The organism is Paraburkholderia caffeinilytica (assembly GCF_046030355.1).
GTDB lineage: Bacteria > Pseudomonadota > Gammaproteobacteria > Burkholderiales > Burkholderiaceae > Paraburkholderia > Paraburkholderia caffeinilytica_B.
Genome location: NZ_JAQQCQ010000005.1, coordinates 112,668 through 227,454 on the forward strand (window position 1 = coordinate 112,668; position 114,787 = coordinate 227,454).

General features: G+C 59.9%; 102 protein-coding genes, 1 pseudogene and 1 riboswitch (1 of these 104 running past the window's edge). Of the genes and pseudogenes, 63 read left to right on the plus strand and 40 right to left on the minus strand.

The window, feature by feature from the left end:
* Positions 1-109: the final stretch of an acyl-CoA synthetase gene (locus PQQ95_RS09675; RefSeq protein ID WP_408437163.1), read on the plus strand. 1,478 nt of this gene lie to the left of the window's left edge; the window shows 109 of its 1,587 coding nt (coding positions 1,479-1,587); the start codon falls outside the window, past its left edge; its stop codon occupies positions 107-109.
* Positions 110-175: 66 nt separating this feature from the next.
* Here PQQ95_RS09675 and PQQ95_RS09680 read toward each other — a convergent pair whose 3' ends face one another.
* The gene (locus tag PQQ95_RS09680; RefSeq protein ID WP_408437454.1) at positions 176-901 is read right to left on the minus strand and encodes an AraC family transcriptional regulator; all 726 of its coding nucleotides are present in this window, start codon (positions 899-901) and stop codon (positions 176-178) included.
* A gap of 231 nt (positions 902-1,132) precedes the next feature.
* On the opposite strand from PQQ95_RS09680, the pseudogene PQQ95_RS09685 reads away from it, so the two are divergent.
* A pseudogene (locus PQQ95_RS09685) lies at positions 1,133-2,052 on the plus strand (DMT family transporter).
* A gap of 71 nt (positions 2,053-2,123) precedes the next feature.
* Here the strand turns inward: PQQ95_RS09685 and PQQ95_RS09690 are convergent.
* On the minus strand, positions 2,124-3,266 hold the full coding sequence (locus PQQ95_RS09690) for a sigma-54-dependent Fis family transcriptional regulator (protein WP_408437164.1): 1,143 nt from the start codon (positions 3,264-3,266) through the stop codon (positions 2,124-2,126).
* Between the two features lie 192 nt (positions 3,267-3,458).
* Here PQQ95_RS09690 and PQQ95_RS09695 point away from each other — a divergent pair, with 192 nt between their 5' ends.
* From PQQ95_RS09695 to cyoD, 7 genes are all read left to right on the plus strand, one after another.
* Positions 3,459-4,358, plus strand: coding sequence for a LysR family transcriptional regulator (locus tag PQQ95_RS09695; RefSeq protein WP_408437165.1), 900 nt, complete (start codon positions 3,459-3,461; stop codon positions 4,356-4,358).
* A 188-nt stretch (positions 4,359-4,546) separates the two neighbouring features.
* Positions 4,547-5,080 (plus strand): hypothetical protein, encoded by a 534-nt coding sequence (locus tag PQQ95_RS09700; protein WP_408437166.1) that lies wholly within the window; start codon positions 4,547-4,549, stop codon positions 5,078-5,080.
* Complete coding sequence (locus tag PQQ95_RS09705) at positions 5,077-5,523, plus strand: PPC domain-containing DNA-binding protein (protein ID WP_408437167.1); 447 nt, start codon at positions 5,077-5,079, stop codon at positions 5,521-5,523. Before PQQ95_RS09700 ends, PQQ95_RS09705 begins: the two co-directional genes overlap by 4 nt.
* 303 nt (positions 5,524-5,826) lie before the next feature.
* Positions 5,827-6,720, plus strand: coding sequence for a ubiquinol oxidase subunit II (gene cyoA / locus PQQ95_RS09710; protein ID WP_408437168.1), 894 nt, complete (start codon positions 5,827-5,829; stop codon positions 6,718-6,720).
* A 3-nt stretch (positions 6,721-6,723) separates the two neighbouring features.
* The gene (gene cyoB / locus PQQ95_RS09715) at positions 6,724-8,733 is read left to right on the plus strand and encodes a cytochrome o ubiquinol oxidase subunit I (RefSeq protein WP_408437169.1); all 2,010 of its coding nucleotides are present in this window, start codon (positions 6,724-6,726) and stop codon (positions 8,731-8,733) included.
* Positions 8,733-9,341: a cytochrome o ubiquinol oxidase subunit III gene (cyoC, locus tag PQQ95_RS09720; protein ID WP_408437170.1), complete on the plus strand. Its 609-nt coding sequence runs from the start codon at positions 8,733-8,735 to the stop codon at positions 9,339-9,341. Before cyoB ends, cyoC begins: the two co-directional genes overlap by 1 nt.
* Entirely contained in the window at positions 9,342-9,674 is a 333-nt protein-coding gene (gene cyoD / locus PQQ95_RS09725; protein WP_408437171.1) for a cytochrome o ubiquinol oxidase subunit IV, read from the plus strand.
* Positions 9,675-9,749: 75 nt separating this feature from the next.
* On the opposite strand, the gene PQQ95_RS09730 is transcribed toward cyoD, so the two are convergent.
* From PQQ95_RS09730 to PQQ95_RS09765, 8 genes are all read right to left on the minus strand, one after another.
* On the minus strand, positions 9,750-10,481 hold the full coding sequence (locus PQQ95_RS09730; RefSeq protein WP_408437172.1) for a maleate cis-trans isomerase family protein: 732 nt from the start codon (positions 10,479-10,481) through the stop codon (positions 9,750-9,752).
* Positions 10,482-10,523: 42 nt separating this feature from the next.
* Positions 10,524-11,912, minus strand: a complete 1,389-nt coding sequence (locus PQQ95_RS09735; protein WP_408437455.1) for an isoxanthopterin deaminase — start codon at positions 11,910-11,912, stop codon at positions 10,524-10,526.
* A gap of 100 nt (positions 11,913-12,012) precedes the next feature.
* Positions 12,013-13,362 (minus strand): nucleobase:cation symporter-2 family protein, encoded by a 1,350-nt coding sequence (locus PQQ95_RS09740; protein WP_408437173.1) that lies wholly within the window; start codon positions 13,360-13,362, stop codon positions 12,013-12,015.
* 151 nt (positions 13,363-13,513) lie between these two features.
* Positions 13,514-14,623, minus strand: coding sequence for a CobW family GTP-binding protein (locus PQQ95_RS09745; protein WP_408437174.1), 1,110 nt, complete (start codon positions 14,621-14,623; stop codon positions 13,514-13,516).
* Between the two features lie 50 nt (positions 14,624-14,673).
* Entirely contained in the window at positions 14,674-15,288 is a 615-nt protein-coding gene (locus PQQ95_RS09750; RefSeq protein WP_408437175.1) for a UbiX family flavin prenyltransferase, read from the minus strand.
* A complete protein-coding gene (locus PQQ95_RS09755) occupies positions 15,285-16,682 on the minus strand; it encodes a UbiD family decarboxylase (protein ID WP_408437176.1) in 1,398 nt (465 codons plus the stop codon). Before PQQ95_RS09755 ends, PQQ95_RS09750 begins: the two co-directional genes overlap by 4 nt.
* 108 nt (positions 16,683-16,790) lie before the next feature.
* Positions 16,791-17,717, minus strand: coding sequence for an amidohydrolase family protein (locus tag PQQ95_RS09760; RefSeq protein WP_408437177.1), 927 nt, complete (start codon positions 17,715-17,717; stop codon positions 16,791-16,793).
* Positions 17,717-18,682: an amidohydrolase family protein gene (locus PQQ95_RS09765; RefSeq protein ID WP_408437178.1), complete on the minus strand. Its 966-nt coding sequence runs from the start codon at positions 18,680-18,682 to the stop codon at positions 17,717-17,719. Before PQQ95_RS09765 ends, PQQ95_RS09760 begins: the two co-directional genes overlap by 1 nt.
* Positions 18,683-18,924: 242 nt before the next feature.
* Here PQQ95_RS09765 and PQQ95_RS09770 point away from each other — a divergent pair, with 242 nt between their 5' ends.
* Positions 18,925-19,854: a LysR substrate-binding domain-containing protein gene (locus PQQ95_RS09770; RefSeq protein WP_408437179.1), complete on the plus strand. Its 930-nt coding sequence runs from the start codon at positions 18,925-18,927 to the stop codon at positions 19,852-19,854.
* A 96-nt stretch (positions 19,855-19,950) separates the two neighbouring features.
* Here the strand turns inward: PQQ95_RS09770 and PQQ95_RS09775 are convergent, their stop codons facing one another.
* Positions 19,951-20,847: a LysR substrate-binding domain-containing protein gene (locus PQQ95_RS09775; RefSeq protein WP_408437180.1), complete on the minus strand. Its 897-nt coding sequence runs from the start codon at positions 20,845-20,847 to the stop codon at positions 19,951-19,953.
* 150 nt (positions 20,848-20,997) lie between these two features.
* On the opposite strand from PQQ95_RS09775, the gene PQQ95_RS09780 reads away from it, so the two are divergent.
* Both PQQ95_RS09780 and PQQ95_RS09785 read left to right on the plus strand, forming a co-directional pair.
* Positions 20,998-21,531 carry a (2Fe-2S)-binding protein gene (locus tag PQQ95_RS09780; protein WP_408437181.1) on the plus strand — a complete coding sequence of 178 codons (534 nt, stop codon included), beginning with the start codon at positions 20,998-21,000 and terminating at the stop codon, positions 21,529-21,531.
* The gene (locus tag PQQ95_RS09785) at positions 21,532-23,805 is read left to right on the plus strand and encodes a xanthine dehydrogenase family protein molybdopterin-binding subunit (RefSeq protein WP_408437182.1); all 2,274 of its coding nucleotides are present in this window, start codon (positions 21,532-21,534) and stop codon (positions 23,803-23,805) included.
* 141 nt (positions 23,806-23,946) lie between these two features.
* On the opposite strand, the gene PQQ95_RS09790 is transcribed toward PQQ95_RS09785, so the two are convergent.
* The 3 genes from PQQ95_RS09790 to PQQ95_RS09800 form a co-directional block, all read right to left on the minus strand.
* The gene (locus PQQ95_RS09790; protein WP_408437183.1) at positions 23,947-24,432 is read right to left on the minus strand and encodes a MerR family transcriptional regulator; all 486 of its coding nucleotides are present in this window, start codon (positions 24,430-24,432) and stop codon (positions 23,947-23,949) included.
* A gap of 86 nt (positions 24,433-24,518) precedes the next feature.
* Positions 24,519-25,418 (minus strand): acetoacetate decarboxylase, encoded by a 900-nt coding sequence (locus PQQ95_RS09795; RefSeq protein ID WP_408437184.1) that lies wholly within the window; start codon positions 25,416-25,418, stop codon positions 24,519-24,521.
* A 176-nt stretch (positions 25,419-25,594) separates the two neighbouring features.
* Complete coding sequence (locus tag PQQ95_RS09800) at positions 25,595-26,032, minus strand: MerR family transcriptional regulator (protein WP_408437185.1); 438 nt, start codon at positions 26,030-26,032, stop codon at positions 25,595-25,597.
* 318 nt (positions 26,033-26,350) lie between these two features.
* Between PQQ95_RS09800 and PQQ95_RS09805 the strand changes: the two genes are divergently transcribed.
* Positions 26,351-27,184, plus strand: coding sequence for an alpha/beta fold hydrolase (locus tag PQQ95_RS09805; RefSeq protein WP_408437186.1), 834 nt, complete (start codon positions 26,351-26,353; stop codon positions 27,182-27,184).
* Between the two features lie 150 nt (positions 27,185-27,334).
* Complete coding sequence (locus PQQ95_RS09810; protein WP_408437187.1) at positions 27,335-28,567, plus strand: NADH:flavin oxidoreductase/NADH oxidase family protein; 1,233 nt, start codon at positions 27,335-27,337, stop codon at positions 28,565-28,567.
* Between the two features lie 99 nt (positions 28,568-28,666).
* On the opposite strand, the gene PQQ95_RS09815 is transcribed toward PQQ95_RS09810, so the two are convergent.
* Positions 28,667-29,074 carry a c-type cytochrome gene (locus PQQ95_RS09815; protein WP_408437188.1) on the minus strand — a complete coding sequence of 136 codons (408 nt, stop codon included), beginning with the start codon at positions 29,072-29,074 and terminating at the stop codon, positions 28,667-28,669.
* A gap of 7 nt (positions 29,075-29,081) precedes the next feature.
* On the minus strand, positions 29,082-30,650 hold the full coding sequence (locus PQQ95_RS09820; protein ID WP_408437189.1) for a flavin monoamine oxidase family protein: 1,569 nt from the start codon (positions 30,648-30,650) through the stop codon (positions 29,082-29,084).
* Positions 30,651-31,044: 394 nt separating this feature from the next.
* On the opposite strand from PQQ95_RS09820, the gene PQQ95_RS09825 reads away from it, so the two are divergent.
* The 3 genes from PQQ95_RS09825 to PQQ95_RS09835 all read left to right on the plus strand — a co-directional run bounded on the left by PQQ95_RS09825 (position 31,045) and on the right by PQQ95_RS09835 (position 38,001).
* Complete coding sequence (locus tag PQQ95_RS09825; protein WP_408437190.1) at positions 31,045-32,724, plus strand: ABC-F family ATP-binding cassette domain-containing protein; 1,680 nt, start codon at positions 31,045-31,047, stop codon at positions 32,722-32,724.
* Positions 32,725-33,237: 513 nt separating this feature from the next.
* Positions 33,238-35,148, plus strand: coding sequence for an AAA family ATPase (locus PQQ95_RS09830; RefSeq protein WP_408437191.1), 1,911 nt, complete (start codon positions 33,238-33,240; stop codon positions 35,146-35,148).
* 423 nt (positions 35,149-35,571) lie between these two features.
* Positions 35,572-38,001, plus strand: a complete 2,430-nt coding sequence (locus PQQ95_RS09835) for an SIR2 family protein (protein ID WP_408437192.1) — start codon at positions 35,572-35,574, stop codon at positions 37,999-38,001.
* A gap of 231 nt (positions 38,002-38,232) precedes the next feature.
* Here PQQ95_RS09835 and PQQ95_RS09840 read toward each other — a convergent pair whose 3' ends face one another.
* Positions 38,233-38,811: a hypothetical protein gene (locus PQQ95_RS09840; protein ID WP_408437193.1), complete on the minus strand. Its 579-nt coding sequence runs from the start codon at positions 38,809-38,811 to the stop codon at positions 38,233-38,235.
* Positions 38,812-39,252: 441 nt separating this feature from the next.
* Positions 39,253-39,789, minus strand: coding sequence for a hypothetical protein (locus tag PQQ95_RS09845; RefSeq protein ID WP_408437194.1), 537 nt, complete (start codon positions 39,787-39,789; stop codon positions 39,253-39,255).
* A gap of 352 nt (positions 39,790-40,141) precedes the next feature.
* On the opposite strand from PQQ95_RS09845, the gene PQQ95_RS09850 reads away from it, so the two are divergent.
* Entirely contained in the window at positions 40,142-40,444 is a 303-nt protein-coding gene (locus PQQ95_RS09850) for a hypothetical protein (protein ID WP_408437195.1), read from the plus strand.
* A 196-nt stretch (positions 40,445-40,640) separates the two neighbouring features.
* Here the strand turns inward: PQQ95_RS09850 and PQQ95_RS09855 are convergent, their stop codons facing one another.
* Entirely contained in the window at positions 40,641-41,246 is a 606-nt protein-coding gene (locus tag PQQ95_RS09855; protein WP_408437196.1) for a TetR/AcrR family transcriptional regulator, read from the minus strand.
* A gap of 140 nt (positions 41,247-41,386) precedes the next feature.
* Between PQQ95_RS09855 and PQQ95_RS09860 the strand changes: the two genes are divergently transcribed.
* Together PQQ95_RS09860 and PQQ95_RS09865 are read left to right on the plus strand one after the other, a co-directional pair.
* A complete protein-coding gene (locus PQQ95_RS09860; protein WP_408437197.1) occupies positions 41,387-42,298 on the plus strand; it encodes an NAD-dependent epimerase/dehydratase family protein in 912 nt (303 codons plus the stop codon).
* Positions 42,295-42,645 (plus strand): DoxX family protein, encoded by a 351-nt coding sequence (locus tag PQQ95_RS09865; protein ID WP_408437198.1) that lies wholly within the window; start codon positions 42,295-42,297, stop codon positions 42,643-42,645. Before PQQ95_RS09860 ends, PQQ95_RS09865 begins: the two co-directional genes overlap by 4 nt.
* Before the next feature lie 14 nt (positions 42,646-42,659).
* On the opposite strand, the gene PQQ95_RS09870 is transcribed toward PQQ95_RS09865, so the two are convergent.
* Positions 42,660-44,042: a methyl-accepting chemotaxis protein gene (locus tag PQQ95_RS09870; RefSeq protein WP_408437199.1), complete on the minus strand. Its 1,383-nt coding sequence runs from the start codon at positions 44,040-44,042 to the stop codon at positions 42,660-42,662.
* 695 nt (positions 44,043-44,737) lie between these two features.
* Between PQQ95_RS09870 and PQQ95_RS09875 the strand changes: the two genes are divergently transcribed.
* From PQQ95_RS09875 to PQQ95_RS09900, 6 genes are all read left to right on the plus strand, one after another.
* Positions 44,738-45,733 (plus strand): putative outer membrane beta-barrel protein, encoded by a 996-nt coding sequence (locus PQQ95_RS09875; protein WP_408437200.1) that lies wholly within the window; start codon positions 44,738-44,740, stop codon positions 45,731-45,733.
* 201 nt (positions 45,734-45,934) lie between these two features.
* Positions 45,935-46,330, plus strand: a complete 396-nt coding sequence (locus PQQ95_RS09880) for a GFA family protein (RefSeq protein ID WP_408437201.1) — start codon at positions 45,935-45,937, stop codon at positions 46,328-46,330.
* A gap of 339 nt (positions 46,331-46,669) precedes the next feature.
* Positions 46,670-47,137, plus strand: coding sequence for a hypothetical protein (locus PQQ95_RS09885; RefSeq protein WP_408437202.1), 468 nt, complete (start codon positions 46,670-46,672; stop codon positions 47,135-47,137).
* A 435-nt stretch (positions 47,138-47,572) separates the two neighbouring features.
* Positions 47,573-47,998: an organic hydroperoxide resistance protein gene (locus tag PQQ95_RS09890; protein WP_408437203.1), complete on the plus strand. Its 426-nt coding sequence runs from the start codon at positions 47,573-47,575 to the stop codon at positions 47,996-47,998.
* Positions 47,999-48,082: 84 nt separating this feature from the next.
* Positions 48,083-48,472, plus strand: a complete 390-nt coding sequence (locus PQQ95_RS09895; RefSeq protein WP_408437204.1) for an ion channel — start codon at positions 48,083-48,085, stop codon at positions 48,470-48,472.
* Positions 48,473-48,624: 152 nt separating this feature from the next.
* Positions 48,625-51,171: a glucose/quinate/shikimate family membrane-bound PQQ-dependent dehydrogenase gene (locus PQQ95_RS09900; RefSeq protein WP_408437205.1), complete on the plus strand. Its 2,547-nt coding sequence runs from the start codon at positions 48,625-48,627 to the stop codon at positions 51,169-51,171.
* Positions 51,172-51,362: 191 nt separating this feature from the next.
* On the opposite strand, the gene PQQ95_RS09905 is transcribed toward PQQ95_RS09900, so the two are convergent.
* From PQQ95_RS09905 to PQQ95_RS09930, 6 genes are all read right to left on the minus strand, one after another.
* Positions 51,363-52,343 carry an ABC transporter permease gene (locus PQQ95_RS09905; RefSeq protein WP_408437206.1) on the minus strand — a complete coding sequence of 327 codons (981 nt, stop codon included), beginning with the start codon at positions 52,341-52,343 and terminating at the stop codon, positions 51,363-51,365.
* Positions 52,344-52,357: 14 nt separating this feature from the next.
* Positions 52,358-53,878, minus strand: coding sequence for a sugar ABC transporter ATP-binding protein (locus PQQ95_RS09910; protein ID WP_408437207.1), 1,521 nt, complete (start codon positions 53,876-53,878; stop codon positions 52,358-52,360).
* Positions 53,879-53,926: 48 nt separating this feature from the next.
* Complete coding sequence (locus tag PQQ95_RS09915) at positions 53,927-54,931, minus strand: substrate-binding domain-containing protein (RefSeq protein ID WP_408437208.1); 1,005 nt, start codon at positions 54,929-54,931, stop codon at positions 53,927-53,929.
* 106 nt (positions 54,932-55,037) lie between these two features.
* Positions 55,038-55,820 (minus strand): FadR/GntR family transcriptional regulator, encoded by a 783-nt coding sequence (locus PQQ95_RS09920; RefSeq protein ID WP_408437209.1) that lies wholly within the window; start codon positions 55,818-55,820, stop codon positions 55,038-55,040.
* On the minus strand, positions 55,817-56,722 hold the full coding sequence (locus PQQ95_RS09925; protein ID WP_408437210.1) for an aldose 1-epimerase: 906 nt from the start codon (positions 56,720-56,722) through the stop codon (positions 55,817-55,819). Before PQQ95_RS09925 ends, PQQ95_RS09920 begins: the two co-directional genes overlap by 4 nt.
* Before the next feature lie 38 nt (positions 56,723-56,760).
* The gene (locus PQQ95_RS09930) at positions 56,761-57,816 is read right to left on the minus strand and encodes a zinc-dependent alcohol dehydrogenase family protein (RefSeq protein ID WP_408437211.1); all 1,056 of its coding nucleotides are present in this window, start codon (positions 57,814-57,816) and stop codon (positions 56,761-56,763) included.
* Between the two features lie 439 nt (positions 57,817-58,255).
* Between PQQ95_RS09930 and PQQ95_RS09935 the strand changes: the two genes are divergently transcribed.
* The 7 genes from PQQ95_RS09935 (at position 58,256) to PQQ95_RS09965 (ending at position 67,389) form a co-directional block, all read left to right on the plus strand.
* Positions 58,256-59,578, plus strand: coding sequence for a Rieske 2Fe-2S domain-containing protein (locus PQQ95_RS09935; protein WP_408437212.1), 1,323 nt, complete (start codon positions 58,256-58,258; stop codon positions 59,576-59,578).
* A 169-nt stretch (positions 59,579-59,747) separates the two neighbouring features.
* Positions 59,748-60,731 carry a PDR/VanB family oxidoreductase gene (locus tag PQQ95_RS09940; RefSeq protein ID WP_408437213.1) on the plus strand — a complete coding sequence of 328 codons (984 nt, stop codon included), beginning with the start codon at positions 59,748-59,750 and terminating at the stop codon, positions 60,729-60,731.
* A 369-nt stretch (positions 60,732-61,100) separates the two neighbouring features.
* A complete protein-coding gene (locus tag PQQ95_RS09945; RefSeq protein WP_408437214.1) occupies positions 61,101-62,252 on the plus strand; it encodes an ABC transporter substrate-binding protein in 1,152 nt (383 codons plus the stop codon).
* A 49-nt stretch (positions 62,253-62,301) separates the two neighbouring features.
* Positions 62,302-63,357, plus strand: coding sequence for a branched-chain amino acid ABC transporter permease (locus PQQ95_RS09950; protein ID WP_408437215.1), 1,056 nt, complete (start codon positions 62,302-62,304; stop codon positions 63,355-63,357).
* Entirely contained in the window at positions 63,354-65,183 is a 1,830-nt protein-coding gene (locus PQQ95_RS09955) for a branched-chain amino acid ABC transporter ATP-binding protein/permease (protein WP_408437216.1), read from the plus strand. The genes PQQ95_RS09950 and PQQ95_RS09955 overlap by 4 nt, the downstream gene beginning before the upstream one ends.
* Positions 65,180-65,908 carry an ABC transporter ATP-binding protein gene (locus PQQ95_RS09960; RefSeq protein WP_408437217.1) on the plus strand — a complete coding sequence of 243 codons (729 nt, stop codon included), beginning with the start codon at positions 65,180-65,182 and terminating at the stop codon, positions 65,906-65,908. The genes PQQ95_RS09955 and PQQ95_RS09960 overlap by 4 nt, the downstream gene beginning before the upstream one ends.
* A 281-nt stretch (positions 65,909-66,189) precedes the next feature.
* On the plus strand, positions 66,190-67,389 hold the full coding sequence (locus PQQ95_RS09965; RefSeq protein ID WP_408437218.1) for a porin: 1,200 nt from the start codon (positions 66,190-66,192) through the stop codon (positions 67,387-67,389).
* A gap of 132 nt (positions 67,390-67,521) precedes the next feature.
* On the opposite strand, the gene PQQ95_RS09970 is transcribed toward PQQ95_RS09965, so the two are convergent.
* Positions 67,522-68,469, minus strand: a complete 948-nt coding sequence (locus tag PQQ95_RS09970) for an AraC family transcriptional regulator (protein WP_408437219.1) — start codon at positions 68,467-68,469, stop codon at positions 67,522-67,524.
* A 581-nt stretch (positions 68,470-69,050) separates the two neighbouring features.
* Between PQQ95_RS09970 and PQQ95_RS09975 the strand changes: the two genes are divergently transcribed.
* The 12 genes from PQQ95_RS09975 to rhaM all read left to right on the plus strand — a co-directional run bounded on the left by PQQ95_RS09975 (position 69,051) and on the right by rhaM (position 81,571).
* A complete protein-coding gene (locus PQQ95_RS09975; protein ID WP_408437220.1) occupies positions 69,051-69,926 on the plus strand; it encodes an IclR family transcriptional regulator in 876 nt (291 codons plus the stop codon).
* A 416-nt stretch (positions 69,927-70,342) separates the two neighbouring features.
* Positions 70,343-71,206: a fumarylacetoacetate hydrolase family protein gene (locus PQQ95_RS09980; RefSeq protein WP_408437221.1), complete on the plus strand. Its 864-nt coding sequence runs from the start codon at positions 70,343-70,345 to the stop codon at positions 71,204-71,206.
* A complete protein-coding gene (locus tag PQQ95_RS09985) occupies positions 71,203-71,955 on the plus strand; it encodes an SDR family NAD(P)-dependent oxidoreductase (RefSeq protein WP_408437222.1) in 753 nt (250 codons plus the stop codon). Before PQQ95_RS09980 ends, PQQ95_RS09985 begins: the two co-directional genes overlap by 4 nt.
* Before the next feature lie 11 nt (positions 71,956-71,966).
* On the plus strand, positions 71,967-73,154 hold the full coding sequence (gene rhmD, locus PQQ95_RS09990) for an L-rhamnonate dehydratase (protein WP_408437223.1): 1,188 nt from the start codon (positions 71,967-71,969) through the stop codon (positions 73,152-73,154).
* 74 nt (positions 73,155-73,228) lie between these two features.
* On the plus strand, positions 73,229-74,248 hold the full coding sequence (locus PQQ95_RS09995) for a substrate-binding domain-containing protein (protein WP_408437224.1): 1,020 nt from the start codon (positions 73,229-73,231) through the stop codon (positions 74,246-74,248).
* Positions 74,249-74,352: 104 nt separating this feature from the next.
* A complete protein-coding gene (locus PQQ95_RS10000; RefSeq protein ID WP_408437225.1) occupies positions 74,353-75,921 on the plus strand; it encodes a sugar ABC transporter ATP-binding protein in 1,569 nt (522 codons plus the stop codon).
* 25 nt (positions 75,922-75,946) lie between these two features.
* Positions 75,947-76,882, plus strand: coding sequence for an ABC transporter permease (locus tag PQQ95_RS10005; RefSeq protein ID WP_408437226.1), 936 nt, complete (start codon positions 75,947-75,949; stop codon positions 76,880-76,882).
* Between the two features lie 182 nt (positions 76,883-77,064).
* Positions 77,065-78,198, plus strand: coding sequence for a porin (locus tag PQQ95_RS10010; RefSeq protein ID WP_408437227.1), 1,134 nt, complete (start codon positions 77,065-77,067; stop codon positions 78,196-78,198).
* Positions 78,199-78,373: 175 nt separating this feature from the next.
* Positions 78,374-79,984, plus strand: a complete 1,611-nt coding sequence (locus tag PQQ95_RS10015; RefSeq protein ID WP_408437228.1) for a GMC family oxidoreductase — start codon at positions 78,374-78,376, stop codon at positions 79,982-79,984.
* A 19-nt stretch (positions 79,985-80,003) separates the two neighbouring features.
* Positions 80,004-80,417, plus strand: a complete 414-nt coding sequence (locus tag PQQ95_RS10020) for a hypothetical protein (RefSeq protein ID WP_408437229.1) — start codon at positions 80,004-80,006, stop codon at positions 80,415-80,417.
* A 43-nt stretch (positions 80,418-80,460) separates the two neighbouring features.
* Positions 80,461-81,243, plus strand: a complete 783-nt coding sequence (gene lra1 / locus PQQ95_RS10025) for an L-rhamnose 1-dehydrogenase Lra1 (protein WP_408437230.1) — start codon at positions 80,461-80,463, stop codon at positions 81,241-81,243.
* A 13-nt stretch (positions 81,244-81,256) separates the two neighbouring features.
* Positions 81,257-81,571: an L-rhamnose mutarotase gene (gene rhaM / locus PQQ95_RS10030; protein WP_408437231.1), complete on the plus strand. Its 315-nt coding sequence runs from the start codon at positions 81,257-81,259 to the stop codon at positions 81,569-81,571.
* 187 nt (positions 81,572-81,758) lie between these two features.
* On the opposite strand, the gene PQQ95_RS10035 is transcribed toward rhaM, so the two are convergent.
* Together PQQ95_RS10035 and PQQ95_RS10040 are read right to left on the minus strand one after the other, a co-directional pair.
* Entirely contained in the window at positions 81,759-82,694 is a 936-nt protein-coding gene (locus PQQ95_RS10035; RefSeq protein ID WP_408437232.1) for an electron transfer flavoprotein subunit alpha/FixB family protein, read from the minus strand.
* Between the two features lie 22 nt (positions 82,695-82,716).
* Positions 82,717-83,466, minus strand: a complete 750-nt coding sequence (locus PQQ95_RS10040; protein WP_408437233.1) for an electron transfer flavoprotein subunit beta/FixA family protein — start codon at positions 83,464-83,466, stop codon at positions 82,717-82,719.
* 320 nt (positions 83,467-83,786) lie between these two features.
* On the opposite strand from PQQ95_RS10040, the gene PQQ95_RS10045 reads away from it, so the two are divergent.
* From PQQ95_RS10045 to PQQ95_RS10055, 3 genes are all read left to right on the plus strand, one after another.
* Positions 83,787-84,716 (plus strand): LysR substrate-binding domain-containing protein, encoded by a 930-nt coding sequence (locus tag PQQ95_RS10045; protein WP_408437234.1) that lies wholly within the window; start codon positions 83,787-83,789, stop codon positions 84,714-84,716.
* 187 nt (positions 84,717-84,903) lie between these two features.
* Positions 84,904-85,084, plus strand: a riboswitch (yybP-ykoY riboswitch).
* A gap of 15 nt (positions 85,085-85,099) precedes the next feature.
* Positions 85,100-85,690, plus strand: a complete 591-nt coding sequence (locus PQQ95_RS10050; protein ID WP_408437235.1) for a TMEM165/GDT1 family protein — start codon at positions 85,100-85,102, stop codon at positions 85,688-85,690.
* 228 nt (positions 85,691-85,918) lie between these two features.
* On the plus strand, positions 85,919-86,443 hold the full coding sequence (locus PQQ95_RS10055) for a thioesterase family protein (protein WP_408437456.1): 525 nt from the start codon (positions 85,919-85,921) through the stop codon (positions 86,441-86,443).
* Between the two features lie 79 nt (positions 86,444-86,522).
* On the opposite strand, the gene PQQ95_RS10060 is transcribed toward PQQ95_RS10055, so the two are convergent.
* Positions 86,523-87,545 (minus strand): helix-turn-helix transcriptional regulator, encoded by a 1,023-nt coding sequence (locus PQQ95_RS10060; protein WP_408437236.1) that lies wholly within the window; start codon positions 87,543-87,545, stop codon positions 86,523-86,525.
* A 271-nt stretch (positions 87,546-87,816) separates the two neighbouring features.
* Here PQQ95_RS10060 and PQQ95_RS10065 point away from each other — a divergent pair, with 271 nt between their 5' ends.
* Together PQQ95_RS10065 and PQQ95_RS10070 are read left to right on the plus strand one after the other, a co-directional pair.
* The gene (locus PQQ95_RS10065) at positions 87,817-89,277 is read left to right on the plus strand and encodes a DUF1254 domain-containing protein (protein ID WP_408437237.1); all 1,461 of its coding nucleotides are present in this window, start codon (positions 87,817-87,819) and stop codon (positions 89,275-89,277) included.
* Positions 89,278-89,298: 21 nt separating this feature from the next.
* Complete coding sequence (locus PQQ95_RS10070; RefSeq protein WP_408437238.1) at positions 89,299-90,774, plus strand: DUF1254 domain-containing protein; 1,476 nt, start codon at positions 89,299-89,301, stop codon at positions 90,772-90,774.
* Positions 90,775-90,798: 24 nt separating this feature from the next.
* On the opposite strand, the gene PQQ95_RS10075 is transcribed toward PQQ95_RS10070, so the two are convergent.
* Positions 90,799-91,788 carry a hypothetical protein gene (locus tag PQQ95_RS10075; protein WP_408437239.1) on the minus strand — a complete coding sequence of 330 codons (990 nt, stop codon included), beginning with the start codon at positions 91,786-91,788 and terminating at the stop codon, positions 90,799-90,801.
* Positions 91,789-92,328: 540 nt separating this feature from the next.
* Between PQQ95_RS10075 and PQQ95_RS10080 the strand changes: the two genes are divergently transcribed.
* Both PQQ95_RS10080 and PQQ95_RS10085 read left to right on the plus strand, forming a co-directional pair.
* Entirely contained in the window at positions 92,329-94,533 is a 2,205-nt protein-coding gene (locus PQQ95_RS10080; protein ID WP_408437240.1) for a multicopper oxidase family protein, read from the plus strand.
* Between the two features lie 120 nt (positions 94,534-94,653).
* Positions 94,654-95,097 carry a hypothetical protein gene (locus PQQ95_RS10085; protein ID WP_408437241.1) on the plus strand — a complete coding sequence of 148 codons (444 nt, stop codon included), beginning with the start codon at positions 94,654-94,656 and terminating at the stop codon, positions 95,095-95,097.
* Positions 95,098-95,196: 99 nt separating this feature from the next.
* On the opposite strand, the gene PQQ95_RS10090 is transcribed toward PQQ95_RS10085, so the two are convergent.
* Entirely contained in the window at positions 95,197-95,919 is a 723-nt protein-coding gene (locus tag PQQ95_RS10090) for a TetR/AcrR family transcriptional regulator (RefSeq protein ID WP_408437242.1), read from the minus strand.
* A 41-nt stretch (positions 95,920-95,960) separates the two neighbouring features.
* On the opposite strand from PQQ95_RS10090, the gene PQQ95_RS10095 reads away from it, so the two are divergent.
* From PQQ95_RS10095 to PQQ95_RS10105, 3 genes are all read left to right on the plus strand, one after another.
* The gene (locus PQQ95_RS10095) at positions 95,961-97,433 is read left to right on the plus strand and encodes a carotenoid oxygenase family protein (protein ID WP_408437243.1); all 1,473 of its coding nucleotides are present in this window, start codon (positions 95,961-95,963) and stop codon (positions 97,431-97,433) included.
* Between the two features lie 21 nt (positions 97,434-97,454).
* The gene (locus PQQ95_RS10100) at positions 97,455-98,003 is read left to right on the plus strand and encodes a DUF3159 domain-containing protein (RefSeq protein WP_408437244.1); all 549 of its coding nucleotides are present in this window, start codon (positions 97,455-97,457) and stop codon (positions 98,001-98,003) included.
* Between the two features lie 156 nt (positions 98,004-98,159).
* Complete coding sequence (locus tag PQQ95_RS10105; RefSeq protein ID WP_408437245.1) at positions 98,160-99,077, plus strand: amidohydrolase family protein; 918 nt, start codon at positions 98,160-98,162, stop codon at positions 99,075-99,077.
* On the opposite strand, the gene PQQ95_RS10110 is transcribed toward PQQ95_RS10105, so the two are convergent.
* Positions 99,078-99,983 carry a LysR family transcriptional regulator gene (locus PQQ95_RS10110; RefSeq protein WP_408437246.1) on the minus strand — a complete coding sequence of 302 codons (906 nt, stop codon included), beginning with the start codon at positions 99,981-99,983 and terminating at the stop codon, positions 99,078-99,080.
* Between the two features lie 154 nt (positions 99,984-100,137).
* Between PQQ95_RS10110 and dld the strand changes: the two genes are divergently transcribed.
* Both dld and PQQ95_RS10120 read left to right on the plus strand, forming a co-directional pair.
* A complete protein-coding gene (gene dld, locus PQQ95_RS10115) occupies positions 100,138-101,877 on the plus strand; it encodes a D-lactate dehydrogenase (protein ID WP_408437247.1) in 1,740 nt (579 codons plus the stop codon).
* Positions 101,878-101,965: 88 nt separating this feature from the next.
* Positions 101,966-102,346 (plus strand): hypothetical protein, encoded by a 381-nt coding sequence (locus PQQ95_RS10120; RefSeq protein ID WP_408437248.1) that lies wholly within the window; start codon positions 101,966-101,968, stop codon positions 102,344-102,346.
* 70 nt (positions 102,347-102,416) lie between these two features.
* Here the strand turns inward: PQQ95_RS10120 and PQQ95_RS10125 are convergent, their stop codons facing one another.
* From PQQ95_RS10125 to PQQ95_RS10135, 3 genes are all read right to left on the minus strand, one after another.
* On the minus strand, positions 102,417-103,058 hold the full coding sequence (locus PQQ95_RS10125; RefSeq protein WP_408437249.1) for an MAPEG family protein: 642 nt from the start codon (positions 103,056-103,058) through the stop codon (positions 102,417-102,419).
* Positions 103,059-103,120: 62 nt separating this feature from the next.
* Complete coding sequence (locus PQQ95_RS10130; RefSeq protein ID WP_408437250.1) at positions 103,121-103,861, minus strand: carbonic anhydrase; 741 nt, start codon at positions 103,859-103,861, stop codon at positions 103,121-103,123.
* A 204-nt stretch (positions 103,862-104,065) separates the two neighbouring features.
* Complete coding sequence (locus PQQ95_RS10135) at positions 104,066-104,377, minus strand: H-NS histone family protein (RefSeq protein ID WP_408437251.1); 312 nt, start codon at positions 104,375-104,377, stop codon at positions 104,066-104,068.
* 217 nt (positions 104,378-104,594) lie between these two features.
* On the opposite strand from PQQ95_RS10135, the gene PQQ95_RS10140 reads away from it, so the two are divergent.
* Entirely contained in the window at positions 104,595-105,221 is a 627-nt protein-coding gene (locus PQQ95_RS10140; protein ID WP_408437252.1) for a TetR/AcrR family transcriptional regulator, read from the plus strand.
* A 213-nt stretch (positions 105,222-105,434) separates the two neighbouring features.
* Positions 105,435-106,322 (plus strand): GntR family transcriptional regulator, encoded by an 888-nt coding sequence (locus tag PQQ95_RS10145; RefSeq protein ID WP_408437253.1) that lies wholly within the window; start codon positions 105,435-105,437, stop codon positions 106,320-106,322.
* Between the two features lie 115 nt (positions 106,323-106,437).
* On the opposite strand, the gene PQQ95_RS10150 is transcribed toward PQQ95_RS10145, so the two are convergent.
* Positions 106,438-107,589 (minus strand): porin, encoded by a 1,152-nt coding sequence (locus PQQ95_RS10150; protein WP_408437254.1) that lies wholly within the window; start codon positions 107,587-107,589, stop codon positions 106,438-106,440.
* 39 nt (positions 107,590-107,628) lie between these two features.
* Positions 107,629-108,501: an alpha/beta hydrolase gene (locus PQQ95_RS10155; RefSeq protein ID WP_408437255.1), complete on the minus strand. Its 873-nt coding sequence runs from the start codon at positions 108,499-108,501 to the stop codon at positions 107,629-107,631.
* A 185-nt stretch (positions 108,502-108,686) separates the two neighbouring features.
* Here PQQ95_RS10155 and PQQ95_RS10160 point away from each other — a divergent pair, with 185 nt between their 5' ends.
* The 4 genes from PQQ95_RS10160 to PQQ95_RS10175 all read left to right on the plus strand — a co-directional run bounded on the left by PQQ95_RS10160 (position 108,687) and on the right by PQQ95_RS10175 (position 112,365).
* Positions 108,687-109,646, plus strand: a complete 960-nt coding sequence (locus PQQ95_RS10160) for an NAD-dependent epimerase/dehydratase family protein (RefSeq protein ID WP_408437256.1) — start codon at positions 108,687-108,689, stop codon at positions 109,644-109,646.
* A 53-nt stretch (positions 109,647-109,699) separates the two neighbouring features.
* On the plus strand, positions 109,700-110,089 hold the full coding sequence (locus tag PQQ95_RS10165; RefSeq protein WP_408437257.1) for a RidA family protein: 390 nt from the start codon (positions 109,700-109,702) through the stop codon (positions 110,087-110,089).
* 129 nt (positions 110,090-110,218) lie between these two features.
* Positions 110,219-111,541 (plus strand): MFS transporter, encoded by a 1,323-nt coding sequence (locus PQQ95_RS10170; protein ID WP_408437258.1) that lies wholly within the window; start codon positions 110,219-110,221, stop codon positions 111,539-111,541.
* A gap of 26 nt (positions 111,542-111,567) precedes the next feature.
* A complete protein-coding gene (locus PQQ95_RS10175) occupies positions 111,568-112,365 on the plus strand; it encodes an SDR family NAD(P)-dependent oxidoreductase (RefSeq protein ID WP_408437259.1) in 798 nt (265 codons plus the stop codon).
* A gap of 11 nt (positions 112,366-112,376) precedes the next feature.
* Here PQQ95_RS10175 and PQQ95_RS10180 read toward each other — a convergent pair whose 3' ends face one another.
* Together PQQ95_RS10180 and PQQ95_RS10185 are read right to left on the minus strand one after the other, a co-directional pair.
* On the minus strand, positions 112,377-113,201 hold the full coding sequence (locus PQQ95_RS10180; RefSeq protein ID WP_408437260.1) for an SIR2 family NAD-dependent protein deacylase: 825 nt from the start codon (positions 113,199-113,201) through the stop codon (positions 112,377-112,379).
* Positions 113,202-113,291: 90 nt separating this feature from the next.
* The gene (locus tag PQQ95_RS10185) at positions 113,292-114,686 is read right to left on the minus strand and encodes a hypothetical protein (RefSeq protein WP_408437261.1); all 1,395 of its coding nucleotides are present in this window, start codon (positions 114,684-114,686) and stop codon (positions 113,292-113,294) included.
* Positions 114,687-114,787 lie beyond the last annotated feature (101 nt).

The following is a 114,787-nucleotide window of genomic DNA, read 5'->3' on the forward strand; positions in this document are numbered from 1 at the left end:
CTGCGTGTTCTGGGACGCGCTCCCCAAGTCCGCGTACGGCAAGATCGTCAAGAAAGATATCAAGGTGTTGCTGTCCGTCCCGCAAGAAGCCGTGACGGCGGAACGCTGACGCTTCAGCTTGCCCGGCGCGGTCGCGTGCAGCATTAGCCGCGCGCAGGGCAAGGAAGTCGAACCGCTACGCGTAAAACGCCGACGGCACCACGCCGAAATGCCGCTTGAACATCGCCGCGAAAGCGCTTTGGCTCGTGTAGCCATGATCCAGCGCGACCGCGATGATCTTCTCGCCATGCGCGAGGCGTTTGAGCGCCAGCAGAAGCCGCGCCTGCTGACGCCAGCGGCCGAACGTCAGACCGGTTTCGCGCTGAAACCAGCGATGAAAGGTCTTTTCGGATACATCCAGTGTGCTGGCCCACGCGCCGATGGTGCGATTGTCGTCGGGGGCGGCGAACAGGCTGTTGCATACCTCGCGCAAACGCCGATCGGTCGGCCAGGGCAGATAGAGCGGCAGCGACGGCACCGCGTTCAGCTCCGCCAGCAGCAGGCGCATCAGATGATCGTCGCGCGAGCCGCCGGTGTAATCCGGTGGCACGTCGATCGCCGCGAGTATCAACTCGCGCAACAGCGGATGCACTTCGACCACGCAACTGCGGGTGGGAAAATGCGCGGTCGCGCCGGGTTCGACGAACACCGTGCGCATCTTTACGTCACCGCTCATTTGCACCGAATGATCGACCTCGGGTTCGAGCCACACACCACGTGTGGGCGGCACGACCCACGAACCGGTTGCAGATTCGATCAGCATCACGCCTTCGATCGCATAGAGCAATTGCGCTCGCCGATGACGGTGCGGCGCAATCACGGTGCCGTGCGGATACCACGCAGCCATCGCGGAGACGGGCATAGGCGTGCTTTCGAACGGCACGTGCGCGCCTGGTGCGGTGGGTGTCTCAGCGTGGCGTGCCGCGGAGATGGGAGATCTCGCGTTCATTCGTGGTGTTGCCCTTCATCGGATAGTTGACCGTTTCGCGACAGGTAAAGACCTTTTGGCGTGAGACGGACCTTGTGTGCGAGCGCAAAAATTCATGTCACTTCGGAGCCTCCGAATCCTATCGACAATCATCTAGAGCGCGACATGAAGAAATCGTATTTCCTGTTTCCCTTTGTGGCAATCCTGTTGTGGGCCGGCAATGTCATCGTGTCGAAGCTGTCCGCTCACACCATCGACCCGTCGGCGATCACGTTCTACCGTCTGTTGCTGGCGGTCGCGCTGATGAGCCTGTTCACGCTGAGGCCCGCCTGGCGCAATCGCGCGGCGATCGTCCCGCAACTGCCGAAGCTCGCGGTGCTCGGCTTTCTCGCGATGGCCCTGTTCCAGAGCCTCTCGTATGAAGCGGCCAAGACCACTACGGCGACCAATATGTCGATCATCACCGCGCTGGTGCCGCTGATGACGATGGTGGCGAGCACCCTGCTGCTCGGCGAAGCGCCGACCACCGGCATGGTGGGCGGCGGAATCCTCTCGCTGGCCGGCGTGGTGTATCTGATCACGCAAGGCAATCCGGCGATGTTGCTGGCCAACGGCGCGCATCTCGGCGATCTGCTGATGATTTTCGCGGCGCTTGCCTACGCGCTGTATGGCGTGCTGCTCAAGCGCTGGCACGTGGGCTTGCCGTCGTGGCAATCCACCTACCTGCAGGCCCTGTTCGCACTGGTGTTCATGCTGCCCATGCTGCTGCGGCTGCCGGCTGCCGGCTGCCGGCAGCCGAGGCCGTGCCGACGCGCGCGAGCATACCGCTGATCCTGTATGCCGGCGTGCTGGCCTCAGTGGTGCTGCCGTTTCTCTGGATGCAGGGCGTCAAGCATCTCGGTCCGAATCGTTGCGCGCTGTTCATGAACGTGTTGCCGATCGCGACTGCGCTGATCGCGATCGCAATGCTCGGCGAAACACTGCACATGTATCACGTGCTCGGCGGCGGTACTGCGCTTGTCGGGGTGATCGTCGCGCAAATGTTCAAACGACCCGCGGTGGAAACGGCCACGGCGCGGAAATAGACCATCACGAAAGACATCTGACGGGGCGCGTGCTTTTAAAAAGCACGCGCCCTGTTGATGCATGCATGCGTTCAGCCGTGATCCGCCATCAGCATATCGCTGCCCAGGTCGCGCACGTGCGGAATGCGAAACCGCCTGAGCTTGCGGTAAAGCGACGCGCGGCAAATGCCGAGTTCGCGCGATGCGGCCGAGATGTTCCAGCGGCTCGCGGAGAGCGCACGCAAAATGTTGTCGCGTTCGCTCGGCGGCGTGACGGGCAAGCGAGGCGCATCTGCGAAACGCGCGGTATGCGATGTGGCATGGCCGCTGCTGTCACGTGACGCGGCGTACGGCTGCGGCGCTGCCTGAAACACGGTGTGATACGTCGGGTTCGGACCGATACGCCCGCTCACGCCTTTACCGGGCTGCACATTGGCCGGCAGGTCACCCGTGCGAATCATGTCGCCGTTCTTCACGGCGCACGCATACTGAAGTGCCGCACGCATCTGCCGCAGATTGCCCGGCCATTTGTAGTGCAGCAGAATCTCGCATGCCTCGCTGTCGACGTTGGCCTCGAGCGTCATGCCCGGCGCTTCGCGTTCGAGGATCGATTGCAGCAGCCATGCGCGGTCCTGCCGTTCGCGCACCGGCGGCAGATGCACGATGCCCACGGCGATCCGGTAATAGAGATCTTCGCGGAATGTCCCCGCTTCGACATGCGATTCGATGTTCTGATGCGTTGCACAGATCAGTTGGAGATCGACCGCGATCGGCTCGGCCGAACCGATCGGCGTCACTTCGCGCTCAGACAGTACGCGCAGCAGGCGGGTTTGCTGCGCTGCGGGCATATCGCCGATTTCGTCGAGGAATAGGGTGCCGCGATGCGCGAGTACGACCTTGCCTTTCATACCAGTCGAAAGCGCACCGGAGAACGCGCCGCGTGTGTAGCCGAACAGTTCGCTTTCAATCAGGTTCTCGGGAATGGAGCCGCAATTCACCGACACCATCGCCGCCTGCCGGCGATTGCTGTAGTCGTGCAGCGCACGCGCGAGATACTCCTTGCCGGTGCCGGTTTCACCGAGAATCAGAATGGGAAGTTGCCGGTCGATGAGCAGGCGGGCACGCGATAACGTGGCCAGCATCGTAGGATCGTCGCCACATAGTCGGCCAAGCGGCAGCGCCGATGAGCGAGATGAGTCTGCACGGGCGCGGTCCAATGGGTCGTGGGCGGTCATGGCATCTCTCTTTATGTATCTGATTGGCAGGATCGGCTTGGCTTGTGGCCTGGCGGATCGGAAAAGCTGCCAGCGGTTTGTCTCCGAAACCAAGCATAGTGCGATTCATTAATAGTCTCCAATACATTATGATGCGACGACTGATACCGGTTAGGTATCAGTCGGATTCCTATTCGCGGACTTGGGGCAGGCATGGAGCTGAGGCAATTACGCTACTTCGTCGTACTTGCGGAGACCTTGCACTTCGGTCGGGCGGCGGCACTGCTCAATATTTCGCAGCCGCCGCTGTCGCGGCAGATCGCGCTGCTGGAGGCGGAACTGGGCGTTGTGCTGCTGGATCGCACGCGCCGCAGCGTGCGGCTCTCGGCAGCGGGGCATCGTTTCTATCGCGACGCCAAGACGGTGATGGCCACCGTCGACCAGGCGCGCGGCCATGCGCGTGCCGCCGACCTCGGCGAGGAGGGCACGCTGATGGCGGGCTTCATGTTCGCCGCCGCGTACAGCATCGTGCCGGCGCTAACGCGTGCGTATGCCTCGGCGTTTCCGCGCGTCGAGTTGAAACTCAGCGAAAGCATTCCCACCACGCTCGTGGCCGACATCCGCGCCGGTAAGGCCGATGTGGGCATCATGTATCCGTCGGATTCGGCGGTTGAACTGGAGACTCGCACGATCTTCAGCGAGCAACTGGTCGCCGTGCTGCCCGAAGGACACCGGCTCGCCACGCGGGCGGCGATTTCCATTGCCGAGTTGCGCGACGACTGGTTCATCATTTCCCCGCATGCGGCCTCGCCGTTCATCTACAACACGATCGTGGAGCATTGCCGGCGTTCGGGGTTTACACCGCGTATCCGCCTCGAAACCAATTTCCAGCAGACCATTGTGAATCTCGTCGCACAGCAACTCGGTGTTGCGCTTGTGCATAGCTCGATGCGCAGTACGCATGCGGACAATGTCAGGTTCGTGCCGCTGCAGCATGCGCCTTATGTCGACGTCGCGCTGGTGTGGAGTCCCGATACGTTGAATCCGTGCGTGGCACGGTTTGTCGACATCGCCGCGCAATTGGGGTTGGTCGGTACGCGGTCAGCCAGTTAGCGGGCACCCGGCCGCATGGCGCACGCACGACACCTGTAGCACCGCGCGCGACAGATGTTGCGTTCTTGTCGGCCTGTTGTCGGCCTCTTCATACGAGCTCACGCCCGCCGTGGCGCGTACCTTGCGCTTCGTGTCCAAATGGCATCGAAGTTGCTAAAGAGGGGTGTCGTAATCTACTTTCCCCTCCCATGACGTCAAAGACAGAAGCTTTCCGCCATCCTGGCGCAGCCGCTTACCCACGGGTGCTGGCCACGGTAGTGCGGGAGCCGCGCGAACTGCGCGTTGAAATACCCAGTGGATACAACGCCGGCAAGGTGTTGCGCGACTTGGTGATGCACCACGGTTTCTGCGGCGCGACCGGCAGGATCTGCAGCGGTTCGGCGCGTGCGTTGCAGTACCACGTGGTCATCAAGGCGGCTCAAGGCGAACGGCCTTACATCTACGGTACCCCTAACACGGAGAATGACGAAGTCGCGTTGCTGCATGGCGCGGTAACGATCGGTAAGGATCGCGCGGGCAGCGTCGCGTTGCATTGCCACGGTGCGTTCGTCGGCGGCGATGGGCGGCTGCACGGCGGCCACGTGATTCTCGATCGTCTCGAAGTGGGCCGTGAACCGCTGGTGTTGCGGCTCTGTGCGTTCGCACACGGTGGCTTCACACAGTATGTCGACGAGGAAACGCGCTACACCTTGTTCGGGCCGACGGTGGAGGGTGCAGCATGAATGCGCTATCCAACTCGTCCGAGGTCAAACTCGAAGCGGGCCGTTACGGACGCACCGTAATCGCACGCTTGAAACCGAATGAAGACATCGTCGAATCGCTCGAGCGGTTGTGCGCACAATATGGCATCGGCCGCGCGGTGGTGCGCAGCGCGGTCGGTAGTTTGATTGACGGGCGCCTGGCGAGCGGCGCGGGCGGCGCGTCGGCTACGCAGATCGTCAAGGGACCGGGCGTCGAGATCGTGGGACTGTTTGGTGAAGTCGCGTGCGCCGTGCCGGGGCGTGACGAGGCAGGCGCGACGGAACTCACCGCGATTCTGTCCGGCACGGACAGCCAGGTGTTTGCCGGCCGCGTGGTACGCGGGGTGAATCTGTCGTTCATCACGGTGGAGGTGACGTTGCAGGAGTGGCTCGCGGACGCCGACGGTCTGTCCGAACGTGCTTGACGAATAATCAAAAATAAAACAATTCATACGTCGAAACGAAGTCTGCTTCCTGTGATTCGACAGAAATTTCCAATTCAAATGTTTGGAGATTGAATCGGCCAACACCCCATAGAAAGTCACTTTCTGGGGTGTTGACAAATCTTTTCCGAAAACCACGGCTTCTCTGCGGTTCTCTTACCCAGGATCAAAATTCGCATCCCCGGTCTTTCGTAGAATCCTGCGGCATGCGCATGCTGGGTGCGTGTCCCAAGTTGCATTGGGCGCAGCGAATTTAGGCGAAAGTTCTATGAGAAGCCGGACAATATGAAGAAAAAAGAAGCCCATAAGCGGGCGTCGATACCTATCGTGGCCGCGCTGACTACCTGTCTGTCCGGGTGCGGAAATCTCGACGTACTCGACCCGAAAGGCAGCATCGGCGCCGCTGAAAAATCGCTGATTGGCACGGCGACATTCACGATGTTAATTGTCGTGGTGCCCGTCATTCTGATGACGCTGTGGTTCGCGTGGCGTTATCGCGCGAGCAACCGTCGTGCGAAGTACGCGCCGAAATGGGCGCACTCCACGGCGATCGAGGTTGTCATCTGGACGGTGCCGTCCATCATCATTCTGTGCCTCGGCATTCTGACGTGGAAGACCACGCACGAACTCGATCCCTACAAGCCCATTGAGTCGGCCGTGAAACCGATCAATGTCGAAGTAGTGGCGCTCGACTGGAAATGGCTCTTCATTTATCCGGATCTCGGCATTGCATCGGTCAATCAACTCGCTTTCCCGGTGGGCACGCCCGTTAACTTCATGATCACGTCCGACTCGGTTATGAACTCGTTCTTCATTCCGCAACTGGGCAGCCAGATCTACGCCATGGCAGGCATGCAGACGCAGCTACACCTCATCGCGGACCACACCGGCGATTACGCGGGCGTGTCGGCCAATTACAGCGGCAGAGGCTTCTCCGATATGAAGTTCCGTGCGCTCGCCACTAACCCCGAGCAGTTCAACGCGTGGGTGGAAAAGGTCAAGGCGTCGTCAGGCCGGCTCGGCATGGACGAATACAGCACCGTGGCGCAGCCGAGCGAGAAAGAGCCGGTGCGCTACTTCTCGTCGGTCGATCCGAAGCTGTTCCACAACATCATTGCAAAGTACAACAACGGCCACGTTCTCGATTTGCGGAACAGCAATTGCAGTACGACGGGGTAACACATGTTCGGAAAACTGACACTTTCGGCGATTCCGTTCGATCAGCCCATCATTATGGGCGCGGGCGCCGTGATGGCGATCGTTGTCCTGGCCACGCTCGGTGCATTGACGTGGTTCGGCAAGTGGAAATGGCTTTGGAGCGAATGGCTGACCAGCGTCGATCACAAGAAGATCGGCGTGATGTATATCGTCGTCGCGGTTTTGATGCTGCTGCGCGGTTTTGCCGACGCAGTCATGATGCGTTTGCAACTGGCGCTCGCCTTTAACTCACCGGGCTATCTGCCGCCGCATCACTACGATCAGATCTTTACGGCGCACGGCGTCATCATGATCTTCTTCATGGCGATGGCGCTCATGGTAGGTCTCTTCAACCTGATCGTGCCGCTGCAGATCGGTGCGCGCGACGTGGCGTTTCCGTTCCTGAATTCCCTCAGTTTCTGGATGACCGCGATTAGCGCGATCCTGATGAACGTGTCGCTCGTGATCGGCGAGTTTGCGCAGGTCGGCTGGCTCGCGTATCCGCCGCTCTCGGAGCTGCAGTTCAGTCCGGGTGTGGGCGTGGACTATTACATCTGGAGTCTGCAGTTGTCGGGCGTCGGCACGCTGATTACCGCGATCAACTTCTTCGTCACCATCATCCGGATGCGTGCGCCCGGCATGTCGCTGATGAAGATGCCGGTGTTCACGTGGACCGCGCTGTGCTCGAACGTGCTGATCATGGCGACGTTCCCGATCCTGACCGTTGCGCTCGCGCTGCTCGGCCTGGACCGCTACCTCGGCATGCACTTCTTTACGAATGACGGCGGCGGCAACGCCATGATGTATCTGAACCTGATCTGGGCATGGGGCCACCCCGAGGTCTACATTCTCGTTCTGCCGGCATTCGGGATTTATTCGGAAGTGATCGCGACCTTCGCGAAGAAACCGCTGTTCGGCTACAAGACGATGGTCTACGCCACGTGCGTGATCACGGTGCTGGCGTTCCTCGTGTGGTTGCATCACTTCTTCACGATGGGTTCCGGCGCGGACGTCAATGCCTTCTTCGGCATTATGACCATGGTCATTGCCATTCCGACCGGCGTGAAGATATTCAACTGGCTGTTCACGATCTATCGCGGCCGCCTTGAGTTCACCACCCCGGTGCTGTGGACGATCGGTTTCATGATCACCTTCACGATCGGCGGCATGACCGGCGTGATGATGGCGATTCCCGGCGCCGATTTTGTTCTGCATAACAGCCTGTTCCTGATCGCCCATTTCCATAACGCGATCATCGGCGGTGTGGTGTTCGGTTATCTGGCCGGCGTTCACTACTGGTTCCCGAAGGTGTTCGGCATCAAGCTGAACGAGAAGCTTGGCAAGGCCGCATTCTGGCTCTGGTTCGTCGGCTTCTATGTGTCGTTCATGCCGCTCTATGTGCTTGGCTTCATGGGCATGACGCGGCGCCTGAACCACTATGACAACCCGGCGTGGCATCCGTTGCTGGTTGTTGCGGCGTGTGGCGTGGTGTTTATCGCGCTCGGCGTGGTCTGTCAGGTTCTGCAGGTGGTGGTCAGCGTGCGTAACCGCAAGCTGCCGGCTTACCGCGATGTCACGGGCGATCCGTGGGATGGCCGCACGCTCGAATGGGCCACGTCGTCGCCGCCGCCGGTCTACAACTTTGCCACGATCCCGATGGTGCATGAACTCGACGCGTTCACCCATATGAAGGAAACGGGGCAGGGCCTCGGCAAGGACGCGGTGTACCGCGAGATTCATATGCCGTCGAATACGAGTGCGGGGTTCTTTATCGGCATCTTTAGCCTGTTGCTCGGCTTCGCCGGGGTCTGGCATATCACGTGGCTCGCGGTGGCAGCGCTTGTCGCCATCATGGCGACGGTGATTGGACGCAGCTTCGGCAACAACGATGGCTATTACATTTCGGCGGAAACGGTCCGGTTGATCGAAGAGAAAGGCGGCAGGGCAAGCGAAACGAAGCGTGAAGAGCGGCTTGCCGCTGCGGAGGTCAACTGATGTTGCAGAAAACCAATCTTGCCGCGCTGAGCGAGCTGGAAAGCGAACATGCACCGTCCCATTCGGTATTCGGGTTCTGGCTCTATCTGATGACCGATTGCGTGCTGTTCGCGTCACTATTCGCGGTGTTTGCCGTGATGTCGCACCAGTTCGCAGGCGGACCGACAGGTAAAGATCTGTTCGATATTCCGGGCGTCGCGCTGGAAACCGCCCTGCTGCTGCTGAGCAGTATCACCTACGGTTTCGCGATGCTTGGGGCGCACAGGCGCAAGTCGGGTGTTGTGCTCGGGTGGCTGGCGATCACGTTTGTGCTGGGTCTGGCGTTTCTCTGGTTCGAAGTGCAGGAGTTTTCGCACCTGATCGCGGAAGGTGCGGGTCCTGGCCGCAGCGCGTTCTTTTCGTCGTTCTTCACCTTGGTCGGCACGCACGGGTTACACGTCGCCATGGGTCTCATCTGGATGATCGTGCTTGCCGTCCAGGTTGTCCTCAAGCCGGAAATGTCCGAGCGCGAGATTACGCGTCTTACCTGCCTGAGTCTCTTCTGGCATTTTCTAGACATTGTGTGGATCTGCGTGTTTTCGTTTGTTTATCTTGGGAGCGTGCTCTAAATGGCTCATACGCGATCATTTCATGAGGAAGAGGGGCACGGAAGTTTCTCGGGCTACATCATCGGATTCGTGCTGGCCGTGGTGCTGACAGTGGCATCGTTCGGGATGGTGATGCATGGCATGCTCGAACCGCGCTCCGCGATGCTTGTGCTGGCTGCGCTCGCGCTTGTGCAGATTGTTGTTCACCTGGTGTTCTTCCTGCATCTGAACACGTCGTCCGGACAACGGTGGAATGTGATGGCGCTGTGCTATACCGTAGTCGCCGCGATCATTCTGATCGGCGGCACGGTGTGGGTGATGCACAACGTCAGTATGAACATGATGTCACGCTAACTTACGTGCGAGATGGAGGGTTAGGGCGGCGCGCGCGGAAATCAACTAGCCGCCGCGACGCCTGATTCTGCTGCGTTACGTCACGTCGGTAAAAAGCCTGCCCCAATTTGCGAGTGGCGTCGTATCCACGCCCAGCATTCTTAACGCCTTCCAAACCACCGTGGCTACCGTGTCGTACGCAGGAATATCGGTCGCCATTTCAAACGCACGCACCAGATGCGCCGCATGCAGATTCGTGCAGAACGTCGTCACCGCGTCGGGACGTGCGAATGCGGCCTCACGCATCATGATCGCCAACTGCGCATCCGGCACTTCGGCAAAACTGAAATTGTCCTGCAAGCCCAGGTGGCGTTCCGAAACACATTCGATTCCGAGCTTCTCGTAGTTGCGCACAATCCGCTGCTGAACCTCGTCGATATACGGCGACACCAAACCCAACCGCCGCACGCCCGTTTTAGCGAGGATTTCGTTGAGCGCCAGCACCGAGGTCGTGGCGGGAATGCCGGTCGCTTCGGTAATGTGGCGGCACAACGCCTGATCGCGCTCGAAGCCGAGCCAGCCGGCCGACGTGCCGCTCCAGCCGATCACATCCACACGCGCGTCGGCCAGGAGGTTCGCGGCTGCCAGAATCCGGCTCGCGTCGAACTGACCGAGCGCCTGCTCCGATAGCGCGATCTCCGTGACCGTGAAGCGCGCAAAGTGAGCACTGACGTGCGGTAGTTCGCTGAGCAACGCGGCGGTCATCGGCTCCAAGGCCGTGTTCGAGGAAGGCGTGAGAATGCCGAGCCGGATTCTTCTGTGTTGCATTGCGACGTGTTCCTTTGGTGCTTGCTGGCCCGCGTGAGCGGTTTAGTCGGCGAGAAGTTGCTTCACGCCCTCGGCGGCCTCATGACGAAGCCGTTCGAGATCGAGACCCGGAATCACGCCGTTATCCACCACAACGCGACCGTTCACCACGTTGTAGCGAACCCGGGCGGGTTCACCCGCTGTCACCGGCGCTACCGCCATATCATGGAAGCCGTTGAAGCGCAGATCGCTGACGTCATAAAGCACGAAGTCCGCCGCCTTGCCCACTTCAAGCGTGCCGACCGCACCGAGGCCGAGTACGCCTGCGCCGCCCGCGCTGCCCCAATGAATCGTCTCTTCGACGGTGGTCGCCGTCGCACCATGCGCCGCGCGATGCACTAACCACGCGAAGTGCGCTTCATTGGTCATGCTGCCGGATTCGTTCGAAGCGACCCCATCCACCGCCAGCGACATCGGCACGCCCGCCGCCGCCATCTGCGGAGCCGGCGCAATGCCGCTGCCCAGACGCGCATTGCTCACCGGACAGTGCGCGCAACCGCTGCCGGTTTCCGCAAGCATCGCGATTTCGCTCGGCTGCAGGTGCACGAGGTGAGCGAACCAGACATCCGGCCCGAGCCATTCGTGATCGGCGACGAACTCGACCGGCAGTTTGTTGAAGCGCTCTTTGCAGAAGTCGACGTAGCGCGTCGTTTCGGAAAGATGCGTGTGCAGCCTTAAACCCATGCGCCGCGCCGCGCGTGCGACTTCGGGCAGCAGTTCCGGCGGCAGCGAAAACGTCGGCGTGGTCGGTGCAACGACGACGCGACGCATCGAAGCGTCGCCCGCATCGTGATAGCGCGACTTCAGGCGTTCGATATCCGCGAGCATTTGATCGAGCGTTTCCGGCTTGAGCGCGACCTTGGAAAAACCCGGGTGATCGCCTGCCGCCTGCAATGCGCCGCCGCGGCACAGCACGAAGCGCATGCCGAACGCGGCCGCTTCGTCGAATAAGAGGTCACCGGTTTCGGTGGTGCCGTCCGCGTGATACAGGTAGTGGTGATCGGCGCAGGTCGTCACGCCGGACAACAACAACTCGGCCATGCCCAATCGCGCGGCGACCCGCGCCAGGTCTGGCGTAAAGCGCGCGAGACGCGGATACGGCACGGCGGCCAGCCATTCTTGCAAGTCAGCGTTGATGCCGGACGGCACCGCCTTCAGCAGATTCTGGAACAGATGATGATGGGTATTCACCCAGCCCGGATAGACGACGCATGAACGCGCATCGATCACGCGTTCATCGGCGCGCGGCGCCAGGTTCGGCGCAATGGCTTCGATACGGCCGTTGCGAATCCGCAGATCGACCTGGCCGAGACGCGCTACATCGCCGCTCAAGCCGCTCAAGCCGCTCATGACCGCGACAGGGTTCTTGATCAGCAACGCTTCAGTTTGCATGCTCACGATTCAATGTCCTCTCAGATACTTCGAAGCGGCCGCCTGTCCATGGAGGCATAACGGCCGCGCTCGTTCTGTTGCCTCGGTCGCCAATCGCGTACTAGGATTCGCGCACCAGGTTGCTGTGCGTTTCGACGACTTTTTCTTCTTCGTGCGCGCCGTTCAACACCGCGTTCAGCACGACCGACACCAGGCACGCCAGCACCACGCCGCTATGCAGGAAAGGCTGCGTCCAATCGGGCATATGCTTGAAAACTTGCGGCGCCATCACCGGAATCAGTGCGGTGGCAATCGTGAACCCGACGATCAGCACGTTGTAGCGATTGCCTTCGAAGTCCACCTTCGCCAATGTTTGCACGCCGGCTGCCACCACCACACCGAACATCGCGATGCCTGCACCGCCGAGCGCCGCTGCGGGCGTCGATGCGACCACCGCGCCGATCTTCGGCACCAGCGCCACCACACACATCAGCACGCCGCTGATCGCTACCACCCAGCGGCTGCGCACGCCGGTCAGGATCACGAGGCCGACGTTTTCCATGAAGGCGATGAAGGGGAACGCCGCGAACATGCCGGCAATCGCGCTGGCAAGACCATTCGCACGCATGCCGCGCACCACGTCTTCCTCACTCACGTCTTTATCGACGATGTCACCGATGGCGACAAACAGCCCCATCGATTCGACCATCTGCACCACCATCACGACGATCATCGTCAACACCGGCACCAGCGAAAACACGGGTGTGCCGAAGTGGAACGGCATCGGCAGCGTGAACCATGGCGCCGCACCCACGCTCGCAAAATTGCCCATGCCGAGGGCGCACGCCAGAATGCCGCCCGCAATCAGGCCGATCAGCACGGAGAGATTGCGCAGGAACGGGCCGGCAAAGCGGTTGATCCCGAGAATCACCAGGGCGACGAATAGCGTGACGCTCAGGAAGGGTAACGCACCAAATTGCTGCTGTGCCGCTTCGCCGCCCCCGGCCCATTGATACGCAACGGGGAACAGTTGCAAGCCGATCACGGTCACGATGCAGCCGGTCACCACAGGTGGAAAGAACCTTCGTAAGCGTCCCACCAGGGGCGCCGCGAACATCGTGAAGAGACCCGCGCCGATCACCGCGCCGCACACACCGGCGAAGCCGACGCCCGGGCTCAGGCCGATCGCGATGACCGGCCCGACGCTGCTGAACGCGACGCCTTGCAGAATCGGCAGCCGCACGCCGAACTTCCAGACGCCGACGGTCTGCAGAATCGTCGAGATGCCGGAGCAAAACAGCGCCGTGCTGATGAGCACGGTGGTATCGGCCGGTGACATCTTCAGCGCCGACGCGACAATCAATGGAACAGCAATCGCGCCGATGTAAGCCACTAGCATGTGCTGCAAGCCGAGCGTGATCATCTGGCGCTTCGGCAGAATCCGATCGACGGGGTGTATGGCGGTGTTCATGACGTGTCTCCTTTGTCACGCAAAGCTGTCGGCCGGAGTGAGTGCTTCAGGGTTTGCTCCAGTCGCAGCACAGCGATTTTCGGTTTCTGGCCGGAACGCACCGCACGGCTTCGCTGTGCAGCATCACGTCGCGCGCCGGCCGAATCTCCCGTCAGGCCATCATCGGCACGGCAAGACAGGCATGGAAGCGGTCGGTCAGCGCGGCGCGATCGAGATCGCGTCCGATGAATACAATGCGGCACGAGCGTGGTTCAGTGCCCCACACCTGCGCCGCGCGAAGTTCGATCACGTTATGCACGCCTTGCAGCACATAGCGGTGCGATTGGCCTTGCAAAGCGAGAATGCCTTTCATACGGAACAGGTTGGTGGCGTCGGACTGGCGCAACTCGGTGAGCCAGACTTGCAGCGCGTCGAGATCGATGTCCGCATCGACTTCGATGCCAACTGAGGACACGCTTTCGTCGTGCTGATGGTCGTCGTGATCGTCGTCATGATGGGCGTGTTCATGATCGTGATGTGCTTCGTGTGCTTCGTGCTCGTCGTGGTGATGCGCGTGGTCGTGCTCGACTTCTTGCAAACCATCCGTCTCCACGAGAATCTGCGAGAATTCATTCGCACCAACGCCGAGAATCCTGTCGAGATCGATCTGGGCGTAGCTCGATTCGACGATCTCGGCCGTCGCGTTCAAGCCGCGAATGCGCTGGGTCAGTGAAGCGACATCCTCCGCGTTCACCAGATCGACTTTATTGATCACGATACGGTCCGCGCAAACGATTTGATCGACTGCCTGGTTGTCGCTGCCGTCGAGCACCAGATCGTCCAGATGCGCGGCGATGTGCTTGGCGTCCACCATCGTGACGACCGCATCCAAGGTCACCTGTTTCGCGATCGGATCGTCGAGAAAGAAAGTTTGCGCGACCGGATACGGATCGGCGAGCCCACTCGTTTCGACGATGATGTGATCGAGCCGGTCCGGCCTTTCCACCAGCATGCGCACGATTCGCACCAGGTCCTCGCGCACCGCGCCGACGCAGCACACGCAGCCGTTGGTCATCTCGTAGATCTCTTCGGTCGATTCGAGCACCAGGCCACCGTCGATACCGATCTCGCCGAACTCGTTTTCGATCACCGCGATCTTGCGGCCGTGTTTCTCGCGCAGGATGTAGTTGAGCAGCGTCGTTTTGCCGGCGCCGAGAAAACCGGTCAGCACCGTGACGGGGATTTTCTCGATTTCGTTGTGGGTGGTGTGAATGTGATTCATGGCTCATCTCCGTTTCTTCGTTCGTGCTGCGGTTCGTGCGGTTCTACTCGTCAGGCGATATGCGGTGCGAGGGTTTGCGTGTCGATCTCGGTTGCGGTGTCCTGCTCTCGCCAGCGTTTGACGGTGCTCGCCTCGAGGCCGAACAGATCGAGCACGCGGCCCAGTGTGTGATCGATCATCTGGTCGAGGGAAACAGGGCGCGCGTAAAACGCCGGCACAGGCGGAGCGACGATCGCGCCCATTTCGGTGACGGCGATCATGTTGCGCAGATGCGCCAGCGTGTACGGGGTTTCGCGCGCCAGCAGCACCAGGGGGCGGCGCTCTTTCAACGTGACGTCGGCGGCGCGCGAGATCAGGCTCGACGACATGCCGCTGGCAATTTCGGCAAGCGTCTTCATCGAACAGGGCGCGACGATCATGCCCAGCGAACGGAACGAGCCGCTGGAGATCGCCGCGGCCATGTCGTCGCAACGGTAAGTGAAGCTGGCGAGCGCGCTGACTTCGGCGAACTTGTAGTCGGTTTCGTGCGTCATCGTCAGCATGGCGCTGCGCGAGACGGTCAGATGCGTTTCGATGCCGAGTTCACGCAGCAATTGCAGCAGGCGCACGCCGTACGTGAAACCGGACGCGCCGCTGATGCCGACTACCAGTCGCCGCGGGATCATGATTGGGCTCCGGCGCTGGCGCGGGCCAGGATATCGACGGCGTGTTGCATGGCGCTCTCGCTGATCTTCGCGCGAATGCCGTCGAAGTGAGAACCGCGTGTCGCATCGATACCCATGCGCGACGTGGTACCCGCGGCGGACGAAGAGGGATCGAGCGGACTGCCCGGCAAACCGTCGACGATAAACACATCCTGATGCGGCTGGAAATGCGTGGCGATGGCCCACAACACCTGCGAATCGTTGGTGATGTCGATATCGCTATCCACCGCCACCACGTTCTTCAGATACGGGTCCCAGCCGAGCAGCGCGAGCATGATCTGGCGCGCTTCGCCGTCGCGTGTCTGATTCAGTGCGACGTAGCAGTGAAAGTGGGTACCCGAGTTCGGATAGTGCAGCGCAGTGACGGAAGGAAAACGTGCCTTCAGCTTCTCGCTCATTTCCGCTTCGCGCGGCAAGCGTGCCAGCGTCAGATGCTCGGCATATGGACCGCCGACAACATCGACGAGCCACGCATCGTTGCGCCGCATCATTGTGTCGACGCGCAGCACGTTGTTGGTCGAGCGGTCCGACGAATAGCCGGTGAACTCGCCGAACGGCCCTTCTTCTGCATGAGCGTCGGGATCGATCGTGCCTTCCAGAACAAATTCGGCGGAAGCGGGTACGCCGATTCCGTATCGCGGCGTGCGCACCAACTCCAGCGGCGCACCGAACAGTCCCCCAGCAATCGCGCGTTCGTCTGTACCGAAAGGCACGCGCGCCGCGGCGGCCAGCATGAACAATGGATGCGCGCCGATCACCATCGCGACCTTCAACGTGTCGCCCCGCGCTTTGGCGGTTTGCAGCATGCGCCAGAGGTGGCCGCGCGAATGCAGGCTGGTTGCCAGCGCATTGCGGGCATGGCGCATCGAACGGTGATAGCTGAGGTTCGCGACACCCGTCACCGGATCTTCGGCGACGATCACCGCGTTGGTGATATACGGGCCCCGATCGGTATCGAAGTGGCGGATCATCGGCAGTTGCGCGAGATCGACGGCGTCGCCTTCGATAACCTGATCGAGAATGGGACCGGTCGGAACGAAAACCGGCGCGATAGGCGCATTCGCACGCTGTTGGTAAGCGTCGAATAGGCCCGACGCATCGACGTCGAACAGGCGGCCAATGCGCGTGCGTGAAGCAAAAAAATTGGTGACCAGCGGTGTTGCAATGCCATCGACCTTTTCGCAGATCAGCATCTCATGCCGTCCGCGTGCGGCCAATTCGGCCACGATAGCGGTGACGTCCTGATCCGCGGCCACGGGCTGCTTGATGGTCAATACGTCGTCGGGAAACTGCTCGCGATACGCAAGGGCAAAGCGATGAAAATCCTGCGTGGAGCGGAAGAGGTTATCCGCCATAGTGAACTCCGTCGAAAGCGATAACGAAAGCGGACTGTCGGGGCTGGCAGGCGCGGCGTTAGTCGTTAGCCGCGCCTGCCCTGCAGCAAGCGCCAAACGTTGAGCGCGTTAAGCAGGCTGCGTTACGTCATTTACGTAGGTCGCCTTCAAACGCTTTTCCGCTTCGGCGAGATCTTTCGGCGGCCTGGTCGGCTCGATACCGACCAGACGGGCGATGTTGTTGCCCATATAGTCTTCGAGACCGTCCTCGTCCAGATTCATGCCTTGCGGCGCCGGTCCGCACAACATTTCGAGTTCGCGCAGCCACATGCCCGGCTCGTTCGGCGGCGAATCGGTGCCGAACACGATCTTGTTGCGCGGCAGTTCACGCGCGAATTCGACGATGCGCGACTGATAGCACCAGCCCGATTCGCAATACACGTTCGGCGTATCCATCGCCATCCAGAACGCTTCGAACGAGTAGTTGCCGCCCGTTTGAATCCCGAAGTGGCCAATGATGAAATTCACCATCGGGAATTCGCGGATGATCGGATAGAACTGCGTCGGAATCGTGTACGGTCCGTCGCCGGTGTGAATCAGCACCACCACGCCGAGCTCCGCGCACTTCTTCATTGCGGGACGCAGCCAGTCGAGCGCGCGATCCGGCCGATAACCGTGCATGTTCGCGTGCAGCTTGAGCATCTTGAAGCCGTACTCCTTCACGTGGAATTCGAGTTCGGCTGCACCGTTTTCCGGACCCCAACGCGGGTTGTACGTGAAGTTGCCGATAAAACGATCCGGGTACTTCTGCGTCAACTCGGCGATATACGACATGTAATCGCGAATGCCTTCACGGCCGCGGCGATTGCCGTCGCGATAGCCGGTGTTGCCCGGCGGCGGCTGAATGAAGCCCATGTCGATACGGCGCGGCTTGCCGTTGATGATGTACGGACCGTCCATCATCTTCAGCAGACGTTCGCCGGTGAACGGCTCGCCGGTGTGGCGCCACGCTTCGTCGACGAGATTGGTCGGGTGCAGATGGGTATCGATGATCATCAGCGGGCTCCTGCGTAGGCTGCTTGAGATGCCTGGGCGGCGTGCTGGTGCGACGCGCCGGCATGGTGTTTCAGATAGGCTTGCGCTTCCTCGACGCTTCTCGGCGGCGCGCTCGGCTCAATGCCGATCATGCGCGCGAGGTTGTTGCCGAGGTAATCCTCGAGCGTGTCTTCGTCGAGATTCAGGCCTTGCGGCGGCTCGTGACACAACACTTCGAGCAAACGCAGCCACATGCCCGGCTCGTTCGGCGGCGTGTCGGAACCGTAGAGAATCTTGTGCGTGGGCAGCACCTTCGCGAATTCGACGATCCGCGATTGCAGGCACCAGCTCGATTCGCAGTACACGTTCGGCGTATCGAGCGCCATTTGATACGGCTCGAAGCAATACACGCCACCCGTCTGCACGCCGAAGTGCGCCATGATGAAATTCACCGACGGGAATTCGCGAATCAGCGGATACCATTCGCTCGGAATGCTGTACGGGCCGTCGCCGGTGTGCAGCTTCACGAGCAGGCCGAGGTCCGCGCATTTGCGCAAGGCAGGGCGCAGCCAGTCGAGCGCGCGGTCGGGACGATACGCATGCATGTTGGCCTGCAACTGCACCATCTTGAAGCCGTGTTCCTTCGCATAGAACTCGATCGCCTCGGCGCCGTTCTCCGGGCCGCAACGCGGGTTGTAGACGAAACAACCGATCAGACGGTCCGGGTACTTCTGCGTCATTTCGACGGTGTACGCCATGTAGTCGTCGATCGATTCGCGGCCCGAGCGGTTGCCGTCGGTCCACGTATAGATCGTGTTGCCTTGCGGCGGCTGAATGAAAGCCTTGTCGATGCGACGCGGCTTGCCGTTGATGAGGTACGGGCCGTCCATCGTTGCGATCAGACGCTCACCGGTAAAGGGCTCGCCGTCGTGGCGCCAGGCGAGGTCGACCAGATTGGTCGGATAACAGCTGGTGTCGATGATCATGTACTCGATCTCCTTGAGAGGAACTGGTGTATCCAGTTGCCGGATCGCGGGCAGGCGCATCGATGGAACGGAGCCCAGACAGGCTTGCCCATGCGGCCCTTTGCAAGGCGCCATTTTTGTGCGCCTTCCCCTCGCCGGCATCGAGTGTCACACTGATGTGCACTGCTGCTTGCGATGCAGTCTCACAAGATAAAAACGCTCTGTACAATATTTTTTAACCACGATCTTGATACGTTCCCGATATGGACATCCGGTTGTTGCGTTACTTCGCGGTACTTGCCGACGAACTGCATTTCGGCCGGGCAGCCGCGCGGCTGCACATTTCGCAGCCGCCGCTGAGTCAGCAGATTCGCATCCTTGAAGAGGAGATGGGCACCGCGTTGTTCATGCGCTCGCAGCACCGTGTCGAACTCACTGACGCAGGGAAAACACTTAAGGAGCAGGTGCCGCTGATCTTCGCGCAGTTCGAACGCGCGATCGATCTGACGCGTTGCGCGGGGCGTGGCGAAGTGGGCAGTCTCGAGATCGGCATCATCAGCTCCGCGATGGTCGAGCCGATTCCGCGCGCGCTACGGGTATTTGCGGAGAAGCATCCGCAAGTGCGATGGACGCTGCATGAGATGACACCCGCTGCGCAGATTCTCGCGCTCAAGGAGCGGCGCCTGGATGTGTGCTTCTTCCGCGTGTCGCATGAGGACCCGGAGATTCGCAGTGAGGTCGTGATGCGCGAATCGGCGGTGGTGGCGCTGCCGTTAGGACATCGGCTTGCCGCGCGTGGGGAGATCGCGTTGCGCGAGTTGGAGACGGAGCGGTTTGTGTCGTTCGGTTTGCAGCAGTCGCAGCTTGCGCGCTTTCTGCAGGATTGTTGCGTCGAGGCAGGGTTTACACCACAGATCGAACAGGAGGTGGTCGAGGTGCATACGCTGTTGTGTCTGGTGCGTGAAGGGCTGGGCGTGGCGTTATTGCCTTCGTCCGCACGACAATTGACGACCGGTGGTGTGGCGTTCGTGCCGCTGGCTGCGCCGTGTCCGGAGGTGTCGCTGCATGCACGCTATCGTGCTGAGGACGCGTCGCCGGTGCTGTCGCTGTTTCTCGATACCGTGCGGGAGGTGGCCGCTAGCTTGAACGCGGACGCTAGCGTCAACATGGACGCACAGGGTGGGGCGCGGTAACGCGGGCGGTTTTGATCGTTTGCGCGAGGCATGAGGCGTGAGAATGAGCACGAGCAACGGCGCGAAGGACGCAAAGGACGCCGCAGGCGGTAAGCGCTAACGCGCGCCGACTGTCTGCGCGACCAGTTCGCGAATCACCTCGATCAGCGGCGCCACGCGCGCCGCTTTCTCCCGCGGCCACACCGCATACAGGTTGTAATGCGTCGGAATCTCAACTTGCGTGAGTTCGACCAGACGCCCCTCGCGCCGCGCGTCCGCCGCAAGCAGCCCGCGCGCCAAACCCGCGCCCACGCCTGCGCTTGCCGCTGCAATCAACCCGGCGGCATTGTCGAACACGGCGACCGCATCCGGTTCGACGGCGGCCATGCCTGCCGCGGTGAGCCATGGAATCCACGAGCGTTTCGTATAGCCGAGCAGCGGCAAATCCAGCACCTGTTCGGGTGTGAGCGGCAGGCTCAGCCCGCGCGCTTCAAGAAGCGCGGGCGAAGCCATGACAGTCAATCGGTCGCCGCAAATCAGCGCGTTCTCGAAACCTTCCCATTCTCCATACCCGTATCGCAATGCAATATCCACGCGCTCGAACGCGCTGCGCTCATGGCGCGGCGTGGACAGCACCGTCAACGACGTGCCGGTCAACGCATCGAGTAGTGCGGGCAAGCGCGTGACCAGCCAGCTCTGCGCGAGTTCGGGATCGACATCGAGCGTGATCGACTGCTTGACCGTGCGCTCTTTCACCGACGACAACGCGCGATCGATCTGCTCGAAGCCATCCGCCAACTGATTCGCGAACAGCACGCCCGCGTCCGTCAGCACCACGCGGCCGCCTTCGCGCACGAATAACGGCTGACCGACGAATTCTTCGAGCGTGCGGATCTGCTGGCTGATTGCGCTATGCGTGAGCGACAACTGGCGGGCCGCGCTCGAAAAGCTGCCGCCGCGCGCCGCTTGCAGGAACGCTTGCATCGACTGGATGGAGGGGTAGCGCTTCAACATGGGTGTTAGCCGGACTTACGGGTGATGGAAGAAATCGTCGCTGGCGTTGTGCTTATCGGCTTTCAATAATGGCCGCAAGCACGCGGCCCTGGTGGCAGCCATTCCACTGCACTTCACGCCGCGCTGCACAACAACATTCAGGAGACACGCATGATCGAGATCGTGGTCAACGACACGCGGCACTCGCTCGACAATGTACCGGAAGACATGCCCCTGTTGTGGGTGTTGCGCGACCGGCTCAAATTGACCGGGACGAAATTCGGCTGTGGCGGCGGCTTTTGCGGCGCGTGTACGGTGCATCTGGAAGGCGAGGCCGTGCGCTCCTGTTTGTTGCCGGTTGCTGCGGTGGCGGGCAAGCGCATCACGACGATCGAAGGATTGTCGAAAGATGGTACGCATCCGCTGCAACTCGCGTGGGTGGCGGAAGACGTGCCGCAGTGCGGTTACTGTCAGTCCGGTCAGTTGATGCAGGCGGCCTCGTTTCTGAAGGACAAACCGACCGTCAACGACGAAACCATCGCGACGGCCATGTCGGGCAATATCTGCCGCTGTGGCACCTATTCGCGCATTCGCAAGGCGATCAAGCGCGCTGCTTCCGGCGACCCGGCGCATGCGTCGATCACGTGGGTCGAATCCATTCGCGCTTCCGCGTGCGCCACCACCTCCGCGAAAGAGGAGGCTTGAATGCGCCACGACAAGCAAGCGCTGAACAGCGCACACGGCGCAGCGCGTCGGCGTTTCATCAAACAGAGTTCGGCATTGTTGGCTTCGGGACTCGCAATCGGTTTTCAATTGCCCGAGGCTTTCGCGAAAGACGCCGATGTAAGCGGCAATCCGAAACCGCAGGCCGGCGAGTTCGAACCGAACGCATGGGTCCGCGTGCTGCCTGACGACACGATCAAACTCGTGGTTCATAAGCACGACTCCGGCACGGGAACGCGTACCGCATTGGCTGCGGTCGTCGCTGAAGAACTCGATGTCGATCCGTTTCGCGTGGAGGTGATTACGCCGGAGAATCCGTTTTACGGCGACTATATTCATCCGCTGTGGAAAGTATTTTCGACAGGCGGCAGTACGAGCGTCTCGCTCGAATATGAGCGCTTGCGACGCGCCGGCGCGACCGCACGTGCGATGTTGATTGCCGCTGGCGCGAAACAATGGAACGTGTCACCCTCAGCGCTCACAACAGAAAGCGGTTTCGTAATCGATAAGACCAGCGGCAAACGTGCGAACTACGGCTCGCTGGCGAGCGTAGCGGCGCAATTGCCAGCGCCGAAAGATGTCGCGTTGAAAGACCCGTCGCAGTTCAAATACATCGGCAAGCTCCAGAGAAAACGTGGCGCCGATCTGAAAGCGAGAGGCGCGTTTCCGTACAGCATCGACGTATCGTTGCCGGGGATGCTGGTGGCGGTCGTCACGCGTGCGCCGGTGATCGACGCGCGTGTGCGGAGCGTCGATGCGAAAGCCACATTGGCCGTGCCGGGTGTGCGGCAGGTATTGCAGATTCCGGGGCGTCCCGACATTCTCGGCGGCAATCAGGCGGGCGTTGCCGTGCTGGCCGATGACTATTGGTCGGCGCATCAAGGTCAGGCGGCGCTGAAGGTCGAATGGGAAGACAGTCCGCTGGAAACCTTCGACAGCAGTACGCTCGCCGCCCGTCAGGCCGCGTGGCTCGACGATCCTGTCGCGCATGTTGTGCCGACGATTCAAACCGGCGATGCGAAGACCGCATGGCCACATGGTGCGCGCGTGATCGAGGCGTCGTACTCGATGCCCTATAAGGCGCAAAACGCACTTGAGCCGATCAATGTCACTGCCTGGGCGAAAGACGGGCGCATTGAGTACTGGGGTGGTTTGCAAGTGCCGTCCACTGTGCAGGAAGCGGCTGAGGTGATCGGTGGGATTCCTGCAGAGCGCGTTGTGTTGCATGAGCTTGTCTCGGGTGGCAGCTTCGGCTCGCGCGAATCGAAGTACTGGTTATTCGAAGTGACATGGCTTGCGTTGAAAGTTGGCAAACCGGTCAAGCTGATGAACAGCCGCGAAGATGAAATGCGTGCGCTCTTCTATCACTCGGCGAGTTATCACCGCGCTAAAGCCGCATTCGACGCGCATGGCAATCTCACCACGTTGCAGTTGCGCGCGGTGATGCCTGCTTCGCCGGAACAATGGGAGCCGGGTTATTTCGATCGTCCGGACCGGATGGACTACAGCACCACCGAAGCGATTAGCAAATACGAGTTCGCTTACGATGCGCCGCACGTCGATCTTGGTTGGGTGCGTCATGAAACCGGTGTGCCGACGGGTTGGTATCGCGCGGTGAGTTATATCCCGAACGTGTTCGCGGTGGAGTCTTTCATGGATGAGGCTGCGCATGCCGCGCAGCGCGATCCGGTTGAGTTCCGGCTTGCGTATATGAAAGACGCGCGGCACAAGGCCGTGTTGCGCGAGGCGGCGGAGCGGGCGGGATGGGGTCAGCCGTTGCCTGCGGGGACGGCGTTGGGCGTGGCGACGAATCAGGCGTATAGCAGCTATGTGGCGGTTGTAGCGCGGGTCGTGAAGAAGGGCGATGCGGTTGTGATTGAGAAGCTGACCTGTGTGGCCGATTGCGGATTGGCCGTATCGCCGGGTGGCGTTGAAGAGCAATTGTATGGCGGGCTGATGTGGGGACTAGGACATGCGACGGCGGATCGCATCGATATTCGTCACGGTCAAATCGAGCAGAAGAACTTCGATACGTATCGCGTGATGCGCATGAGTGATATGCCGGAGGTTGATATCCGGATCGTGCAGGGCGATCCGGCTAAACCGGGCGGCGTAGGGGAGTTGTCGAGCCCTTCGGTCGCGCCGGCCGTGGCTAATGCGGTGTTCAGGTTGACGGGGCGGAGGTTGAGGGATACGCCGTTTGCGTTGGACGGGTTGGGGAAGAATGGAAGGGTCGGCGCGAAAGTAAAGACTTGAGCGCGTAGCGACGGCTCAATTCCTGAGCGTTGCAGCGAGAGCTTGGCGACGTTGCTGACCACGTGCAGTATGCGTTTTGTCATGTTCAAACATCCTTTCGTTGTTCCCGTGCGGACATCGCAGATGCACTGCGACGCTGACCTAGCGCGATCTTTCCGTTCGCCGACGGCTTGCCTTCCCCAGTACCTTGACATCGCCGGACGCGAGGGCGGGACTTGTCATTTCACCCCGACGCATTCGCGACAGCACTCTCTTCGCGTTGGTCGTGCAATCGATCTCGGCTGGCTTGGCTTCGATCTCCGCGATCAGCGAGACAAGATGCGTTTTGCTCTGCGCCAGTCGCGCTTCCAACGCTTCGATGTCCTGCACCTTGAGGCGCAGCGTTTCGAGCAACGTGCCGTGTTGCCACTGCGCCGGATCGGGCGGCAGCAGCATGCCAATTTCATCGAGACTGAAGCCGGCCTTCTGCGCAGTCGCAACCAGATCGAGCACCAGCAGGGCTTCGGCTGGATAGGTACGGTAACCGTTGGGTTGGCGTTGGACGGTCTTCAGCAGCCCAATGCGCTCGTAGAAGCGGATGCGTGACGGGGTCAGTCCGGTGCGCTCCGAGAGTTCCCCGATATTCATAGGATGGATACTCCACCGTTATTTCGGAATCCGCACTTGCGTGACGCTCGTTGCGGATCTCTACCGACCTGCATATAGCTTCCAGCTCAATCAAAGGCTCTCAGGCGGGCGGGCAGGTTCAGAACCACTTGCGCGTCTTTGACCACGTCGAAGCGAACAATTCTTGAGGCGCTCAGTCCATCGAGAAGCTGGCTCAACGGGCCGCCGCTACGCACCAGCTTTACGTTCCGCGGGAGAATGCGTTGAGCGAACGATAAGGTGTTGGTCTGGACCGAAGTCTGATGCCATTCACCGTCGACAACGTGCACCATTGTCGACGTTCCCATGTGAGATTGCGGCGTGACGTTGCGCGGTGCGGGCAGCGGCGCGCTCAACATCAGATCCGGCTTTCCGTCCAGAGCGGATAGGCTGGCCTTGACGCTCGTACCAAGATCAACGGTGATTCCGGCGAGCCACTTGGGGAGCTGATAGCCATACACCCCACGCACTCTCGCTATTTCGGTGCTGACCGGCAGCGCCAGGACGTGCGCGAAGAAGCTCCGGCGCCGCATTGAGTCGAGCAGTTCGATCAGATGAGACCCACGCGCGCCCGGCCGGCGGATAACGATTGCAACCGAGACCTCGTCGTAAGGATCGTTATCGCAGACGGCGTACGAAAAGAAAGTCAGCGCCACTAACCCGTAGCCAGGCAACGCATGCAAGGGCTCAAGAGGCGTCGGCAGCGCGGACCGCAATCGCTCCAACGGGGCGAGCATCAGGACCTGGACACTGCTGGTGCGGTAGTAGAAATTCGGCGCCCATATCGGACCGACTCGTGACTCGACCTGATGCTTCGGAATTCTGCGGAAAAAGTCGATGTTCCCGACAGCGGGGTCACGCGCCACTTCGTCGAGGTTCGGATTCATGCGGAAACGGTCGTAGTATCCGCCCTCGATAACTTCAACCTTGTGTGAGCCGAACTCGACCTGTGTGAACCGCCTGTCCATATCCGTTGACCTTTCTTGAGGGTTGACCTGCGGACGGTCGTCATAAACCGATCGCCCCTGCAGGACATACTCTAAGATTCAACTCAACTTTAAGGTCAAGCATTTCAGCACAACTAGTTCATCACGCCCTCGTGAAGGCCGGCAACCTTCAGGCGGTGAAACGTCGCTCCCGTCGATCAGCGCGAGTTTTTCTTCCGTTTCGGCACAACCCCGTTTTCGCGGAGACGGCCCAGAACCCACTCCTTTCTGTCTGAACAGTTCAGATCCGCGGGTCTGTTCTCGATGCTTTCAATGGCGACGAGCAACTGCACCCGGCTCTGATTCAGGCGTTCTTGCATCTCTTCGATTTCGGCCACTTTGCGCTTTAGCGCTTCGACTAATTCGTCATGCTGCCATGAGCCCTGACCCGTTGGCAGCAGATGCCGGATCTGCTCGAGAGAAAAGCCCGCATGCTGGGCGTTGGCGATGATTTCGAGTATCGTCAACGCTTCCGGCGGGTAGTCGCGATAGCCGTTCGCCGTCCGCTCGACCGCCTTGATCAGCCCGGTCGCCTCATAGAAGCGGATGCGGGATGCGGTCAGGCCGCTGAGTTCTGCCAGTTCCCCGATCTTCATGTGGCACTTTTAAAAAGTATTGACCTTGAAGTTCACTTTAATCCTACAGTTAAAAGACGGTCAAGCAAGACGTCAACGGACAATGGATGCCGCACCGTTGCGGACCGTGATAGAGGATAACGACGAGGACTGAAGGCTTTTTTGCGCAAACAGTTTCGTGTGCCGCGCCGGTGTGCCAGCCGCCGGCACCGGGACGCGATGCCTTCAATCACCGTCGCCGGCTATTCACCAGACAGAAGGAGCAGTAGGTTAGCCTGACCGGCAACGATCAGGTGCACGACACCGATTGGGTGTGAACACATCACCGGAGAAGCGAAAATGGGATTTGTCACAACGAAGGATGGCGTCGATATTTTCTATAAGGACTGGGGCCCGCGTGACGCGCAGGTCATTTTCTTCCACCACGGATGGCCGCTCAGCGCAGATGATTGGGATGCCCAGATGCTCTTCTTCCTGGCCAAGGGTTTCCGGGTCGTCGCGCATGATCGGCGCGGACATGGAAGATCGAGTCAGGTCTGGGACGGCCATGACATGGACCATTACGCCGATGATGTCGCGGCGGTCGTGAACCATCTCGGCGTGCAGAAGGCGGTACATGTAGGCCATTCCACAGGCGGCGGCGAGGTCATCCATTATGTCGCGCGTCACGGTGAAGATCGCGTTTCAAAGGCGGTACTCATCAGCGCGGTGCCGCCGATCATGGTCAAGACCGAGAGTAATCCGGGCGGTCTGCCCAAACAGGTGTTCGACGATCTTCAGGCGCAGCTCGCGGCAAACCGCGCGCAGTTCTACTACGACATTCCCGCCGGCCCGTTCTACGGTTACAACCGGCCTAACGCGAAGCCTTCTGACGGCACCATCTGGAACTGGTGGCGGCAGGGCATGATGGGCAGCGCGAAGGCGCACTATGACGGCATCGTCGCGTTCTCGCAGACGGATTTCACCGAAGACCTGAAAAGCACCACCATTCCCGTTCTGGTCATGCATGGTGACGACGATCAGATTGTCCCGTATGCGGATTCGGGGCCCCTCTCGGCGAAGCTGGCGCGGAACGGTACGCTAAAGACCTATCCGGGCTTTCCTCACGGCATGCCGACAACCAACGCTGATGCGATCAATGCCGATCTGCTTGCGTTCATCAAAGAGTCATAAAGCCGTCAACCGCATGCGATCGCGCTGCTGCTAACGCGTGCAGACCAGTCAGCGAGCCACCTGCGGGTGGCTCGTTCCGTTCAAAAAATTGCTTGACCTTCAACTTAACTTAAAACTTAGAGTTGCAACACGATCAATTGAGGTGTTCCTATGAACGTGTTCGACAAGCTCACTCTCCCTAACGGTTCGGTCATCCCCAACCGTATCGCCAAAGCCGCCATGGAAGAAAACATGGCGGATGCCAACCAGGGGCCGTCCGGGCAATTGATGCGGCTCTACGAGGCTTGGGCAAACGGCGGCGCCGGCCTGCTGATAACGGGTAATGTGATGGTCGACAGCCGCGCCATGACGGGACCGGGCGGCGTGGTCCTGGAGGACGACACGCAGCTGGCACAATTCGCGCGCTGGGCGCAGGTCGGCCGGTCCCAAGGCGCCCAGTTCTGGCTGCAGATCAATCATCCGGGCCGTCAGATGCAAGCCAATCTTGGCCAGCAGACATGGGCGCCTTCGGCAGTCCCGCTCGAGCTGGGCAAGCTGTCCAAACGCTTCAATACGCCGCTCGCCATGACGCAGGAAGTCATCGACGACGTGATCGTGCGATTTGCCCGTACCGCGCGACTTGGCGAGCAGGCGGGATTTACGGGTGTAGAAATTCACGCGGCCCATGGCTACCTGTTGAGCCAGTTTCTTTCGCCGCTCACAAACCGGAGAACGGATGAATGGGGCGGTTCGCTTGAGAACCGCGCGCGTCTGCTACTGGAGATTGTCAAAGCGGTGCGTGCCGTGGTTTCTCCGCACTTTTCCGTTGCGGTCAAGCTGAACTCAGCCGATTTCCAGCGCGGCGGCTTTACTGCGGACGACGCGAAACAAGTGGTCAAGCTGCTCAACAGTTTGAAAGTCGATCTGGTCGAACTGTCCGGTGGCAGCTACGAAGCGCCAGCCATGCAAGGCGAGGCTCGTGACGGTCGCACGTTGGCGCGCGAGGCCTATTTCGTGGAATTCGCACGCGACATCCGGAAGGTGGCAAAGATGCCGGTCATGGTCACGGGAGGGATCCGTCGCCGGCAGGTTGCCGAACAGGTAGTCAAGAGCGGGGTGGACATGGTCGGCGTGGGTACCGCTCTGGCAATCGAACCCGATTTGCCCCGGGCCTGGCAAGGCGGTAAGGATGTTGTTCCTCAACTTTCGCCGATTAGCTGGAAGAACAAGACACTGGCTTCACTGGCGAACATGGCTACCGTCAAGTTCCAGTTGCGCAAGCTAAGTCTGGGCAGGACGACCGATCCGAAGGTATCGCCACTGCGTGCGTTGATTCTGCAGCAAGCAGCGGATGCATGCCGGACTCGCAAGTACCGGCGCCGGATGGCGCAGCGGGTAATGTGACCAGGTTTGACTGGATCCATTGATCCAGTCGATTGCAGAGAGATTGCGCAGGACTGACCGTCGTCTGCGAGCTAACTCAGTGATTGTCTGCCTGACGGCTCAGCGCAGACTTCTAACCTGGCTCGGCGTGACATCTGCGGCAAATCGATTGCCGAAATGGGTTCTCGTGTAGTTGACGACAGCAGCGACCTGATCGTCATTCATCGCGTCACCAAAGGATGGCATTGCCTTTCTGCCGTGCAGTACATTGACGATCACGTACGGAGCAGCTCCGACTGCCGGGTTATCAGCGAGCGCCGGGTAGTGGCCCGCGCCCTGTGCGCCTTTTCCGTCCGGCATATGGCATCCCGCGCAGGTCGCGTTGTAAAGCGCTTCGCCGCTTTTTTCGGTGAAGCGATAGTCAGGCGAAATCGTGAAGGTGCGGGGTGCGTCCTGCGCCACGGCCTGAGCCGATACCACCGTCGCGGCTCCCGACAGCCAGGCCATCAGCATCACGCTGAGGATCAACGGTACCCTATCCATTGACGATTCTCCGATGCAACCGGGTGATCGCATCCAGTGACGACAGCACGGCGCCTTCCTGCCATGCCGGGATATGGGAAGCGTGCTCTCCGGCAAGGACGATCCTTCCGTCGATCTGGCAGAGATTCGCGTAATGCGCTTTTCTCAACGCATCCGTCCATGCAGCGAAGCAGCCATTCGTAAACGGTGACCGGCTCCAGCTCATCGCAAAGCCGTTCTGATACTCGCGTGCGTACTGTGGATGAATCTGGCTGCCCTGGCTCAACGCCATCGCGATCCGTTCCGCAGGGGGCAGCGCACCCATTTCATAGCTGGCGGGCCCCCACATGTAGGCGCCGAGCAGCACCGCGGGGCCAGTCGATCCGTAACCGGTTGCCGGATAGCCGATCGTCGAGATCGGCAGATCAGTATGCGTGATGCCGCCGTAGATCTGCTCGTCTTCCTCCCAGAATCGCCGACCGAATTGCAAGCCGATTTTCACTGATGTCTCGTAGGGCACCGCATCGATCGCGGCGCGCATGGCCGGGCCGACCGCGATGTCGATCTGACTCAGGATCGAGAGCGGAATGGTGCACACCAGCCAGTCCGCGTGTGCGTTCCGTTCGGTTCGGGTGGTCGTATCGGTGTAGCGCACCGTGACGCCTTGCTCATCTTGCAAGATGGCCGTGACTCTGGCGTTGAACACGACAGCACTCGCGACCTGTGAGTAAAGCGCATGAGCAATCCTGTCCATGCCGCCGACGGGCTGAAAAAGGGTGCTCTGGAAGTCCTGCTCGTTTCCAGACGAGAGCCATTGCCACAAACGCGATGCAAGCAACGGGTCGCGCGGGAGCAGATCCGACGGCACCGCTTTGGGCATGAGTCCACCGCCATGCGCGGTGGTGAATCCGCGGCGTTCACTGCTTCGCGGACCCGCCTCGTAGCGACCATCCCGACCGAGCGCACCCCATTGATGCAGGGATTCGAGTAGCAGATGCGCGTCTTCGGCTGACAACGCATCATCGAGTGCATTCTTGTGGATCGCTTTGGAAAGCAGTTCGGCGATATAGCCTTGATAGTCGGTCTGCACCGCGCGGAATCGTTGCGGCTTGCCATCGAAAGCTTCCGTCGAATGCAGGTACGCGTTGTAGTTGACCTGGATGAACGGCTCGAGTGGCACCTTCAGGCGTTTTGCGTAGTCGAGTACGCCTTGGTGGTGATACGGAATGCGCCACGGTCCTGGGTTCAGATAGAGTCCGTCAGCGAAATCGCAGTACTGGGTGGCGCCGCCGAGTTCTGTATAACGATCACCGCCCCTGACAGTCCAGGCCCGACCGCCCGCGCGGTTGTTGTACTCGAGCACCTGCACATGGTAGCCCGCGTTCCTCAGCTCAAAGGCCGCGACGAGGCCCGCCATGCCCGCCCCGAGCACGAGAATTCGCGTTCCTTTGGGGGCGCCACTGAGTTTGATCGGTCCGGTGTAGGTCGAGGTGGCGGCGAACCCTAACGTGCCCATGCCTTGCATCATGGCGGCCGCGCCGAGGTTCTTGCCGATCAGCGTCAGCAGGTGCCGGCGGCTCATCGCATTTGGAGTCATTCTCGGCATAAGGACGGGGTGCCCCAACTGGAGAGAAACGATGGCGAATGAAATCAGATGGCATTCCGGAGTGCAAAGGCCCGGGTCATCTGGATTTGTATGCTTGGGGACTGCGTTTGGGCGTGTTTGCAACGGACTCGTTCATTTTATGCGATCGACTTGTCGAGCGTCGTGAATCGAACGTCAGACGCGCCGATGGTGAGCGTGCGATTTGTCACTCTGGCCCCGCAGCCGGAACGCCCGGTGCGCCAGTACCCGCCTCGCTTTGCGGCCGGCGGGCGCCGCAAAGCGCAAGCGGTTCTTCACTCGTGCGGCCAGAAAAGAGCAGCCCTGTACGTCCGGTGGGCTATCATGCCTATCCTCTCCGAAGTAGCTCCTTATGATTTCCGTCCGTAATGTCACGCTGCGCCGTGGCGTCAATGTCGTACTCGACCGCGCATCCGTTACCTTCACCCCTGGCGAAAAGATTGGCCTTGTCGGCCGCAATGGCGCTGGCAAGTCGTCCTTCTTCGGCCTTCTCAACGGCACGCTGCACGAAGACGGCGGCGAGTTCTCGATTCCCGCTGCATGGAAGATGGGCCAGGTCGCGCAGGAGATGCCGGAGACCGAGCAAAGTGCGACCGACTTCGTCATCGAGGGTGACACCATCCTGCTGGCCGCGCAGGCCGAAGTAGCCGCCGCTGAGGCCAGCGACGATGGCATGCGCATGGCGCACGCCTACATGGCCCTGCACGACGCCGGCGCACATGATGCCCCCGCACGTGCCCAGGCGTTGATCCTGGGCCTTGGGTTCAGTGCTGCGCAGCTTAGCCAGCCGGTCAACAGTTTCTCCGGCGGCTGGCGCATGCGATTGCAGCTGGCGCGCGCCCTCATGTGCCCGTCCGACTTGCTGTTGCTCGACGAACCGACCAATCACCTCGACCTCGACGCGCTGGTCTGGCTGGAAGCGTGGCTCAAGCGCTATGAAGGAACCATGGTCGTGATCAGCCACGACCGTGAGTTCCTCGACGCGGTGACGCAGGTGACCGTACACGTCGACAACGCCAAGCTGGTGCGTTATGGCGGCAACTACAGCAAGTTCGAAGAGATGCGCGCCGAGCAACTCCTGTTGCAGCAGGCCGCGATGGCCAGGCAGGCGGACAAGATCGCCCACCTGCAGAAATTCATCGACCGTTTCAAGGCCAAGGCCTCGAAGGCGAAGCAGGCGCAGAGCCGGGTCAAGGCGCTCGAACGCATGGAGAAGATCGCACCGGTGCTTGCCGACGCGGAGTTCACCTTCGAGTTCAAGGAGCCGCTCAACGTCCCGAACCCGCTGTTGTCGATGCTGGACGCGAGCTTCGGCTACCCCGCGCCGACCGACGCAGCGCCGGACACGCCGCCGACGGTCATCGTGCGGGGCATCAACCGCTCCGTGCTGGCCGGACAGCGTATCGGCATTCTCGGTGCCAACGGCCAGGGCAAGTCCACGCTGGTGAAGACGGTGGCGCACGAGCTCGCGCCGATTGCCGGCGAAATCAGCGAAGGCAAAGGTCTGAACATCGGCTACTTCGCACAGCAGGAACTCGACGTGCTGCGTCCCCTCGACACTCCGCTGGAACACATGCTCCGCCTTGCGAAGGACACGCCGGCGCACCTGCGTGCCCCGGGCCAGAGCGGCACCGAACAGTCGCTTCGTACCTTCCTCGGCACCTTCAACTTTAGTGGTGACATGGTCCATCAGGCGGTCGGCACGATGAGCGGCGGCGAAAAGGCGCGGCTCGTGTTGTGCATGATCGTGTGGCAGCGTCCCAATCTGCTGTTGCTCGACGAGCCGACCAACCACCTCGACCTGGCTACACGCGAAGCGCTGGGCATGGCACTCAACGAATTCGAAGGCACAGTGATGCTGGTCAGTCACGACCGGTCGCTGCTGCGCGCGGTATGTGACGAGTTCTGGCTCGTTACCAAGGGTGGCGTCGAGCCTTTCGACGGCGATCTGGATGATTATCAGCAGTTCCTGCGCGACGAAGCCCGTCGCATGCGCGAGCAGGCTGCCGGGGAGCAGAAGGTCATCGTCTGAGCTCACCCCTTGGCCGTTACGGGTTGGACGCTGCGGTAGGGCTCGCATCGCGTCGAGGGGGAGGCTTAGGGTTGTGTGCGGGTGATCGCCGTCAGGCAGCAGCCGGCCACAAACAGTCGTTGGCGACTAGGATCACTCGTCGTTCAGACGTCGCCATGCCTCCTCACAGCGGCCAAGCGGTCTTAGGATTCGAGCCAGCGGGAGAATGAATTCTCCCTGCGATCACGCGCTACCATCCTGAAGAAAGCCGAAAAACTCCATGAAGACCCGAAGCAGGAAAAGAATTGCGGATTCGACTCAGAAAAGCGCTGTCGAACTGGCGAACCAGCTGCATATGACGCTGGCCACTGTTTTCGTGGAGTTTATTGCATGAGGACTTGCGCAAGCGCCCTACGGTGGGAGAAGGTTGCTTTGAAAGCTAGGCTTACATGAACAGTCCACGAAGAGGCCACGAAAGCTCGCTTTTTCGATTAGTAAGCGTGAGATCAAAAAACCAATACATTAATTTAAAAAATGCACATAGAACGTTTCACGATAAATTCGCACATTAGTGAGCGACTTGGCCTTGAAACAAGTCGGTTTAAACGACTTGACAGAATCATCGTACTAGCAGGCCCGAACGGATCGGGTAAAACTCGATTATTGACCGCCCTTCATTGGATGCTCACACAGATCGAGCGTGTCGGATACGAGTCTATAGAGAAATCTCTTCGTCGCGCGCAAGACGAAGAATCGATTTTGCGTGATCCAGATCAACAACCGTATACCGCCGCTGGAGTTAGGGCAAATGTCGAAGCGATTCGAAGACAATTTGAGCCCCTAACAGGTGTTGAAATCGAATTCAATGAAAATGAAGATAAGATCGAGGCTTTTCGACTATATATAGATGTCGCGCGGTTTATTTCGAGTGACTCAATTTCTGCAGAGGCTGACCTTGATGCGAAACTCTACGTCGGTGTACCACGCGCCCATGGCCGTCGTAGCAGAAACTGGCTTGCATCTTCTCCTCTTGCCTATATCGAGGATATAAGTAAAAGACACGCTAGACTGAAAAATTCCGACGAGTGGCAATTCGGAAGCCAAGATCCGGACCCAGAAATTCACGATTCGTTCGACGATCTAGCCTCGCTTCTGCACGAAATCGCCGGACTAGCTTTATCAGTCGATGATATCGGCGGTGAACCTGTCGTGAACGGCCGAACTTTGACCGAGCTATCTCTTTCGGTTGGGCAGAGACAACTCGTTCGGTGGATTGTCCTTATTCATTCTCGAATCTTGGTGGAGGCGAGCGTTCCCCTGCTTATCGACGAGCCTGAAGTCCATCTTCATCCGGCAGCGTTGAATAAGCTGTTTGATGCCTTGATTGAGCGCACGCCACGCGCACAAATCTGGGTGGCGACTCATAGCCTCTCCCTGATATCACATCTAGCGGCGAAGTTTCCCCGCTCACTGTGGTACGCGAATAATGGCTCGTTTTCATCAACGGCAGCCACCATTCCTGATGTCGTCAATGGACTTGCCGGTGGCGACGGGGGGCCACGAGAGCTGGCTGATTTTTGCGGTAACGTTAGCGAATTCGCGATCAATTCATTCGCGGCAGATTGCCTTGTCGAACCAGTGACGGTCAAATATGCGAAGGACGATCCTCAGGTAAATCAAATATTTGATCAGCTTAAAAATATTTCCGGAATGCCGATAAGCGTTCTCGATTTCGGCGCAGGCCAAGGAAGATTAATTGACGGATTAACTGAACGATGCAAACAAGAAGGGAAGGTGATTAATGATGTAATTGACTACTATGCTTTCGAACCAATGCAAGGCGTTAGGGCAATCTGCGAGCAACGCGTCGAGGCTGTCTTCGAGAAGGGCGGAAAAAGAGTTTTTGACTCAATCGAGAATGCAGCTAAAACCATTGGCGGGAAAGTCGATTTCATTGTGCTGACTAACGTTCTTCATGAGATCCCTGTTTCACTATGGTTGCCAGATATATTTTCGTCGAATTCCCTTCATGATCTTTTGTCTGACGACGGATACATGTTGATCGTAGAGGATACGATATTGCCACGCGGCGAACTCGCACACGGTTGCGGGTTTATTATATTGGAGGCAGAAGCGCTCCGAGTCATGGTAGGCGCGCCTGAAATCCCAACCGATATGTTCGTGTCTTCGACAGTGTCTAAATATCAGCAACGGCTTCAGGCGACATTAATAGCGAAGAAATTGTTATCTAACATCACCCATCAATCTATCGTCGGCGCTCTAGAAGCGCAAAGAGGATTTTCGCTTAATGCGATCCGGTCGTTGAGAAGCGAATCAAGTCGTCCGATTTATGATAGCGGCCGGCGACACTCGTTTTATGCCCAACTGATAACCAATTTAATGATGGCAATCGAGGAGATGGAGACCGGTGCCGAACAGTCGTGAGAGGACGAATCGACACAAGATTGTGAGGAGCGGTTGGCGAATGGCCGTTACAGTCTGCAAGTTGCCGTAGCGATCGCTTTGCGTTCAGAGGCAGCTGTGGGTCGACTACTGCCGGACGCGGACCGATCAACGGCGAACCAGTCTTTCGGTTCACCGTCGGACCGGGGCCGGCCACTTGCGGACGGTCACGGTGCTTCGCACAGCGGCAGAACACCCAACATTAGCGGACATCCGGGCGCGAACAGGTACGCTCAAACGTTGCATTGGTTCGGCGTCGGTGCTCAGCGCTTCGCAGAATAGCCATCCTTGATATTGCACAGCCCACTGGTATGGCCCACTATTAAATCGCGACATGCTAATGTACTCAATACTGCGTCGCGCAGAGACCAACGATAACGAAGATGTCATGTCTTAGGGGATACTATGCCAATCGAACTCAGCCGACTCGCGCTCACAGTCGAACCCGAGCGTACAGTGCTCTTTATGGGTGCCGGTGCGTGCATAAGTTCTCACGCGCCATCAGTCGGAAAACTGCTTGAGCTTTTAGAAGCGCGCTTCGATCTCGACCACAACGGCTATTCGCTGCGCGAGTACAGCGGAATCATCGAGGAGCAGTTTGGCAGAAAGGAGCTTATTGAGACCATCCGGAGAGCTTTTCGGGGGCTGAGCCCAACAGGAAGTCTACTTAACCTTCCATTGTATAAATGGAAATCCATTTATACGACAAATTATGACACACTTGTCGAGCAGTGCTACAAGAGGAAGAATATTCCGCTATTAGTGTATGAGTCAAATTTCGACTTTAGAATTCATGAACAATCAGATTCCGTCAAGCTTTTCAAACTACACGGATCTATAGACAAGGATCTCTGCGACGGACATACCAGTCGCATCATCCTGACCGATAGCGATTACGATCATACTCAGAACTTTCGCGAAGGGCTGTACGATCGGTTCAAAGCCGATCTATTTGGCGCAAACCTAATAATCATTGGTCACTCCCTCGCCGACGAAGACATTAAAGAAATTGCGAATCGGGCGGCCGAAATCGCAAGCAAAACCGGGGGTGTTAGCAAGATCACGTTGCTCATGTATTCCAACGATATCAACCGTGCTGCCCTCTGGGAAAAGCGTGGTTTTCAGGTCTGCTTTGGTGGACTCGATGACTTTTTTCACGCGATTGCGGCCAAATTGCCGTTCAGTACGCCAGTCTATAGCGAGACCGGTCACCCTTTTGACCAGACACCGACGCTGCGGCCAATAACTGTAGACGTAGAACATGCCGCGAGCGGGTCGTCTGACGCCACCAGAATGTTTAATGGATGGCCAGCTAGCTATGCAGACATCGTCGGAAACCTTACGTTTGATCGTGCAGTCACGGCGGAGATTGAAACCTATCTTGAAGCGGACGACCACGTATGCGCAACGATCCTCGGCGCGAGTGGGCTTGGCAAGACCACAGCTGCGCGACAAGCTCTGCTGTCCTTGCAAAGCAAAGGCTACACTTGCTGGGAACACAAGGGCGATTTCGAACTGCCGTCGCGCGATTGGCTTGCCATCGCTAAATCGCTAGCGAAGTACGGTGCCAAAGGGGTTCTGTTTGTAGACGAGGCTCACTCGCATCTCCACCAGATAAACGCCCTTCTTGACTCACTTTATTCGGAACGTATACATGAACTAAAGGTGGTTTTGGTCAGCACTCGGAACCATTGGAATCCTCGTATAAAAACACCCGCGTTTTATAAAATTGGAAGAGAGTTCGGTTTAGGTCGCCTAAAATCTGAGGAGATCGATAAACTACTCAATTTGATTGATTCAAATGCAAAAATTCGCGATCTAGTCGGAGACGCATTCAGCGGGTTCTCTCGTCATGAAAAGCGGCGGCGGCTAGTCGATAGGTGCGAGTCGGAGACATTCGTTTGTCTAAAAAATATTTTTTCATCGGAAAAGTTCGACGACATTATATTGAGGGAATATGCGAGCCTAAACCCGGAGCATCAAGATATTTACCGAATTGTTGCGGCGATGGAAAGCTCGGGGATCCGCGTTCATCGTCAACTGGTGATACGTCTGCTCGGCATTCCGGCTTTAACGATTTCGGCGGCTTTGAGCAACCTCACAGACATCATCCATGAGTACGCCATCAATGAGAGAGAGGGGTTGTACGGTTGGCGGGGCAGGCATGCTGTGATAGTCAGTATTCTCACAAAATATAAATTCCATGATACGGAACAAATCATCTCTCTTTTCGAAAAAGTCATCGATTCCATTTCTCCGACATTCGACATCGAGATTCGTACAATTCGCGAGCTTTGTAACATCGAGAGTGGCCTGCCACGTATACCGGACAAGAACGTTCAAAATAGATTGCTACGTAAGATGATGTCTGTCGCACCCGGCGAGCGAGTGCCAAGGCACAGGCTTATTCGCAATCTCATTCAACTTGGTGAATTCGAAAAGGCCGATGCCGAAATCCGCATATTCGAAAAGGATTTCGGACGTGATGCACCTGTCACCCGGTATAGGATTAACATCCTAGTGGGTCGTGCGCTGGAAACCGAAGGGATCCTTTTAGAAGATCGGCTGGCGATTCTAAACCAAGCGCGTGACGCGGCTCTAGCGGCAATCGGACGGTTTCGGGACCACAAACTATTACTCGGCGCCTATTGTGACGTTGGCATCGAAATTTATAGAAAAACAGCGGATTTTTCTGTATACGACGATGCTATGCAGCGGCTAAAACGCGCCGAAGTTGATCTGGGCGATCCCGAGATTAGTAAGCTAGTACGGTATTATGAGCGTCGACTGGCCGGTCAATCTGACACGGAAGCAGATGTTGTCGACCATTCTTGACGCTCATCTAGCGGGCCGCTTTGGACTTAGTTAGAGACGTTTGCCGCCCTCAACCGAAGGGCGGCAAGGGGTCGGTTACGGAAGCTTGCCGCTCAGGACGATGCGCTGCGCATACTCCTTCGACGGATTTCCGTGTTCGGTCACGAGGCGTCGCTCGCTCTAGGCGCAAGTCCGACATTCGAATGCCAGTTCATGATTAGTTAACGGTCTTTCATTTGGATCAGTAACGCCTTACTCTGCGGGAATACTGGCGACTTCGCGCAAGACGTTCTTACTCAGTTGGACGATTGCTTCGAGCAAGACAATAGCTGGGGCAAGTAGTTGGGCTTGTCGCGGGGCAAATTCTTTTTCACCGTGAAAAATATTGCAGCGGATCTGGTAAAGACATTCGAGAACCGCCAAGATACGATGCCTATGCAGCTCCTCGGCAAGTCTTTCATCCCTTGCATGGTCGGGTTTGCCTGTACCACGGATGCTATGCAAGAAAAACTGGCGATTCAGCAGCAGTTCTGAGATCGATTTGCAGGAATCGGCTATGACGGAATTTCCCTGCACGATACTTAAGAATCGAGGCTGCTGAATAAGCTGAGCCATTATGGTAGTAGCCTCTCTACGGTCTCCCTGAAGCATTGGCACCTTTCGCGGATCAAGGGTCGCGCGGTATAGCTCAGCCAATGCGGAGTAAAGGCGATTGTAGGCTACAAATAGCGTAAAGAATCGATCGAATAAATCTTCCAAACTGTCGGATCGATAGATGTCCGCCTTTGATATCCAGCGGTCACAAAATATTTCGATTTGGTAGATATCCATAGAGCGTTTTTTATTAAAACAACCCGAAATTTTGTTAAATAAATTAATTCAAATTGTGCATTGTGTGGCTAAAATTATGACCACAGCACAGGCTCCAAGATAATGGCCGCCACCACACGTGAAAAGCGGCCTATGGGAGACAACTATACCAATGTGGGTTTCTTGCGGTATATAGAACCCACGTGCTCGCTGCGGCGCCGAGGTGAAGGGCCTGCTTCATCTCGGAAGCGGCCGTCGGGGTCGAGCCGGCTTGACCGGCTGTTCTGTGTCGAAAGTACGCATTCGCCGATGCCCAGCGTCCTTTCGCGATCGCCGTTGTCGAACGACCGCTGTGATGCAGAGAGTGTGCATGTCTGCGTCGACACGCGAACAGCGGCGTGAGCCGGCAACGTAACGGTCCCATACGCGAAGTGACAGACAGTTTGTCCTTAACCCACCCAATCAAACCGGAGTTCCCCACGGCGTCGTTGCAATGCGTGGCGATGCTGCATGCGGCCAGATTTTTGCAAGGGCGGCCGAGCCCACATAACGCGTGTCAATATACACACCGTTTTTTATTGAGTCGTCGTACGTGCTGACAAGCCGAGCCGCCGTAGCCTCGTCAAGTTCGTGCTGGCTCATCGTGATTTCAAAAACTCTGTGATGGTGGGTATTAAACTTGTCTTTGTAATCGACAGCAGCGAAATAGAGAACATACGTATTGAGCCTGCGACCGTCCGAATTCGCGAACGCCATTACGTCGTCATCAAATTTGCGTTCGTCCATCGTAAAGGTCTCGTACAAGCGCCCCTTGTATTCTGCGGGAAAGACTTCGAATTCCTCATAGGCTCCAACAATCGGAACATAAACGGCGCGAAGCGGACTATCACTTGCCGCTTGAGGAGTACCGGCCATGTGCAGTTCACCGATGTAGAGAAACGTCAGAGGACGAACTGATAATTCAGTTAGATCTCCGCCCGTGTTGTCGACACTAAGCATTGCGCGGTTGGCCTGGACAGACGGACGGGACAACTTAAAACCCCAATGATCTATGGCCCATCGGGATTATCGGCTGGCTGCACCGAAACTTTATGATTAAGACGGATATTCGCGGTCGCGACGGTTCAAATTCGATGGCTACAATCTCGGCCGTGTTCCGCAAAGCCGCATTACGGCGCGCCACGCCGCGAACCTGCCAGCCTCAGACCGGGGGCAGGACTCATTCAAGGTCGTTCCAAAAATCGAAATTAATCTTTGCGAACAATGCGCTTAATTATCAGCTGCCACTTTCCTAGACTTCTCATTACGTGCGTTTGCATGAGAATTCCAATCCAATCTGGAGGAGCAGGTCATGAACAAGGCAACCAGCACATTAATCGCGGCTGTCGCCGCACTCGCGCTGTCGGGCGGGGCCTATGCACAAAACAACACGCTGGCGACGCCGAGCGTAGTGTCGCCCGCAGCCGCGCAGACCAACGCAACGAGCGGTTACGGCACGCCTGGCGCCGCCAACTCGGACAGCGGCATGAGCGGCGGCGCGGTGAACTCGGGCCTGCAGCAGACCACGAACACCAACTCGACGCCCAGTGCTAGCGCTTACGGGGTCAACAACACGCTGGCAACCCCAAGCACAGCGTCGCCGGCTGGCAAATAACAGCAATTAATAACCCGCCAGGCGCAAGCGCAAAGCGAGCAAGCGCCTTCATTCGCCGCCGTTGCAAGGAAAGCCGCTGCCCTCACGGACAGCGGCTTTTTGTTTCGTCCGAGCCACTTCCTGACGGCGGCTTGCGGCACATCGAGGGGTTGCATGCCCGGACCGCAATGGAACCGTTCATCTTGTGCGGCGCTCCTTAGCGAAGCGCCACCGCCACCGCCTCATCAATCTGCAACGCAAAGCGCGCTTCAGCATCGGGCACCGTGAAGCCAATTGACAGCTCCAGATACGCATCGCCCAGCACCAACTGAACGAATGTCGCTGCCCGCAATGCGGCAGTCGATTCATCAAATCGCTTTCGCAGAATTTTTGCGGCGAAGGCACGCACGACCTTGGCGCCATTTTCGTAAAACACCTGGCCGAGTTCCGGAAGACGCTCGGCCTCAGCAACGACGGCCCGGTAAAGCCGCAGATTATCCGGCGTGATGAGATTTTGTACCAACACTTCTCCCAACCCGCGCAACTCGACTTCGGGTGAGCCATCGGATTGCTCGTCCTCAGCGCTGGCAAGAAATCCACCCACCTGAGCGCACATCGAGCTCACCAGACCAACGAAGAGCGCCTCCTTCGACTTGAAGTGGCGGTAGACCGTCTGTTTGCCGACGCCGGCGGCCGCGGCGACATCGTCCATCGTTGCCAGGCCGAACCCCTGGCTTAAAAAAACGGTTTTTGCGCCGTCGAGGATGGCGGACCGCTTACGGCGTTGCAGCGGGCTCAGGTCGGGGAGTGAGGAGGGGTTCATCCCAGATAAATAACAGATCGTCGAATAGTTGACAAGACTGGTCAGTCTCGTTTAGATTTGCCAAAACGAGACCGACTAGTCTCGTTTGTATGACTATTCAACGTCACAGCCAATCATTGGAGAACGCTTTGAAACTGTTCATGACAGGTGGTACTGGCTTTATCGGGCAAGCGGTCGCGCGCAAGGCAATCAGCCTTGGCCATCAGGTGACGGCACTGGTGCGCAAGGACAGTTCGGTGGCCGCCGGCGCGCTGGCGCGTCTCGGTGTGACACTGCATTCCGGCGACCTGCGCGAGCCGCGGTCTTTCGCTGCGACTGCCGGTGCCGCGGATGGCGTGGTGCATATGGCGTCGACCAACGATGCTTCCGCCGCTGCTGTTGACGAGGCCGCGGCCATAGCGATGCTTTCGCATTTGCATCCGGGCGCGGCGTTTGTCTATACGTCGGGCATCTGGGTCTACGGCAATACGGAGGGGGAGCCCGCGACTGAAGCATCGGCGCTGAACCCGACGCCACTCATCGCCTGGCGGCCCGCAGTGGAGCAACAGGTGTTGGCGCTGGCAGCAAGCCGCTCGATTGCCGCAGTGATCCTCCGGCCGGCGATGGTGCACGGCTACGGCGGCGGTGTCTTCGGCATGCTCGCCGGCATGGCCCGTCAGAGCGGCAGTGTGAGGGTGGTCGGCGATGGTCGCAACCACTGGCCTGCCGTTCACGTCGACGATCTCGCCACGGCCTACCTGAGCGCGGTAGAGCGGGCGGCAAATGGGGACGGCCGAGTCGCGGGACAGATCTTCAACGTGGTCGCGGAAGATGCCGTTGCGGTTGCCGGCATGGGCGAAGCGATTCGGGCCTCGGTCGGCGCCGATCGCGTCGAAACCTGGCCGCTCGACGATGCTCGTAAATCGCTTGGACCGTTCGCTGACGCACTGGCGCTAGATCAGAGAGTCAGCGGCCAGCATGCCCGGCGAGTTCTTGCGTGGCAGCCCCATGGGCCTGGCCTGATTGCGGACCTATCCGCACCAAAGCACTTTCAGCAAAACAATGGAGCATGACCATGGCGTGGAATGGTGCATCTTTCGAATCGATTCTTGCGATGATCGTAGCGGTTCTGTTCACGATTGCTGGGGTGGTCAATCTCGCAGGACCAGGCGCGGTGAAGCGCGACTTCGCGCGCTGGGGTTACCCGGTATGGTTTCGTTTGCTCTGTGGCGCGCTTGAACTGTTGTGTGCGGCACTTCTTTTTGGACAGCAAACCAGAGTCCTGGGCTTGACGCTGGCCGGTGCAATCATGATTGGCGCGCTCTTCACGTTGCTACGAAACCGGGAGCCGTTCCAGCATCTCGCCCCGGCGCTGGTATTTTCGGCCCTCGTTGTGGCGACTGTGGCGCTCCGTGGTTGAGGTTTGCGCGCCACTCAGGCAACGCTCACGACCGGTTGTTTGCCAAGCACGAAGCGATCGACGACCGAGCTCAGGCGGATTGCCTGCTGGTGGAGACTTTCCGCGGCCGCGGCGCTTTGTTCGACCTGCGCCGCATTTTGCTGGGTGACGGCGTCCAGCTGTGTCACCGCGTCGCTGACCTGGCCAATGCCGACGGTCTGCTGTGTCGACGCGCCCGATATTTCACTAATCAAGGCGCTGACGTTTCGTACCTGACTAACGATGCTGTCCATCGTGTTTCCCGCCGCGTTGACGAGACTCATCCCGGTACTGACCTTCTCAACGCTATCGCCTGTGAGCGTCTTGATTTCGCTGGCGGCAGTTGCCGAGCGCTGGGCCAACTGGCGTACTTCGGAGGCAACGACGGCAAAGCCCCGGCCATGTTCTCCTGCGCGAGCCGCCTCGACCGCCGCGTTCAGGGCGAGCAGGTTGGTCTGAAAGGCGATGCTGTCGATCAGCCCGGTTATATCGGCGATGCGCCTCGCGGACTGAGAAATCTCCGTCATCGTGGCCGTGATCCTGGCGACGGCTTCATTGCCATCACCTGCTGCGAGGGCGGCTGCGCCTGCCAGTCCTGTGGCCTGCCCGGCGGTGCCCGCCGTGTTCTTCACGGTCCCTGTCAACTGCTCCATCGACGCCGCGGTTTGCTGAAGACTGGCCGCCTGCTGCTCCGTACGCCGGCTCAGATCCAGATTGCCGGTCGCGATTTCCGAGGCAGCTGTTCCAATGGAGGCGGCAACCCCGCTGACGTCGGCCATCGCTGCCGCCATTCTGGCAATCGCTTCCTTGAGTATTACGGCGGAGGGCGCGCTCGCGGCTAGCGGGGTGACGTCAAGACAGAGCTGATCGCCCCGATCCACGTGGTGGACGATCGCCGACAGTTCCGATGCTTCTATCGCCGCCTCGCGCAGACGGACTGCAAGAACGATTTCGACACCGGTCTGCACGACGACGTAAGCGGCATGAAGCAGCATTTTCGGGAAATTCGCCTGTGCTGTGCAGTACACCGCAAAATGCAACGCCTGCAAACGATCGAAGGCGATATGGTGTAGCGCAAACAGGCCTGCAGCCACGACGAGGATGCGCCAGTCCCTGTAGACCAGCAACAATCCAAGCAGTACGAAAATCCCGAAGTGAAATTCGACGGTTCCGAAGCCCAACTGGATATGCAGGATTACGGCCGCGACATTGCAGAGGGTGAGGGCAAGCCTCGCCGCCCATCTGCCACGCGCGGCGAAGAACGCCACGCTCCCGACGGTCAGCAGAACCGCGCCGCATGTCAAGGCGAAAGCCAGGTCGCCGAAGTACTGGCCAATCGCGAGCGCCGCGGCGACTGATCCGAGCAAGGTCAGGTACATCACCAGATCACCCGAACGGGCAACGGGCAAAAGCGCGGTTGCCTTGACAGTTTCAGATGCCGACAGTGTTGACATTTTCAACCTCTGTTGAGTTTCTGCTTGCGCGTCATGGATGCGTTCGCGTCCAGTAGCGGACACGGTCGCATCTATGGCAGGTCTCTCATAAGCTTTGTCACAGACGACGGGGCGGTAACGGTCGCGGCGATTGCCTCTTCCGTCTTCTCGCAAAACATGGCTTTCCCGTTACTTGCCGCTTGGCAAATAGCTGGGTTGCCATTGGTAGCAATGGCATGCAATGTTCCCGTAGCCTTCCAACAAGGTTTACGGCCGTATGCAGCATCAGTGAAGGTCGGTTTTACCCTGACTGTCGACATGGATGCCGGGATCATTGACAATCTGGAAAGGTATTTGGGGCGAAACTCAGGCGCGGGTGAATGCTGGTAGTGAAACAGAAATACGCGGATTTATAACAAGATATTATCTGCTCGAATTTCCAGGCATCTACCTGGTACCGGTTGCGCCGAGCGATATCGCTTTCTTCGATGACTGGTACTGAGCGCACAAAGTTACGACGCGTTACGGCATAGGCAGCGTTAGCCTTCGTCGGCGTGCTTTCGGACGGTACACTCGATTGTCGGGATCCCGGAGCGTTCAAACGTTGTCCCGCTATTTTGTTGAAGTGCGGAAGACAGGTTATGAAAAAGCAACTTCGGCTGGCTCGCGTGTCGAGGTGGATCGCGGTATTGAGTGGCGTAGTGTTCGCCAGCACGGTCCATGCGCAAGAACTGTCCGTGTTCGGCGGATGGCTGCGTGCGGATCGGCCTGGGGAATCGGCTTATACCTGGGGTTTCACTTATTTGCAGGCGCTCGATGCATACAACGCGCTCAGCTACTCCTGGCTTAACGAGGGCCACGTTCAGGATAGTCATCGCGATGGTTTCGCCTTGCAATACTGGCGGCGCGCTGCCTTCTTTGACCGGCGGCTCTCGCTCGCTGCAGGCGTAGGCGTCTACAGCTATTTCGACACGGAGTTCTCCGTCGACAACAAGCCCTACGTCGACAGTCACGGCTTGGGGACGATCTTCAGTCTGTCGGCAACCTGGTTTACCAACGAGCGACTGTTCTATCAGTTGCGCGTCAACGAGATTCTCGCGCCACGCAGCTATAACACGTTCAACGTCATGTTCGGCATTGGCTACGAGCTCGACGCGCCGAAGACGGGCGGCTCGCTCGCCGGCGGTACCAGCGACAGCGTGTCGAGCGGCGACCAGATTACCGCAATGGCCGGCGCGACAGAAGTCAACAGCCTCAGGTCACCGGGTGCCTTCGCATATGGCTTCGAATACCGGCATGGTTTTGGACGATATTTCGACGGAACGATCAGCTGGATCAATGAAGGACATACACCGCTCGATACCCGCTCGGGTGCAGCAGCACAGGTTTGGTTGCGCCGCAGTTTCTTCGGCGACAAGCTGAGTTTGGGCGTGGGCGTAGGGCCCTACTATGCAACCGATACGCATCGTGTCAAGGATGGCACGGATACGGGTGGCAACGTCTCGCTCCTGCTGACGATGTCGGCTGCGTATAACCTCACCCGACATTGGTACGTGCGCGCGTCGTGGAATCGTGTGATGACGAGCTACGATAAGGATAGTGACATCTATCTTGGTGGCATCGGCTATCGCTTCTAGAGTGCCTGCCTTAATCGGGGCACAGGGGCCTTTGAGCGCAGCGGCCTGACGAGTTGATGCTGTTTATGCGGACGGCATGAGGCGGAACTCAGTCATGGACGGTCGTTCGACACGGGACTTCAAATCGCCGACAATCTCTCCGGCAACAAGAATTCGTATTCCCATCTGATTGGGGAGCAAGCCCGAGGGAGGCAGACATTAATGCAACACTATCGCGGATCTTGCCATTGCGGCGCAGTGAAATTCACCGTCGACGCAGATGTGTGCGAACTCACTACATGCGATTGCTCGCTGTGTTCCATGAAAAACGCACTGATGACAAAGGTGAGGGAGGACCAATTACATGTCATCGAGGGCGAGGAATTCCTGACGCTTTATGAATGGAACACTGGACGCGCGAAGCATTACTTTTGCTCCCGTTGCGGGATTTATACCTTCCACAGAAAGAGAGCATCGCCAGACCATTTCGGTGTGAACGTGCATTGTCTGAGTGGATTCGATCCTTCGTTGGTTCCCACACGCAGGACCTCTGGCGCTTCCATGTCAGTGACGTGTGCGCAACCGCGTGAAGAATGGCCGGGGCCGCGTGAACGCTGACGATCGATGTTGTCGGCACCCCTACCTCTCCTTATCCGTTCGGCCAAATCAAACATTTAGCCTGTAAGGTTGAAGTCAACCTCGATGGGCTGCTTTATAATTGTCAAGTCGTCGGGAAACACTTGGCGACCAGGTTTGACAGCCTGATTGTTCTAACCGCACACCCGCTCAGGCGGGAGTGCGTCTGCTGCTGCACGTCTATTCAATGGGCGGGCCGTGGTGGGGGAGCCGCAAGGCTCGCCGGCTCGTTAGAACACCGGTCTGTCAACCCGACTACGTGCCCGCTCACCCCTTCAAGCGAGTGTCGGGCGATCCAGGAAGTAACAGGGAGATCGCACCATGAGCAAGTCCAACAAAAATCAATCCGCTTCACGTCCGCCTGTCGACGCACTCCAGTACGAAAAGCTTGCCCTGTCGGCCTTCGATTTATGCAACCGGCACTTGGGTCAACTGGATACCTTGATCACACTTGCATCCTCGATATGTAGGAATCCTTCAATCACGCTTGAGGAAAGACGGCATCGTCAGACGCTTCTTGAATTGCTGGTGGACACGGCGCAGCAATATCAGCAGGAACTCGAATGCGATCGCGAGTTGTACAAGGTGATTGCGCTCGATGCGAAAGGCGTTCCGCAAAGCCGCATCACGGCACGCCATGCAGCAAACCTGCTTGCAGAAGAAGTGGCGCAGCGAGCCGGAGAACCGATAGCCGCCTCAAACGTGTCACAACGCCAAAGCTCCTCAGAGAAAAGTGCTGCAACGTCAAGAGCCGACGCGGGGCAGCAACCAGTTGTCGCGTCACACTAGGCGATCAAGACGGACCGACCGGTAGGAGGGCGGTGCAACCGGACCCGTGCGGAGACTGCCCGCCCTGAGACGATTGTCGTCCGTCTCAGGGCAGGCATATGACCTAGATCGTCGGCAATGCGTGTCTCAGGCAGAGCGGCCCCGCCGTGCAATATCGCCCGCTTTGCCGGCTGCGTACCTTGCTGGCTCGATATAACGTTTGGCACAACGTCACCGGCCTGCCCGCACGGCTACATAAATATGTCATACCAATCTGCCAGCAGGGCGCTCAAAGTAGGAGAAAACTTCTCACTGCCGGTTGTCGGTCTGAGTTGAGCCGATTACTATGCGGGTTAGCTTTTGCATCAGCTTTTCGGGACCGCATGTCGCAGAACGTGAAAAGATAGGGCGGCGCCGGGAAGTCGTCTACCACCCTGACACGCAAAGGAGTCTTGAATGTCGATCGAAAAAGTCTTGTACCGCGCTCATGCGCACGTCACCGGCGGTCGCGACGGACGCGCGACGGTTCCCGAAAGCAATCTCGATCTCAAGCTGACCACGCCGAAGGAGCTCGGCGGCGGAGGCGGCGACGGAACGAACCCCGAGCAACTCTTCGCGGCGGGATATAGCGCATGCTTCATCGGGGCGTTGAAGTTCGTTGGCGCGCGCGACAAGATCGCCTTGCCGAAGGACGTCGCGGTTGATGGCAGCGTCGGTATCGGACAGATTCCCAATGGCTTCGGTATCGAAGTCGAACTGAAAATCTCGCTGCCGGGCCTGGACCGCGCAGAGGCGCAAGCTTTGATCGACAAGGCGCACATCGTCTGTCCTTATTCGAACGCGACACGCAACAACATCGACGTCAAGTTGACGCTAGTCTAGGCCGCGCGTCATCACGCGTTTTTTCGGGTGCAAGCAGCGGATGCCATATCGCGCAAAGCGGCGCATATCTGCGAGGTTCATGACATGGACAATGCCGCCGAAGATGCTGTTCGCACCCGAATCCAGCCGCATCACGCAGTTGCCGAGTTTGCCAGGGTTCTCTGGCATCTGCGCGCGATTCTGGTGATGCTGCTGATACTTTTCCTCATTTTGTCGGTCGCCATGTATTACGTTGGGGGCGCCGTCGATGCAGCCACGCGCACGCAATCATCGCTAGGCCGCACCTTCTATTTTTGCGCGGTCACGGCGCTGACGATTGGCTACGGCGACGTGGTGCCGACCACCACACCGGGTCTGATCATCGCGGTTTTGCTTGGACTGCTCGGCGTGTTGATCACGGGTGTGGTCACCGCGTCCGCTGTTTATGCCATCCAGATAGCCGCACATCGGGGCGGGCGACGCGAAGCGCGGTAGCCGCCAACGACGAATATGTCATACCAGATGGCCGCTATGTCTCCTAATATGTGTAATCAGCGTTCTGAAATGCTTTTTACCGTGCTCCGGCGTGTGAATTCGACGCCGGTACCTCTGGTAGTCGGTATCCACTCAAGAGGGTAGAGATCATCATGACCAGTCAGTCGAATTTGCGGGGTGTGATCGGCGTCATCACGTTGCTTTTTACGGTGCTGACCGCGCTCTATCTGTTGATTGGTGGTGCATGGCTGCTCGCGGTTGGCGGCTCGGCGTACTACGTCGTCACAGGCATCGTGCTGTTGGGCGTGGCCTGGCTGCTTTGGCGGCGCAGTCCCGCCGCACTCGTGCTGTATGCCCTTGTGCTGATCGGCACGGCGATCTGGGCGCTCTTCGAGTCGGGGCCCGACTTCTGGGCACTCGCGCCGCGTTCCGGTGTACTCGTCATCTTCGGCGTGTGGTTGCTGCTGCTCGTGAGCTGGCGGCTTGAGGGCGACCGCAAGCTGGGCGTCGCGTCGCTCGTCGTCGCGCTCGTGGCATGGGCGGGCGTGCTCGTGTACGCGGACTTCAATGATGCGCAGCAGGTCAACGGCACGCTGAATGCTGCCGTGCCCGCAAACGTCGCCAGCACCGGCATCGACGCCTCCGACTGGCCCGCCTATGGGCGCAATCAGGAAGGCACGCGCTACTCGCCATTGCAGCAGATCACGCCTGAGAATGTGAAGAATCTCCAGGTGGCCTGGACCTTCCGCACCGGCGACATGAAGGGACCCAATGATCCTGTCGAGATTACCAACGAAGTCACGCCGATCAAGATCGGCGATCTGCTTTACCTATGCTCGCCGCATCAGATCCTGTTCGCGCTCGACGCGAAGACCGGCACGCTCAAGTGGAAGTTCGATCCTGAACTGAAGGCCGATCCGTCGTTCCAGCACGTGACTTGCCGCGGTGTGTCGTATGTCGATCTATCGACGAGTGCCCCGGCGGCCGCACCCGCTGCGACGCCGGCGAGCGATGCCGCTGCATCTACGGAGGCATCGGGTGCTGCTGCCAGCGCCGCTTCAGGTGCCGTGGTCGCGGATGCTTCGGGCGCGGCCGTCACCGCCGCCTCAGGCGCTGCCGCCACCGCCGCCTCAGGCGTCGCAGTCGCAGACGCCTCCAGCTCCGCATCCACAGCCGCCTGTACGCGCCGCATCTACCTGCCGGTCAACGACGGCCACCTTTACGCACTCGACGCACTGACGGGCCAACGTTGCGCGGGCTTCGGCAACAACGGCGCCCTCGACCTTCAACACGCCCAGCCGGTCACGACGCCGGGCATGTACGAGCCGACCTCGCCGTCAATCATCACCAGCAAGGTGATCATCGTGGCGGGCGCTGTGGAGGACAATTTCTCGAACCGCGAGCCGTCGGGTGTGATCCGCGGCTTCGACGTGCGCACGGGCGAATTGCTCTGGGCGTTCGATCCGGGCGCGAAGGACCCGAATCACATTCCGGGCCCGGGCGAGCATTACACATGGAATTCGCCCAACTCGTGGGCGCCCGCCGCCTACGACGCGAAGCTCGACATGGTCTATCTGCCGATGGGGGTGAAGACGCCGGATATCTGGGGCGGCGATCGCACGCCGGAGCAGGAGCAATTCGCCAGCGGGCTGCTCGCACTCAACGCCTCGACCGGCAAGCTCGCCTGGTTCTACCAGACCGCGCACCACGATCTGTGGGACATGGACCAGCCGTCGCAGCCCACGGTCGCCGACATTACCGACAAGGATGGCAAGACCGTGCCGGTCGTGTACGCGCCGGCCAAAACCGGCAACCTGTTCGTGCTCGACCGCCGCACCGGTGTGCCGGTCGTGCCGGCGCCCGAAACGCCCGTGCCGCAGGGCGCAGCCCCCGGCGACCACGTTGCGCCGACACAGCCGTTCTCACAGCTCACGTATCGTCCGTCGAAGAACCTGACCGACGCCGACATGTGGGGCGCGACGATGTTCGACCAGCTCGTGTGCCGCGTGATGTTCCACCAGTTGCGTTACGAAGGCACGTTCACGCCGCCGTCGCTGCAGGGCACGCTCGTGTTCCCGGGCAACCTCGGCATGTTCGAGTGGGGCGGTATTGCGGTCGACACCGACCGCCAGATTGCCGTTGCGAACCCGATCGCGTTGCCGTTCGTCTCGCGCCTGATTCCGCGTGGCCCGGGCAACCCGCAGGAACCGGAGCCGGGCGCCAAGGGCAGCGGCACGGAGTCCGGCATCCAGCCGCAGTACGGCATACCGTACGGCGTGACGATCAATCCGTTCCTTTCGCCACTGGGCCTGCCGTGCAAGCAGCCGGCTTGGGGCTACATCTCAGCGATCGATCTCAAGACCAATGAGATTGTGTGGAAGAAGCGCATCGGCACCGTGCGCGACAGTTCGCCGATTCCGCTGCCGTTCAAGATGGGCATGCCGATGCTGGGTGGTCCGATCGTCACTGCGGGCGGTGTCGCGTTCATTGGCGCGACGGCGGACAATTACATCCGCGCGTTCAACGTGAATAACGGCGAGCAGGTCTGGGAGGCCCGCTTGCCGGCAGGCGGTCAGGCCACGCCGATGAGCTATTCGATCGACGGCCGTCAGTACGTCGTGATCGCGGCGGGCGGCCATGGCTCGTTCGGCACAAAGCTCGGCGACTATGTGATTGCCTACGCGTTGCCCCAGCAGTAAGGGGCAATTACAAAGCGGATGTGCGAAACGCGGATTGACGGATCGCCGATGAAACGTGGCGATCCGCCACTCGCGCCCCGGAAGCTCGTATCAAACGCGACAACGACGAAGCCTTCCTTGGCGAGCGTTGCGGTGTAGATGTCGCCCGAAGTCTGTTCCTCTCGAAGGTCGCCGAGCGGGCGTAATCTGACTTAGCGGCCGCCGCGTTTGCCGAGGCTAATGTTCATCAGAACAGCAATAACGATGATGAATCCGCGCACAATCTGTTGGAAGAACGGATTCACACCCATCAGCACGAGCCCATTGCCGATCAGCGTGATCACGAGTACGCCGAGCAACGTCCCCGTCATCGAACCACGGCCGCCTGAGAGCGAGGTGCCACCTACCACGACCGCTGCGATCACGTCGAATTCCAGACCGGATGCCGCGCCCGCGTTGCCCGAGCCGAGCCGCGCGGTCAACAGGATCCCCGAGACGCCGGCAAGCACGCCGGCGACCGCGAAGAGGGCCATGCGGATGCGCTTCACGTCGATGCCGCACAAGGCGGCGGCATGGGCGTTGCCGCCGATCGCGAACGTCGAGCGCCCGTAAGCTGTCTTGCGGCTCACGAAGAGGAAGACGAAGAATAGCGCCAGCATGACGAGCGCCGAGCAAGGCACGCCGAATACATTGTCGCCGAGCCGGTCGAGGAAATCGCTTTCTTCAAAAGTCACGGGCAGCGCATTGCTCATGAAGAGCGCGAGTCCGCGCAGCGCGCTCCATAGCCCGAGCGTTGCAATGAACGAAGGCACGTTGAAAAGTGCGCGCAGCAAGCCGGCAACTGAACCGAGCGCTGCACCGAGAATCAGCGCGAGGCCGGTCGCCGCCGCAAGCGGTATCTGAAAGCGGAGTAGATACGCGAAGATCACGGAGATGAACGCGACCATCGGACCGACGCTGACATCGATCTCGCCGGCAATGATGATCATCGTCGCGCCCCACGCGGCAATGCCGATGGCGGAAGCATCGCGTAGGATGTTCATCTGGTTTTCGAACGAGCAAAAGCCGTTCGCCGCCACGCCGAAGATGATGTAGAGCAGCACGATCACACCTAGCAGGCCGATCTCGTTCAAATGCTGGCTCAAGCGAAAGTTCGGGCGGGTTTGCGTCGTGCTTATCGCGGACAGGTTCATCGTCAATCTCCTACTTATGTTTCGAACAGGCAGGCGACCATCAACGCCTGCGTGGTGATGGCGGGGGCGGTAAGCTCCTCGGCGATGCGTCCGTCCCGGATTACGGCGACGCGGTCGCATACGAGCGGCAACTCTTCGAGCTCGCTCGACACGAAAATCACGCTGTTGCCCTCGGCCGCGAGCGCGCGCATGATCGTGTAGATCTGCTGTTTTGCGTCGACGTCTACTCCGCGTGTGGGTTCGTCAAGCAACAGGATCTGTGCTTGCGCGTGAACCCAGCGGCCAATCACCGCCTTTTGCTGATTGCCACCGGAAAGGGTGCTGATCGGTATCGCGGGCGTGCCGGCCTTGATACCCATGCTGCGGATCACAGCGGCGGCTGCGTCGTGGACGCGCGCTGCCGATAGCATGCCGTAGCGCGAAACCTTGCATGGAGCTGTCAGCACGATGTTCTCGTCCACTCCCAGTTGCGGAAAGATGCCTTGTTCTTTGCGGCTTTCCGGCGTGAAGCCGAGGCCGCGCGCGAGCAACTGGCGATAGTTCCACCTCGTGTGCCGTTTGCCGCGGAAAACGAGTTCGCCGTTGCTCACCGGGTCGAGCCCCGCGATCGCGCGCACGAGTTCGCTTCGGCCCGAGCCAAGAAGTCCCGCAATACCGAGCACTTCACCGCGCTTGAGCGTCAGCTCGACATCGACGAGCTTCGGCGGTGCGCAAAGACGGGTGACGGATAACGCGATCTCGTCGCGTACATACGAGCGCAGCGTCTCCTGCGCAGCGGTCTGCCCATGGCCCAGCATCAACTCGACAATATCGGCGTCGGTCATCTCGGCAAGGCGGTGCGTGGGCGAGGCGCGGCCATCGCGCATCACCGTCGCTGTCTGGGCGATTTCGCGAATCTCCTTCATGCGGTGACTTACGTAGATCACGGCAATGCCATTGGCGCTCATCTGCCTGACCGCATCGAGCACACGGCGCGACTCCCGGTCCGTCAGCGAGCTCGTCGGTTCGTCGAGAATGACGAGGCGCGGCTGCCCCATCAGCGCTCGTGCAATTTCGACGAGCTGGCGCTCGGCTGCCGTCAGCGTGGCGACCCATTGGCGCGGATCGAGGTTATCGAGGCCGACGCGCGCAAGGGCAGCCGACGCGCCTTTACGCATGGCGTCATAGTCGAGTACACCGGCCTTGCGCGGCCACGCCCCAAGGTAAAGGTTCTCCTCGATGCTCATGTCGGGCACGAGACTCAGTTCCTGGTAGACGACTCTCACGCCAACGCCCGCGGCGTGCCGCGCGAGCGTATCGGGGTTGTCCGGCACGCGACTGCCGCCAAGATGGATTTCGCCCGCATCGGGACGCTCCGCGCCGGTTAGCAGGCGGATCAGCGTCGATTTACCGGCGCCATTCTTGCCGAGCAGGGCGCGGACTTCGCCCGCATGAATCGCGAAGTCGACGTGGTCCAGCGCCAGCACGCCGCCATATCGCTTGACGGCGCCGCGAATCTCGGCAACGGCACTCGCGTCGGTGGATATTGTGTTCACGAAAACATCTCCGGTCTCGATCGAAACGATGGGCGCGGCATCGCGGAATCAGGGCAGGCCATCTGCGTGCGCCAGGCGCCATGTATTCGCGGCGGCGGGGCTCGTGTAGGCGGTGATTGCAGCCGGCACGATCTTCGAAGCGGGCTTCTTGCCCTGCGCCGCGTCCATCGCCTGGGCGAAGGCAAGACGCCCGACTTCGACGCCGGACACGTCAACGATGCCCTTGAGCACCGTGCCCGACGCCAATTCGTTCGCGATGTCCGTCGTCATGTCGCAGCCGAATACGGCGATCGAGCCCGTACGCCCGGACTTCTCGACGGCCTTCGTGGCGCCAAGCGTCGCACCACCGGATTCGCCGACCAGCACGTTGATGCCGGGCTGCGCCGACAACATGGCTTGCGCGGTCGAAATCGCCTTGTCGAGAATGGTCCCTTCCTGGTTTGCGACGATCTGCGCATCGGGGATGCGGCGCTTCAGCGCGTCTTCGAAGCCCTTGCGCCGCTGCACACAGACCTCCAGGAACTCACAGTTCAGCACGCCGATACGCGGATGGACGACACCGGCCTTGAGCAGATAATCGGCCGCGGCGTCGCCGAGCTTCTGACCGAAGGCGTAGGCGTCGCCCACGACGTACGCATAGACATACTGATCGACGCCGCGCTGGTTGATGCAGGTGTTGTAACAGACGACCGGAATGCCGGCGCGCGACGCCGCCCGTATGGCACGCACGGAACCGTCGACCGACGTGGCGGAGACGACGATGGCCGAGACCTTGCTCGCGATCATCGAGTCGATAAACGAGCTTTCCTTGGAGAGATCGCCGCCGGAGTTGCTGTCGAGAACCCGCGCGCTCACGCCACTCTGGGCCGCAGCCTTCTGGATGCCGCTACGCACGCCGGCGTAGTAACCCTGCGAGTCGAGATACAGCACACCGATTGAAACATCCTTTGCCTCGGCATGCGAAATGCCGGCTAGCGCGCCCCATAGCGCGAGGCCGAGGGACAGGCTTGTCCGTCCGATCCGGGCTAAGGTCAACCAGGTTCCTGAATTCACTTTCGTCTCCATTTAATATGTAATACTTATCAATGTGAAAAGAGCGGGATCGTTTCAATACCGCCCGCTTGCGCGCATCGAGGTTTCAATGCGCGGGTATCGCAAATCAGGAAAAAGTGGGCGCCTTTTGCCGGGGCTGCGCGCCACCGGTTTCGCCGAAACGCATGTCGATGTGCTCCCGGAAGAGATCGAGGTGCTCGCCCATGGCTTCGCGGGCTGCCTTTGGATTACGCCGCTCGATGGCGCGCAAAATCTTGACGTGGCCCTCCAGCGAGCGCTCGGGAGCGCCCAGTAGCTCCGTCGTCAGCATGTAGCCGTCGCGCACGACCCGGTGGATCGGGGCGAGCATGTTGCGAAGCAGATCGTTGGATGCAGCCCGGGCAATGGCTTCATGAAACTCGAGGTCGAGCGCGGTATAGCGCGCGTGGTCATCGAGAGACATTTTCATCTGCTCGACGAGCTCCGTCATTTTCGCGAGGCTTGGCTCAGTGCGCCGTTTTGCTGCGAGAGCGGCAAGCTCGGCTTCCGCAAAGTGCTGTACCTCCAGAATCTCGCTCAACATCTTTTGGCTGCGCGGCGAATTGACATGAGCGAACAGCACGAGCGGATCGAGGTACTGCCAGTTTTCCGCGGGCTGAACCGTCATGCCCGAGCCGTGACGCACCTTCACGAGTCCGCAGTTCGCGAGCAGCTTGACCGCATCGCGGATCGTGATGCGGCTCACGCCGAACTGTTTTTCGAGCATAGGCTCGGTCGGCAACGAGGTGCCCGGCGCATGCACGCCGTCGACGATCAACTGCCCGAGCTTCGCAGCAACGCGCTCGCTAAGTGTCGTGCGCTGGATGGAGTTGTCGATTGGTGAAGAGGTTGTGTCCGTGTCCGTACTCATCTACGCGCTCCAGCAAAATTCGATACCGCAAGACGCATTGTCAGCGCCATGTCCGCGCCGGTGGCCAGCGTGACGAGGCCGCGCGGCTTCGGCGATGCGTGGCTGTCGGCCGCGTGCGTCATGGGTTCGAAGCAGAAATAGTCGTGATGATAGTTCGGATCGAACTGCGTGTCGCTCACGAACAAGAAGTAGTAGCCCGCCCCGGGCGCCTCGATCGACAGTTCGAGCCCGCGGCCCGGCCAGGCGATGCGCGCAGCACCGTTCCAGCCGGCGAAACCGTTGTTGACCCAGCGGCGCGGCAAGGGAGCCGCCGTGCGGAAGTCGAGCGCATCGGGAACCGGCGCTTCGTCGCCGGGTAAATACTGCTCGCATTCGGTCCAGTACGACGTGGCCGGTGCTTGCAGCAGCGTATCCGGTTCAAGCACGAAATAGGGGTGCCAGCCTAGGCCGAACGGCAGCGCCGCGCCAAGATTCGTGACCGAAAGCGTCATGGTTAGCACATTGCCGTTCAGCGCGAAGCGTTGCGTGGCGCGATAAGCATATGGCGTCGCCGCGTTTTCGGCATGTTCGTACACGAGCGTCGCCGCGTCTGCAGTGCTTTGTGCGACGGTCCATTCACCCAGCCAACCATCACCATGCAGGTAATGTTCGTCCCAGGGCTGGTTGGGCGCGAGTGTGTACTGCCGGCCCGCGCATTCGAAACGGTTGCCGCGTACTCGGTTGCCGAACGGGACGAGTGGAAAGCATGCCGAATGCAGCGCGCGAATCGTCCCACCGGACGGAGCGGTCCGCAGGATCGGAAGGCGTTCCCCGTCGCGGCGCGCATCGAGGCTTAGCAAGGTGCCGCCATGCGCCGACACCGTAGCATGCAGGTCTTCCGTGCGCAGTTCGATCGGGCTCATGGGCGGTGTCCTTGCGGATTCATGTGGCGCGCCTGCCGTCACGCGTCGAAAGTGATGACGACCTTGCCACACCGGCCGCTGGCCATCAGTGAGTAGGCTTCGCCCGCGCGCTCAAGAGGGAAGCGGTGTGAAATCATCGTATGCGGTTTCAGTTTCCAGTCCTCGAGGTCATGGCAGCACTTTTCCATGTTCGCGAGGCTTGTCACCCAGGAGCCGAAAATGCGACGTTGCCGGTGCATCAGATCGGCGCTGACCTCGAACTGGACATGACCGGTTTCGCCGAGATAGACGACGCGGCCCCAGTCGCCCGAGCCTTGCAGCGCGAGCAGCCGGCCGGCCGCGTTGCCCGAGCAGTCGAGCGCCACGTCGGCGCCGTTCCGGGTGAGTTCGCGGATCTGCCCGAGTGCGTCCGGTCCCGCCGGGATCAGATGGTCGACGAGACTTAGCCCTCGCATCGCGTCGAGCCGCTCCTGCTGCGTATCCACGCCGATGATGCGCTTGGCTCCCCGTCCCTTCGCGATCATGGCCGCGGCCATCCCGATAGGCCCGAGGCCGACCACCAGCACCGAATCGCTGCCCGATACGTCCGCGCGGGTGATGCCCTCGTAGCCGGTGCCGATGCCGCAGGAGATGAAGGCGCCGTCCTCGTAAGTGAGGCTGTCGGGCAGCGCGATCAGGTCGCGTTCCTCCGCCACCAGAAACTCGGCGTGGCCGCCGTCGCGCTGCCAGCCATAGGCCGCCTTGTGCCGCCCTGTACACGAGATCTGATAGCCGCGGCGGCAGTTCGCGCAGAAGCCGCAGCCGGAGATGTGATAGACGAGCACGCGGTTGCCTGGCCGGAAATGACGGCACCCGTTGCCGGTGGCGACGATCTGCCCGCATGGTTCGTGGCCGTTGACCACGCCCTGGTAGAGCGGTGCGGGATGCGATGCCGTGCCTCGATGCCGGTGATAGATGTAGTGGACATCGCTGCCGCAAATGCCCGACGCGCGCATCCTGATCAGCACCTGGCCAATGCCGGGCGTGGGCACGGGTATCTCGCGCATTTCAACCGTGTCATTTCCCGGCAGATAGGCGGCCAACATCGTCTGCATTTCGCGTCTTCTCCTGTCTCGTTCTCGTGGGGCGGTGCGAGGTTTTCCGCACTCGCCACCGTCGCTTGTTGTCTTTCGCGCGAGCCGCCAATGCATGGTTGCGGCCACGCATCCGAACGGCCTTCGCTCATATGACGGCCAGTTTAATTCATAAAGTCAAAAAGTCATATGATGTTTTATTTGTGGTTTACCCGGGACTGGATTTGTCTGGTTCCAGGGCGGGAAAGGGGTGGACGGACATGTGCATCGAACCGTATTCGCATGGGTCACGGCAATTGCCATCCGATACGTGAAGGGAACCAATACGCGGGACGAGCGGCAACTTTTTTGGATTTTGGAGAGGTTGTGCGACCCGGTTGCGTCGCTGAGAATTCACACATTGCCGGCGCTACACGACTATCGCGCCGGGATGCGTTTCCAACATTTGAGGACACAGGACATGTTGAGCCAGGAAAAGAACAGGCTACTCACTGAGGTCGGTCCGGGTACCCCGATGGGTAGCTATTTGCGCCGCTACTGGCATCCGGTTGCGGGTGTCAGCGAATTCGACCAGAAATCCGTACGGCCGATCCGGCTGTTCGGCGAGGACCTCGTGCTTTTCAAGGATCTGGGCGGCAACTTTGGGCTCGTGCAACGGCGGTGTCCGCATCGCAACGCGGACCTGGCATTTGGCTTCGTCGAGCAATGCGGCTTGCGTTGCGCGTATCACGGCTGGGAATTCGACGCGACCGGCCAATGCACACACCAGCCGTATGAGGAAATCGTCGATGTCGAAGCACGGCTTCGTCAGAAAACGAAAATTACGGCATACGAAGTTCGTGCGAAGGCAGGAATGATCTGGGCGTATATGGGTCCCGCACCGGCCCCGGAATTGCCGGACTGGGAGCCGTTCAACTACACGAATGGTTTCGCACAGGTCGTGATGGCGGAGATTCCGTGCAACTGGTTTCAGTGCCAGGAGAATTCGATCGATCCGATCCATTTCGAATGGACGCACAACAACTGGACCGAGCGGCAACAGGACAAAAACTCCGAGCATGTGCCGACACACTTGGACGCGAAGTACGAAGAGTTCGACTACGGTTTCGTCTACAAGCGTCTTCGCGCACACGAAAACGAGCAGAACCCGATGTGGACCACTGGCCGCGTGACACTGTGGCCGAATGCGTTCTATCTGGGCCATCATTTCGAATGGCGCATTCCTATCGACGATGAAAACACGCTGAGCCTGCTTTGGGTGTTCAACAAGGTGCCGAAGGAACAGGAGCCCTATGTTCAGCATCAGATTCCCGCGTGGTACGGACCCGTACGCGACGAAAACGGCAACTGGATCACGAGTCACGTCGCGAACCAGGATTTCGCTGCATGGGTCGGCCAGGGTGCGATCACGGACCGCACCAAAGAGACGCTCGGCGCGAGCGATCGCGGCATCGTGATGCTGCGCCGGCGGTTTTTCGAAGAGCTCGAGGCGGTGGCCGCGGGCAAGACACCGAAGGGCTTGATCACGGATAGCGCCGCGAATCACAACGTCTATCTGCCCTCGGCGTGCCGCGACGAAATGCTGAACGGCATGACACGCGAGACGCTGTCGGCGCATCCGCTACTCGGCGCGTATCTGCACGACTTCATCGGACAGTACGGACAGCCCGACGAAGTTCGCGACGCGTATGAAGCCGCGATTGGACAGAAGGTCAAGCGTGCGCGCTTTTTCTCCGTGCACGGTGGACATCAGAAAGACGAGCGTCAAGCAGAGTTATCCTGAGTTTGTCGCGAAGGTGGCGGCGCGCGCATAAAACGGTGGTCTCCCGATCAAAATGCCGCCCGCAGATTATCGACAACATCATGGAGCTAGAGGTGGATCTCGACACAGGGGCGGTACGTTGAATGTATCGCGGCTGCGTGTCGCAGCAATCTATCCGGAGTCTGAATATATGGATGAGCAAACAGTCGGCAGCGGCGTGACCGCGCGCCTCGGCGCACGGGTTCGCACAATCCGTCATGAAGCGGAGCGGGTTCTGAGCATCGAACTCGTGCCCGTGGAGGGCGCGGCGTTCCCGTCTTTCACGCCCGGCGCGCATATCGATCTGCATCTTCCGAACGGAATTACGCGTAGCTATTCGCTCATCAATTCGCCAGATGAAAACGGTCGTTATGTGATTGGTGTCCTGGCGGACGAAAAAAGCCGGGGCGGTTCGCGATACGTGCATGAGCATCTCCTGTGCGGTTCGACGCTGTCGATCGGAAAGCCGCGCAATAACTTCGCGCTCGACGAGCAGGCCGCGTCTACCGTATTGATCGCGGGGGGAATTGGCGTCACGCCGATGCTATGCATGTACCGCCGCTTGCGTCAAAAAGGCCGCGACGTGCGGTTCGTATATTGCTCGCGTAGTCGCGCCCAGGCGGCGTTTCTCGAAGAACTGGATGCGCTCGGCGGCGACGTCCGACTGCATTTCGACGACGAGCACGACGGCCGTCCGTTCGATCTCGTCGGCTTCCTCGCGCAACAGAACGAGGGTGTCCACGCATACTGCTGCGGACCGAACGCAATGCTGACCGCCTTCGAAGCAGCCTGTGCCGCCGTTGGTATCGGCAACGTGCATATCGAACGTTTCGCTGCCAATGTTCCCGTCGACGATACCCCGCATACCGGCTATACCGTTGAACTTGCCAGAAGCGGCAGGACGCTCAACGTGCCAGTTGGCAAGGCGCTGCTGGACGTGTTGCTCGAAGCGGACGTCGACGTCGAATACAGCTGTCGTGAAGGACTGTGTGGGGCATGTGAGACACGTGTACTGGGCGGCTGCCCGGACCACCGCGATTCAGTGCTGACGCAATCCGAGAGAGCCGCCGGCAAGACGATGATGATTTGCGTATCCGGCGCGAAGAGCGGAACGCTGGTCCTTGATCTCGCATGAACCTCATCTGAAGCCACGCGCTTCCCCGCAGGATCGCGACGCCAACGAGGCGTTATCAACGTAAGTTCTCCCTGACGCCGCCCGCGCCAACTCCTATCCGCGCGGACATTGCGACTATCGTTACGCCCGCATCTGTTATGTAGCAATGTTTCTGCGCTTGTCTGCATGCCGACTCGGTCAGGCATCGCATCTCTGCTTGCGCAAAAACGTCACGTGCTAGACGCGCAGCAACTCTTTTGGATTTTGGAGCGGTTGTGCACTGAATCAGCCTGGAGAAGAATTCGTTCACCCAGTACCTAACTGGATATCCAGATTTCTTCCGTTCCCCTCACCCTGCGGTCGCCAGACTGCTCACCTGAAAGAAACCAGATGAAGACAACATGTGTAAAGCTTGCCGGGTTAAGCATGGCGTTGAGTTTGAGCGCCAGTGCTAACGCTACAGACCTGAAAGTCGGTCTCATTACCTCCCTCTCCGGGCCCGGCGCTTCGCAAGGCATTCCCTATGCGAAAGGCGTGCAGGCCGGCGTTGTCTTCAAGGCCGAGGTAGCGGGTCACAAGATCCAGGTTATCCAGTTGGACGACGGTTCCGATCCTTCAACCGCTGCGCGAGACGCACGAAAATTGATCGACGAAGATAAAGTCGACGTGTTGATTGGCACGGCGGGCGTGCCTGGCTCGATGGCCATTGCGGCCGTTGCGCGCGACGGCAAGACGCCGCTGGTGTCGGTCACGCCGCTAACACTGGCGGGCGAAGATAGCGCCTGGGCCGTGACGACGGCACAACCGGCCCCCTTGATGATTTCGGGCGTGGTCGACGCCATGAAGCGCGCAGGCGTCAGGACCGTGGGCTACATCGGTTTTTCCGATTCCTGGGGCGATCTGGCCTATGACACCCTGGTGAAGTTAGCCGGACCCGCTGGTATGAAAGTCGTGTCTAACGAGCGCTACGCCCGAAACGACACGTCCGTCGCAGGACAAGTGCTCAGGGTCATGTCAAGCAACCCTGACGCAGTTCTAACGGGTACCGCTGGAACCGCCGGCGCGCTGCCCTATCTGGCGCTGGCAGAGCGCGGCTACCGCGGCGGCATCTACGGCACGCATGGGCTGATCAACCCCGACTTTGTCCGCGTCGGCGGGAACGCTTTGCAAGGCCTGGTGGCAACGACCGGCCCCGCCATCATGGTGGACCAGTTGCCCGACAGTAACTCCAGCAAGAAAACCATCCTGGCGTTTCGCACTGCATATCAACACGCGAACCACGCCGCCTCTACCGACGCTTTCTCAGCGTACGCCTTTGACGCCTGGCTGGTGGTGACCAATGCGGCGGCCCATCTGCCCGCTACCGACGAACCCGGCACGGCCGCTTACCGCGCTGCACTGCGCGATGCGATTTTCTCCACACGGGAATTGGCCGTCACGCAGGGTGTACTTAACTTCAAGCCCGGCAGCCCCTACGGGGCCGACCAGCGTGCCCTTGTCATCGTCAAGCTCGACAAAGGCCAATGGAAGTTGGTGCCCTGAGCGTTGGCTGACCAGCCTCAGTTTTCGAATCAACAAAAGGAACTTCAGCATGACGTGGGACGTAGCGCAGATCCTGTCGATCGACGGAGCGGCCAACGGCGCCGTTTATTTGCTGGCCGGCTTGGGGTTGGTACTGGTTTTTTCAGTCACGCGGGTGGTGTTCGTGCCTTTTGGCGACATCGCCGCCTTTGCCGGGCTCAGTCTGGCGGCATTTGAAGCCGGCAAGGTGCCCGCCACCGTGGGTTTGGTACTGAGCCTGGCCGCACTGGCGGTTCTGGCGGAAGTGAGTGTGCTGATACGCCGGCGCGAGTTCGCGCGTATCCCGATGGTCGTGGCCGCTTGGGGATTGATTCCTGCGGCCGTTTGCCTGTTGGCGTGGCTGGCAGTTGCACAAAGTTGGCCGCCTGCGTTGTCGATCATTGTCTCCATTTTGCTGGTTACACCGATTGCCCCACTGGTAGCGCGAGTCGCTCTGCAGCCGATTGCCGATGCCTCAGTGCTGGTGTTGTTGATGGCCTCTCTGGTGTTGCATTTCCTCCTGTCCGGCTTGGGGCTGTTGTTTTTCGGGCCTGAGGGTTCTCGCACGGATCCCCTGATAAGTGGCTCGGTGACACTCGGTCATGGTTTTCCGATCAGCGGGCAGGTGATCTTGATGATTGGCTGCGCCATCGCGCTCAGCGCCCTGTTTTATCTCGGCTTTGAGCGCACCGTTGCCGGCAAGGCACTGCGCGCGACGGCCGTGAACCGGGTGGGCGCTCGCCTGGTGGGCATTCGCCCCGCGCGCACCGCACTCCTCGCCTATGGCTGCGCCTCACTGCTGGCCGGCTTGATCGGCGTTTTGATCGCGCCGGTCATGACTCTGTACTACGACTCGGGCCTGCTGATTGCCCTCAAAGCCTTTGTGGCGGCCATCATCGGCGGCCTATCGAGCTACCCCGTCACGGCGCTGGGTGCCATCGCGGTAGGTCTGGTAGAGAGTTTTGCGTCTTTCTGGAGTGGCGCATTCAAGGACGTGATCGTCTTCAGCCTGCTCATTCCGGTGCTGATGCTGCGTTCGTACTGGGCCACTCACTCCGAAGAAGACACCGAGGAGATTGACCAATGAAGGGGCTACGTTCACACCGCCTGGTGTTGGGCGTGATGATGGTGGCGCTGGCGCCTTGCGTGTTGGGCGATTTTGCCATCTCGCTGCTCAACGACATCGGCATTGCTTCCATGGTAGTACTGGGGCTGATACTTCTCACCGGCGTGGGCGGGGCCATCTCCTTTGGTCAGGCCGCCTTTGTCGGCATTGCCGCCTACGCCAGCGCCTGGCTGACCACTGCGCATTCGGTCTCACCGTGGCTCGGGTTGCTATTTGCACTGATACTCACAGGAGCCTGTGCGCTGGGCATTGGCGCGCTCACGTTGCGCCTTCGAGGCCACTTCCTGCCGTTGAGCACCATCGCTTGGGGTTTATCCATTCCCATGCTGTTTGGCAACCTCGAAGCGCTGGGAAACCATTCGGGCTTGTCTAACATTCCCGCACTGCAGCTAGGGTACTGGAAGCTGGATACGGCGCGCTCGATCTACTACCTGATCTGGTTCGCCGCGTGCCTGCTGGCACTGTTTTCCTACAACCTGCTGTACTCGCGTAGCGGGCGCGCCATGCGAGCCTTGCGCGGCGGCTCCACGCTGCTGGCCAGCGTGGGAGCTGATGCCTATCAGGTGCGGCTGAGCCTGTTTCTCATTGCGGCGCTCTACGCAGGGCTGGCGGGGTGGCTGTATGCACATGCGAATCGCTTTGTCAGTCCCACGCCATTTGATTTGAGCGCGAGCATTGAGTACTTGCTCATGGCTGTAGGGGGTGGTTTGGGCAAGCTCGCCGGCGCTTTGGTGGGTTCCGCACTGGTGCTCGCCCTCAAGAACGGTTTGCAGGATGTGCTGCCGTTGCTGTCCGCACGCGGCGCCCAGCTGCAGGCAGTGGCCTTTGCGACACTGTTCATTTTGCTGCTGCACTATGCGCGCGGTGGACTGATGGGCTTTGTCGCGCGCAGGTGGCATCGCCGCGCCGGCACCCTTGCAACCCATGCGCCTGTCACCGCGCCCCGGATACCGCTGGCGCGACGCGCCATGCCTGCGCGCGGCGCGGCGCTGCTGGGCGTGCATGCCGCACTCAAACGCTTTGGCGGCCTCGTAGCCGTCAACCAGGTGAGCTTCGACGTCAAGGCGGGCGAGATCGTCGGCCTGATCGGCCCTAATGGAGCGGGTAAATCTACGCTGTTCAATTTGCTCACGGGAACGCTGCGCATGAGCGCAGGCAGCATCAATTTCCTGGGCCACGAGGTCAGTGAGATGACGCAGCGTGAGCTTGCCCGGTTGGGCCTGGCGCGAACCTTCCAGCACGTCAAGCTGCGTCCGCATATGAGTCTGCTCGACAACGTGGCGCTGGGGGCGCATGGGCGCACCCGCTGCGGGGTGCTGCGTGGCGGGCTGGGACTGGACCGGGCCGAAGAGCATCAGATTTTTGCAGAAGCATACGCTCAGCTCGAGCGCATCGGGCTGGCGGAGCGCGCTCACGAGCTAGCGGGGAGTTTGCCGCTGGGCACGCAACGCATTCTTGAGATTGCGCGCGCCTTGGCTGGCGACCCCGTTCTGCTGGTGCTCGATGAGCCCGCTGCCGGGCTGCGCCGCCAGGAGAAGCTCGCGCTGGGCGACTTGCTGCGACGGCTACGCAATGAGGGCATGACGATCCTGATCGTCGAGCATGACATGGATTTCGTGATGAAACTGGTGGACCGGCTGGTGGTGATGAATTTCGGCTCGAAACTGCTTGCGGGCACTCCGGCCCAGGTGCGGGCTGATGAACAGGTGCAGGCTGCCTACCTGGGTGGGTCCATAAGCCGTTCTGAGGACACAGAGGCGAACCTGCAAGCGGGAGGCCGTCCATGAGTTCAATGCTGGAAATAGGCGACCTGCATATCTCCTACGGTCAGGTCGATGCCGTGCGCGGTATCTCTCTGTCACTCGAGCGCGGCCAGATCATTTCTGTCATCGGCCCCAACGGCGCGGGCAAGACCACGCTATTGGCGGCAGCCATGGGGTTGCTGCCTTGCAGTGGCACGCTGCGCTTCGAGGACCAAAGCCTGGCTGCGCTGGATGTGGAGTCGCGTGTGGAGCGCGGCATCTGTCTGGTACCCGAGCGCCGTGAACTGTTTGGTGAACTCTCGGTGCTGGACAACTTGCAGTTAGGCGCCTATTCCAGGCGTTTGTCGCGGAGTGCCTTCAAGGCCCGGCTGGAGTCCGTGTTTGCACGCTTCAAGCGGCTGGCCGAGCGGCGAACACAGCGCGCCGAGACGCTCTCCGGAGGCGAGCGCCAGATGCTGGCGCTGGGACGCGCATTGATGTCCGCGCCGCGCCTGCTCATGCTGGATGAGCCTAGTCTGGGTTTGGCGCCGCTGGTCGTGCGCGAAATCCTGAACATCGTAAGCGACTTGCGCGATGAGGGTATCTCCATCTTGCTGGTCGAGCAAAACGCCTTGGCCGCCCTGGAGATCTCGGACTACGGCTATGTGCTGGAAACGGGCGAGGTTGCGTTGCACGGCAAGTCGGACTCGCTGGTCCGCGATCCGCGTGTTCGGGCAACTTATCTCGGCGGCGCTACAGACGACGATTGAAGGGATATACGGAAACCACGAATGAGGAAAATTCAGCGGGCCGCGCAATCCGGGACGATCAGCAACTACTTTGATGTTACGGGAGGTTGCGGGCCGATTATAGGCGACAAAAAATTCGGGTAACTGTCCATCAGCGTGCGAATCGATGTGGGCAGCCGTCATTTTCGTATCGACAGTGTCTCGCTTTGGGAGGCGGGATGCGCAGCGGTGTGCCGTTTGACCATGACAGGAAGGCAAGGATGTTGCGTTGCGCTGGGAATCACTGAGCGAACACGATCTCGATGATCGGGAAAATCTGCAAAACAATATGTAGACCTTATCAAATTAATCATATAGAGGACCATGGTAAAACGATGAAAACGACGCCGAAACTGATGGTAGCCGCCGTACTCGCCAGCCTGAGCGCAGTTGGCCACGCGCAAAGCTCTGTGAATTTGTACGGCTTGATCGATGAAGGCGCGACCTACGTCAGCAACGAAGCGGGCCACCGCTTTGTCGGCCTGATCGGCGGGGAAAATTTTGGAGACCGCTGGGGCCTGAGGGGAACGGAGGATTTCGGTAACGGGTATCAGGCGATCTTCGATCTCGAGGCCGATTTCAACGTCAACACCGGCGGTACAGTGGAGGCGATTGGACCCGCGCTGTTCGGCCGTGGTGCCTATGTCGGCATTGCAAGTCCGTACGGCACGGTCACGATGGGCCGTCAATATGACTTCGCCTGGGATTACATGACGCTCGGCTATTTCAGCCCGGCCGGGTATGCGCTGGCGACGGGCGGCCACATTGGCGACGTCGATCGTCAGGGCGGAGATCGTCTCAACAATTCGATCAAGTACACCAGCCCCTGGTACAACGGACTGCAAGTCGGCGCCATGTACTCGTTTGGCGGCGTGCCCGGCAGCTTGTCTACGGATAGCGCCTACAGCGCAGGTATTCGCTACGATGGCGGCAATCTGCAGTTGGCGGCAATCTATACGAGCGTCAATAACCCGTCGTTCTTCGATCCGTATGGTCAGCTCGGCGTGTCGACCTTTCTGGGGCAAGCAACAACCTCGAAGGGGCAGGATGCTTACCCGGACGGAAATTTTGGGGTGAATCGTCAATCATCCGCTGAATTCGGTGCTTCGTACAAATTCGGCAAGCTCACGGTAGCCGGCAACATTACGGAAACCACTTTCAAGGGTTACGGCCAGTCTCAAACGGTGTCGATCTATGAAGGAGGCGCGATGTATTTATTCACACCGCAGCTGCAAGGCATTGCGGCCTACGAGTATGAGCGAACCAACAACGTGCATTGGAACCAGCCGACCATCGGCGCCTACTATTTCCTGAGCAAACGCACGAGCTTCTACGCAGCGGCTTCGTATCAGGTGGCTTCGGGTCCTGTCGTTGCACAGCAGGGTCAGGACTTCTATTGGTTCACGCCTTCGTCGAACCACGATCAGAGTTCGGTGCGTATAGCGATGATCCATAAGTTTTAAATAAAACGCGACGTCGCGGTTGCGGACCGGGTCTGCAACCGCGAGGGAGGGCGGTGCGACGTCAACGCTGCTGGCCGGTGTGATCGGTGGGATCCATACAAGCTCCGCGAGCGAGCCGACACCCGCGAATAGCTAGATCACCCGCACAACTGGCGCGGAACGACCGTAAGTCTTTGGTGGCATGCCAGACCAGCGCCGGAAGGCGCGTGTGAAGGCCTTGTCTGACGAGTACCCGACGCTTTGTGCCACCTCAGCCAGGTTCGCATTCCCAAGCGTCAATTTCCCCGCGGCGAGAAACATCCGGTACGCAGTCAGATGCGCAATCGGCGTCTCGCCGACAAGTTCAAGGAACCGGGCGCTGAATCTCGAGCGAGACATGCCTGAAGCGGTCGCAAGATCGTCTACGGTCCATGCTTTACTCGGCTCGCGATGTATGAGTGCCATTGCCTTGACCAGGTGAACATCTTTCATCGCCCGGAGCCATCCAAAATTGGCTTGATGGGCACTCGAGATATAGGCACGCAGTAAGTGCACGAAGAGGACGTCCGCTAAGCGGGCTGCGGCAATCGCCCAACCGAGTTCGCAATTCATGGACTCCTGAATGAATGCTTGCATCGTGGCCGTCAGCCATGGGGGTACCGCCGGGTTGTTTGCGTGAATGTGGATGACGGGCGGCAGTACCGAGAGGAACGGATTGCGTCGCGCTTCCCGGAATCCGATGATCGCGGTGTACATCTCTGTCACGGGTCCATCGCCACCACCCGTAAAGGTTAGCGGCGTATTCATCTGTGGCTGGACACCGTCCTTGCTCATAATCGCGGCCATAGAAACGGGGCGCACGTCAGGCGACGAACACAGAACATGTTCATTGCCACCAGGGATCAGCACGAAGTCGCCCGGTTGCACAAAGACAGGATCCATACCTGCGATCACGACATAGAAGGGATAGCCTGTGCACATCCGAAATGGCACGCCCGATACGGCCGGCTTTGTGAATGACCACGGTGCCGAGAGATGGAACCGTCCAGGCACAACGGTATCGGCGCGAAGATCTGAAAGAACCTTGCTTAATTCGTCCACGATATCGATCTCAGCTGTTCGTTTCACAATAAGGGCGCTTCATGCCAGGCCGGGTGCCGGAGATTGGCTATTCAACGCATTGTTGCCAGGTGGCTGCCCAATCGCTGTCCGGTCACGCAAACAAGGCGATCCTTAAGCGCAATCGTATGAAAACCGATAGGTGGACAGTCCGGGAATTCGCGATTCTGTTCCAAATATAAAACATGCGACTCGCATATGGTCATTATAGTGACGCTGATTCCGGAAGGAACCTTGTTTATTGGATTAAGAGGGAAACCCCTGATGTGCTTTGGCAGCGAACTCTCCGCACGTCCAGAACGGGTTGCCGATCGTCTCACGCCGAAGGCCGTCGGCATTCGTTTTTGAGATGTTGCGGAAAAAATGCACGACCGGCAACCAGACAGATACATGAAATTCCGCTGTATGGAGAATGATCTGGAGGTATTCGCGGCATTTCGCGGCCAGCAGGTTTACGGATCGTTCCCCACATGGGGCATGCGGTCCCATGTTGAGTATCGCGACTCCTGCGCGGCGGCATTGAGAAGTTCTACGAACGATATGATGAACAGAAGGAAAGCTAGGTGGAACGGGACACTCGGGACCTGGAAAATAGCGCGGTCGACTGTGAAGATGTTAAGAGCCTAGTCCCAGGACTTGTGCGTGGGCTCAGGCTTCTCGCTGAATTTTCCCTGACGGAACCCGTTATCACGGCATCTGAAATAGGCCGGCGTTTTGCCATTCCGCGCAGCACTGTCTATCGACTTTTAAAAACGCTTGAATCGTCGGGTTTTCTCGAGCGTGCAAGCCGCGGGCACGATTATCGTCTCGGCATTGCAGCACAGCATCTAGGCTTTACATACTTAAAGTCGCTCCCGCTTACGAACCTCGGCTCGCCGCTCATCGAGCGTCTGCGAGACAGAACGGGGTCGACAACCCATCTTGTGATGCGCGATACAAGAGAGATTGTGTATGTCGCGCGTGCGGACGGGCAGTCTCCGATGCTCGGCGAGTGGCGGGTAAATCTCGGTACCCGTCTGCCGGCCCATTTGACCACACAAGGTCATATTCTACTGGGCGACCTCAGTTTCGATGAGTTGTCAGCGCTATACGACGGCATGACGCTGCAGCGTTTTCCTGACTACACGCCGTTCAGTGTGGATGAGTTGTACCACCAGGTGATGATGATAGCTCGCCGCGGGTACGGAGTCGACAAGTCGTTTTTTGATCACGGCGTTTTATCCATATCGGCTCCGGTTACATGCTCGGGGCGGCGGATCATCGCCGTTATTTCAGCGACGATCGCACATGCGCAGTTTGATGACGAACCGATGGACAACGGGTTTGTCGAGGATGTTGTGGCAACGGCAAACGAACTGTCCAGGCAACTCGGCTCTGACTTGACGATTGCGAGAGAGAATGCGCCGCAAAGCGCTCGCGGGACGGTCTGTGGTTTTTAAGGGCGCGGTGGGGGGAGGTTGCAATCCCAATAAGCTTTCGCGTGTGTTCGTGAGGTACTCCCGTCGATGTGTCACTTGCTACCTGGCTTGCGATGTTCCGCTTTAATACGGTATGCGAAACGTTGCTAAATTGATCGCGCTAGCATCCGACATGTCTCGTATGTCGCGGCTACATCAAAGTTATTCTTCGTCGCCTCCTGGAGCCGGCCCCTCCGGCTTCATTCGGTGCGACGAGCGACGCCCAGTACTTCAGCCGGGGTCGATTGATGAGGCGTAGTGTCGAGGTGCGCGTAGGGTTAACCAGCTATTCAAATATGGAATCAAGTTTCCGTTTCTTTCGATTGGATAGATATCGCCGAAGACCTTAAAGTCCGCTCACTCCTGCAGAACAACAGAGCGAACCAAGAGGGGATTTCATGAAGCTGCTGCGCTACGGCCCTGCCGGAGGCGAACGCCCCGGAATGATCGATATCCATGGGCAATTGCGCGATCTGTCCGCGCACATTCAGGATCTGAACGGTAGCGTGCTGGCGCCCGCTTCGCTGGCTGCACTCGCCGCTCTCGATCCGGCCAGCCTGCCGGTAGTCGACGGCTCGCCGCGCCTTGGCGCTTGCGTGGGCCAGGTCGGCAAGATGATCTGCGTCGGGCTGAACTACTCCGACCACGCTGCCGAATCCGGTATGGCCGTTCCGAACGAACCGGTGTTGTTCTTCAAGGCGACCAGCGCCATTTGCGGGCCGAATGACGCGGTGGAGATTCCGCCCGGCGCTCAGAAGGTGGACTGGGAGGTCGAGCTCGGCGTGGTCATTGGCACTGCCGCTCGCTATGTGTCCAAGGCCGATGCGCTGAACCATGTGGCCGGCTACTGCGTCGTCAACGATGTCTCCGAGCGCGCCTACCAATTGGAGCGCGGCGGCCAATGGGACAAGGGCAAGGGTTGCGACACCTTCGGCCCGCTGGGCCCCTGGTTGGTGACACGCGATGAAGTGCCCGACGCGCAGGCGCTGGACATGTGGCTGGAAGTGGACGGTGTGCGGCGCCAAAACGGCTCCACGAAAACAATGATCTTTGATGTGCCCACGCTGGTGTCCTACATCAGCCAGTTCATGAGCTTGCAGCCGGGTGACGTGATCTCCACCGGCACGCCGCCGGGCGTGGGAATGGGCCAGAAGCCAGCCCCGATCTATCTGCGTGAGGGTCAGGTGATGCGCCTAGGCATCAGCGGCCTGGGCGAGCAGCGCCAGGTCACCATCGCAGCCGACACCGGAGTCACGGCATGAACCAGCTTGACATGAAGGGGCGCGCTGTTGTCATCACTGGAGGGGCTCAGGGTATCGGTTATGCCGTCGCACGTCGGATGCTGGAGTCCGGCGCCGCAGTGGCGTTGTGGGACATTAACCAGCCCCAGCTTGCCAGTGCTTTGCAATCCTTATCAGCGTACGGAACAGTCGTGACGCAGGCTGTGGATCTGACCGATGAAACCTCGGTGGACGCCGCCACGCGAGCCACGCTTGAAAAACTCGGTGCTATTGACGCGCTCGTCAACAGCGCCGGCATCACCGGCGGCAATGGTACGACATGGGAACTGCCGGTCGACGTCTGGCGCCGGGTGATTGAGGTAAATCTGATCGGGAGCTACCTGACCTGTCGCAGTGTGGTGCCGCACATGATTGCCGCTGGCTACGGCCGCATCGTCAACATCGCGTCTGTGGCCGGCAAGGAAGGCAACCCCAACGCCTCCCACTACAGTGCTTCAAAGGCCGGCTTGATCGGCCTCACCAAGTCGCTGGCCAAGGAACTCGCCAGGAACGGTGTGCTGGTCAACGCCGTGACACCGGCGGCCGCGCGCACGCCGATCTTCGACTCAATGAAGCAGGAGCACATCGACTTCATGCTCTCGAAGATTCCGATGGGGCGCTTCTTGGAAGTGGCCGAGGCCGCTTCGATGATTAGCTGGCTGTGCACCGAGGACTGCGCCTTCAGCACCGGCGCGGTGTTCGATCTCTCCGGCGGCCGTGCCACTTACTGAACACTTCCATCATGTCCATGCCCACCATCAAGTATGTCCGCGCCTTCACGCTGCGCGGGGCCGGTGCCGACTATCACGACCAGGGCGAGGGCCACTGGATCGATGACCAGGTTTCCACGCCGATGTCCAAGTATCCCGAGTACCGCGGGAGCCGCCGCAGCTTCGGACTGAACGTGCTGGGCACGCTGGTGGTGGAAATCGAGGCCAGTGACGGCACGGTCGGCTTCTCGGTCACCACCGGCGGCGAGATCGGCTGCTGGATCGTCGAGAAGCACCTGGTCCGTTTTCTCGAAGGCCAGCCGGTCACGGCAATCGAAAAAATCTGGGATCAGATGTTCAACTCGAGCCTGTTTTACGGCCGGCGCGGCATCGTGCTCAACGTCATTTCCGGCGTGGATCTGGCCTTGTGGGATCTGCTGGGCAAGGTGCGCCAGGAGCCGGTGCATGCGCTGCTGGGCGGCCCGGTGCGCGACGAGCTGACTTTCTACGCTACTGGCGCGCGCCCTGATCTGGCTAGGCAGATGGGCTTCGTGGGCGGCAAGATGCCCTTGCAGCATGGGCCGGTCGAACGCGAGGAAGGTCTGGCGCGGAACCTCGAGAAATTGGCCGACATGCGCGCCAAGGTGGGTGCTGATTTCTGGCTCATGCTGGACGGCTGGATGAGCCTGGATGTGGACTACGCCACGCGGCTGGCCACTGCTGCCCGCCACGAATGCGGCATCAAATGGTTGGAGGAAGCCCTGCCCCCGGACGACTACTGGGGCTACGCTGAACTTCGCCGTAACGTGCCGCGCGGCATGCTTATCACCACTGGCGAACATGAGGCCACGCGCTGGGGATTCCGCATGCTGCTGGAGATGGGCTGCTGCGACATCCTGCAGCCAGATGTGGGCTGGTGCGGCGGCATCACCGAGCTGATCAAGATCTCGGCGCTGGCCGATGCGCACGGCAAGCTGGTCGTGCCGCACGGGTCCTCGGTCTATAGCTACCACTTCGTTATCACCCGGCAGAACAGCCCCTTCGCCGAGTTCCTGATGATGGCGCCCAAAGCCGACCAGGTCGTGCCGATGTTTCATCCGCAGTTGCTGGATGAGCCGGTGCCGGTCAACGGCCGGATGAAAGCCTCCGTGCTGGACAAACCCGGCTTTGGCGTGCGCCTGAACCCGGATTGCGCTCTGGTTCGCCCGTACTCGCATTGAGTTCCTATTCCACCCGAGCTGACGCCCCGATGACGCGGCGTGATCGAAAGAATATGGAAATGACTCGCCTGTAGATGTTTGTGAAACGACGCCAGAAAAAGATCAAACCATTCCAACAACCGGAGACACACGTGAAAACTGTCCAGTGGTTCGCCATTGCGATGAGCGCTCTTGCGCTCGTCGCCTGCAGCAAAACCGAAGCCAAGCCGCTGACCATCGGCGCCATCTATCTCGATGCCCAAGGCTTCTATGCCGGCGTGAGAGCCGGTGTCACCGATGGAATCGGCAGCAACGCCAAGCTTCTGGACACCAATGCGCAAGGCGACGTGGCCAAGGAAAGCCAGTTCGTCAGCACGCTGATCTCGACGCCGGTCAATGCCCTCATCATGTCGGCTGTCTCGCCAGCCGGTTCCCTGCGTGCCGTCGAGCAGGCGCACAAGGCGAACATTCCGGTCATTTGCTACAACACCTGTCTAAGCGCCGAAAAGACGAAGGAACTGGTCTATGCCTACGTCGTCGGCGACCCGTTCACTTCGGGTGAGAAGCTGGGCGAAGCCGCCGCGGCGTACTTCACGAGAGCTGGCGTCAAGGCACCCAGGATCGGTGTATTGAATTGCGAGTTCGTGGACGTCTGCGTGCAGCGCCGCAAGGGCTTCGAAGCCGCGTTGATCAAGCAGTTGCCGGGCGCGAAAGTCGTCGCCAACCAGGAAGGCACCACCGTCGACAAGGCCGTGACTACCGGCGAGAAGATGCTGATCGCAAACCCCGGGCTGGACGCCTTCCTGGGCGAATCGGGCGGCGCGACACTGGGTGCGGTCAAGGCGGTGAAGAACCAGAACAAGGTCGGCAAGACCGCCGTCTTCGGCTGGGACATGAGTGCCGAAGCTGCTAATGATCTGATCGACGGCACGGTGCTCAAGGGCGTGGCCGACATCTCCGGCAAGGCGCTGGGCAAGTTGGCCGCGCAGCAGGCGCTGGCCGCTACCCGCGGCGAAAAGCGCGCCGACGTGATAGTGCCCGCCAGCATCGACATGTACCTGAATGCTGACAGTGCCAAGGGCTGGCTGGGAACACATAAAGACGGTCTTCCTTAAGGATGCCGAACTGAATTGAGGCTGCGGAATGCCGCTGGGCAGGTTGCCAGAGAGCTTCCTGCCGACGCCACCGATTCGCGAACCGCACACCTTACCCAACCACCATGGCCGGCACAGTAAACCACATTCCCGGCTCGATCCCGCCCGCATCAAGCGATGTGGCGGAGATCGTGGCCGAGCTGACGAACGTCAGCAAGCGCTACGGCGCCCATGTCCTCGCGCTGAGCGGGGTGGATTTCTCGATCCGCAGCGGCGAGGTGCACGCGCTGCTAGGCAAGAACGGCGCAGGAAAATCCACACTGATCCGCCTGCTGGCGGGCGCCGAGCTGCCATCCGAAGGCACAGTCAAGCTGGCGGGAAAGCTGCTCACCAGTCAGGGCGCGGCCCGCGCGCAGGAGGGGGCACAGCGGGGCGTACGGGTGGTTCACCAGGAGCTGAGCCTGGTGCCGAACATGAGCGTGGCCGAGAACATGTTCCTGGGCGAATGGCCGCTGCAGTCGCTGGGCGCCCGTCCCGTTGCAGGCCTGATCGATCATCGGTACATGCGCCAGGCAGCCACGGATGCCCTCGTGCAGCTGGGGCTGGATATCCAGGCCGATGAACTCGTCAGCCGCCTGTCGCCCGCGCAATGCCAACTGGTCGAGATTGCCCGCGCCATGATGGGGCAGCCCCGGCTGGTGATCCTGGACGAACCGACCAGTTCGCTGGCCGCACATGAGGTGGAGCTGGTTTTCGAGGCTGTGCGTCGTGTCGCAGCGCAGGGCACAGCGGTGATCTATGTCAGCCACCGTATGAAGGAGATCCGCCAGATCGCTCAAAGCGCCACCGTCATCCGCGATGGTCGCATCGTTCGTTCAGTGGCTCTCGCCGGCGCCGATACGCAAGACATCATTCGCCACATGCTAGGCCATGACGAGCAGCAAGCGGCGGCGCTGAACTACAAGCCGGATCCCCGTGTGGTGCTGTCCGCGCGCAATGTAGCGGCTGCGCCCAAGCTTAGCCAGGTCAGCCTGGACCTGCACCATGGCGAGGTACTCGGCATCGCCGGCCTGCTCGGCTCCGGTCGCACCGAGCTGCTCAAGGTGCTGGCCGGCCTTACGCCGAGTCCGGCGGCGGAGATCATGGTCAACCGCCGGCGAGTCGCGCGCCCGAACTTCGCGCGCATGCTGGCGCTGGGCGTAGCGCTCACGCCCGAGAACCGCAAGGCCGATGGCATCTTTCCGCTGCTGGGTGTCGATGAAAACACGGTGCTGACCGACACCGCCTCGGTCTCGAACCGTGGCGTGCTCTCCGCCACCAGGATCCGCGCCGCTACGCAAAGCATCATCGATCAGATGAGAGTGAAGACCAGCCACACCGGCACGCCGATCGGCACGCTCTCCGGCGGCAATCAGCAGAAGGTGGTGATCGGCCGCTGGATCCATGCCGGCAGCCAGATCTTGCTGCTGGACGAACCCACGCGCGGTGTGGACGTGGAGGCCAAGGAGCAGATCTACGCCATCGTTCGCCGGTTAGCAGCGCAGGGTAAAAGCGTGGTCTTCGTCTCCAGCGAGGTGGAGGAACTGCCCTTGGTCTGCGATCGCGTACTGATCCTGCGTGACGGCACGATCGCCCGCGAATTCACCGCCCCCCATCTGGACGCCGACGAGCTGATGGCCGCCTGCATTGGTTGAGGCAACACAGAAAAGCAACGAGCCCATGAAAATCATCAAACTCAATCTCAACGAGGTCGGCCTGTTCGGCATTATCTTGCTGCTGGTCGTCGGCCTCTCATTCTTCGCACCCGGCTTCACCTCAATCAACAACGCGGTCTCGATCCTGCGGGATGCCGCCAGCATCGGCATCGCCGCCTGGGGCATGACTTTGATCATCATCGCCGGCGAGATCGACGTGAGCGTGGGGCCGATGGTGGCCTTCGTGTCGACCGTGCTGGCCTTCATGCTCAAGGCGCACCTGCCGATGCCTCTGGCGCTCGCCCTGTCCGTGCTGCTGGGCGGTTTGCTTGGGGCGCTCGCGGGCGTGCTGCGCGCCTGGTTCGAGGTTCCGTCATTCATCGCTACCCTGGGCTTGTGGAGCGCCCTGCGTGGCCTGGGGCTGTACATGACCGACGCCCTGCCGATCTCCTACGGCAGCAGCAGCTTCATGGATTCGCTGGCCGATGAGATCGGTGTCGTCCCGACGGCCGCGGTAGTCATGTTCGTGCTGTTCGCGCTGTTCTGCTTCATCGCGAACAAGACCACCTTCGGCCGCAACGTCTTCGCCATCGGCGGCAACATCAACGCGGCCAAACTGTGCGGCATCAATGTAAAAGCCGCGCAGGTGAAGCTCTTCGTGATCGGCGGCATGCTCGCTGCGGTGACCGGCATTCTGCTGACCGCGCGCCTGGGTACAGGTAATGCGGGCGCGGCGCAGGGTCTTGAGTTCGACGTAATCGCCGCAGTCGTTGTCGGGGGCACCGCGCTGGCCGGGGGTAAGGGCTCGATGCTGGGCACGCTGCAGGGTGTTCTGGTCATCACGCTGATCGGCAATGGCCTGGTGCTGCTGGGCATCGACCCTTTCCTGCAGTACGTGGTGCGTGGCGTCATCATCGTGCTGGCCGTGCTCATCAACATCATGGCGCAGAAGAAAAAATGAACGGCTTCGCTAACGTCGCGAGCCAACTCGCAGGAGCGCGCACGTTTGCCGCCAACCCGCCCCGCAATTCGACCGTCGAACCGCGCGAGACTCCAGTCTCGCACCGGGCATCGTGGTGTTCCCGCGCCCGGACACGCTTGCAGTAACCGGGTTTATTTTTTGACAAAGGTATGGAGGAGAAAATGAAGAAAACTTTGCTAGCGGCTTCGTTGTTGTCGATCGGCGTAACGGCGTACGCACAGAGCAGCGTGACGTTATATGGGCGTCTCGACGCCGGCCTGGAATACGTCAGCGGACTTCCCAATAGTAGCTACACAGCATCAGCCAGTCGTTTCAGAGCCGAGAGCGGCGACTGGGGTACGAGCCTGTGGGGCTTGAAGGGCGTTGAAGACCTCGGTGGTGGCAACAAGGCACTGTTCCAGTTGGAAGGTGGCTTCAACGCGATGAACGGCCAGGGCCCGGGCAACAATGGCTTGTTCAATCGCTGGGCGACGGTGGGCCTGTCGAACGACCAGTTCGGCACGCTGCTCCTCGGCCGCGAGCTATTCATCTCGAACAACCTGTGGGACTTCGATCCGTTCGGCCAGTCGAACTGGTCGTCGGCGTCGTTGGCACGTGGCCGCAACTGGACGGTGTCGAGCAACAACATTTCGTATCAGTCGCCGAAGTTTGGTGGTTTTGACGTGGCCGGTCAGTATTCCTTATCGAACGCGACCGGTTGGAACGGTAACGGTACGACGCCACAAGGTCGCGAGGCCGGTCTGCAGCTGACGTACACCAACTCGCTGTTCCAGTTGCGTGGCATCTACGACGAAATCCGCAACCCGACGACCGGCAGCCTCGGCGACGTGACCAAAGGTAGCCCGGCCGGCCCGTTCGGCTACGGGCGTGAGTATTTCGCCGGCGCCAACGTCTTCCTCGGCCAGTTCAAGCTGCAGGCCGCCTACCAGGGCGTCCGTACTTCTGGCGAGGCAAATGTCCCGCTTGGCACGCCGACGACAACGGATCAGGAATGGGGTGGTATCACTTGGCAGGTGACGCCGGCGGCTGCGCTGATCGCGGCCGTGTATCACATCAACGCGAACAACGGTGCTGGCAACGCGACCAATTACACGGTTGGCGGTTCGTACAACCTGTCCAAACGCACGTTGCTCGACATCCAGGTCGCGTCGGTACGTAACAGCAAGACCGCTAACTTCGGTCTTGATGCCAACAACCCCGGACCTGGCGGCAATACCTCGGCCGGCTATAACGAAAACCCGCTGCCGGGCAAGAGCCAGACCGGCGTGTACGCAGGAATCCAGCACTCGTTCTAATCAAACGGTGCTGACCCGCAGCGCCGCATCGTCAGCTCATGGATCACCAGCACCGTGCAGGTGGAGAAATGCTGCCGTGACCTCGCCGAGGCGAGTGCACCGGTGGTCGCCACCCGGTGCGGTGAGCTGGTGATCCAGTTTCCGGATTGATTCAAGAAAAGAAATAGAGACCCCAATGAACGCGAAAGACCTGACCGCCAATTTGTCCGCCGACGTGCTCGTGATCGGCTCCGGCCCTTCCGGCGCCGTGTTCGCCAAGCGCGCGCACGAGGCGGGCTTGTCCGTTGTCTGCCTCGAGCAGGGTGAATGGGTGGACTACAACCTGGCCAACGCGGACAGGCCCGAATTCGAGCTGACCGCCTCGCGCGATTGGAACTACGTGCCGACGGTACGCAGGAATGTTGGCGACTATCCGATGTCTGTGGCCGACTCCGAGATCGTTCCGCTTTTCTGGAACGGCGTCGGCGGCTCGTCCATCTCCTGGGCCGCGAACTGGATGCGCAATCTGCCCAGCGATTTCCGTGTGCGTACACTCGATGGCGTGGCCGACGATTGGCCGATCAGCTACCAGGACCTGCTGCCGCATTACGAGCGGGTTGAACAGGAATTCTACGTATCTGGTGTCGGCGGAGACCCGATGTACCCAGGCCCCTTCGAACCGCCTTTGCCGCCGGCCGATCTGACCCGTGCCGGCCGCATCGTAGCCGAGACCCACAACAAGATGGGCTGGCACTGGTGGCCGGGCAGCAATGCCATTGCCACCGTGGCGCGCGGGAACATGAAACCCTGCCAGCAGCGCACCGCCTGCATGTGGGGCTGCATTGAATCGGCCAAGGCTTCGACCGATCGCACGCACTGGAAATCGCTGATCCAGGCCGGCGTGCAACTGGTGAGCGGCGCCCGCGTCACCCGGATCGAACTGAATGACAAGGGCGAGGCGCGCGGGGCGGTATTCGTCGATGTCAACCAGGTGGAGCGCTTCGCGAGCGCAAAGATCGTCGTGCTGGCGGCCAATGCGATCGGTACCGCGCGGATCCTCTTGTCCAGCCATGCGCCGGGTCATGAAAACGGGCTCGCCAACAGTTCGGGCCTGGTCGGCAAGCGCCTGATGTTGCACCCGACTGCGGCGGTGGTCGGTCTCTTCGATCAGCCGCTGGATACCTACCGCGGTGTCTGGGGCCAGCTGGCCTACTGCCTGCAATTCTACGAAACCAGCCAGGAGCGCGACTTCGTGCGCGGCTCCAAATGGAGCTTGCAGCCGACCGGCGGCCCGCTCTCCGCAGCCCGCCGTTGGCCGTGGGGCGATGCGCCGCTGTTCGGCGAGAATTTCCACGAGGAGTTCGGCCGGCGTTTCGGCCGCTCACTCTCCTGGGGCATCATCTGCGAAGACTTGCCGGACGAGCGCAACCACGTCTCGCTCGACCCGGAGAATCCCGACAGCAGCGGCATGGCCGGCGTCAAGATTCATTACGAAACCGGTGAGAACGCGAAACGCATGCTGAAGTTCATGACCGCCCGGGCGCAGGAGTCGCTGCAGGCGGCCGGCGCGTATCGCACCGTGGTCGCGCCGCAAAGCCGAGAGTCGGGTTGGCACATCCTCGGCACGGCCAAGATGGGCGCCGACTCCTCAAACAGCGTAGTCGACGCTTATGGTCGCTGCCACGACATCCCCAATCTGCGCATCGTCGACGGCAGCGTCTGGCCCACTTCGGCTGGCGTGAACCCGACCGCCACGATCGCTGCTTTTTCATCATGGAGCGCCCATCAGCTGGTGCGCTCGCTCTAAGCCGCCCGGAGAACTGGACATGATCCCGATTGTTTTGCAACCCGAAGAGGTCAAGCGCCTGACCGAACTGGCGGACCTGCTCATCCCCGCCGCGCAGGGGCACTTCTCCGCCAGCCAGGCCGGCATCGCCGGCCCGTTGCTGCGTAAGATCTACGAGTTGGCGCCCGAGCGTGTGCCCTTGCTACGCCAGGTGGTCGGCGCTTCGACGGGCGTGGATGCCCAGGCCGCACTCGATCGGCTCAAGGCCGCCAGCAGCCTCGAGTATGACGTGTTCTGCCAGACCGTTGCCGGCGCCTATTTCATGTCGCCCGAGGTGCGGCAGCAGATCAAGTACCCGGGCCGCGAGCCGGTGCCGGCGCGGGCGGATATCGCCGACATGGAAGACCTGCTGATGCCGGTGTTGGAAGCGGGCTTCGCACCTCGCGAGATCTGACGCCGCGTCGACGACAAGACCACGAAATCAGGAGACCCGAACCATGTTGCTTCAAGGCAAGTCCGTCATCGTTACCGGTGGCTCGCGCGGCATCGGCCGGGCGATTGCATTGGCTGTCTCCCGTCATGGCGCTGACGTAACCGTCGCCTACCGGCGCGACAGCGATGTCGGCTACACCTGTGCGGATGCCGGGCTTGAAGTCGTCGCAGAAATCCACGCGATGGGCCGGCGTGCCGTGGCAGTGGAGGGCAATATTGCCGATCCGGCCTATTCGCAGGCCGTGGTGGCCGCGGCCGTAGACAGCTTCGGCGGCGTCGACGTGGTGGCCAGCAATGCAGGCATCTGCCCCTTCCATGCCTTTCTGGATCTGCCGCCGGCGCTGTTGCAGCAGACTGTGGACATCAACCTCAATGGCGCCTTCTACATTACGCAAGCGGCAGCGAACCAGATGAAACAGCAAGGCCGCGGCGGTGCGATCGTCGCGACCAGTTCGATCTCGGCCTTGGTCGGCGGCAGCATGCAGACGCACTACACGCCGACCAAGGCCGGTGTGCATTCGCTCATGCAATCCTGCGCGATCGCGTTAGGACCACTGGGCATCCGCTGCAATTCGGTGATGCCCGGCGCGATCCTGACGGACATGAACCGCGACGATCTTTCTGCCCCGACCAAGCTCACCTACTTCAAGCAGCGCATCCCGCTGGGCCGCATCGGCCAGCCGGAAGACGTGGCCGACTGCGTGGTCTTCCTCGCTTCGGACATGGCCCGTTATGTTACTGGTGCCTCGTTGCTGGTCGACGGGGGCATGTTCGTCAATCTCCAATAAGGCTTTGAATCTCATGCCTACCACTGCGTTCCGCATGATCTTGAATCCTGGTATGCAGGCCGAGTACCAGCGTCGCCATGATGCGATTTGGCCCGAGCTGGTCGAGGCCCTGAAGGCCGCCGGTGCATGCGACTACTCGATCTTCCTCGACCCCGAGACCCACCATCTGTTTGCTGTGCTCAAACATCCCGAGCAACACGGCATGAACGCGTTGCCCGCGCTCGACGTGGTGCGCCGCTGGTGGGATCACATGGCTGACATCATGGCCACTGAGAGTGACCACACGCCGTGCATGACGCCGCTCACCCTGGTCTTCCATCTTCCATGACACGCGTGAAGATCATCGATCCCCATGTGCATGTGTTGGACCTCGCCAAACCACCGCTATTCGTGGATGGAAATCACGGGCGACGGCTTTGTCGGTGACAACCCGGCGATCAAAAAACCGCACGTTGTCGAAGGCGCTTCGGCCGATGAGGCTGAAGCGCCGTTTCCAATGGAGTAGCTGGGCCGACTCAGCCAAGCTCGCTAACGAGTTCCGGCACGACCGTGAACAGATCGCCCACCAGACCGTAATCGGCGACGCTGAAGATCGGCGCTTCCGCATCCTTGTTGATCACCACGATGACCTTCGAGTCTTTCATCCCGGCCAGATGCTGGATAGCACCCGAGATGCCGACCGCGACGTACAGTTGCGGTGCGACGATCTTGCCGGTCTGGCCGACCTGATAGTCGTTCGGCACAAAGCCTGCATCGACGGCTGCGCGCGATGCGCCCAGCGCGGCGTTCAGCTTGTCGGCCAGCGGTTCGAGAACCTTGGTGTAGTTCTCGCCGTTGCCCAGACCGCGGCCACCCGAGACGATAATCTTCGCCGACGTCAATTCCGGACGGTCCAGCTTCGTCACTTCACGGCTGACGAACTGCGACAGGCCAGTGTCGGCTGCGGCTTCGATCTTCTCGACTGAAGCGCTACCACCTTCTGCTGCGACTGCATCGAAACCGGTCGTGCGGACCGTGATGACCTTGATCGGGTCTTGAGATTGAACGGTAGCGATCGCGTTACCGGCGTAGATCGGACGCTCGAATGTATCCGGGCTATCGACTGCGGTGATGTCGCTGATCTGCGCGACATCCAGCTTCGCGGCGATGCGCGGGGCGATGTTCTTGCCGTAGGCCGTCGCCGGCGCGAAGATGTGTGTGTAGTCCTTCGCAATATTCAGCACCGTCGCTTCGACGTTTTCTGCCAGACCTGCTGCGAGTTGCGGCGCGTCAGCGAGCAGGACCTTCGAAACACCTGCGATCTTCGCTGCTGCATCCGCTGCGGCCTGCGCGTTGTGACCTGCGACCAGCACATGGATATCGCCACCAACCTTCTGCGCGGCTGCAATCGTGTTCAGCGTCGCGGCCTTGATCGACGCGTTATCGTGTTCTGCTATTACAAGACTCGTCATTTTTTTATCTCTCAGGTTCCAACTACAACACTTTAGCTTCGGTCTTCAACTTCTCGACCAGCGTCTTCACGTCCGGCACCTTCACACCGGCGGAGCGCTTGGGCGGCTCGACAACCTTCAGCGTCTTCAGGCGCGGCGTCACATCCACGCCGAGGTCTTCCGGCTTGATGACTTCCAGCGGCTTCTTCTTCGCCTTCATGATGTTCGGCAGCGTCACGTAGCGCGGCTCGTTAAGACGCAGGTCGGTGGTGACCACAGCCGGCAGCGACAGCGACAGCGTTTCAGCGCCGCCGTCCACTTCGCGTGAAACGGTGGCCTTACCGTCCGCCACGACAACCTTCGAGGCAAACGTGGCTTGCGGCAGATTCGCCAGCGCAGCCAGCATCTGACCGGTCTGGTTCGAATCGTCATCGATAGCCTGCTTGCCGAGGATGACCAGCCCAGGCTGTTCCTTGTCGACCAGCGCTTTGAGCAGCTTGGCCACCGCCAGCGGCTGCAGTTCTTCATTCGACTCGATCAGGATCGCGCGGTCCGCGCCGATCGCCAGCGCCGTGCGCAGCGTTTCCTGCGCCTGCGTCACACCCGCCGACACGGCGATCACTTCCGTCGCCACGCCCGCTTCACGCAGACGCACCGCTTCTTCAACCGCGATTTCATCGAACGGATTCATCGACATCTTCACGTTCGCGATGTCGACACCCGTGCCATCGGATTTCACGCCGACTTTCACATTCGCGTCGGCCACCCGCTTGACTGTCACAAGAATTTTCAAAACCACGCTCCTAAAAAGACAAGAATGAAGTTTGCTGTTTATCAGGCAGCATCTGTCACGAATGACCCTATCCGGTTAACGGTTGTGGCGAGAGGCATATGGCGCATGAGTCATCCGTCCGGCAAGTTCGTATAGCAATTGGGCGTCGATATTCCGAAGCGTTCGCTCCGGCGAGGACGTGGCGCAGCCGCTTCATGAAATCTTCTCGCAGTTCGCTGTGTTGTTCAGCAGGAGTGAGCGCACTTTAGGGTCTTCAGCGATATCTATCCAATCGAAAGAAACGGAAACTTGATTCCATATTTGAATAACTGGTTAGCGCTATGCCTTTGACACCACGCCTGATCAATCGGCTTCGGCTGAAGCACTGGGCCTTGCTCGTCGCGCTGAGTGAAACCGCCTCGCTGAACAAGGCAGCGGTGCAGATCAATGTGACTCAGCCCTCGGCCACGAAGATGCTGGCGGACATTGAAGACAGTTTCGGTTTCCCGCTGTTCGAGCGCCACGCGCGCGGCATGCATGTAACCGACATGGGCGCGGAGGTGGTGGCCTATGCACGCCAGACGCACGCCAGCCTGACACGTTTTCTTGAAGGCCTCGAAATCAAGCGTCAAGGAGGGTATGGACACCTCGTGTTTGGCGCCATCATGGGCGCCGCGCCGGACCTCGTGGCCCGTGCCGTTGCCGACATCAAACGCGAGCGACCTCGTTTGCATGTGCGCATCGTGGGCGAGACCAGCGACCAGATCGGCATACTCCTGGAGCGCCAGGAGATCGAACTAGCTGTCGGACGTTTCAGTGATCCGCAACAGCACAACAGGTTCAACTTCGAGGAACTGGCGGACGAGCCCATGCGGGCTGTTGTTCGGTGCGCGCATCCGCTACTGCGCCGGCGCGGTAAATTGGACTGGCAGGAACTGACGCGATGGCCCTGGGTGATGCAGCCCATCACCAGCCCGGTGCGGGTGCTTATGGAGGATGAATTCCGGCGGGCCGGCGTGTCGAGCCCGGGCGACATCATCGAGTGCACCTCGATCTTTGCGATCTTGCAGTTGGTGCAGTCGAGCGATGCGGTGGTGGTGCTGCCGGAATCGGTAGTACGCGACCACGTCAAGGCGAAGCTGCTCGTGACTCTACCGCTGGTTGTGGGCAGCGAGTTGAAGGCTTTCGGCTTGCTCACGCGCAAGGATGATCCGCTGTCGGAGGTGGGTGAGGCGTTCGTGAAATGCCTCAAGCGCAACGTCGAGCGCTAAGGTTTGAGGACTCCCGGGCCGGAACCTGAACGCCGAACGTTGCTGAACCGATTTTGTCAGCATGGGCACGACCGGGCATGCCACAGTAGAAAGGTATTCGTAATAATCAAGTGGGCACCGCATTGCTCAACAGCAAAAAGCGCTATTGTGGCGACTTGCTTCAGTAACACGAGGCGCGATAGAATCGCGCCTGCTCATTGGGGAGTAGCCGCCTCGAACGTCATGTTCGAGGGCGCACGTCAACATACTTGGCGAGTCGAGAGACCCGCTATGGCGTGCGCAGCCAAGTGCCTGGCCAGACCGATGACACGCATTCCGACCTAACCGGGTCGCCGGAATGCGCGTCATCGCGTTCTTTCGGCGCGGCCCGGGTATAACGTCCCATGCAATCCTTCCTTGTCTCGACCAGTGTGGTCGGCCTCGCCGAAATCGGTGATAAGACCCAACTGCTGTCCCTGGTATTGGCCGCGCGATATCGCAAGCCTATTCCCATCGTCCTTGGTGTGCTCGTTGCAACACTCATCAACCATGCAGCTTCTGGCGCACTCGGCGCGTGGCTCGCGAGCGTTCTGAGCCCTGGCATCCTGAATTGGGCCGTCGTCGCCTCATTTGCGGTGATGGCGGTGTGGATCCTCATTCCGGACAAGCTGGACGACGCCGACGCTGTATTGACGAAAAACTCGATGGGTGTGTTCGGCACAACCGCGCTGACCTTCTTTCTTGCCGAGATGGGCGATAAAACCCAGATCGTCACGATTGCCCTGGCTGCGCGCTTTCACGAGTTCTTCGGCGTCGTCGCGGGCACGACGCTCGGCATGATGCTGGCAAATGTGCCCGTCATTTACCTGGGACACAAATTCGCCGACCGCCTGCCAACCAAGGCAGTTCATATTCTGGCCGCCGTCATCTTCGTTGTTCTCGGTGGCCTCGCCCTCAGGACCGCGCTGTACCCGCAAGCGCATCCGTTGTTCTAGTTCGAGAAGGTTGCTTGATGTGTGCTTGGGGTGGCGCACCTCAAGCGCATAGACATCTCATGCTGGTGATCGGCGCGAACACGGTCGTGATTCGCTGCGGCACGTCGCGTCTTTTCGAGTGAGTGTTCTACGGATTTGTCCCGCCGTCCGTGTCCCGGATCTAATCCGCGCGACTACTATTCACGCTTCTATTCCGCGCACGGCGCGCTCCTATCACCGGGCTTTCGCATGAGTCTATTAATTCGTTTGCTGCTTTTGTTACTCGGCAGTCGCCGCCGGAGTCGGCTGCATGTGCTCGACACGTGTGTCACGCCTTTTCGCGTCTGGTTAAATGATCTCGACGTGTTGCTCCATATGAACAACGGTCGCTATTTCACGATCCTCGATCTGGCGCGCGTCGATCTGATGATGCGTAGCGGCCTATGGCGGCAATTGAAGGCACAGGGCTGGTATCCCGTCGTCACACTGGAAACCATGCGTTTTCACCGGTCGCTGGAGCTTGGCGATCGCTATAACGTCCAGACTCGCGTTATCGGTTGGGATGAAAAGCACATCTTCATCGAACAAGGGTTCGTGCGCGATGATGTGCAAGTCGCATTGGGCGTTGTGCGAGCGCGGTTCCTGAAGCGAAGCGGCGGCGTGGTGACGACTGCCGAGTTGCTGCAGATGTCGGGGATTACGCAGCCGTCGCCGGAGCTGCCTGGATGGGTGGCGAGGTGGAGTGAGGCTGAAGGAGGGATGGCGTTTTCGTAGTTTGCTTTTGGAATCAACCCCTGCTGAGTCGCGGCCGCTTGCGATTTTATGCATCGGAACGCGCTTTCGGTCACCACGCTTAGCCTCGTGATCGATGCAAGGTTTCACTTGGCAGCTCGCCGAATGCGTTGCGATACCGGTCAGAAAATCTGGAGAGGTGGCGAAATCCCCACCGGGACGCGACTTCCGTAACCGAACAACGGGATCCAGGTGTGAGCAGATCGCGCAAGGCGCCATTGAGTCGCACGTTCATGAACCACCTGCCCGGTGTCATGCCGACACTGCGTCGAAAAATCAGTTCGAGAGACCGGAGGCTATAACCATTACGCTGCGCAATTTCGGCGAGCGCGATATCGGTGTCTTCGCCTGCAATCAGAAGCTTTTCGCAAGCGAGTATCAGATGGTGATGCCGCTCTGCAGCAGCCGACCGTTCATATGCGGCACTTGCATCGACCAGCGCATCCACGTAACCAGCCAGCAGGGCTTGGGATATACCGCGCGCGAGCTCTGGCGCGATGCCGCCAGCCGGTTCTAGCAATCGAGCCAGAACCATGGCGTCATCGGAAAGGCGAGTCAGCGACGTCCGGCCGCCGCGCAGAAGCCTCACTGAGCCGGCTGATGCGCGGGGTAGTATGAGAGGACGCCCTGCACGGGCGACAGCGGCCATTTGAAGGCGCTCTTCCGAGACGGTGAAATTCACCCACCGGGACGCACCCACGGCGTGATAGAGGAGTTCTACGCCCGGCGGATAGACCTGAATCTCGTCCTCACCGATTGACGCAGTGTTATAGCGGGTTACTTCACTGCCTTGCGCCACGAACCCAATACAGACCGCATCGCGCGGCAGGCTGCCTTTTGCAATGACGGGGAAGTCATAGCAGCCCGTGTCAAGGCGAATGTCGCCAAGCGTCAGGCGTTGATGTTCCATGTTGGCTCGCTTCGAAGAGAGCAAGCGATGCTCGAAGCGCGCTCCATACACGACATCGAATGCCTGCGACGGCTCGAAGCCCGAGTACACATGCCGCAGATAAGTCGAGGAAAACTCCACACCAAAATCCTCCGCAAGGATTTCGCTTTTTGGATAGCGCCGCTTTCGTGCCACACCTATTCTAGGTCCAACGCGACGAAACCAGAACCGGGCGCACGGTTGAAAATTACCGTCCGGTCGAAGCGCAAATCCGCGCCTGCGGCACTGGCGCAATGCAAATACCAGCCCAAGGCGCGACTGCGGCGGAGTAGCTGGACGCTTCAGCCGGCCCAGAAGACAGAGTGAAGGATTTCGCGGAGGATATATGTCGAAAAGATATCAGCGTCGCGCGAACCTTATCGCAGTGCTCGTGGCTGCGATGCTCACATGCAACGCTCAAGCGCAAATGAGTCGCTACGATGCACTGGCTAACAGTGCAATGATCGAAAGCCGGCCGACGGCCGGAACTGCGAAGACGCTGAAGGATGAATTGCTCTTCCAGCGCGCGACACAGACGTATCTCTGGGCACTGCCGCTCATTAACACGCTTGGGATGAAGTACGGATCGGAAAACGCATTTGGCGCGGGCTACAACGTCTTGCCCGTATGGAAGAAGCGGCTGGATGCGAGGACGCTGGTGACCACGCCGAATTCCGACGTTATCTATGCGATGAACTACCTTGATCTCGGCAAGGATGGTCCGATGGTGTTCGAGGCGCCTGCTGGCCTGCAGGGCATCCTGCTCGACTTCTGGCAGCGTCCGATTGCCGGCCCGACGATCGACGGCAAGGCCTTCCAGGGCGACGTCGGTTTTGCCGGCCCGGATGACGGCAAGGGCGGCAAGTTTCTCATCTTGCCGCCCGGATATGACAAGCCGGTCCCGGATGGCTATTTCGTGTTCCACTCGGAGACCAACAACGTGTTCGTGTTTTTGCGTTCCTTCTATCAGGACCCGCACAATCTCGTGCCCGCAGTTGATCTGATCGAGCATGCAAAGATCTATCCGCTTGAAGCGAACGCGGCAGTCAAACCCATGCAGTTTCCCGATGCTTCGGGCGTTCCCGTCAATATGCTGCCCGTGACCGATGCTCGCGCGTTCGATCAACTCAAGACACTGGTCGACAGCGAAGGCAGTAACCTGGCAGATGCCGATTGGCTCGGCATGCTCGCGTCGATCGGCATCGTCAAGGGTCAACCGTTCAAACCCGACGCGCATACCCGCACGATCCTCGATCGAGCAGCGAAGACCGGCTACAAGACGAGCCGGGTGATCGGATTCGAGGATGCGGTCGGCGGTCGTTCATTTCTCGTGTATCCCGACCGCCGCTGGATCAATCCGATCGCGGACGGCACGCCGTCCAACCCGGGCGGAGCACTCGACCTCGCCTGGAACAGGGTGGCCGGACACTACCTCGATCTCGACGCCCGAATCTGGTTCTTCACGAACTACTATTCCATCAGCCCCGGCATGGTTTCGCAGACACCGGGCAAAGGCGCGAAGTATATGATCGCCTTCACCGACAGCAGCGGCACCCCGCTTTCCGGCTCAGCGACCTATACGCTGCATTTGCCACCCGATATTCCAGCGGCAAACTTCTGGTCGATCACGCTCTATGAAGCCTCGAACGGCTCCGGGCTCGCCAATGGTCAAGCATTCCCCTCGCTCGGGTTGCGCGACAAACCCATGCAGAACAGTGACGGCTCGACCGACCTTTATCTGGGACCCAGACCGCCCGAAGGGAAAAAAGGCAACTGGCTTGCGACGCCACCTGGCAAGGGCTATTTCGCGGTCCTCCGTCTCTATAGTCCTACCGAGGCGGCGATCGACAAAAGCTGGAAGCCCGGAAACCTGGAAAAGCTGCACTAACCCCCCAGACGGAGACCGGCCATGCGCGCCAACATCAAGCCTATCCGGGCGGCCTCGCTCGCTCTCATCGTCGCCATGGCGGTGGCTTCGCCCACCCTGACGGCCCAGCAGGTGCCATTGCCAACGACAGCTGCCGACGTCCCGGGCCCGGCGCCCGGGACCGCGCTGTCCGATGCCTACGTTCGCACAGTGGCGCGCATGGCCTACATATGGGGTTGGCCGCTGGTGAACTCGTTCAATCGCCGTGCGTCTTTCGCCAAGGCGCCTGAACCGGGGCTGAACGGCGGCGTGCTGCCTGTCGCGCCGACCGGACGCATCGCCATGCTGTCGGACTACATCAAGCCCGACCAGACCTTCGTCACCTGCACCAACCAGGATGTCGTCTACGGTGCCGGCTACCTCGCGCTCGACAAGCAACCGGTCGTGTTCCAGGTGCCTGATTTCGGCGACCGTTTCTGGGTCTACGCCCTTTACGATGCCCGTACCGACGAGTTCTCCAATATCGGCAAGGCCTATGGGACCAAGCCAGGTTTCTATCTGCTGGTGGGGCCGAACTGGAAGGGGGAGACACCGGCGGGCATCGCAGGAGTGATCCGTTCACCGACCGAATTCGCTTTCGCCGCTCCGCGCGTGTTCCGCGACGACACATCGGAAGACCTGAAGGCTGTACAGGTGGTGCTCAATCAGATCGATTTCTATCCGCTCGCCGAATTCGACGGAAAGACAAAGATCCGGGACTGGAGCAAGATTCCCAGCTTTCCGGTGCCCAAGCCGACAGGCAAGGGCGAGATGGCATGGGTGAACCCGAATACGTTCTTCGACCAGCTACCCGAGGTGATGAAGCTGGTTCCCCCGATGCCGGGCGAAGAGGCGCTCTACAAATGGATCAGCAGCGTGCTGGAGGCCTCGGCGCAGAATCCTCACATCAAGACACTCCTGCGGGAAAGCGCAGTGGCCGCAGATAAGGAAATGATCTCGCCGCTCTTTCAGTGGCGCTACAACGGTGCGCCGGCCGGCAACGGTTGGAATTCGCCGGTCAATAACGCGCAGTGGGGCACGGACTACCTGAATCGCGCGGCTACGGCGAAATCGAACATGTACGAGAACAAGCCGACCGAGACCAAGTACATCTACACGGACAACGATAGCGCTGGCCGGCCACTGCAGGGTAAGGACCTGTACACGATCACCTTCCCTAAGGGACAGGTGCCGCCGGTCAAGGGATTCTGGTCCGTCACGCTGTATGACGAGCACCATTTCTTCCATGCCAATCCGCTGCAACGGTACTCGCTCGGCACCAAGAGCAATGGACTGAAGACGAATGCCGACGGATCGTTGACGCTGTACGCCGGCGTGAAATCGCCTGGGAAGGACAAGGAGAGCAACTGGCTGCCCGCGCCGGCCGGGACGTTTTCGCTTTACATTCGCGCATACTGGCCGGAGCAGCCGATCCTCGATGGATCGTGGAAGCCGCCCATCGTGAGCCGCGTCCCGTAGCGCATGGTTCCTTTTGCGCCCAGCTCAACTCTGCGCTCGAAAACTGTCGTTATCGGAGCCTCGAGCGTAAAGCGAATCCCTCGTATGCATTGTCGAACTCAATGCAATGATCCGTTCGAAATCGCGTAGTCCGGTCGCCCCCGTTTTTCTCAGAATGGTGCGAATCTGGCTGCGTACCGTGTCGAGCGCTACGCGCCGTGTACGCGCGACATTTTCTGCTGTGATGCCGCCTGCCAGGGCGACCGCGACTTCCGCCTCAGAGCGCGTGAGTCCGAACAGATCGATAAGCAACCCGACGGGCGGCGACGATGGCCGGAGCAGGTGGCGCGTGAGCACGGTCGCCGCGCCGTGGACGACACTTGTGCCCATATTCGGCTGCGTTGATGGAGACAGGTGGCGCAGCGCGGGGCATACCAAAGCCGAAAGCATGTCGGAATCGCCCCGCAACGCGCCTGGACGCGTGTGGATCTGCATGCCGCCACCGGCGCCGCCGCGAGAGGCTGCACCCACCAGGCGGCAAAGCTGCGCGTTGTCGTCTGGATGATGCGCGAAAAGTCTGTATGCACCTGTGACGGGTCCGGGCCGGGACCGTGCCGAGGACAGCCCAGACTGCGAATCGCTTAATAACGCTGCGGCTTCCGCGTTGTTGTAGAGAATCCGCATTTCCCTGTCGACGACAATGACGCCAACCGGAAGGGCATCGAGTGCGCCGGCGCCAAGGCTGGATGTTGTGGGCGCGAGCCGGGCGCGCATCTGGAGCCCGCGCTGCAAATGCGGAAGCAATTGGGAGAGCGTTAGCTTGTCCTCCTCACCAAATGGCCGCGATGCCGCGTCCCGATGCAGTCCAAGCGGAATCACCTTCGACACGCTGATCAGGCCGCCGATCATGTAGCGTCGCGAGCTTCTGCGACCGAAGTCGTCGTAAAACTCGCTTTTCACATAGCTTGCGTCGGGAATAATCTCGTGACCGAGCCGGACGTCCCCCTGCCGACGCACGGTTTCCTCGACGGTCACCTCGCGCGCCGCTGCGCGATAGGGGTCGAGAAGAACGTATTTGGATGCGTATTCTTCGTCATACGAATCGTGACGCATCAGAAGGTTGCCTGGCGTGCCAACGCCATCCGCCAACCATAGCGTTGCACGTTGTGCCTCCATCAGCGTCATCAGTTTGCCACCAAGATCCTGCCAGCTCGCACCTTCGTCGAGTGCGGCAGCATAGATCAGATCGACAGCTTCCAGGAGTTCGTTGCGTCGCAAGGGAGGCTCCGTGTGTGGAGGCCATTCAGCGTGACCGTCACCACTTCTGGTGATGGCAAAGCACGCTCAATATTACACACTTCATTTGATTCCCACCCAGTTAAGACCATGCCTCGAATTACAGGTTGGAAGTAACCGCTATGCGGCGCAACGTCTGGTGTTTGGCATCGTGCGGGTTGGGACGAACAGGGTTTCCGAAGTGTGCGGCAGCGAACAGATCGGCGAATAAAAACCCACAGTGAAGTTCGTCGGTTAGTCATCCCCAACAAAGCAAACAGCGCGTGAAGGAGAGACACCATGTCCCAGGATGCGGCACAACTTCGCAAACCGGCAACAAGGTCTCGATCGGGCATGATCGCGCTGACGGTTGTTGCGTTGTCGTCGATCCTTTTAGCGCATGGTTGCCATACCGACATTGATACCGGTCCCATTCTCGTGCAGCAGACGAAACTGGACGGAAATTGCTTTACGAAGTTCGCGGTCAGCCTGCCGGTATTCGGACCGGCAGGTTCAATACCGCGCGTGGATGCGGCAGCTCACCCCAACCTTACCGTCACCATGACGGAGACCGATCAGCAGGTGCTGCCACCAGGGTCCTACGCTCAATGCGGCTCGGGTGTCACGTTGGGTCAGACCCGCGTGTGGGCCTACCAGACTGCGGATTCCAGCACAGGCGCAGTGCTTGGTCCGGCCCACTGGCCAGCGGTCACCATCGTGGCCCAACGCGGCGTCGCCACTCAGGCCACCTACGTTAACAAGCTGCCGAGCTTCGATCCGGCGCATCCCAATGGTCCTGGATTGGTGCAAGGAGAACTGCCATTCGATCAGACCGTGCACTGGGCCGATCCGTTGAAGAGCGGCTGCGCGATGGAGATGCAGAAATCGAGCGCTACGCCGTCATGTAACGAAAATTACATCGGTCCCGTTCCCGCCACCGTCCACTTGCATGGCGCTGAAATTCCTGCCGCCTACGACGGCGATCCGGAATCGTGGTTCACGCCAAACGGGTTGAAAGGCGCGGATTTCCACACGATCGGCAACCCCGCTCCCGGCACGGCAGTCTATGAATATCCAAATTCGCAGGAACCCGGCACGCTATGGTTCCATGATCATGCTCTGGGTGTCACGCGTCTGAATGTCTATGCGGGGCTTGCGGGTTTCTATTTTCTCAAGGACCCCAACACAGAGCCGCAAGGATATCCCAGCGGTCCCGACGAAATCGAAATGGCAGTACAGGATCGCATGTTCGACACACATGGCCAGCTCTACCTGCCCATTCAACAGCCTTCCCTTAATCATCCATTCTGGAGTCCAATTTTCGAGGGCGATGTCGCAGTCGTGAATGGAGCGGCCTTCCCTTATTTGAACGTCGAGCCGCGACGCTACCGCCTGCATATCCTGAACGGCAGCCTGAATCGCGGGTTTACATTTGTCTTCGGCAACGCGCCCGTTTATCTGGTCGGGGCAGACGACAATTACTTCGACAAACCTGTTCCTCTTGCGGCTTCTTCGGGCGGTACTTCCGGGGGCCTGCCAGTGTCGCCGGGTGAGCGGGCCGACATCATCGTCGACTTCTCGAACTTTGCCGGTCAGACTATCGAGCTGACCAATTCGCAACCCGGCCAGGATGTTCAACTGCCCGATATCATGCAATTCCGGGTGGCGGCGTCGACATCGACGCCTGATACCAGTTGCGATCCCGCAAACCCGAACGCGGCGTCTGGGCTCTGCGCCCGGAAAAACCCGTTGGTTCACCTGACCGATGGAAATGGCAATGTGCTATCCGGAGTGAAAATCGATCGGGTCAGGCAGATGGTTCTTTACGATCACGTCGAGAAGTCCGGCGGCCCCGTTCCAACGGATATCAAGGAGTATGTCAATAACACCACGTGGAATGGCCTGGAGTCGCCGGCCATTGCTCGCGATTTTCCGAGCGATGGCATCAGCGAATTGCCACGCGTGGGGTCGACAGAAATGTGGGAAATCCTTTATCTGTCGACGATGGCCGGGGCCAGCCATCCGGTTCACCTCCATCTGACGCAGTTCCAGGTTCTCAATCGTCAGGCCGTCAACACCGCTCAATATCTGGCGGACTGGAATAAAGCCTTCGGTGCGGCAGGCAGTAACTCCGCGCCCCTTCCCGATGGATGCACTGCGGGTACGTATTGCGCCGATTATGGCCCTCCACTGGACTACTCAACGCCCAATAAAGACGGTGCGCTTGGCGGCAATCTTCCCTTCAGTGGCTATCTGCAAGGCGCCACCATAGCGCCAACGTCTGGAGAATCGGGTTGGAAGGACACCGCGGATGCGCATGCGGGGCAGGTCCTTAGAATTCTCGTGCGATGGACACCTTCGAGCGTTCCTGTCACCGCCAACCAATCCGACGCGGGACGCAACCTGTACGAATTCGACCCGACGCTGGGCTACTACGTCTGGCACTGTCACGTTCTCACTCACGAAGACAATGAGATGATGCGGCCGTATCGCGTGACGAATTGAAAGTGGATTGATCGGTACTCCGTTTTATCGGCACGTTTGAAGTTGCGCTCTTATCAGGTTCATGGTCCTGGAGGGGCAGCAAGCATTGTTGCCGAACATTCTGCTGGAGGTCCCGCGAACATGAATCGTCTAACGGGTTATCTGCCAGTCGCGGCGGTATTGTGCTTCCTTCCCGTCGCGGCATCCATTTGCACTCCGCTCAAAAACGAAGTGACGGTCTACATGTTGTCTTGCGATGGCGAACAGATCAACGGCGTCTGCCATGGCAAGGAGAAAACACACCTGCCTTTCACATACGAGGTGTCGGTCGATCAACATTCCGTGTCGTACTGGACGACGGCCGATCCGGGTATGCGACGTGAGCTTCCGTTCTGCGCAGTTCATGACACAAACAGCTGGCTGTGCCAATGGAGCAGCGAAGAGGTTCCGAAGATAAGGTTTGGGATGGTGTCCGGCAAATACGCGGAGATTGCAACCTGTATGACTGATGCAACCCACCGGCCTTTCTTTCAGGTATCCATGTGGCGTTGGTGGCTTGTACGGTTGAAGGAGGCGCTTTCCTGAAGGCGTCGTAGTAAAGCTGCCGTTGTGCGCACACGCTGGGTCAACTCCGAGCGGCAGTCGCGACGAATGACGCCCCTTGGCCGCGCGTTGTCCGTATGCTTACGTCCCGAGAGCGGGATCGTCACGCTCGGGGACAATCTGCATGCGCTCGATGGCGGCGTCGACGAGCTGTTCCGCGTCGTGGATTCCTTCTGTCGACCCGGCGAGCCACGCGAGACGTCCATCGATCAGCAATAGCGCCAGTCCGTGAACGTAAGCCCACGCCGCCGTCATCGCAACGGTCTGTGCTGCGTCGGGCCGGACCGGCACCTCGGCCTCGCCTGACGTTTGCGCTGGATCCTCGTCGAAGACACCGGCGAGGCTGCGCATCGACAGCTCTCTTGCCGCGATCAGCGAGGGCCGCGCCTGATCGAGCAACTCGTTGCGCGACATCAAGCGGAACAGGTCGGGGTAATCGACCGCGAAGCGCACGTAGCCGCGCGCGATCGCCTTGCGCCGTGTCTTGCCCGGCCCGATGCCGATCGCATCCCGGGCCATGGTCGCGGCCAGTCGCCGGTGACCGGTTGCCGCCAGCTCGCTCAGTACGCCGGCGGTGTCGCCGAAATGGTGTTGCGGCGCTGTATGAGACACCCCGGCTTCGCGCGCAATCGCCCTCAGCGTCAGGCCGCGCAGTCCGTCCCGTTGCAGCACCGACTCCGCGGCCTGCAACAGCGCTTCCGGCAACGCGCCGTGGTGATAGGGCTTATCCCGCGGCGGACTTGCCGCAGGGTCTTTCGCGTTTGCCTGTGCCGAAGTTTTGCGACGTGCTGACACTTCACTCATAACGATGGACTGGTCCCGATAGATTTTTACAATGGAAAGATATGTTGACCGAATCGGCCAAGGAAGTCAAAATCTTTCCACTGGAAACATTAAGGAATGACGACGTGGATCTGCTTGCCCAGCCGCTCTCGTACCGCTCGAATCATCCGCCGATCGACTTTGAGTCGGATTGCGGAACGTTGCCCGTACAAGGCATCTTGCCGACAGGGTTGCAGGGGATGCTGGTGCGTAACGGGCCGAATCCGCTACATCCCGATCCCACGCAGCACTGGTTTGCGGGCCATGGAATGGTGCACCGCTTCGAGTTCGCCAACGGCGGCGTGACGTACGGGAACCGCTGGGTTCGCACGCAGCGTTGGTATTCGGAGCGCGAAGGTGGTGCGGCCGAATTGCGTGGGCTGGGCACGGCGGCCCCGGAAGGTCTCGCATTCGACGACGGCGTCGCCAATACGAACGTGTTGATGCACGGCCGACGTCTGCTGGCGCTAGAGGAAGCGCATCTGCCTATCGAACTCGACGCGGCGACGCTCGGTACGCGCGGCCAGGTCGATTTCGATGGCGCATTGGAGGGCGCTTTCACTGCACATCCGAAACTTGATCCGCGTACCGGCGAGCTGCTTTTCTTTAGCTACGGCGGCCCCGATGGACTGGGCAGGCAGATGACGACCGGCAGCATTGATGCGACCGGGCGCGTGACGGGCGTGAGCGAGTTCGACGCGCCTTACGCGAGTATGGTCCACGACTTCGCGTTCACGTCGCGTCACCTGCTGTTTCCGGTGATGCCGCTGACCGCGAGTGCCGCCCGTGTGCAGGCGGGTGGCCCTGCACACGCGTGGGAGCCGGAGTTCGGCGCGTTCGTCGGTCTGTTGCGTCGCGATGGAAGCGGTGAGATGGAATGGTGGAAGGCTCCCGTATGTTTTGTTTTCCACGTGATGAACGCATGGGAGTCTGACGACCGTATTCACATGGACGTGATGCAATTCGATGCACCGCCGAACTTTCCGTGGCCGGATGGCCGCGCGATCACGAATGCCGGTCACGCGCGTCTGTGCCGCTGGACATTCGATCTGCGTGGTCTGGAGCGCGTCGCAACCAGCGAGGTGATAGGCAACGCGACAGGCGAGTTTCCCCGCATCGATGAGCGTTTTGCCGGCGAACCGTATCGCCACGGCTGGCTCGCTGGCCACACGCCTGAAGACGACAGCGGGCTCTTTACGCGGATCGTGCACGTCGACCATGGCTCCGGACGACAGACGGACGTCTATGCGCTCGCCGATGGCGACGCGACATCGGAGCCGGTGTTCGTGCCGCGGGCTGCGGACTCGGAAGAGGGCGACGGCTGGATTCTCTCCGTGGTGTTTCGTGGTGCACAGACACGCAGCGATCTGCTGGTGTTCGACGCAATGCATGTTTCGGCTGGACCTGTTGCAACGGTGGCGATTCCTCACCGCGTGCCGAATGGTTTTCATGGCAACTGGATCGCGGCGTGCGAACTTGCGCTGTCGCGTGAATAACTGGATATATTGGAGTTCGAAATGAATATGCTTCTGGCGTTTGCCCCTTTCATTGCGTTCGTGGTAATCGAGCGCGTCGTTGGCGTACCGGCGGGACTTGCTGCCGGTGCAATCGTCGCCACCGTCCTGCTGGTCCGCGATCTGGCGACACCGGGCCGTCATGTCAAGCTGCTGGAGGTGGGCACGGTCCTGCTGTTCGGCGCGCTCACGCTGTATGCGCTTACGAACGATGTGCAATGGTCGATCGCCGCGGTGCGGCTGCGCGTCGATGCGGGGTTGATGCTGATTGTGCTGGCGTCGATCGCGTTGCGGCAGCCGTTCACGCTGCAGTACGCGCGCGAGACTGTCGACCGCGAACACTGGGATAGCCCGCACTTCGTGCACACCAACTATGTTATCAGCGCAGCATGGGCTGTTGCGTTTGGCATCCTGGTGCTCGCCGATATCGTGATGGTTTACATCCCGTCACTGCCGCATTCGACGGGCGTCATCGCGACTGTGGCGGCGCTGTACGCGACGGCGAAGTTTACGTCGTGGTATCCGGAACAGCAGGCAGCAAAGCGGAGCTGAATCGATGAGATGGGCTGTCACGTCTGCCGCTGACAAGCCTTTTCGCCTGAACTATGGCCATCTTCCAACGGTCGGCTCGTTTTTTCCGCCTAGAATGTGTTTTGTCGTTCATGCTCATATCTCGTCTTGCCGACACTAGATCGCCCTTGCTCAGCCATGAAAAAATCCAGTCCCGTCGCCAGAGTCGTCGATTCGCATCTTCACTTCTACGACCACGAACGAAACCGGCACACGTTTCTGGATGAGGTCGACCCTGGTTACGAAGCGTTTGTCGGCAATTACGATGCTCTGCCCCGACGTTACCTGCTGGACGACTATCTTGCCGACAGCGATGGTTATAACGTCGAGGCTGTCGTGTGGCACGAATTCCTTTCGTCCGACCCGTTTAAAGAGGCAGCTTGGGCGCAACAGGCGGCAGCCAGAAGCGAGATGCGCCATGCGTTAGTCGCGTCCGTTGACTTCCTTGATCCCGATCTGGAAAGCAAGCTGGAACAATACAGCGTGCTTCCCAATCTCACATCGGTTCGGGAACATCTTGTTTGGGACGAAGAGAATCCTTTGAAGCGATTCGCCAAACGGCCAGATTTGCTGACGGATCCAGCATGGAGCAAATCGCTGACTTTACTGGAGAAACATGATTTCAAGTGCGGGCTCGAAGTATTCGCCCATCAACTGCCTGACCTGACTCGCGTCATACAGAATCATCCGAATATCGGCTTCACTATCGCATTGATGGGCTGGCCACTCGACCTGAGCAAAGCGAGCTTTGACCGGTGGAAACGGGATATTACGCAGCTTGGCGGTTGTGACAATATTTGTGTCGACATCTCTGCTTTGGAATGCATCTTTGGCATGCAATGGTCGGTTAGCGAGGCATCGCCTTGGGTATCGGCTGCAATCGACATATTTGGCGTATCGCGATGTATGTTCGGTAGCCACATGCCTGTTGCGAAGCTCTCAACAGGATTTGCTGGCCTTTACGATAGATACGCACAATTGGTCGCTGGCTTCTCGCCGACCGAGACAGACGAGATATTCTTTGGTGTTGCTGACCGCTGGTTCAATCCAAAGTGATCAACGCTTTTCGCCTTGGGCCGTCCCTCGCAGCAACCGTAAAATCCGCACAAAATTCAGCACAGTAGGCGACTTTTCGCGCTGCCGATGGACTAGCGCGATGCCCGTCGAAAGCGGGCTACCCTTCAGTTCGTGATAAGACACGCCTTCGACCTGAACCTGCCGGATCGATGCCGGAACCACTGCGACGCCGAATCCGGCCGCTACCAGGTTCGCCGCCGACGAGATCTGGGGCGATTCCATGCCGATCGAGGGTGCGAAGCCGGCTTGGCGACAGGCGGCGATGATCGAATCATGCAGATCCGGGCCGATCGGTCGCGGAAAGAGGATGAACGGATCGTCGGCAAGATCTGCCAGATCGATGCGCCGTCGCCGGCTCAGGCGATGGTTTGCCGGTAGCACCGCCAGCATGCTTTCGTCGACCAGCGGCTCGACGACCAGATCCCTGCAATTCAGCGGCATGCGCACCAGCGCGGCATCGAGCTGGCGCTCCGCGACCTTGTCGAGCAGCGCCGAACTGTTGCTCTCCTCGCAGCTGATCGACACGCGCTCATACGCATGCCGGTACTGCTGCATCGTCGTCGCGACCCTCGGATGAAACACCGTCGAACCTGCGAAACCCAGCGAAAGCCGGCCTGTCTCTCCCCGTCCCGCGTTCTGTACTTCGACGAAAGCCTGTTGCGCGTCCTCGACGATGCGTCGCGCGCTCTCGCGAAAGAGCCGTCCTGCTTCGGTTAATTCGACTCGGCGCGGATGCCGGACGAACAAAGGCGTGCCGATTTCCCGCTCGAGCTTGAGGATCTGCTGGCTTAAGGGCGGCTGGGCGATGCCCAGGTGCGTCGCAGCATCCGTGAAATGCAGATGCTCGGCCACGGCGAGGAAGTAGCGTAACTGACGAAATTCCATATCTTTTTCGTCTCCAAAAAGTGACTTCGAGATATTGGACTAATGGGTTGCCTGATTTTAACCTTGTGTCAACCCGATGCGCTCAAAGGTCACACCCGACCGGTTGTTTGAAACCGATGCGCGTCAAAACTCAACGTTTCTTCAGGAGAATTCGATGTCAGTGACGCGCGCACCGTCGGCAGAAGGGCTGGACAGCAAGGCTTCCACGTTGATTGCAGACCTACGCAACATCGTGGGCAACAAGCACACCATGACCGACGATGGCGCGACCCGCCGCTATCGCACCGGCTTCCGGTTTGGCGCCGGCAAGGCGCTCGCGGTGGTTCGCCCCGGCACGATCGTCGAACAATGGAAAGTGCTGCAGGCGTGCATTGCAGCGAATGTGATTGTCATCACGCAGGCATCGAACACCGGCCTCACCGGCGGATCGACACCGGACGGTAACGACTACGATCGCGACATTGTGATCGTCAGCACGAGCCGCATGAAGAAGGTCTACGTGATCGACGGCGGCAAGCAGGTCGTTTGCCTTCCGGGCGCGACACTCGATCAGCTGGAAAAGACGTTGAAGCCGCTTGGCCGCGAGCCGCATTCGGTGATCGGCTCGAGTTGCATCGGCGCGTCGGTATTCGGCGGGGTGTGCAACAACTCGGGCGGTGCGCTGGTGCAGCGCGGCCCGGCCTATACGGAAATGGCGGTATTCGGGCAGGTGGATGCAGCGGGACAACTTAATCTCGTCAACCACTTGGGAATCGAACTCGGCGACTCGCCCGAGGATATCCTCGGCCGGTTGGAGCGCCGCGAGTTCAGCGACGCCGATATTCGCCTCGATGCGGGTGCCGGATCCGATCACGGTTACGCGACGCATGTTCGTGAGATCGATGCCGATACGCCCGCACGTTTCAACGCAGACCCACAGCGCTTGCACGAAGCGTCAGGTTCGGCTGGCAAGGTAATGGTGTTCGCGGTACGGCTCGACACGTTTCCGATCGAGCAGAATGCAAAGGTGTTCTATATCGGCACGAACCGCTCCGACGAACTCACTGAAATCCGCCGTCACGCGCTGCATGACTTTAAACATCTGCCGATCTCCGGCGAGTATCTGCATCGCGACGCTTTCGACATTGCTGAGGAGTACGGCAAGGACACCTTCCTTGCAATCAACTATCTTGGCACTTCCCGGCTGCCGGCGCTGTTCGGACTAAAGAGCCGTTTCGACGCGCTGTTCGATCGTTTCGGTTTTCTCCCTTCGCATCTCACCGACCGTGTCATGCAAGCGGCGAGCCGGCTGTTCCCGAGCCATCTGCCGGCGCGAATGAAAGAGTATCGTGATAAGTACGAGCATCATTTGATGCTGAAGGTGTCGGCCGAAAGCGTGGAAGAAACGCGTGCGTTCCTTTCAGGCTATTTCGACCATGCGAGCGGCGGTTATTTTGAATGCACGGACGAAGAAGGCAGGAAAGCATTCCTGCATCGTTTCGCTGCCGCCGGCGCGGCTGTCCGCTATCGCGCGGTGCATACTCAGGACGTGGAGAATATCGTCGCGCTGGACATCGCATTGCGACGCAATGACCGCGACTGGATCGAGACGCTGCCGCCCGACATCGAAGAAACCATCGCTATCAAGTTGTACTACGGCCACTTCCTCTGCCACGTGTTCCACCAGGATTACATCGTCAAGAAGGGTAACGACTGCCTGGAAGTCGAACATAAGATGTGGAAGCTGCTGGATCGCCGCGGCGCCGAATATCCGGCGGAACACAACGTCGGCCATCTGTACCATGCGAAGCCCCAGCTCGCCGCGTTCTATCAGCAGCTCGATCCTTGCAACTGCTTTAACCCGGGGATTGGACAGACGTCGAAGTTTGCGAAGTACCGGGAAGCTGCGGTTTAGTTGATGTTGATTGCCTGCAGGTAAGGCTCTTTGCGGCCCGCTTCTGAGTTCTGGTCCGCAGCGGCGAAAACGGGAAAGTGTTGCTTTGGTGAATCGGAACGTCGGCGGATTAGCGCGGTTTTTTGCTGGCTTGCACAACAGCGATCCAGCAAAGCACGGCTCCCGCGGCCCAGCCACACGCGAAAAACAGATCGAGGTCCAACAGGCCATCGAAATTCGTCGCGTTTTCAAAGCTGCATCGTTGATGATTACCGAGTTGAATGCAGCCTGTCTGAACATGCTGGATGTAGCTGAATGCACGGTAGATTGCAACGGCCGAGATAATCAATGCGACCTGAAGGCGGATTTTTTTATTCATCGATTATCGAAGCCGATTGGAGGATATAGCGATCTTACCTGCCGCGGCAATACGCTAGCAATCGATATGACGTTGAGATTTTTGGCGACGTTGTCGCCGCTTTGCGAATGACCGCTTTTGGAAAACGTGGCAATCCTTTCAGCGGTCGAGCCGACACGGCCCGGTCGATGAACCCCTTGAATCAACCCGCATTCACCGGCCGCGTTTCCCAAAACAATACCGCCTCGACCGCGAAAAATGCGACGAGCGGCACAATAGCGCCCACCGTCCCCGCGATTTCACGCCCAAACTGGCTCGTCACATACAGCAGCACGATCATGCTGATTGCCATGCCCGGCGCCCCAAGCCCGCGCATCGCTGCGCTGCGATGGTAGCCGAGCCAGAACGCGGCCCGCGCGACGATCCAGACCACGGTAGTCGCCACAACCGCGCGCATGGACGAGCCATCCGGGCAGTAAGCGGCCAGGCCGAACAGCGCCGCCGCAAACACGATGATCTGCTCCACCGTGTTCTGCAGGTATCGCTGATTGATGCGCAACCTGCGTGTCTCGAAACCCGCCAGCGGATCGAACGCGGGAGAGGTCAATCGTTCGTGCGCCAAAGCTTCGACGCCCGTCACCAGGCAGAACAGCACCGCGGCACAGCAGCATTTGAGCGTCAGAAGCATCCGCGCACCGAGGCTGTCCATGCCCGGCAGGGGTGACATCAAAAGATCGATGCCGAGCCAGAGCCCCGCGGCAAACAGCGAGGCGATCGCAATACCGGCAATGCCGACGCTGCGCTGCTGGCGAAAGTCGGCAGCGTGATAGGTCGGGTCGGTCATGGATTTTTCCTCCGGGCGCTTCGTAGGGTCACTGGCACACGTGTACGGGCAAACCCACGCATTTAGACGAGTGCAATCTTACCGGTGGCGATGTCATACATGCCGCCGACAATGTCGATCTTCTTGCTCTCGTAAAGTTTCTGAACGATCGGCGGTGAGCGCTTCAGTCGGGCCATTTGCCGCCGCACGTTCTCGGCGGCCGCGTTGTCCAGCAAGTTGCCGGTCCTCGTCTTCTCGGCGATGATGACGGCCGGCTTGATCGCGGATATGAGTCCCGGCAAGTGGCCCGGAAGGACCGCCTTGCTCTTCAGCACTTTGATTGCGGCGTCGACCGCGCCGCATCCAGTATGGCCGAGCACCACGATGAGCGGGACCCCCAGGAACTGGGCGCCGTATTCGAGAGATGCCAGCAGATCCGGGTTCACGATGTTGCCCGCAACTCGTAAAACGAAGAGATCACCCGGCCCCTGATCGAACGCAAACTCCGGCGCTACGCGCGAATCGGCGCAACTCAGGACCGTGGCAATCGGATACTGCCCCTGCACACGGGCGGCGCGACCCGATGAAAAGTCGCGCTCGTTCGGCGTGTTGGCGGCGTAGCGCGCGTTGCCATCCATGAGTCGCTTCAGCGCGTCCGCGGGCGCGATCGAGTTCGGTGGCGGCAATGTGTCTGAGGCTGGCGGGTCGGCCGCGATGGCGGCGCCTACGCTCCACGGTAGGAGCGCTGCGAGTGCGCCCGCTTTCAGGAAATCCCGGCGCGATACTTGAGGCTCGTGCTGCGCATCACCACACAGATCACACATTTGAGTGCCTCCGTCATTGCTTGGCGCATCCGGCCGCAAACAGGTGCCGTGCCGCATTGCAACGCAAATGGCACAGCGATCACCAGCTATGTGCACCTGGTGGTGTTCAACGCTACGCGGTGGATTAACCAATTTGCATAGATTTGAGTCTATACCGCCGCCAGACGCCGTGGCCGGAAATCCCGCAACGGCGAAGAGCAGGCCCTAGTCCGATCCGGCGTCGTCGGGTTGCTCAACCAGAAAATCGTTGTAGCTTCGATTCCTGATCCAGGACGGCGCGCGTCCACGGCCGCTCCAGGTCGCACCGGTGACGGGGTCCTGATACTTCATCTGAAGCGGTCTGGTGTTGTATGTGCCTCGCCGGTCGACGCGTAACTGGTTAGGCACAAGGTTGAAGAAGTTCATGACCTGGCGAACGTGTTCGATAGCTGCTTTCTGCTCCTGCTGCCAGGCGACTAGTATCCGCTCGTCGAGTTGCGCGAGTTGCTGCTTCAACATTTTTACCCTGCTGCTCATGCTCTCTTTCCGTAGTACATGACCCAGTTGTTGCATTGCGTTTCCGATTTTTGCGGTCGACTCCCGCGCTAACTTCGCAGGCACGCCTTCATCCTGTTCCGTCAAGAACGCTCAGGGCACAACCCACGTCTCATGCTTTCGCATATCAATTGATATGTGAAATGAAATCGTAATAATATCCAGTTGAATTTTAAATATCAACTGATATCCTTCCGCGATGAAAACGGCGACCAAACCCCCGCGGCCAAGCCGCGAAGAAAGTCGATTGCAGACCCGGGCCCATTTGCTTGATGCGGCGAAGCGGCTGTTTGTCGAGAGAGGTTTCGGCGCTACATCTCTGCGGGATATTGCGGCCGAGGCAGGTTATACGCAGGGTGCTTTCTATTCGAATTTCGCGAGCAAAGAAGATCTGTTTGTAGAGTTGATGCGAGAGCGCTCCAAGACGCAAGTGACCGATATTGCCCGGACGCTAAGTGACCCTTCTGCGTCTGCGGACGACATATTGAGCGCGTTGGAAGTCTGGGTGTTGACGCTTGATGCCGAGCCTGAGTGGTCTGTGCTGGGCGTTGAATTCAAGCTTCAGGGGCGCCGCAACCCCGATTTTGCATCAGCTTCACAGGCGTTGCTGGACGCCCATCGTGATGGTCTCGCATACTGCATCGGGCAGATTTTCGCCAGACTGGAACGAGTGCCGCCCGAATCGCCGACCGTATTGGCCGCATCCTTCATGGGACTCTCACAAGGCCTCGCACTGCAGCGGTCGATGCTGTCCGAGGTGCCCATCGGACATATGATCATGGTGTTCCTGCGCAGCTTGTTAGCTGCCGCGCCGCGTGTGCGCTGATCTGCGGTGGTGCGGACGTTCCCTTAATCAGCGAAGGGCCGATACTTATTCCGCTACGGTCATTCGCTGCACGCGTCGTTCATCGCGACCCCTCCAAATCGGAGTAAGAATTCCTGGGCAGCAAAGAATTTATAAATCGCGTATGATTTTGCAAGAAATCATTATCGAAGATGGGCCCAGAGCCGGCTGCCCATCTCATACTCACCATTTGAAATGAAACCCATCAGCCGAAACCCCGTCGCGTCACGTACCACGCGCGTTCCGCATGCTGCGGACGACGGCGAGCGTACACTCTCCGACCAGGCATACCGGCTCCTGCACCGGGATATTCTGTCCGGCGCGCTGGAGCCGGACTCGAAGCTCCGTTTGCAAGGACTTCAGGACCGCTATGGTCTCGGGATGAGTCCGATCCGGGAAGCCCTGATGCTGCTGAGCCGCGAAGGGCTGGTGTCGAATGAAGGGCAGCGTGGGTTCCGGGTCGCCCCAGTTTCGGCCGACGATCTGCGAGACATTGTCTCCGCGCGTATTCATATCGAAACCAATCTGCTCACCGAGTCGATCCTTCATGGTGACGCCGACTGGGGCGCGGAAATATCCGCGGCGTTTTACAAGCTGACTCACGAGCCCGTGCCTGCGTCGCTGGATGACGTGGAAGGTCTGGATGCATGGGAAGCCGCGCATAGGCGTTTTCACCGGGCGCTCCTCGCTGCCGCAAGTTCGCCGTGGCTGCATCGTATCAACGGTCAGCTTATCGACCATGCCGAACGTTACCGGCGTCTCCGTCTGGCGCGGCTCGGCTTTAGCGCCAAGACCGACAGTATCTTCAACGAGCATCAGGCGCTCATGGAAGCGACCTTGTCGCGCGACGTCAAGCGAGCCTGTTCGGTCTTGAGCGATCATCTGAATGCGACGCTAGCGGTGATCGACTATCTGGACGAGCCGGTCGCCGAAGCAGCGCAGACGGTTCCCGGGACAACGGCGCCGAAGGGGCGCCGCTCTCCTGCGGCGGCGCGTGTGCAGACCACGCGCGACGCGTCGCCAGAGCCAAAACGTGTGGCGGCAGGGCGCTCGCGAAAACCGGCCGAACAGGTCAAGGCATAAGCGCCCGGCAAACCGCGCGCGCTGGTGAAGGCGGCGGCGCGCTGCAAGGAACTACGTAGCGCGCCCCGACTGGCACGGCGGCGCGCAGCCGGCTGAATGCCGCCGCAAGACAGGATCAGAAGCGGTGCCGCAGTCCCAGACCCACCACGAGTTGGCTCGGCGACGACGATTGCGAATAGCCGCAGATAATCGCATTGGCAAACGGCGTATTGGCGCCGCCGCTTACGTGCTGATACACGGCATCCACGTAGACGTCCGTGCGCTTCGACAGGAAATAGTCGGCCTGCGCGTTCAACTGGTTCCATTTCGGATTCGCGCTGACCTGCGAGTTCGTGAAGCGCGACATCGTGTATGTATAGGTGCCGAGCAGAGCGAAGGCAGGCGTGACGTAGTACGTCACGTTCACGTCGAAGTTGTCGAGACTCATGCTGGCATTCCCCAGCGGCTTGTAGCCGCCAAGATTTACCGAGGTCCCGTTGTCGATCCGGGTGTGGGTCCACGTCGCGCCGTAGGTGCCGCGTCCATACGTGTAGTTCGCTGCGGTCCCCCATACCATCTGACGGCTGCCGATGAACGTCGCGTCGCCCGTCGTGCTGCCGTCCACCGCGCCGCCCGCATTGCCGCCGACGTTGTCGATCACGATGAATGACGCGCCGAGGTTGAGGCCGCCCTGGCTGTAGCCGGCGCCGGCGCTGTACGCGCGGTTGTTTTTCGCGCCGCCGGCCTGATTCGAGAAGGCATACATGCCGCGCATCGAAAAGCCGCCCCACGTCGGGCTCGTGTACTCGACCGCATTGTCGAGCCGGAACGAGTTGCCCATGTTGTCGTTGTCGAAGGGATGCGCGAACGCCGTTCCGCCGTTAAAGCCGCCGGTATAGATCGCCAGATACCAGATGGTCGGGTCGTACTGCCGCCCGAACGTCACCGTGCCGAACGTGTTGTCCTTGAGGCCGACCCATGCCTGACGGCCGAACATCCGTCCGCCTTGACCCAGCTTCCCATTGAAGATGTTGAAGCCGTTCTCCAGCTGGAACACCGCGCTGGTGCCGCCGCCGAGGTCTTCCGCGCCTTTCAGCCCCCAGCGGCTGCCGTTGATCATGCCGTTTTGCGCCTGCACCGCGTGATGCCCGCCTTCGTTCGAGACGTAGTCGATGCTGGCGTCGATGATGCCGTACAGCGTGACGTTTGACTGTGCATGGGCAGTGACGGCGGACAACGCCAGAATTGCGCCAGCGACGGGGGATGCTTTAAATGCAGCTTTGCTCATTTCAACGGCTCCAGTGGATGGGAATTCAGAATTCGCGTGCTACTCGGCGCTTCTTCGCGCGAGCGCGGCAAGCCGCGCATACCAGGGGTGCGCGGCGTTATCGAGAAGGGTGTGAGTCTGGAAATGGTCGGCGTGAGGTTCGACCTCGCACGACATCGGTGCCGGCTGCAACGCGAGCAGACTGGCCATGCGGCGGTTCGAAAGAATGACGCGCTCGCTGTCGTGCTCGCCGTAGGTCAGCGCCATCGGAACGGTGTTGCCTCGTGCCCAGCAGAGCGGACTCACACGCGCGTCGTCGGTGTCGTCACCCAGCACCATGTCGTAGACGCGCGCCTCCAGAGAACCGGGTGCGGGGCATGGATGATGCAGGTCGAAGATGCCGCTCACCGGCATGCAGCCGGCGATGCTGCGCGGATTCAACCCGGCCCGTTGCAGCGCGTCGGGACGCAGCGCCAGCAATGCCGCAAGGTGGCCGCCCGCCGAATGGCCCGCGAGAATCACGCGTTTTGCGTTGCCGGCCCAGGACGGCCGGGTACTCGCGAGCGCGCCGAGGAGCGCGACGCCGTCATTGAATGCGGCGGGCAGCGGATGCTCGGGCGCCAGCCGATAGGCCGGCGTCACCAGCACGCAGTTCGCGGCCACCACATGGGGCGCCATGAACGCCGCGTACTCCTTGTAGCCATTGGTCCAGCCGCCGCCGTGAAAGAACACGACGATCGGCGCGTCCGCGGTGTGATCGGCGCCGTAGACGTCGTAGCGCTGCTCGGGGTGATCGCCGTAGGCAATGTCCTTCACTATCCGCAGTTGCGGATAGTCGCGCGACGCCCAGCCCAGCACGCATTCCTCATACGCCTGGGCTTGCGGCGTGGGGAGCGCCATCTGGGGTTTCAACGGGGTCTTCAGGTTAGACAAGAGCTTCCTCCTTGTGCGTGATGCGCTGGGTGAGTCGTGATGGGTTCGTATAATTAGTGTAGAAATTTATAAAATCAACATAAATTTGTGTTGACTCAGATAATTTGCGCTCGTATCGTTGCTTCCAGTCGGCAAGGGAAGGGACGCGGCAGGTCTGCCGGGCGTCGGCTTAGAGGAGAAGGAACATGACTGTTTTGATTACCGGCGCAGGGATGATCGGCCGGCTGAGCGCGGCGCAATTGCGGGCGCAGGGCGAAAATGTGGTGCTGGTTGACGTGAGCCCGCGCCCGCCTGAGGAGTTGGCCGGCGTCAGCCTCGAACTGTGCGACGTCACCGATTTCGCCCGCCTCGACGACCTCGTTGCACGGCACCAGGTCACGTCGATCGTGCACACGGCAGCGCTGCTGTCGACCGCGATTCGTCACGATCCACTGGCCGGCATACGGGTCAATACGATGGGGACTGCGAATGTCCTCGAGATCGCGCGTCGGCGCGGGTTGGCGCGAGTCGTGATTGCAAGCTCGACGACCGTGATGTATTCCGCGTTCGGATCACTGCCGGCCACGCCGATTCCTGAAGATTTTGCGTATCGAATCGTCAGTGAGCGGCCCGCGAGCATCTACGCGGCCACCAAGGTGGCGAGCGAGCATCTGGCGCTCGCCTACGCGTCGCTCTACGACCTGAGTGTTGTCGTTCTCCGCTATGGGGCGGTGCTTGGCGCAGGGGCCGAGGCGGCGACGAGCGTACCTGGGAAGTTGCTGAGCTGTCTGCTTGAGGCCGGACGAAGCGGGTCGGCGGCGCGGCTCGACGATCCCATCCTGCTGTGGAATGGACGTGAAGAATTCATCGATGCCCGCGATTGTGCGACCGCGAACGTGGCAGCGCTACGCGCGCCCGCACCCACGCAACGCGTCTACAACATCGCCACAGGTCAATGGTTTTCTCTCGACGAGTTCATCGAGGTTGTGCGGCAGCGCTATCCATTGTTGAGCATCGCGGAACTCCGATTGCCAGAAGGCGGATTCGCGGCGTTTCCCCATGTGCGCCCAGCGCCCTCGGATGTGAGTGCCGCGCGGCGTGAACTCGGATTCTCAGCCGCCCATTCGCTGGCCGATACGGTGGCGCATTTCGCGGAATCGCTGTAGCCCGCGCGGCGGCGTTTGCCGCGGCGACCCCATTGGAATTTACCCCTCTCCTCATGACTGAAATTATCGAAACACATCTGCCGGAACTCGGACAGCCGTTTTCCTGGGCGACCCGTGCCGCCGGCGTGATCTACACCGCGCACGGACCGGTGCGCCTGGATGGTTCGATCGAGACAGGTTCGATCAAAGACCAGGCGCACCTCACCTTCAGGAATCTCGAAGTGACGCTGAACGCTGCCGGCGCGTCGTTGCGTGAGGTGGCTCAGGTGCTGATCTATCTGGTCGATGCCGCTGACGTTCGCGTCGTGGACGAGATCTATCGACTGTACTTTCAGAAGCCCTATCCCAATCGCTCGACGGTGATTGTGAGCGGACTGGTCGTGAGCGGAATGAAGATCGAAATCGTCGCTTATGCGGCTGACCCGAAAGGCGCAGCGGCATAGCGGCGCGGCCACACAAGGTCGCGGCGACGAACAGATTCGATGTCTGCCTTTCCATTTCAAAGTTAGAGGACCATTGTGAAAGAAACGGATGCCACTTTACCCCCGCTCGGGGCGGCTTATAGGGACGATATGCAGCAATGGAACGCGCCGGACGCCGCGTTGGACGACGCGGCGGAAAAGAAGCTCATCAGCAAGGTGACGTGGCGGCTCGTGCCACTGATCTTTATTGCGTGGTTCATCAACTACCTGGATCGTGCGAACATTGGCTTCGCCGCTTTGCAGATGAATCAGGAACTCGGCATGGGACCGGAAATGTTCGGTTTTGCCGCCGGTATCTTCTATCTCGGCTACATCGTGTTTGAAGTACCGAGCAACCTGATGATGCACCGGTTCGGCGCCAGCACCTGGCTCGCCCGCATCATGTTCACGTGGGGCCTGGTGTCGGTTGGTATGGCGTTCGTGCAAACGCCGCAGCAATTGTATGTAGCGCGCCTTCTTCTCGGCATCGTCGAGGCTGGTTTTTTCCCCTCGGTGCTGTATTACCTCGCGCTGTGGTTTCCGGCCAGGCATCTCGGCAAAGCCATCAGCCAGGTTTACTCGGCCAACATCGTTTCCCTCATCATCGGGTCGCCGATTTCCGCGCTGATCATTTCGCACTTTCACGAGAAGGGCGGTTTTTCGGGCTGGCGCTGGATGATGATAATCGAAGGTGCTCCTGCGACGGTGCTAGGCGTGGTGGCTTTCTTCTATATGGTCAACAAGCCTTCCGAAGCCCGCTGGCTTAGTCCGACGGAGCGAAACTGGCTGGTCTGCACGATGGCGCGCGAGCAGGTCGCCGCGGCGAGCAAGGGCAGCGCCACCTTTAAAAACGCGCTTGCCGCGCCGATGGTTTGGCTGATGGGATGTCTGTACTGCTGCATTGGCATTGGTTTTTTCGGCATTTCGACATGGCTGCCTCAGGTCATCAAGCAACTCACCGACCTGTCGATCATCGAAATCGGCCTGGTGAGTGCGATTCCGTTCATTCTTGGCGCGGTGGCCATGATCGCCAACGCAAAGCATTCCGACCGCACCATGGAGCGACGATGGCACCTGACGGGCGCATTGATCGTCGGCACAGTTGGGCTCGCGGGAAGCGGCCTGACTTCTTCCATGCCGCTCGTCTCGTTCATGTTCATTTGCGTCGCTGCGGCAGGCATTGTCGGTTCGCTGAGCGTCTTCTGGACGATACCGCCGACCTTTCTCGCCGGCACAGGCGCGGCGGGCGGCATGGCGCTGATCAATGCAATCAGCGGACTGGCCGGCTTTTTCGCGCCGTGGCTGGTGGGCGTTGTGCGCGCCAGAACGCCTGACTTCACGTTGGCGCTGTATTGCCTTGCCCTCAGTGTCGCGTTCGCTGTGTTCCTTGCCGCGCTCCTGCCTTACTCAAAGCCCGGGCGGGTGCACTCGTAGCAAGAAAAGCAGCGATAGCGCGGTGAATGGGTACGTCAATCGATTTTCCCTCCGAACGAAGGCAGTTGAACATGCAATCCACACACATCAGTCTCCCCGAAACGCAAACAGCATTCGTCACCGGTGGCGCATCCGGCATTGGCCTCGCCACGGTGGAAGTTCTCGCACGCTCTGGCTTCCATGTCGTAGCGATTGACCGGAATGCGGAATCCGTGCATCAAATGGTTGAACGTCTTACGGCACAACAGCTTTCCGTCGAGGGGGCGGTTGCCGACGTCTGCGATCGGCCGGCAATCAACAGAATTCTGGATGCGCAGCGCCGGGTGGACGTGATGATCTGCGCTGCAGGGATCTATTCCGCCCGCTCTTTCGACGAAATCACCGACGAAGACTTCCAGCGGACACTGGAGGTTAACCTTCTCGGCGTATTCATCGCTGCGCAGGAAGCGTCACGCCGGATGAGCGCCGGTGGCCGAATCGTGACTATTTCCTCGCGTGGAGCTTTGGGAGGCAAAGGGTTTGCGGACTACGTCGCCTCCAAGGCAGGCGTGATCGGACTGACCCGCGCGATGGCGATGGAACTCCGCGCGCGTCAGATCGTGGTCAATTCGATTGCGCCAGGCTTTACCGATACGCCTATGACCCGCACCATGCCGGCCGATCAATACGCTGCGGCTGTTGCGTTGGAACCAGGCGGAGCGCCGGCATCGCCTTATGACATTGCGCATGCCATCGCTTTCTTCGCGTCGCCAACCAGCCGCTTTATCACTGGCCAGACTTTATTCGTCGATGGCGGGAAGTCGCTGGGCGGGCTGGGTATCTAGTGTCGTGCCGTTCAGCTCGCCGCCAGGTTTTTCTCGATTGCCTGCAAAGCCGCCAACGCTCCCGTGTCAATGCCGATACCTAACGTGGGCGGAATGGCGCATTCCTTCGGATTAATGCGGACGATGCGAGGACCATGGCGCTCGCTGAAGCGGCGTACTGTGGGGAGCGCGCGCCCCGCGCCCAGTTCGAGGACAACGAGGCGATTCACGCCGCGCAGCCAGTTGACAAGAAGTGAGGCCTGCCGCTCCGCATAACAATCGACCCAGTTCCAGTCGCCAAACATCAGGATGTTCGGGCGCGCGAGCGCTCCGCAATGCGGACAGCGGGGTAGCGCATTTTGCAGGCGGCAGGTAGTTTCGTCGACGACGGGATCGAAGTCGTCCGCTGCCCATGCGTCGTTCGTGCGCGCGTCGACGCATTGCAACGCGTGAATGGTTCCATGGCATTCCTCGATTCGCTCGCCGGAGAAGCCTGCTTGCTGGAATTGGCCATCGACATTGCTTGTGAACACGAACGCGCCTTGCTCCATGCGTGACGCCCAATCGAGCAGAATGCGAAAACCCGCATGTGGCTGCGTCGCGCGATAGAGCTTGAGGCGATGTCCGTAGAAACCCCATGCAAGTTGCGGATCACTCGAGAAGACAGCGGGATTGGCGATGTCTTCGAACGAAAACCCGTGGTGTCTCAGCGCGGGATATGCGCGCCAGAAACCATCGTCGCCGCGGAAATCAGGCAGTCCCGAATCGACGCCCATCCCGGCCCCCGCGGTGACGAGCAGGCCGTCGGCTTCGCGTATCCATGTCGCTGCCTGCGCGAGTTTCGCTTTGTCGTTCACTCCAGTTCCCGCTTATGCATGGTTAGGGGCATTTTGCGACTTCCCGCGCTGCGAGCCGGGAGGATGCGTGGCGCGCCGGTACGGCGCGTGTCAGTCGCCTTGGATGATGGCATCGAGGTACGGCCGGATGTTGACTTTTCCGGAACCGTCGACGTGCAACGTTTCGCGGTTCAGACGCCAGTATTTAGCCGCGGTCGGCGCATTCTCGCAAGCTTTGAAGACCTCGATGCATTGCAGAACGGCCGCGAGCCGACTGGTGTAGCCGGCTCTCCTTCCGGTTTCCTTCCAGAATGCTGTGCCCAAGCCATTTGGCACATTTCCGGCGGGCACGCCGTCAACGCTGTTCGCGAGTGGAAACGGCGAATCGCCAAAGTCTCTGAGCAGCGCCTGAAGCGTCTGGTTGAGTTCTGCGTCGCTGAAGCGGAGTAGCGTGTTCTCACCTACATCGCGGGTATGGATGCCGTCCGCTGCAGGGCGCAACCGATACTCGAACGGCCTCCCGCGGGCTGTTGTCTTGCAAAGAGCCCAACCGTCCTCGGTGGGCGATCCTTGATCGTGCGACGGTCCATCAGAAATGACTGCTGTGAACGAGGCAGCCTCGGCACCCTGGCCGCGATCTGGCCGATTCACCAGGTCATAGCCGAACATGAACAACGCTGCTTCCATTGCACGCAGCCGCAGCGCTGTCGAGTCCAGGCGCGCGAACGCGCTATCCTGGGTATTGCGGTGCGACTCGATCGCACCCAGCAGCCAGCTTACCTTCGTATTCCAGACGACGTAAGGACGCCCGCGCACCAGCCGCCGGAACTTATATTCGTCTTGGGCTGCATTACGCAGCGGCGGATTGATGGCATTCGGAGAAGTTTTCGCGGCCGCCCACGGGAAATTCAGTTCGGCCGGAACGCAATCACGTCCCGTCTCCCGGCAGAACAGCACGACCGCACGGCAGAGGGCTGCGGCCACGCGGCTGTCGTAGATCGCGAAACCGTCGCAAACGAGCGAATACACTTTGCTCATACCCGACGTGAAGCGTAGTTCGCTCCTTGCAAACGGCGGTTGATCCGTGTCGCCCGCGTTGATCGCGTCGCGTGTACCGCCAATGATGTGGCAAAGATCATCGCGCCATGTGTTCAGCCAAGGCACATTCCCGTTCACGACGCCGCCCCATTTCATCACTGCGGTGGCCGCCATCAGCACGCGGTCGTTGTCGCCCGCCATCAGCCCCGCGCGCAACTCCTTTTGCAAGGTATCCAGAACCAGAAGGTTTGAAGCGAAGCTGCTACCGGCCGCCAGCCCGTATTCCGGGAGAGCAACGTGGGGCCACCGATATTTCTCGTAGGCGTCGAACAGGCTGGCGCATGTCCACGATTCATTTCCAGTGCGCAAAGTGTAGGCGTGGGCAAAGGTGGCATCGTCGAGATGCGTGCTCATCCATGCGACGAACGCGTTAACCTCTTTTGTCGCGAGGTATTGGCTCTTGTTCATTCTTCTGGTCCCGTTGTTTGATGTGTGCCATCGCCGCGTCCGGATTCACATGCGCAGACGACCCAATCGACAATAACGGCGGGAGATCGGACTTCTTGAAC

What these genes read in the sequence shown, in the direction of transcription:
- PQQ95_RS10065 (WP_408437237.1), top strand. Translation starts at nt 87,817, where the DNA reads ATGAGTCGCTACGATGCACTGGCTAACAGTGCAATGATCGAAAGCCGG.
- PQQ95_RS09935 (WP_408437212.1), top strand. Translation starts at nt 58,256, where the DNA reads ATGTTGAGCCAGGAAAAGAACAGGCTACTCACTGAGGTCGGTCCGGGT.
- PQQ95_RS09885 (WP_408437202.1), top strand. Translation starts at nt 46,670, where the DNA reads ATGAGCAAGTCCAACAAAAATCAATCCGCTTCACGTCCGCCTGTCGAC.
- PQQ95_RS09925 (WP_408437210.1), bottom strand. Translation starts at nt 56,722, where the DNA reads ATGAGCCCGATCGAACTGCGCACGGAAGACCTGCATGCTACGGTGTCG.
- PQQ95_RS10160 (WP_408437256.1), top strand. Translation starts at nt 108,687, where the DNA reads ATGACTGTTTTGATTACCGGCGCAGGGATGATCGGCCGGCTGAGCGCG.
- PQQ95_RS09680 (WP_408437454.1), bottom strand. Translation starts at nt 901, where the DNA reads ATGCCCGTCTCCGCGATGGCTGCGTGGTATCCGCACGGCACCGTGATT.
- PQQ95_RS09905 (WP_408437206.1), bottom strand. Translation starts at nt 52,343, where the DNA reads ATGAACCTGTCCGCGATAAGCACGACGCAAACCCGCCCGAACTTTCGC.
- PQQ95_RS10000 (WP_408437225.1), top strand. Translation starts at nt 74,353, where the DNA reads ATGGCCGGCACAGTAAACCACATTCCCGGCTCGATCCCGCCCGCATCA.
- PQQ95_RS09780 (WP_408437181.1), top strand. Translation starts at nt 20,998, where the DNA reads ATGATCGAGATCGTGGTCAACGACACGCGGCACTCGCTCGACAATGTA.
- PQQ95_RS09690 (WP_408437164.1), bottom strand. Translation starts at nt 3,266, where the DNA reads ATGACCGCCCACGACCCATTGGACCGCGCCCGTGCAGACTCATCTCGC.
- PQQ95_RS10070 (WP_408437238.1), top strand. Translation starts at nt 89,299, where the DNA reads ATGCGCGCCAACATCAAGCCTATCCGGGCGGCCTCGCTCGCTCTCATC.
- rhaM (WP_408437231.1), top strand. Translation starts at nt 81,257, where the DNA reads ATGCCTACCACTGCGTTCCGCATGATCTTGAATCCTGGTATGCAGGCC.
- rhmD (WP_408437223.1), top strand. Translation starts at nt 71,967, where the DNA reads ATGTCCATGCCCACCATCAAGTATGTCCGCGCCTTCACGCTGCGCGGG.
- PQQ95_RS09855 (WP_408437196.1), bottom strand. Translation starts at nt 41,246, where the DNA reads ATGAACCCCTCCTCACTCCCCGACCTGAGCCCGCTGCAACGCCGTAAG.
- PQQ95_RS10185 (WP_408437261.1), bottom strand. Translation starts at nt 114,686, where the DNA reads ATGAACAAGAGCCAATACCTCGCGACAAAAGAGGTTAACGCGTTCGTC.
- PQQ95_RS10170 (WP_408437258.1), top strand. Translation starts at nt 110,219, where the DNA reads ATGCAGCAATGGAACGCGCCGGACGCCGCGTTGGACGACGCGGCGGAA.
- PQQ95_RS10135 (WP_408437251.1), bottom strand. Translation starts at nt 104,377, where the DNA reads ATGAGCAGCAGGGTAAAAATGTTGAAGCAGCAACTCGCGCAACTCGAC.
- PQQ95_RS10100 (WP_408437244.1), top strand. Translation starts at nt 97,455, where the DNA reads ATGAATATGCTTCTGGCGTTTGCCCCTTTCATTGCGTTCGTGGTAATC.
- PQQ95_RS10055 (WP_408437456.1), top strand. Translation starts at nt 85,919, where the DNA reads ATGAGTCTATTAATTCGTTTGCTGCTTTTGTTACTCGGCAGTCGCCGC.
- cyoC (WP_408437170.1), top strand. Translation starts at nt 8,733, where the DNA reads ATGTTGCAGAAAACCAATCTTGCCGCGCTGAGCGAGCTGGAAAGCGAA.
- PQQ95_RS09760 (WP_408437177.1), bottom strand. Translation starts at nt 17,717, where the DNA reads ATGATCATCGATACCCATCTGCACCCGACCAATCTCGTCGACGAAGCG.
- PQQ95_RS10125 (WP_408437249.1), bottom strand. Translation starts at nt 103,058, where the DNA reads ATGACCGACCCGACCTATCACGCTGCCGACTTTCGCCAGCAGCGCAGC.
- PQQ95_RS10150 (WP_408437254.1), bottom strand. Translation starts at nt 107,589, where the DNA reads ATGAGCAAAGCTGCATTTAAAGCATCCCCCGTCGCTGGCGCAATTCTG.
- PQQ95_RS09775 (WP_408437180.1), bottom strand. Translation starts at nt 20,847, where the DNA reads ATGTTGAAGCGCTACCCCTCCATCCAGTCGATGCAAGCGTTCCTGCAA.
- PQQ95_RS09740 (WP_408437173.1), bottom strand. Translation starts at nt 13,362, where the DNA reads ATGAACACCGCCATACACCCCGTCGATCGGATTCTGCCGAAGCGCCAG.
- PQQ95_RS09930 (WP_408437211.1), bottom strand. Translation starts at nt 57,816, where the DNA reads ATGCAGACGATGTTGGCCGCCTATCTGCCGGGAAATGACACGGTTGAA.
- PQQ95_RS09865 (WP_408437198.1), top strand. Translation starts at nt 42,295, where the DNA reads ATGACCATGGCGTGGAATGGTGCATCTTTCGAATCGATTCTTGCGATG.
- PQQ95_RS10015 (WP_408437228.1), top strand. Translation starts at nt 78,374, where the DNA reads ATGAACGCGAAAGACCTGACCGCCAATTTGTCCGCCGACGTGCTCGTG.
- PQQ95_RS09920 (WP_408437209.1), bottom strand. Translation starts at nt 55,820, where the DNA reads ATGAGTACGGACACGGACACAACCTCTTCACCAATCGACAACTCCATC.
- cyoD (WP_408437171.1), top strand. Translation starts at nt 9,342, where the DNA reads ATGGCTCATACGCGATCATTTCATGAGGAAGAGGGGCACGGAAGTTTC.
- PQQ95_RS09765 (WP_408437178.1), bottom strand. Translation starts at nt 18,682, where the DNA reads ATGATCATCGACACCAGCTGTTATCCGACCAATCTGGTCGACCTCGCC.
- PQQ95_RS10085 (WP_408437241.1), top strand. Translation starts at nt 94,654, where the DNA reads ATGAATCGTCTAACGGGTTATCTGCCAGTCGCGGCGGTATTGTGCTTC.
- PQQ95_RS09800 (WP_408437185.1), bottom strand. Translation starts at nt 26,032, where the DNA reads ATGAAGATCGGGGAACTGGCAGAACTCAGCGGCCTGACCGCATCCCGC.
- PQQ95_RS09955 (WP_408437216.1), top strand. Translation starts at nt 63,354, where the DNA reads ATGAAGGGGCTACGTTCACACCGCCTGGTGTTGGGCGTGATGATGGTG.
- PQQ95_RS10005 (WP_408437226.1), top strand. Translation starts at nt 75,947, where the DNA reads ATGAAAATCATCAAACTCAATCTCAACGAGGTCGGCCTGTTCGGCATT.
- PQQ95_RS10080 (WP_408437240.1), top strand. Translation starts at nt 92,329, where the DNA reads ATGTCCCAGGATGCGGCACAACTTCGCAAACCGGCAACAAGGTCTCGA.
- PQQ95_RS09705 (WP_408437167.1), top strand. Translation starts at nt 5,077, where the DNA reads ATGAATGCGCTATCCAACTCGTCCGAGGTCAAACTCGAAGCGGGCCGT.
- PQQ95_RS09790 (WP_408437183.1), bottom strand. Translation starts at nt 24,432, where the DNA reads ATGAATATCGGGGAACTCTCGGAGCGCACCGGACTGACCCCGTCACGC.
- PQQ95_RS10145 (WP_408437253.1), top strand. Translation starts at nt 105,435, where the DNA reads ATGAAACCCATCAGCCGAAACCCCGTCGCGTCACGTACCACGCGCGTT.
- PQQ95_RS09795 (WP_408437184.1), bottom strand. Translation starts at nt 25,418, where the DNA reads ATGGACAGGCGGTTCACACAGGTCGAGTTCGGCTCACACAAGGTTGAA.
- PQQ95_RS09840 (WP_408437193.1), bottom strand. Translation starts at nt 38,811, where the DNA reads ATGGATATCTACCAAATCGAAATATTTTGTGACCGCTGGATATCAAAG.
- PQQ95_RS10035 (WP_408437232.1), bottom strand. Translation starts at nt 82,694, where the DNA reads ATGACGAGTCTTGTAATAGCAGAACACGATAACGCGTCGATCAAGGCC.
- PQQ95_RS09830 (WP_408437191.1), top strand. Translation starts at nt 33,238, where the DNA reads ATGCACATAGAACGTTTCACGATAAATTCGCACATTAGTGAGCGACTT.
- PQQ95_RS09960 (WP_408437217.1), top strand. Translation starts at nt 65,180, where the DNA reads ATGAGTTCAATGCTGGAAATAGGCGACCTGCATATCTCCTACGGTCAG.
- PQQ95_RS09895 (WP_408437204.1), top strand. Translation starts at nt 48,083, where the DNA reads ATGGACAATGCCGCCGAAGATGCTGTTCGCACCCGAATCCAGCCGCAT.
- PQQ95_RS09835 (WP_408437192.1), top strand. Translation starts at nt 35,572, where the DNA reads ATGCCAATCGAACTCAGCCGACTCGCGCTCACAGTCGAACCCGAGCGT.
- PQQ95_RS10045 (WP_408437234.1), top strand. Translation starts at nt 83,787, where the DNA reads ATGCCTTTGACACCACGCCTGATCAATCGGCTTCGGCTGAAGCACTGG.
- PQQ95_RS09860 (WP_408437197.1), top strand. Translation starts at nt 41,387, where the DNA reads ATGACAGGTGGTACTGGCTTTATCGGGCAAGCGGTCGCGCGCAAGGCA.
- PQQ95_RS10175 (WP_408437259.1), top strand. Translation starts at nt 111,568, where the DNA reads ATGGGTACGTCAATCGATTTTCCCTCCGAACGAAGGCAGTTGAACATG.
- PQQ95_RS09850 (WP_408437195.1), top strand. Translation starts at nt 40,142, where the DNA reads ATGAACAAGGCAACCAGCACATTAATCGCGGCTGTCGCCGCACTCGCG.
- PQQ95_RS10020 (WP_408437229.1), top strand. Translation starts at nt 80,004, where the DNA reads ATGATCCCGATTGTTTTGCAACCCGAAGAGGTCAAGCGCCTGACCGAA.
- PQQ95_RS09995 (WP_408437224.1), top strand. Translation starts at nt 73,229, where the DNA reads ATGTTTGTGAAACGACGCCAGAAAAAGATCAAACCATTCCAACAACCG.
- PQQ95_RS09965 (WP_408437218.1), top strand. Translation starts at nt 66,190, where the DNA reads ATGATCGGGAAAATCTGCAAAACAATATGTAGACCTTATCAAATTAAT.
- PQQ95_RS09700 (WP_408437166.1), top strand. Translation starts at nt 4,547, where the DNA reads ATGACGTCAAAGACAGAAGCTTTCCGCCATCCTGGCGCAGCCGCTTAC.
- PQQ95_RS09785 (WP_408437182.1), top strand. Translation starts at nt 21,532, where the DNA reads ATGCGCCACGACAAGCAAGCGCTGAACAGCGCACACGGCGCAGCGCGT.
- PQQ95_RS09870 (WP_408437199.1), bottom strand. Translation starts at nt 44,042, where the DNA reads ATGTACCTGACCTTGCTCGGATCAGTCGCCGCGGCGCTCGCGATTGGC.
- PQQ95_RS09880 (WP_408437201.1), top strand. Translation starts at nt 45,935, where the DNA reads ATGCAACACTATCGCGGATCTTGCCATTGCGGCGCAGTGAAATTCACC.
- PQQ95_RS09825 (WP_408437190.1), top strand. Translation starts at nt 31,045, where the DNA reads ATGATTTCCGTCCGTAATGTCACGCTGCGCCGTGGCGTCAATGTCGTA.
- cyoB (WP_408437169.1), top strand. Translation starts at nt 6,724, where the DNA reads ATGTTCGGAAAACTGACACTTTCGGCGATTCCGTTCGATCAGCCCATC.
- PQQ95_RS09900 (WP_408437205.1), top strand. Translation starts at nt 48,625, where the DNA reads ATGACCAGTCAGTCGAATTTGCGGGGTGTGATCGGCGTCATCACGTTG.
- PQQ95_RS09950 (WP_408437215.1), top strand. Translation starts at nt 62,302, where the DNA reads ATGACGTGGGACGTAGCGCAGATCCTGTCGATCGACGGAGCGGCCAAC.
- PQQ95_RS10050 (WP_408437235.1), top strand. Translation starts at nt 85,100, where the DNA reads ATGCAATCCTTCCTTGTCTCGACCAGTGTGGTCGGCCTCGCCGAAATC.
- PQQ95_RS10140 (WP_408437252.1), top strand. Translation starts at nt 104,595, where the DNA reads ATGAAAACGGCGACCAAACCCCCGCGGCCAAGCCGCGAAGAAAGTCGA.
- PQQ95_RS09735 (WP_408437455.1), bottom strand. Translation starts at nt 11,912, where the DNA reads ATGCAAACTGAAGCGTTGCTGATCAAGAACCCTGTCGCGGTCATGAGC.
- lra1 (WP_408437230.1), top strand. Translation starts at nt 80,461, where the DNA reads ATGTTGCTTCAAGGCAAGTCCGTCATCGTTACCGGTGGCTCGCGCGGC.
- PQQ95_RS09750 (WP_408437175.1), bottom strand. Translation starts at nt 15,288, where the DNA reads ATGATCCCGCGGCGACTGGTAGTCGGCATCAGCGGCGCGTCCGGTTTC.
- PQQ95_RS09945 (WP_408437214.1), top strand. Translation starts at nt 61,101, where the DNA reads ATGAAGACAACATGTGTAAAGCTTGCCGGGTTAAGCATGGCGTTGAGT.
- PQQ95_RS09940 (WP_408437213.1), top strand. Translation starts at nt 59,748, where the DNA reads ATGGATGAGCAAACAGTCGGCAGCGGCGTGACCGCGCGCCTCGGCGCA.
- PQQ95_RS09980 (WP_408437221.1), top strand. Translation starts at nt 70,343, where the DNA reads ATGAAGCTGCTGCGCTACGGCCCTGCCGGAGGCGAACGCCCCGGAATG.
- PQQ95_RS10165 (WP_408437257.1), top strand. Translation starts at nt 109,700, where the DNA reads ATGACTGAAATTATCGAAACACATCTGCCGGAACTCGGACAGCCGTTT.
- dld (WP_408437247.1), top strand. Translation starts at nt 100,138, where the DNA reads ATGTCAGTGACGCGCGCACCGTCGGCAGAAGGGCTGGACAGCAAGGCT.
- PQQ95_RS10090 (WP_408437242.1), bottom strand. Translation starts at nt 95,919, where the DNA reads ATGAGTGAAGTGTCAGCACGTCGCAAAACTTCGGCACAGGCAAACGCG.
- PQQ95_RS10105 (WP_408437245.1), top strand. Translation starts at nt 98,160, where the DNA reads ATGAAAAAATCCAGTCCCGTCGCCAGAGTCGTCGATTCGCATCTTCAC.
- PQQ95_RS09695 (WP_408437165.1), top strand. Translation starts at nt 3,459, where the DNA reads ATGGAGCTGAGGCAATTACGCTACTTCGTCGTACTTGCGGAGACCTTG.
- PQQ95_RS09805 (WP_408437186.1), top strand. Translation starts at nt 26,351, where the DNA reads ATGGGATTTGTCACAACGAAGGATGGCGTCGATATTTTCTATAAGGAC.
- cyoA (WP_408437168.1), top strand. Translation starts at nt 5,827, where the DNA reads ATGAAGAAAAAAGAAGCCCATAAGCGGGCGTCGATACCTATCGTGGCC.
- PQQ95_RS10130 (WP_408437250.1), bottom strand. Translation starts at nt 103,861, where the DNA reads ATGTGTGATCTGTGTGGTGATGCGCAGCACGAGCCTCAAGTATCGCGC.
- PQQ95_RS09820 (WP_408437189.1), bottom strand. Translation starts at nt 30,650, where the DNA reads ATGAGCCGCCGGCACCTGCTGACGCTGATCGGCAAGAACCTCGGCGCG.
- PQQ95_RS10010 (WP_408437227.1), top strand. Translation starts at nt 77,065, where the DNA reads ATGAAGAAAACTTTGCTAGCGGCTTCGTTGTTGTCGATCGGCGTAACG.
- PQQ95_RS09890 (WP_408437203.1), top strand. Translation starts at nt 47,573, where the DNA reads ATGTCGATCGAAAAAGTCTTGTACCGCGCTCATGCGCACGTCACCGGC.
- PQQ95_RS10110 (WP_408437246.1), bottom strand. Translation starts at nt 99,983, where the DNA reads ATGGAATTTCGTCAGTTACGCTACTTCCTCGCCGTGGCCGAGCATCTG.
- PQQ95_RS10095 (WP_408437243.1), top strand. Translation starts at nt 95,961, where the DNA reads ATGTTGACCGAATCGGCCAAGGAAGTCAAAATCTTTCCACTGGAAACA.
- PQQ95_RS09730 (WP_408437172.1), bottom strand. Translation starts at nt 10,481, where the DNA reads ATGCAACACAGAAGAATCCGGCTCGGCATTCTCACGCCTTCCTCGAAC.
- PQQ95_RS09755 (WP_408437176.1), bottom strand. Translation starts at nt 16,682, where the DNA reads ATGGCGGATAACCTCTTCCGCTCCACGCAGGATTTTCATCGCTTTGCC.
- PQQ95_RS09770 (WP_408437179.1), top strand. Translation starts at nt 18,925, where the DNA reads ATGGACATCCGGTTGTTGCGTTACTTCGCGGTACTTGCCGACGAACTG.
- PQQ95_RS09745 (WP_408437174.1), bottom strand. Translation starts at nt 14,623, where the DNA reads ATGAATCACATTCACACCACCCACAACGAAATCGAGAAAATCCCCGTC.
- PQQ95_RS09875 (WP_408437200.1), top strand. Translation starts at nt 44,738, where the DNA reads ATGAAAAAGCAACTTCGGCTGGCTCGCGTGTCGAGGTGGATCGCGGTA.
- PQQ95_RS09985 (WP_408437222.1), top strand. Translation starts at nt 71,203, where the DNA reads ATGAACCAGCTTGACATGAAGGGGCGCGCTGTTGTCATCACTGGAGGG.
- PQQ95_RS09810 (WP_408437187.1), top strand. Translation starts at nt 27,335, where the DNA reads ATGAACGTGTTCGACAAGCTCACTCTCCCTAACGGTTCGGTCATCCCC.
- PQQ95_RS09845 (WP_408437194.1), bottom strand. Translation starts at nt 39,789, where the DNA reads ATGCTTAGTGTCGACAACACGGGCGGAGATCTAACTGAATTATCAGTT.